This window comes from Acetobacter sp. DsW_059, assembly GCF_002153695.1.
Taxonomy (GTDB): domain Bacteria; phylum Pseudomonadota; class Alphaproteobacteria; order Acetobacterales; family Acetobacteraceae; genus Acetobacter; species Acetobacter thailandicus.
The window spans coordinates 57,672-153,572 of record NZ_JOPI01000016.1; the positions used below are offsets into that span (position 1 = coordinate 57,672).

The following is a 95,901-nucleotide window of genomic DNA, read 5'->3' on the forward strand; positions in this document are numbered from 1 at the left end:
CCTGTTACAGCACAACGAGACAAGTCCAGACCGAAACCAAGCTCTGTCAGCACCACAAGCTCCCAGCGCACATAATGCGCCAGAGCTGTTTGCTCAGCCTGCACAGGGTCACTTCCCAAAGCCGTCAGTATTTCAAGAGTTTTAATGAAAAGCAGCGAAGACGGTTCATATTCCGGCAAGGCGGTGTCAAGAATAGCACATACTGCCTGCATAACCGATAAAGCCAGTGGCTGCTCAAGCAGACGAAAGGCGCAGCTATAAAGGAGCTCACCCGACACGCGGGGCATAGAAGCCGGACCAGAAACCTGAAAGCGGGCTTTAATAATTGTACCAGGCTGCCACACAGCCCGACCAGCACGCGAGCGTGCCCCAAACACCATGCCATGAACCAGACCGTGCTCTTCGGTCATCACATGAACACGCGCTCCCGCCTCCCCCACAGGGGTAACAGAAAGCACAAGGGCGGGAATCTCCTCCTCTCCGAAGGAAATCCCGCCCCTGTTCGTCATCTCAGCAATAGCTCAGACGCCAGATACTTTTGCAACTTCAGCCGCAAAATCATCTTCTTCTTTGTCAATGCCTTCACCGAGGTGGAAGCGATCGAAACCAGCAAGTTTAACACCGGCTTTTTCGACAACGGCCTTAACGCGGCTTTCACCGTCATGCACCCATACCTGCTCAAGAAGAACAACTTCTTCATAGAACTTACGGATACGACCTTCGATCATTTTCTCAATAATCGCTTCAGGCTTACCTGAATCTCTGGCCTGCTCAACCAGAACAGCGCGCTCACGCTCAACTTCTTCAGGGTTCAGGCTTGAAACATCAAGAGAAGATGGACGGGTTGCAGCAACGTGCATACCAATCTGACGACCCAGCTGCAGCACAGCTTCATCAGCAGATGGTGCTTCGAGAGCAGCCAGAACACCAATTTTACCAAGGCCAGGGCGCAGCGCACCATGAACATAAGTAGCAACAACGCCTGAAGGCACAGTGAAAACACGTGCACGACGCAGAGACATGTTCTCGCCGATGGTAGCGATCAGATGTGTCAGTTCGTCAGCAACTGTGCGCCCGGTGTCGAGAACAGCAGCCTTAATCGCTTCAAGGTCTTCACCAACTTTAAGCGCAACTTTAGCTACGCTTTCAACAAAGTTCTGGAAAGCTTCGTTACGGGCTACGAAATCGGTTTCAGCATTCACTTCAACCATAGCGGCTTTTTTGTCTTCTGACGCAACGCCAACCAGACCTTCAGCAGCTGTACGGCCAGATTTTTTAGCAGCAGCAGCAAGACCCTTGGTGCGCAGCCAGTCGATTGCGGCTTCAACTTCACCGTTTGATTCGTTGAGGGCTTTTTTGCAGTCCATCATGCCTGCGCCAGTTTTTTCGCGCAGTTCTTTGACCAGTGCAGCGGTAATAGCCGCCATATCAGAATCTCCTTAAAAACCGGCAACGCGCCCTGCATGGGGCGCGTACCGCATCATCTGCCTGCAGGTACAGGCACACATTCACCCTGAGGCAGGCGAGGCAAAATGCCCCGCGCTGCGCTCTATCAGGCTTCAGCTGGCGGCTGGAGTTGCTTCAGCAACCAGAGCAGCTTCAACTGGCAGTTCTTCAGCAGCACCGAGGTCCTGACCAGAAGCACCCAGCTCTGCAGAAATACCATCGAGAACAGCAGAAGAAACCAGGTCGCAATACAGAGAAATTGCGCGAATGGCGTCATCGTTACCCGGAACAGGGAACGTAACACCTTTCGGGTCAGAGTTACTGTCGAGAACAGCAACAACCGGGATACCCAGTTTGTTTGCTTCTTCAACAGCCAGCTTCTCTTTGTTGGTGTCGATGATGAACAGGATGTCAGGCAGACCGCCCATTTCCTTAATACCGCCCAGTGAACGCTCGAGCTTGTCACGATCGCGGGTCAGCTCAAGAATTTCTTTTTTGGTCAGACCAGCTGTGCCGGTTTCGAGCATTTCCTCGATCTGACGCAGGCGCTTAATAGAACCTGTGATGGTCTTCCAGTTGGTGAGCATACCGCCGAGCCAGCGGTGGTTCACATAATACTGACCGCAACGTTTTGCTGCTTCAGCAACAGGCTGAGCTGCTGCACGCTTGGTGCCAACGAAAAGAACGCGGCCACCGCCAGCAACTGTGTTACGAACAGCCTGGAGTGCACGGTCAAGCAGACCAACAGTCTGCTGCAGGTCGATGATGTGAACCTGGTTACGTACCCCAAACAGGTACGGCGCCATACGTGGGTTCCAGCGACGTGTGTGGTGACCGAAGTGAACGCCAGCTTCAAGGAGCTGACGGAGTGTGAAATCAGGCATCGCCATGGGGCGTCAATCCTACCATTCTGGTTAATCCTCCGCGAAGCTTGCCCCGCCATTCTGGCAGGACACCAGAGGTGCAAGGCCTCGCGTGTGTCGTCCTGGCACCGGCCAGGCTGTGCCGATATGACAAGATTCTGGCGGTCATGCAAGGTAAAAAGCCAGAGTCTCAGCCTTTTTGTACAGGTTTAGCCATCTTATTAGGCACACCACACCGGGCAAGCAGACCACGCAGCGCCTTAACTGTGGGGAAAACTTCAATGTTGCGGTCCCCCCCCAGCTCACGCCAGGCTTTCTGCTCAAGCTCTACAATTTCACGGTCTTCTTCGAAAATACGGTGCGTGAAAAGCCCCAGAACGGGCCAGGCCAGATCAAGCAAAAACCCCCATTTCGGTTTTTTTACTGACAACAAACCAAAAGCCTGCGTGCCCTGCTGGTCAGCACCCAGCGGCACATAACAGGCCCACAGATCCATAATCAGATCACCATCTTTATCGTGGATCTGAAGTGTCTGATACGGATAGGTTGTACGTATCGACACAACCTCCTCAACAGGCTGCTCGCGCCCCTGAAGATCTTTATGGCGGCCAAAAATCAACGCCTCAGCCAGTGGCTGCTCACCACCTTTCCGGGCAAAACTGTACCGGGCCTCCTGAAAGTTCTCCCCTTTATCCTGCCCGAGAAAACGCGCTGTAATAGAGCCCATCTGCCGCCGGTGCAAAAACTGATGATTCATATCCATCAGATTTTCATGCATAAAGGTATAATGACATTTCAGGCGCGGGCTGAACTGGCGGGTTTTATAATCAGGATTACCCACCTGTGCCACGCCAGGCAGCGGCACACTGTCTGCCAGTGCAGGGTCACCCGGGAAAATGAAAATCAGGCCACCTTTTTCACGGCAGGGGAAAGAGCGAACCGGTCGTCCAACGCCTTCACGGTTAAGATAAGGCACCGTTACGCACTGACCGTCACTATCAAATGACCAGCCATGATAGCAGCATTTGATACAGTTTTTTTCGACAACACCTTTGCTCAGGGGCACCTGTCGATGAGCACAACGATCTTCCAGTGCATAAACCGGCCCGCTTTCAGGGCGGATAAGCGCAACAGGATAACCAGCATATCGTGCAGCAAATGCCTTGCCACGTCTGACCTTGTGCGACCAGGCTACAGGGTACCAGAAGTCAGGGTCACAATCGATCTGGCGCAGATCGTATTCTGGTTTTCTGTCCTGATCGTCTTTCTGGCTTTTCGAAGCTTCCATCAACATGGCCCACGAATCCTTTCACATAACGGGGAGCAGGCTACACCCGCTATACAGCCTGATACAAATTTTCCGGCAGGCTGAAATGCATAAAAATTACCGAAAAAACAGGACAAATTTTGTCATGTTATTAACGATAGTTCCTTACATACTCTATAAAATCCGTTTCTGTCCTGCCTGAGAGGCATACCATCCAGGCTTGTCACACAACGCAGGCTCAGCGCGTTGACCAGATAAACAGCATCAGCCTGGATCAGATCCTCTCTCGTCAGAACGACATCATCCAGTAAACCCTTCTGACGCAGCACAGCACAGGCCACCCCTGGCAAAGCGCCTTCTTTCTGTGATGGTGTCAGAAACCGCCCGGCTTTTTGTACCAGCACAGAGCTGACTGTTGTTTCAGCAACACGGCCTTTTGTGTTCAAAATCAGGGCATCCCCCGCCCGGGCCTTTATCGCCTCCTGCCGTGCCAGAATGGAAGGCAGGTAATTCAGTGTCTTAAACTGACACAACACGGAAAGTTCATCCTGGCGTACCAGCTGGCTGGTTATCAGTGTCACATCAGCAGGAACAGAAGCGCCCTCTGAGGCGGTCATAAAGACTGTCGGCTGTGACTGTGCAGGCGGCGCAATCCCCCTTGGGCCGGCACCTCGTGTAACCGTCAGACGCGCTGACCCCTGCTCAATATTCAGCGCTCCAAGTAATGATGCCGCTGCCTGTTCAACGACATCCTGCTCTGGCACTGGCAGAGCAAGCACCGTACTGCCTGCCTGAAGGCGCGCCATGTGCAGCCCGATATGTAAGAGTTTCCCCTTATCTACCCTGAATGTTTCAAAAAGTCCGTCACCGAGGGTCAGACCACGGTCTGCCACTGATACATAAGCCTTATCAGCCGGGCACAAAGCGCCATTCAGCCAGACAACACCCTTCACGGTTCAGCCCCAAACAACGCGAGTAACGGCCTGAGCTTAAGGCGCATTTCTTCATATTCCGTCTCAGGGTCAGACAAAATGGTAATACCACCACCGGCTGAAACATGCAGGCGGTTACGGTGCCTGACCAGAGTGCGGATAATAACAGAACTATCAAGACGACCATCTACCCCGATCTGCAAAACAGCGCCGCAATAAGCACCTCGTGCACCGGCTTCAATCTCATCAATAATCTGCATAGCCCGATGTTTAGGTGCACCGGTAACCGAACCAGGCGGTAATGTTGCCTGCAACAGATCAAACACATCCTGATCAGGGTTAAGCTGAGCCCGCACTTCAGAAACCAGGTGATGCACATGCTCAAACCGCTCTACCTGCATCAGATCCGGCACATGCACACTTCCTGTCTGTGCAACACGCCCGATATCATTGCGCATCAGGTCAACGATCATCAGGTTTTCAGCACGTTCTTTTTCATTTTCTGAAAGAGCGTTAGCCAGCGCGATATCCTGCTGAGCATCCCGCCCGCGCGGTGCTGTCCCTTTAATCGGGCGGGTACTGACCTCACCCTGCGTGCTAACCTGCAAAAAACGCTCAGGCGATGTTGAATGCAGCGCATAATTGTGGCCACACCGTAAATAAGCACCAAAAGGCGCCGGGGCCTGACGGCGCAGGGCGCTGTATAAAGCGACATCAGAAAAATTTTCAGGCAAAGAGGCACTATAACGCCCGGTTACATTAACCTGAAAAATATCACCCGCGGCAATATAGTTACGCGCCTGCATGACAGCCATACAATAGCCACTGCGCGGCCTGTCTGCTTCAAAAGCAAGACGAGGCAGAGCCGGCACAACAGGCACCTCTGAAGAAAGCTCTGCCCAGGCCGTATGAAAACGTGCCTGAAGGCCAGCCTGCTGCCAGCCTGACATATCATCGCGACAAAACCCGGCAACATAAGCGCGCTTTTCCTGCCGATCCCAGAGAACTGCGTGATTATAAAGCGCAAAAGCCGCCTGTGGTTCAGCATCATCAATATGACGTGTCGCTATTTTTTCCTGCTGCATGCCACAGCCATACCCGGCAAAACCTATAAAGCCACCGTAAAATGGCAGATTTAAAGGCTTTTTACACCCCTTTGCCAGTACAGGCATAAAGTGACGCAGGCGTTTAAATACACTGGCAGAACCAGCTTCATCGCCAGCAGGAACGATAAAAGCATGTTCGGGATCAATGCATAAAATCTGCCAGCGGCTGCGCTCTCCCTCCGGGCCGCCACTATCAAGGAAAGCACACCAGGGCCTCTCCCCCCAGGCAGCGAAAACAGCTTCCGGGTCTTTCCATGGCAGAAGCTGCGCCCATAACTGCACCATGCTGAGCCTTAAACCTGCTCAACACGGGAAATACCCGTGAATGTTTTAAGGCGCTGACTAAGCTGAGGCGTTACCCTGTAAAGCCCTTTAAGGCGAAGCTCCACATCACGTTCACCACTGACATCAGGCAACAACACAACACGCCCCATGCCGCCACGCTGCTGCTCAAGCGTCTCACGCAACTGAGGCAAGGCCTCCTCCCCACCAACCCAGACACGCAAAATGCTTTTACTCTGTGCTGCTGCATCCTCCAGCTCCGTCACATCGCTGGCCGTAATACGCATCGCTTCACCATCGAGTTTTAATTCAGCTTTGACCATAACGGCTGCCCCGGTGACCAGTTTTTCACGCACACGCCCCAGCACTTCAGAAAACAGAGTGACCTCACAGCTGCCACCGGCATCTGACAACCGCACCCAGGCCATTTTATTACCTGTGCGGGTCGGGCGTTCTTTTTTATCAACGACACAGCCGGCAATGCTGACGCGGGTCACGCCCGCCTCTGCCGCAGCCTGCAACGCTGAGGACTTAGTCACCCCCATGCGCCGCAGCACGGGACCATAGGCATCAAGCGGATGAGCCGTCATGTGAAAACCGATAGCATCAGCCTCCATCGTCAGCCGTTCAAACTCAGGCCAGTCAGGCCCCTCAGCCAGCCGTAACGGTTCAACATGGCCTGTACCACCAAACAGGCCAATCTGCCCTGATGCGGCCTCCTGCGCCTGGCTTTGCGCCCGCCTGAGCAAGGTATCTGCCGAACGACACACACGGGCACGGTTTTGATCCAGGCATTCAAAAGCTCCCGCCTTTGCCAGGTTTTCAACCTGCATGCGGTTAATATGCTTAGGATCAACCCGTGTTGTAAAATCAGCCAGGTCCTTAAATGGTTTATCTCCGCGCGAAGCTGTCAGAGCCTCCATCGCACCGGCACCAACACGCTTCACTGCAGCCAGTGCGTAACGAATGGCGTGTGTGCCATCAGGCAGCGTCTCAACACAAAAATCAGCTTCTGACTTATTAATATCAGGTGGCAGAACCTTAATACCCATACGCTCCGCTTCCTGGCGCAGAGTGGCAAGTTTTTCTGTGCGCTCACGCGCAAGCGACATACAGCCGGCAAGAAAGGCAACCGGATGGTTCGCCTTCATCCAGGCGGTCTGATACGACACAAGAGCATATGCGGCAGCATGCGATTTGTTAAAGCCGTAGTCAGCAAATTTTGCCATGAGGTCAAACACCTCGATAGCTTTGTCATGGTCAATACCGCGTGCTGTAGCTCCTTCTGTAAAAATTTCACGCTGCTTATCCATTTCAGCACGAATTTTTTTACCCATGGCACGCCGCAGCAAATCCGCACCACCCAGACTATAACCAGCCATTTTCTGGGCAATCTGCATCACCTGTTCCTGATAGACCATAATGCCATAGGTCTCTTCAAGAATCTCACGAATCTCCTCGTGTGGTGGCTCCCAGGCCTCACCATGCTTACGCCGGCAGTAATCAGGAATATTTGCCATCGGACCAGGACGGTAAAGCGCCACGGCTGCAATCAGATCTTCAAGGCGGGTCGGACGCATCTGACGCAAAACGTCGCGCATACCTGCACCTTCAAACTGAAACACCCCGGCGGTATCACCCCGGCTGAGCATCTCGTACGTAATCGGGTCATCGAGCGGAATAAGGCCCAGATCAACCTCAACACCCATTTTATTGAGAAAGTTGATACCGCGCTGCAAAATGGTAAGCGTCGTCAGACCAAGAAAGTCAAACTTCACCAGGCCAGCCTGCTCAACAAACTTCATATTAAACTGGGTAACCAGCATATCGCTTTTCGGGTCGCGATAGAGCGGAACCAGCTCAACCAGTGGGCGGTCGCCAATCACGACACCGGCAGCATGTGTACTGGCATGACGATAAAGCCCTTCGAGCTGCTGCGCTATTTCAAGCAGCCGGCGCAGTGCTTCATCCTCATCGCGCATTTCCTGCAGTTTGGGCTCACCCTCAACAGCCTGCTTCAGCGTGACCGGCTGAGCGGGATTATTAGGAATAAGCTCAGCTACACGATTGACCATGCCATAAGGCAAACCAAGCACACGCCCGACATCGCGCACTGCTGCACGGGCCTGCAACTTACCAAAGGTAATAATCTGCGCCACGCGGTCAGCACCATATTCGCGCCGCACATAAGCAATAACCTCGTCACGCCGGTCCTGACAGAAATCAATATCAAAGTCAGGCATAGACACACGTTCGGGGTTAAGAAACCGCTCGAACAGAAGGTTAAACGGAATGGGGTCAATATCTGTAATCGTCAGTGCCCAGGCGGCCAGAGACCCTGCACCAGAACCTCGCCCCGGCCCGACCGGGATGTTATGCGCCTTTCCCCACTGGATGAAGTCAGCCACGATCATAAAATAACCGGGGAACCCCATTTTTGAGATCACATCAAGCTCAAACGCCAGACGGTTTTTATATATCTCACGCGTGGCGTCATCAGGCTTAAGCTTAATAAAACGCTCCTCCAGCCCTTCCCAGGCCATGGCACGCAGCGTTTCATCCTCCGTTGATCCCTCCCTCACCTTGGGGCACACTGGCAAAAGAGGTTTACAGGTCTCAACCTTAATCGCGCAGCGACGGGCAATCTCGAGTGTATTGTCACAGGCATCAGGCAGGTCAGCAAATAAAGCGCGCATCACCTCAGGTGGTTTAAACCAGTGCTCAGGTGTAACACGCCAGCGGTCACGCTCTGCCATTGTACGCCCCTGAGCAATACAGATCAGGGCATCATGGGCCTCATACATATCGCGACGGGCAAAAAAACACTCATTCGTTGCCACCAGTGGCAGGCCAAAACTGTCAGCCAGAGCCAGAACCCCCGGTTCAACGGCTTTTTCGACCGGCAGATTATGTCTGTGCAGCTCAACAATCAGCCGGTCGTCAAATGTCTCGTGCAGCTGTGCAAGCCAGCGTTCCGCTTCATCCTTCTGCCCCTCAGCCAGCATCTGAAACAATGGCCCGCGCGTCCCCCCGGTCAGCAAAATAAGACCCTCGGAATGCTCACAGAGTGTCTGCATCTGCACAACCGGAGCGGCGGGGTCAGACTCCTGAAACCCGAGAGAGGAAAGAATACGCAGGTTAGACAAGCCTGCCGGATTTTGTGCCAGCAGCACAACCGGCTCGAGCGGAGCCCCCGGCTTAGGATTACGTGCCGGCAGATTGATCTGACACCCTGTAATGGGCTGCACCCCGGCCTTGCTGGCATATTGCGAGAACTCAAGCGAACCAAACAGGTTGCCCGAGTCTGTCATGCCCACGGCTGGCATCTGCATCTCCTGCGCCAGGCTGACAAGCTCAGGAACACGAATAGCGCCCTGGCTCAGAGAATAAGCAGAATGTACACGGAGATGGATAAAATCAGCATAGGACATGCCTGTTTCTATCATAAAAAACAGCTCTCTCACCACGGACAAAATGCAGTATGATGAAAGCATCTTCACATCTGTACGGAGATAACTCTTTTCCCTGACAATTCAGCTTTGTAAAAGAATGGTTATGACAGACACAGCACCACCGCTCCGCCGGGGATGGACCACCGGAAGCTGCGCTACAGCCGCAACCCGGGCCGCCTGGATGCTGCTGCTGGGCTATGATCCGCCAGCGACTGTGCCGATCACCTTACCCAACGGGTCATCGTGTGTTTTTTCCATCTGCCGTTATGGCACAGACAACGGAAACCCTTATGCTGAGGTGATAAAAGATGCAGGAGATGACCCTGATATTACCCACGGAGCCTGTATTCGCGCCACAGTCCGCCACCTGCCACAGGGCAGTGGCGTCGTTTTTCGTGCAGGCTCCGGCGTTGGCACCATAACGCGACCGGGTCTGCCGCTCCCCCCGGGTGAAGCCGCCATTAACCCCGTGCCCCGCGCTATGATGTGCAGGACACTGAGTGAAGTTAACGGCTCTCTGCCCGATGCAGAAATCATCATTTCAGTACAGGACGGTGTACGCCTGGCACAACGCACTCTGAACGGGCGCCTTGGTATTGTCGGTGGTCTTTCTATTCTGGGCACAACAGGCATTGTCGTCCCCTTTTCATGTTCTGCGTGGATTCACAGCATCCAGCGCGGCATTGATGTTGCCAGAGCAGAAGGCCTGCACCACCTGGCCGGCGCCACCGGCAATGTTTCCGAAAACACTGTACAAAAACTCTATAACCTGCCTGAGACCGCTCTGATCGAAATGGGCGATTTTGCCGGAGGGATGCTCAAATATCTGCGCCAGCACCCTGTGCCACGCCTGACCATTGCCGGAGGCATTGCAAAAATGACCAAGCTGGGCCAGGGGCGGCTAGACCTGCATTCAAAACGCGGCCAGGCTGACATGCGTGCTCTGGCAGAACTCGCTGCCACAGGAGGTGCCTCTCCCCCCCTCATCAGCGCCATTGCGGCCAGCCCGACGGTAGCCGAGGCATTTTTACTGACACAGGAGGAAAACATTCCTCTTGGAACCCTGATCGCACAAACTGCGCTCAAAACCGTGCAGCAGGCACTGGCACCAGCCAGTATCAAAGCTGATGTTGTTGTCTGCAACCGTGCCGGCCAGTGCGTAGGCCGCACGGAAGAACACTGACGACCTCAGCTTCTGAAACGACGACGGTAATCAGGGTCGTATAACGCACTCTCTCGGAACTCTTTATGCCCCAGAGCAGGCCCGACCAGCACAAGGGCCGTACGCTCAACAGGTGACTGCTCAAACACATTTTGTATGGTACCCAGCGTACCACGCAGCACAACCTCATCAGGCCATGTGGCACGGGCAACAATCGCTACAGGGCAGTCAGCACCATAAAAGGGTGTCAGTTCCTCAACAATTTTATCAAGCACATGAATTGCCAGGTGAACTGCCAGAGTTGCTCCTGTTGCCGCAAAAGCCGCCAGCTTTTCTTTCTCAGGCATTGCTGAGGCTCGGCCTGTCATACGGGTAAGTACCAGGCTTTGCGCAACACCGGGTACAGTCAGCTCCTGCCCCAGAAGAGAAGCGGCTGCGGCAAAAGCAGGTACACCCGGTACCATACGCCAGGGAATATTCAGCCGGTCAAGACGGCGGGTCTGCTCAGCAACCGCACTATATATCGACAAATCCCCCGAATGCAGGCGAGCCACATCTTCACCCGCCTCATGCGCTTTCACATATTCCGCCTCAATCTGATCAAGCGTCAGAGGAGCTGTATCAATAAGACGCGCACCCGGCGGACAAAATTTAAGCATATCAGGTGGCACAACTGAACCTGCATAAAGACACACCGGACATGAAGCCAGAATATCGCGCCCCCGCACAGTCAGCAGATCAGCAGCCCCCGGGCCTGCCCCTATAAAATGAACGGTCACGCTTTCTTTCCTCCTGCCAGGGCACAGACAATGCCCCCGTGTTTCTGCCCGGGACCATATAGCTGAGCCTCTGCTCCGGCTGCAACCAGGGCACACCCCTCAGCAACCGACGCAAAGCCGGTGAGACGGCGCGCTACACCAGAATATGTCAGGCACAAAGGCTGTATATCAGCAAGCTCTGCATCATTAACCCAGCACAAAGGCACATCCAGTCTGGCGGCTACATCGCCGGCCAGCTGCCGGCTGGTTTTAAAGGCAGGCACAGCCAGACAGGTAAGGTTTACCACGCCATAATGACACATCATCTTCTGCACAATATGAACTGCCTGTTCGGCTGTGGCATGGCTGTTCCAGCCCAGACCCGCTATAGTGCGGTAAAATCTCACTCCACCGGCTTCCAGGCTACCCACTGCGTAACCGTCATAGCCGGTTTAAAGCCATGCAATGAGCCAACAGCAGTCAGACGTGCAGCACTCAGGCGGCTCACCTCACCACCCCATTTCTGCCAGGCCTCTAACACCCGTATTTCTGTTTCTGCAACAACAGCATTAACAACAATACGTCCACCAGGTTTCAGTCTGCTCCACGCTATCTCAAGCATATCGGGGGCAGTTGCCCCGCCGCCAATAAAAATGGCAGATGGCTGAGGTAAATTATATAAAGCCTCAGGGGCTTCACCCTGCACAATATGCAGATCAGGCACACCTAACATCTGAGCATTGCGGGCAATACGCGCTGCGCGTTCAGGCACACGCTCAACCGCAACAGCCCGACAGGTCGGGTCAGTCAGCATCCATTCAATACTCACAGACCCACACCCGCCACCGATATCCCACAACAGCTCTCCGGCTCTTGGTGCCAGAGAGGATAATGTCACTGCACGCACCTCACGTTTTGTAAGCTGGCCATCATGCTCAAAGCAGGAATCAGGCAAACCTGCCGCCCGCGAGAGAGCAGACTGTGTTGTGCTTTGTGGTATCTCAAGAGCGACCATACAGAGCCTGTTAACAGGCTCTGTAATCCCCTCATACGCAAGGCAGGAAGCACGCTTCTCCTGCTGCCCCCCGAGCGCTTCGAGAATATGACACTGAACCTGGCCAAAACCCAGCTCGGTCAGCCAGGAGAGTAAGAGCCCCGGAGTTGTCTCATCAGCACATAACACCAGAAGGCGCGCTCCAGGCTGCAAAAAAGGCCGCAGCACCTCCATCGGGCGCCCGCAGACAGACAGAACCTGACAACCCTGACGCGCCCAGCCCAGCCGGGCACAGGCCAGTGAAACAGATGACGGAGCAGGCAGGCAGACCATATCCTCAGAACTCAGGTGAGCCGCCAGCGTAACCCCTACCCCGTAAAAAAACGGATCACCTGAGGCCAGAACCAGTGTCGGGTGCCCCCTGCGCGCCAGAACCTGTTCGATGCCCGTTGAAAAAGGCTGCCCCCACGAATGGGCCTCACCCTTTATGAGCGAGCGACATAAGGTGAGATGCCGCTCTCCTCCAATAATCCACGGTGCAGTTTCAATAAGCGCGCGTGCTGTGGCAGAAAGGCCTTCTGCCCCTTCTTCCCCCACGCCTATGACCGTCAGCCAGGGCATATTTCTGCTGGGTACGATCATGCCTTATGCCCTCTCCGAATCCTGGTGCTATAACGTGTCACACTGATATAACCTACCGTATGACGCAAAATAGCGTGTTGTAGCAAAGACTTCTGATCATGCCTCTTCTGCACTCACCGCCTGTACCTGTTCTGATTCTCGGGGGCACAACCGAAGCCAGCACCCTGTGTACTCTTCTGGAATACCAGAATAACTTTGCACCAACACTCTCTCTTGCTGGTGTGACGCGCAACCCACATCTGCCAGCCCTGTCAGTGCGCACCGGTGGCTTTGGCGGGGTTGATGGACTTTGCGACTGGCTGCGCCACAATAAAATTCAGGCTGTTGTGAATGCAGTACACCCTTTTGCAGCTGTCATGAGCCAGCATGTCAGCATAGCATGTGAGAGGCTCTCACTCCCCCTGCTGCGTCTCAAACGCCCGGGCTGGAAAGCTACACCAGCAGACACCTGGCACCACGCACCGGACCTGAATAAGGCAGCCATGGTTCTGGCAGCGATCACCCAGCCTTTACAGATTTTTTTAACCACCGGCCGCAAAGAAACCACGCCTTTTAAAAATGCACCACAGCACCATTATATTCTGCGCTCAATCGAAGCACCCCTGCCGGCTGACCTGCCACCCTACACAACACTCATCACTGCCCGCGGCCCTTTTGACCTGGCTGGCGAATATGACATGCTTCGCCGGCACCGGATTAACTGGCTTGTCACAAAAAATTCAGGTGGAAAAGCAACATTTGCAAAAATAGAAGCCGCAAGGCAGCTGAATATTCCGGTCTTAATAATCGATCGGCCAGCGCAGCCAGCCGGCCCCTGCGTACATACAGCGCAGGAGGCTCTCAGCTGGTTACAAAACTACTCCGCCACAACACTGCGCAATGTATAAAACCAGGGCTGATGACCAGAAGGCCGCTCAATCAACCGGCTGGCTGCACACCCGATCAGCACCAGAGTGCTCATATCCGCCAGGTCGGCATCAGCCTCTTCAATACTGGTTATTCTGACGGCTTCATCGGGACGACCAATAGCGCGGGCAAACGCAACAGGCGTATGAAGCGGCACAAACTGCCGCAGATGAAGCAAGGCCTCACCAAGCTGCCAGGGGCGTGCCTGCGAGCGCGGATTATAAAGGGCGATAACAAACCCGGCCTCTGCCGCCAGCTGCAACCGCCGCAGAACAACTGGCCAGGGCTTGAGGTTATCTGAAAGAGACATCACACAAAAATCGCCTCCCAGTGGCGCACCAAGTGCCGCCGCAGCCGCCAGAACCGCACTGACCCCGGGGATGACTTCAATATCAAGCGTCCGCCATGTGTCAGGCCCAAGCTGTACCTGCTCAAAAACGGCACTGGCCATGGCAAATACCCCGGCGTCACCACCTGACACAACGCCGACATGCCGGCCAGCTGAAGCCATTTCAAGAGCGTGACGTGCGCGTTCAGCCTCAACACGGTTATCAGAACTATGACGAATGACATGATGCGGCGCTTCAACCCGCTGCACATAAGGGCCATACCCCACAAGGTCGGTCACCTGTTCGAGCACCTGTGTTGCCTGGGGAGTACGCTGCAAAATATTACCAGGCCCGAGGCCGATAATGCTGATACGCCCGCTCATCTGATACCCTTTCGTCCCGGAACCAGCACCAGCGAGAAATATGGTGCGGTCTCTCCACACTCCTCAAACGGGCAGGAAAAACTATCCGGCTGCGTGCCACGCTCCACATAGCGCGCATCTGACATACGGCCTGACTGTACAAGGGCATTGCGCACTTTGCTCATGTTACGGCCTATTTTCATAATAACTGCCGCATCAGCCTGTTGCAGCCAGCGGGTCAGATCTGCCTCAGGCAATGTCGCAGGAATAACACACAGAACATCATCACCGTGCGTCATGGGCAGCTGAACCTGTGACCAGCAGCCATTCATAGCGGCAATGCCAGGCACAACCGAGGTTGCAAACTGCTCTTTCAGCCGGTCAAACAGATACATGGCTGAACCATAAAGAAAAGGCTCGCCCTCACACAGCACGACGACATCCTGCCCCTGTGTAAGCATATCTGCCAGCTGCTGCGCACTGCGGTCATAAAACGCCTGGATACCACGCTGATAATCCGGGTCTTCCACTGCGATTTCTGTCGTGAACGGATACACCAGGCGCAGCTCATGCGTCCCTTCAGTAATGTATGTCTCTGCAATAGTGCGGGCGTGCCCTTTACGCCCCTCACGGCAAAAATAAGCTACCACCGAAGCACCCTCGATCAGGCGGGCAGCTCTTACCGTAAGCAGATCAGGGCTGCCCGGACCAACCCCTACAACATGCAGTGTGCCTGTAGCCATTATTCAGTCTCGCTGGCCAGAGCATTGACCGCAGCTGCAGCCATTGCACTGCCACCAAGACGACCATGCACAATAAGCCAGGGAACATCTGTACGCTGAGACAAAGCTTCTTTCGATTCAGCCGCACCGACAAAACCAACCGGCAAACCAATAACAGCCGCAGGCTTTGGTGCACCGGCATCAAGCAGTTCGAGCAGATAAAACAACGCGGTGGGCGCGTTGCCGATTGCCACGACTGCGCCTTTCAGCCTCTCACCCCAGAAGTCAAGCGCTGCGGCGGAACGTGTGTTACCAATCAGCTTTGCACGCTCAGGCGTACGTTCATCACGCAACGTACAAACGACCGGATTAGAAGCAGGCAGACGGGCACGGGTAACACCATGTGCTACCATTTCTGAGTCACACAAAACCGGACATCCACCCTTCAGTGCCTGACGTGCAGAAGACGTGAAATCAGCTGACATGCTGACATGCTGAGCCAGTTCAACCATGCCGCAGGCGTGAATCATACGCACCACAATATTAGCATCAGTAACAGGAAAGGCACTCAGATCTGCCTCATCACGGATCATAGAAAAAGACCGCTGATAAATGGCCGCGCCATCATGGATATAGTCATAACCAGCCATAATGGCCCTCACTCCTTCGTTTAACCGCCGCCTTCACCCATATCTGAGCGCACAAAAGCACACACGGCTTCAAAATCTGTCACCCTGCACACAGGGGCATCACCTGCCCTACTATTTCTGGCAAGATGATACTCACCAGCAGTAGCCACAACTGTGACATCTGCCGGAGCAGGATGAGCACACCCCTTACGACACCCTGAGACATGAAGTGAAGCACCTGACGGCAAAAAAGCTGACAGAGCCAGGGCCTGTGCCGGTATATCGTGGGCAGCCTGTGCACATCCCTTCGCACCAGAACAGGCATAAACGCGCAGCCTGGCCTCATCATGCTCTGTCAGAAGTCCTGTGATCTGAGGCATCGCATTTTGCCCTGCCAGGATCAGACTATGCCACGGCGTCAGTCTGATATATCCATCACCCTGACTGGCAACGGCGGCACAATCACGTAAAATTTCAGGCGTCAGAGAGCCAAGTGCCACACCCAGACCATACACACCCGGCACCAGAGAACCAGTCAGCAACGGATTTTTCTGCGGCGGGATTATTACGCGCTCATACGGCTGGTTACACGCTTCAAATAAAAGACAGCCTGTTTCAGGCTGGCGAAGCGGGCGTGTTTTATCGGCCTGCTCAACAAAGCGCCTGGCCAGATCAAGAGCAAGCGAGACAACACCTGAAGCATCAAGAGCCTCGCTGCGAGCAACACCACAGGCGACCTGCCACAAAGTGTCGGAACCAGCCACAGCCTGCAAAGATATATCGCCCTTTAAGGCACCAGCCGGGCATAAACCACCACCATCAACCACGAAGCCAAATTTATCCGGCAAAGCAGACAAATTCTCTGAGCTCATAAGCTGTTCTGACAAATTATAAGCGACAGAAAGCGTTTGTACAGCGCAGTCTTTATCCAGCCCGGCCAGAGGCGAAACCTGTAATGCCCTGCGTTTTTCCGCACCCGGATCAGGCAGACCAAGACCCGCCTCAACCATACGCCGGGGAAAAAGAAGCGCCTGCTCGTAAGTAAACCCTCTGAGCTGCAGGCTGCCACGATTTGTAAGCGTGATAACACCATTGCCATGACGCTCTGCTTCATCAGCCAGAAGGAGTGCCTGTTGCGCACTGACCCGGCCAAAAAGCGGACGCACCCGCACCAGCCAGCCATCAGCCGCCTGCATGGGCATATGCAGACCTGGACACCACCCTTTAACGACCGGCTGCACGACAGAAAATGTCATAATATGTGTTGTCCCGCCCCCAGGCTTTTATGCTCTGTGTGACAGTGTTAAGCAGGCCTGTTTCAGTGTGTCAAAAACTATCAGTGAAAATATTAATATCACGAAAAAACAGAAAAATTATCGGGTAAAAGGATATATACTGACCTGACAATGAGCAGCAGCGGCTTAACCTGTTATACCGACTGTACTATTTACGCCGGCTCTACATTTTTCTCCTGCTCGTAACTCACTTCTTTTTCTGGTCACACACGAACACCCACCTGCAGACCGAATGTTCGTATAATGTGAAACCTGTCCAATTTCTCTTCAGCTATTCTTAAACTTCTTTTTTCGAAAAGAGACCTGCATAGATATCAGCTTCTCTATCCCTGATGTGCTGCGGCACATCTCACCATTCTTAACTTCCGTGACAATTTCTCCGCTTGAAAACTGTGCTGCATAAACGCAATCCAGCTCCAGACTTTCCGGCCCGGCTATCTCTATAGCAAAACCGACAAGCGGCATCCCTTCCCCTCTGGTGCCACAATATACGCCATTCGCTACCCAGTCGCTGGTGCGGCCATTCAACAACACAGCTTTATACCTGATCCGTAAATTTTCAGGATTTATATGCAGCTCAAACCCCTCAATTCTGAAACGGGCAGTATTTTCAAAGTAACCCACCACCACAGGAATGCCTTCCGGGAAAGAGGCAACAGAACTCTGTGTATGAAAATCACCAATATTAGAAATATGAGCTGACAGCCTTACAGGCAGAGCAACTTCTTTCTCATGGCGAGGCATAAGGCATTTGCGCCCAAAAAAGTTTTTAGTTGCTATACGTGAATCTGTACTGGTGCCGTTATCAAAACGTTCCTCCAGCTCTGGTGCCTGTCCATTATAAATAAAGTGATTGAGCGTATCATGCCGCTCCTTACAATATTTTTCAAATGCAGCAAAACATGAAAAAGTAGATTTACATGTCCCCACAAAAAAAGGCGCTTTCAAAGAAAGAGAAAAATCAATTAGTGATAAGGTAAGGGTATCATATTCTCTTATATTAATAAAATCAGACTTCCAGTATAAATAAATATTGAAATCTTTTTTTGCTATAATTCTTATTTCTTCTTTTGAGTATGGCATATTATCCTCATCACACAGAATTAATGCTGATGATAATAAATATCCAAATTTATTTTTGGCTTTCGCCAGAATAGCTGATGGCGCCAGTAAATTATCTTCATACTTAACAGGGCTTAAAACACTATGGCTGTAATCTTCCCAGTCTTTCTCAACACGCATTTGTATAACATGTTTGATATCACGATCCTGAAAAATACCATCACCAATGATCGTAGCAATTTCTTCTATAGTGTCATTCAGAATAAAAGCCCTGGTGAGCTGGCACGTCAGCCCATAAAGCGCCATATCACCAAGAATTTTAGTTTCTCCAAACCGCTCTGCACCTTCCCAGAAGCAGGCTGAGGAATCAACTTCCTGATAATCATCATCCGGCCCGTATTTAACAGGAATGGAAAAGGCGTTAAGAACATAACAAATATAACGAACATCAAATACTGACGCAAAATCAACCCGTGGCCGGGGTTCTCTGCTCTGCGGATCAAACATAACCAGAGGAGGAAGCTTTATACCCTTCTTCTCTCTCAGCGCTTTATGAGCCAGGCCAATAAGCGCCAGTTTCTGGTTAGTTATACCGGCAGCTACACCATTATAACTTATATATTCCATACCCATCTCATCATCTATCTTGAAAAAACTGTATATTTTTTTAACAGACTGGCAATATTCATATAATTATACCACCCTTAAAATCATATCACCCTCTGGTCAGGCAGCAGACAGCACATAAATGGGGTTAAAAAACAAACCCATTTAAACCGATTGCCAGACCACAGAAGCCAATGCTCCCTACATGGTCCATGGCTGAACGACAGAGAGAAAGCTGATGGTCTTTTTTATTTCAACATCCCGGCTTTCAAAGCACGATTACGCTCTGCACGCTCCTTCATGGCCATACGCTCGTAGCGAATACGCTGACGAAACCAGTTGAGCATGCCTGAAAAAGTAATGACGGCAATACCAACAAAGGTCCAGACATCCAGCGCATCATGAAAAACGATATAGCTTAGCGCAATGGCCCAGACCATCTGGCTATATTGCGGCAAAGCAACACGGTTAGCCGGAGCACGGGCTGTCGCCAGCATAAGCAGCAGCTGCCCTAATGCAGCCAGAAAACCATAACCAAACAAATATACCCAGGCAGTAATATGCGGCGGCCAGGCTGCATTAGCGGCCATCAGAATACCATTACCGATAAGCGGCCCCGCCAGACTTGAGCCAAACAGAGACAAACGCACACTTTCTTTATCAGCCACACGATAGGCTATAACACTACCTGCGCATGATATAGCTGAGAGCAAAGCGCATAAATGCCCTATATTCAGGGCACGCACACCAGGGCGCAGCACTATCAGCACACCGACAAACCCGAGCACAACCGCAATCCACGCCCATATCGTCACTTTCTCTTTCAGCAACACAACTGAAAGAATAGTAACAAATAACGGCATCAGAAACATAAGAGAAAAAGCCTCAGGCATAGGCAGCAGCATAAAAGCCTTTACACTGGCTGCTGTCGCCACAAAAACGCACACAGCACGCAAAACCCACATAGCCTTATTTTGCGGCCGCACAACATCGAGATACGACTCATGTGGTTTGCGTATAAATGGCAGAATAAGCAGCCCGAACACACCACCTGAGAAAGCAACCTCAAACGGGTTCATATGTCCCGCCAGCATTTTAGAGAACGCGTCACTGATCGAGAATGACGCGTACGCCCCAAAAGCAAGCGCCATGCCAGAGAAAAGAGTTTTTGTGTTCATAAGATGAGGTGCCATATCCTGAAGGCAAAAAAAACCGCGACGCTTTGTCATCAAAACAGCGTCACGGCCTGCATATGCTCCCGATATAGCGTTAACAGCGAAAACACCACATTATTTTTCTTCAGAGCAGAAGTGCTTTATAAGTATAGTATCTTTTATTACACAACCAGGATCTGACATGCAGATTATTACAGACCGGCAGGAACTGGCCCGCCTGGTCACTCAATGGCACAGACAAGGCGAAACCATAGGTGTCGTGCCAACAATGGGATCTCTTCATAACGGGCACCTGGCACTTGTGCGTGCCCTGGACGGTAAAGTCACCCGCCGCATTGTCACGATTTATGTTAACCCCATTCAGTTTAATAACGCAGATGATTTTCGCCTCTACCCACGCAGCCCTGAGGCCGATGCAGACCTCCTCAGGCAGACCGGTATCGTCGACGTGCTGTACACGCCCGACAGCCAGGACATGTACCCCGAACATTTTTCAACGCAGGTAACCGTCAGCGGCGCAGATACTATTCTCTGCGGTGCAGACCGCCCCGGGCATTTTAATGGTGTAACCACCATTGTCACCAAACTACTGATGCAGACAGGCGCTGATGTGGCTGTATTTGGTGAAAAAGACTTCCAGCAGCTCAGCATTATCCGCCGCATGACTGAAGATCTGAACTTCCCTGTTTCTGTGCTCTCTGTACCGGTTGTGCGCGAAGCTGATCAGCTTGCTCTCTCTTCACGCAACCGTCGCCTGACAGCTCAGCAGCGCCGGCAGGCTGCGCAACTCCCCTCTCTTCTGCTCGCATGCATTGCCAGCATGAAACATAATCAGACAGAAAAAGACGCACTTGTCACCTGCCGCACCAAACTTACCCAGGCAGGATTTACTGTGCATTATCTCGAACTGCGCTCAGGCGAGACACTGAAGATCACAGCAGCGGCAGACCCTTCTGCCCGCCTCTTTGTTGCCGCAAGCCTGGGGGATATTCGTCTTATTGATAATATGCCTCTAAGCTGAGGCTTTCTTTTCTGACACACAGGAGCCTGTCATGAGCGATATTACGCGCCTTGAACCCGAAGAACGCCTTTGTGGCGCAGTTATCTATAATGGTCTGATTCACCTGGCTGGTCAGGTCGCTGATGATCCGTCACTTGATGTAAAAGGACAGATGGCTGACATTCTGCGCCAGGTTGATTCTCTGCTCAGCAAGGCTGGCACTGACAAAAGCCGTCTTCTCTCCGTTCAGATTTTTCTGACTGATATCAACGATATTACAGAAATGAACAAAGCATGGGACGCCTGGTTAGACCAGGATAATAAACCAGCCCGTGCAACAGTTGAAGCAAAACTGGCTAACCCGGCATGGAAAGTCGAACTGACCGGCATTGCGGCCCTGCGCTGATACTACCCCGGGGCTGCTGATAACGCAGCTCCACCAGATTCTGCCCGGCACACGCGTATATAGTCAGAAGACGCAACGATTAGCACCCTTGAGAAACAATATTTATATTTTTATGAAAAGGCTGGCTCCCGAAGTAGGACTCGAACCTACGACCCAGCGATTAACAGTCGCTTGCTCTACCAACTGAGCTATTCGGGATCAGCGAGGCATCGTATAACCGCATTTGGCGGGGCTCGTAAACCCCCTTATGTGATTTTTTTTATTTTTTTTATCGCAACTGTTTCTGCCGTGACAGTACAGATCTCTCCGCGTTAGAAAGATCAGGAACATGAGCATGTCAGGCCCCCCTCCCGGCACTTTCCCGCGCCGCACGTTTCTGCTCTGTGGATTAGCCGGAGCGGCAGCCGCAGGCAGTGCTGAGCTGTACCATCTGCACAGGCATCATCACCCCCGCCGCAGAGCTGATGGCCTTTACCACCAGATACGCCTGGCATGGCCTGACGCAGATAACAGCCCGGTTCTGAATGTTGCTGCGCAGAAAAATTTTCTTACGCACTACAATCTCGATCTCCTGCCCTTTAACAACCCTCCTGAAGACGGGGATGAGGCTATAACAGCCCTGACAAAAGGAGAGGCCTCTTTTGCGGTTGCACCCGCCACTACATGGTTAACACATCTCAATCAGGGACTGGCCGCCAGCCTTATTCTGGGGGTACAGCCAGGAACATTTCGCCTGCTCGTGCGGCGCGCGACAGGCATTCAGAGACTTAACCTGCTCCTGAACCGTACTGTTCTGGTTGGCGAGCACAACAATGCAGGAAAATTGTTTTTCGCCACCATGATGCGCCGCAAGGGCATGAACTCTATGGAAAAAATAAACTGGAAAATCGTACCTGATGCCACACTGACAGCGCCGGATACGCTCGCTGAAGCGGACGCGGTAGTGACGGATGACCCGCAAGGGTGGCAGCTGCTCAGCACGCAGCCAGGCGTATTTTCTGAACTGGCAGGCAGTACAACGGGCGCTTATTCAGAGCGTACAAACCTGGTACTTGGTATCAGCCATACTGCCCCTGACACCGAAGCAGATGCAGCAACAGCACTCACTCTGGCCCTGAAAGATGCTGCAAAATGGTCCCGCACTCATTTGCAGGAAACCGCTACTCTTATGGCCCAGACATCTGACGGATTAAACGCACAGACCATATTCCGGATGCTCCAGAAAGAACCGGTCATACAGGCGATTACAGGGCAGAAACTACGTGAGCAGGTTGCTCAGTATTGTGATGAGCTGCAACTGCTTGGCCTGCTCCCTCAGACAGCTGACTCGTCAGCTCTGGCTCATCGTTTCACCCATAACCCGTTACGCAATTAAGCAGGGTGTTCTTCCGGCCGCAGATATAAAAAACTGACTGAAAACCGTTTTTTAAAATAGAAAAACTATTTCTTCAGTCAGCATTTTTTTGATTATAAATCTGTCGTAAACGAAAATTTAAAGGTGCGTGGTTCCCCCTGCATCAAATATCCTCCGAGAGAAGACGCCCAGTAACGATTATTGGCAATATTATCGACGCTAAAACGCAGTGTCATTGGCTTATGCTTCACAGCAAAAGTGTAACGCATAGCGATATCAAAACGGGTCCATACAGGCAAGTGCATGGTATTACCTGCGTTAACCCACTGCTTGCCCGTATTAACAACACGACCAACCACTGTGCCTCCCTGCAAAAAAGGCAGGTCATATTCAAGGTTAGCATTCAGCGTGTAGTTCGGCACACCAATAGCTGTTTTCCCTTTATTATCGCCCTTAACAATATGGGCATCGATAAGGGTCGCCCCTCCGTTAAAGCGCAGCCCCTTTATAATAGTGCCATTAACATTCAGCTCCGCACCGCGGTTACGCTGCATTCCATTCGCTGTAAAACGATAATAATCGCTCTGAGCTGTCGCGGCCAGATAAGCCTGCGGCTGCGATATCTGAAAAAACGCGAGTGTCGTTGTGAAGCGGCCGGTGTCATATTTTGCACCCACTTCATACTGAACACTTTTATAAGGCGGGAATACCTCTCCGAGGTTAACAATATTCGTACCCGCAGCCACCGGCCCCTGAGACAACCCCTCGATACGGTTAAAATAAACAGATGTACGGCGCGTGGGATGAAAAACCAGGCCGACAACCGGTGTAAAATCACCCTCATTATAATGATCGGTGCGGGCACGGGTGTTATAATCAAAAGCGTTGATGAGCATACTCTGGTAACGAAAGCCTGCAGTCAACGCGATACGGTCATGCCAGAAGGTCACCGTATCAGAGAAGAACAGACTATAAAGGCGCGTTGTGTTTTTTGTTTTAGGGTTATGAATATTACCACCAACATAAGAGTTGTTTAATGGAGCAGAGTATTGAGGATGGTATAAATTATTTGCGGCCGGCGTTAACGACATAGCATAGGCTGTAGCTGTATCCTCCCACAATCCGTTACCACCCGCATTAATTTCATGCTTAAAAAACCCAGTATTGAAATGGGCTCTGAGGCCTGCACGGGTACTTTCATTGGTCTGTACATAAGGCACATACATACTGCCATTAGTACCATCACCTGTGCTGACATTTTTAACAGTCAGGTTAGAATATAGCCCCTTTTCGTTCGCCCCCATACCGCCAAAAGCACCATAAAGTGTAATATGCTTTGTCAGGTCATGCTCAGCATTCAGCATCCCGAAAATATAACTCAGATCATTATAGGCCCAGTGCTGACCATAGTTTTTTGAAGCTGACGGTACACGTGGCACACGCGTAACATCACTTCCCAGAAACACAGCTGACCGCCCGCCATTCACGCCCTGATTCTGGTAATTCATATCCACTGAAATGCGGGTATTGTCGTTATGCCAGTCAAAATCGGCTCCCACCACAACACTGTGACGGCGCTCGTTCTGAATAGCATCCTCTCCGTCACGACCGGCGACATTCAGTCTGAACCCATAATTTTTATTATCACCAAAGCGTCGGCCAACATCGATGCTTCCTTCTCCCATCGCGCTGCTGGTATAGCCGCCTGTGACGCGCGTAACGGGTGTTTTTTCAGCATGTTTAAACATCAGATTAATGTTGCCGCCAACCGCCGAACCACTCGGGGCTGCACCATTAAGAAACGCGCTGGCACCATTAAGAATCTGCACCTGATCATATAGCTCAGGAGAGACAAGCTGACGCGGGGTAATGCCATAAAGCCCGTTAATAGCAATATCATCACTATTCAGTACAAAACCCCGGATCACAAACATCTCAGAAAAATTGCCATAGCCCATAGTCGTACGCACAGAGGGGTCATTTTGCAAAACCTGCCCCAGTGTCTGCGACTGCTGGTTTGCAATCAGGCTGGAAGAGTAACTGCGGATATTAAACGGCACATCAAGCCCACGTTTTGTGCCAAGTGCGCCAAGCTGCCCACCGCTGCCCACTTCCATACGGTTACGACGACTGGCCGTAACAACCAGCTGTTCATCCTCTCTCGCCTCAATTGCTTTTTCGTTCGCATCACTCTCCCTGGTTTTGACTATATTTTTTTTATGATCGGATGCTGTCTCTGCTGCCTGAGCCGAAAAAACACCGCCACTCATAAAACCTGTCATGAGAAGACACGTAAAAATTCGGGAAGCTGACCGCTGACGAGGTAACATGAGTAATCACACATTCTGAGAGGGGTTCAATTGAGCGGCCTTATATACGCAAATGAGAAACATTCTCAATGAATATTTCAAACAGCTCTGCTATAAGGCGGATGTCTAAACCTGAAGAAGCGCGAATCTCTTGCCGGCACTTTCCTCTTCTCCCGCTCAGCACACCCCCCTCACGCAGAACGCACATAAGCTGCGCAAACCGGCAGTGCGACTAATGCCATGGCACCGCGTGCTATGGCTGCTTTGCGCCGGCTGCCTCGCCTGGAGTGCTGCCCTCTCATGGGCAGACCTGCTCACAGCAGCCAGCCGCCTTAACCCTGCCCAGGGCGCTATGGCCATAACTGCATTTGCGACAGCCTTCATCCCTGCACTTATTGTCATTGGTTATGGTGCGCGCATGCATAAATGGGGTTTGTGGTTTCTGGTCCTTTTAAGTATCAGTGGCATCGTAATAAAAAACCTGGCGCTGTAATGACTAAGCCCGGAATACGTGAGACTTTTCGCCTGCATATGGGCTGGCTGCACAGCTGGGTGGGTTTTATCGCCGGGCTGGTACTGGCCTGCATTTTCCTCACCGGCACCCTGACTGTTTTTGATCAGGAAATAACGCAATGGATGCAGCCCGAGGTTCCGCTCAGTCCATCACACCACATCACGCCTGAAGCATTACAAACAGCGGCTGATGCAGTTTTGCATAATCAAAAACAGGGACGCGCCGTTTTTATTAACCTGCCTTCAGCCCGTGACCCGGTGCTCAGAGTGCTGCACTATAACGGCACTGCTTTCACCGGCCCTGCTTATGACCCTGCAACGGGGCTCCTTCTTAAAGGACGCGACACCGAAGGCGGTCAGTTCTTTTATAATTTTCATTATACACTTCACAGCGGTCGGATTGTGGGGGGTATTCTGACCGGCCTGGCCGGACTGTTTCTGCTCGTTGCACTGCTCTCAGGCCTTATCATACATCTGCGGTCCATATGGCCCGACATGGTCCTGTTTCGTCCCTTTGGCCCCAGACCCCGTGCCTGGCTTGACGCGCATCTGCTAACAGGCGTTCTGTTTCTGCCTTTTCTGCTGGTCATAACCTACACCGGCACAATTATTCAGCCTTACAGCCTGTTTGCACAAAAGCCACGCCCTGCGGCAGCCACACCTGCCAGACATATCGAAACAACTACTCTTCCGCCCCTTTTCCCGCTGATTGAAGAGACAAAAAAACGCCTGAATACACAGGAATGTGGATTTATCCTCTTCACGCCAGAAGACATACGCATTTCACGCAGTGATTATTCCAGTCTTTTTCTCACGCGCGATCAGGCCATTTTTGACCGTAATGACGGGCATTTTTTACGCATCATTACACATGACAGCACAGCCGACAGGCCTTTTCAGCTCGCACGCGGCCTGCACCATGCACGTTTTTCAACCTCTGTTTTGTCCTGGCTTTATTTTCTTTCAGGCCTGAGCTGCACCATCCTCATTATCAGTGGCCTGGTGCTCTTTCTGATCAAACGCCGCCGTATATCCGGTCACATGACTGTTTATAAACTGGCGGAAGGGTTTTGCATTCTGACAGTCGTGGGTCTTCCCATCAGTGCGCTGGCATTTCTATGGGCAAACAGACTGATACCAGTTTCTTTTCCAGGGCGGGCCGAAGCTGAAGTCAGCGTATTCTTCGCCACATGGACACTCTCAGCCACGCAGGCAATTTGCTTTTCGCTCGCCAGACGCCCTTTTACCGCATGGACGATGCAGCTGATAACTCTGGCAGCACTGAGCGTAGGCCTGCCCATAGCTGATGCACTCATGGTGCCTCACCCCACTCCGCGCAACGTAGCCTTGTCATGCACTGTTGATATATGGTGCCTTATAACAGCCACTGCCGCAGCTGTTGCTGCCATGCGCCTGATAAAAAAAACGTCATGATCTTTATATTTATTTTTCTGCTGTGGTTTACAGGCTTTCTGGCACACGAAATCGTGCAGCCGCGTACACGCAAACTGATAGCACTCTCACCCTTACCCATCACCACACTGCGTTATGTACGATTTTTACTGCCAGGCGCAGCGCTGCTCCTCAGCCTGCACACGGACTGGCAAACCGGCGTGATGATCTGGCTGGGGCTTGGCGCCTGTGCCGGCATTGTCTGCGCTCTCTCACTGGCCTTATGGCGACAAAATGCAGCTCAGCCTGACAGACCGGCACCTTCAGAAGCAAAATAACGATTAACTGCCTGGCACATTACACCAGCGACCATAGCCCTGTGACCCGCCTGACGCAGGGCTGCTTCATCCAGACGATTCGACATAAACCCCATTTCAACCAGAACAGACGGAATTTGTGCTGACTTAAGAACGGCAAATGCAGCATGACGCTGAGGATGCGGCAAAAGATTAATACGATTTTTAAAAGATGACACAACAGCACCGGCCATAGAGGCTGATCCCTTACGCGCCTCTTCCGTCACCAGGCTGGCCAGAATCTGCTGAACCTCGGGTGTGGCGCCACGTACAAGCGGCCCGCCATAACGATCAGCGCTGTTCTCTGTCCGGGCCAGTGCCGCCGTCTGCGAATCAGAAGCGCCATGCGAATGTGTATAAACACTGGCACCACGCACTGATTTATTCAGCAGCGCGTCAGCATGCATAGAAATAAACAGGGAAGCTCCGTGCTGATGCGCCATTTCCACACGACCATCAAGCGGAATAAAATGATCACTCGTGCGCGTCATCGCCACACGATAACGCCCCGTTGCAATGAGCTGACGGTGGAGTTCTGTCGCAGCTGCTTCAGCCACATGCTTTTCATAGGTACCTGAAAAACCAATCGCCCCGGGGTCCTTACCGCCATGGCCCGGATCAAGCATCACAAGAGGTAAGGCAGGACGTGCCCTCCCTGTGATGGCAGGAGCATGAAGCGTTGAATGACCTGACGAAGTAACCCTGTGAGTGCCTGAGGCAAAAGCCGTAGCAGGCACGATACTGCCCAGTAAAGAAGCACCACCCGTAACAGTCAGCAATTTTCTGCGCGCCAGTTCGAACATGATCTTTCTTTCAGGTCATATTATGGCCAGTCTACGCGGCCTGTTTCTTATCCTGCCTGCACTAACCTCGTGATGTACCACGATTCTGGCCAGTCTGCTCATGAAAAAACATTTCGTAACAGTATACAACCCGTAATCACAGCATGCCCGCAAAATGTCAGCCGCGTCATGCTGTAAAAAAGTAGCCGGCCTGAATGACTTGCGCATTCTTCTGCTTTGCGTCATGGTTGATAATAGCGGCATATAAAAGCAATAACAGGCTTTTGTGTGCCCTGTTACTGTTTTCTGGATGCTGAACTGAATGCGGCAGATAGCGTGCGTTATTTAAGGTCATTCCGCACCACCATCGCAGACATGAAAGCAGGACTATTAAGTGATTGAAGGATTTATGAGTGTAGCCCAGGCCCGGAACGTCAGATACGTGATCAGATCACAGGCAGAGCTCTGCCTGTGCCAGCACGACGTTCTCCAGGCTACATGTTCCGATTTTTTTCTGTCGAGTGATTATTCATGCCTGCCGGAAGCGCCCCTGTCGCAGATCCGTTCGTCACGACGGACAGATCTGACAGGCTGGCCCCCGCAGCATCGGAGTTTTGTTTTTGATGTCCAAGCGTATGCTAATCGATGCAACACATGCGGAAGAAACGCGTGTTGCGGTAATGGGTGGAAACCGGCTTGAAGATTATGATGTTGAAATAGCTGCAAAAAAACAGCTTAAAGGGAACATCTACCTGGCGCGCGTTGTGCGTGTTGAGCCAAGCCTTCAGGCCGCCTTTGTAGATTATGGTGGCAACCGCCACGGTTTTCTTGCTTTCAGCGAAATTCATCCCGACTACTACCAGATTCCTGTTGCAGACCGCGAACAGCTGCTGGCCCTTCAGGCTGAAGAAGAGGCCCTCCTTGAGGCGGCCGAACGCGAAGAAAGCGAAGAGCCACCTGAAGCACGATCTGAAACAGACGACGATACTGCTGCATCTGTAACCGAAGACGATTCGCCTGCTTTTGAAGGGGGGGATGAAGTCCCTGAAGCACGTACACGTTCACGCAATGATGCGCCTGATTATGTTGGCGGCGAAACAGACACCGGCGACGAAGCCCTGATACAAAAGCGTATTGCCAGATTTCTGCGCAATTACCGCATTCAGGAAGTGATCCATCGTCGCCAGGTTATTCTGGTGCAGGTTGTCAAAGAAGAGCGTGGCAATAAAGGCGCTGCGCTGACGACCTATATTTCTCTGGCTGGTCGCTATTGTGTGCTGATGCCCAACGCACTGCGTGGGGGTGGTGTATCACGCAAAATCACCTCAGTGCCCGATCGCCGCCGCCTGCGCGACATTATTTCTGACCTTGAGCTGCCACGCGGCATGGCCATGATTGTCCGCACAGCCGGTGCCCAGCGCCCTGGCCCCGAAATTACGCGTGACTGCGAGTATCTGCTGCACCTGTGGGACGACATTCGTGACCACACATTGCAGTCTCTGGCACCTACGCTGATTTATGAAGAAGCAAGCCTCGTCAAGCGCGCTATCCGCGATGGCTATACGCGTGAAATCAGTGAAATTCTGGTTGATGGTGAAGCCGGCTGGAAAGCTGCCCGTGACTTTATGCGCCTGCTTATGCCGCAGCATGCCGACAAAATAAGGCTGTGGAACCGCAATAACCAGTCACTTTTCACGCATTACCATGTCGAAGGTCATCTCGACGCTATTTTCTCCCCGACTGTGTCGCTGCGTTCTGGCGGTTACCTGGTCATCAACCAGACAGAAGCTCTGGTTGCTATCGATATTAACTCAGGTAAAGCCACAAACCAGAGAAATATCGAAGAAACAGCTTTCCGCACTAACCAGGAAGCTGCAGACGAAATTGCCCGTCAGCTCCGCCTGCGTGACCTTGCCGGCCTGATTGTCATTGATTTTATTGACATGGAATCCCGACGCCACAACGTCATGATCGAACGCCGCATGAAAGATGCGCTGCGTAATGACCGGGCTCGTATTCAGATGGGTAACATCTCCCATTTTGGCCTGATGGAACTTTCACGGCAAAGACTGCGCCCCTCTGTCGCAGAGGCGGTGTTTGCACCCTGCCCGCACTGCCATGGCACTGGCATGATACGCAGCATTGAAAGCTCTGCGCTGCACGTACTTCGTGCCATTGAAGAAGAAGTCAATCGTCGCAGGGCCTCTGCACTGACTGTATATGTTGACGGCAATATCGCTCTCTACATCCTCAACAATAAACGCTCATGGGTTGCAGAAACAGAGAAACGTCACGGCGTCAGAATTCTCTTTGCGGCTGACAATACACTGCCTGCCCCTGAAATTCGTATCGAACGCCAGCAGGCCAGCGGCAGAGAAGAGCGCTTCTCTTCACCTGTTACTACCCCGGCTGATGCGCCTCTGGCCGCTGAAACTGCACCAGCAGCACAGATCGTTGCGACCGAAACACCGGCTGAAACCAGCGAGCAGAATATCTCTGCAACGGCCCCGGCTGCAGGCGAAGAAGAACCCCGCCGCCGCCGCCGCCGCCGCCGCCGCGGGGGTAACCGCGAGGACCGTGCGCAGCAGCATAATGACCAGAACCAGTCTGACGCGCCTCAGCCTGTACAGTCAGAATCCTCTGACACGCCGGAACCGTCTGATGAACAGCCGGATGTTGCACAGACCGAACACGCTCTGATGCCAGGCAGACGTCGTACACGTCATTCACGCGTGCGCCGTCCGGAACAGCAGCAGGCCAAACAGTCTGAGCAAAACGATAACAAAGCAGTCAGACATGTGCCGATCTGGAGAGGGCCAACACCCGCTAATCCGTTCGGTGATGAAGTGGAGATGTTTGATCTGACTGATGAAGATCCGACCGAGGAAACTTCAGACTATCCGGAGCCTGTTATCAGAGCTGTTGCAACTGCAACTGTCAGCAAAGACAACATAACGTCACCGGAGTCTGCTGAAAAAGAAACCGGGGATCAGCCACAGAAAAGCCGCAACTCAAGGCGCAGACGCTCTGGCCGCGCCAAACAGACTGAAGCTGAAGCGACAGAGACAGGTGAAGTGGTCACACAGGATGATTCTGCCGCACCGGCACAGGCTGATGAACCAGCAGTCGCGACTGAAGACAAACCTAAGACACGCCGCAAACCAGCCCGCAAAAAGGAGCCGGAAGTCGTAGCTGAAGACAGTGGTGAGGCCGTGCAGGAGAAAAAACCTGCCCGACGCAGACGCACTTCGAAAAAAGCTGAAGCTGCTGAAAGCGAAAGCTCCGCACCAGAGAAGGCCGGCACAGACAACGATGCTGACCCTTCAGTGGTGCAGCCTGTTGTGATCAGTGACGAGGCCCCCAAAGGTCGTCCCCGCACCGGATGGTGGCGTCGCTAACATTTAAAACAATCGTGAGCAGAGAGGAGGCCCGGCCTCCTCTCTCTCAATCTTTGCCGCATCAGCCTCCTGTGCTAGGAACATTCGTGTTCTCTGTTTTGTCCCGACCGGAAGTTTCATGACCGCGCCTCAGCCTGCCACGAAAGACCACCAGCCTCTTATTCTGGCTCTGCCAAAGGGGCGTATTCTCAAGGCTGTTACGCCACTCCTCGAACAGGCTGGCCTGACCCCCTCTGACGACTGCCTGGGCGACAGCAGCCGCAAACTACGCTTTCCGACAAGCAATCCGAATATTGATGTTGTGCGTGTCAGGTCATTTGACGTAGCAACCTTTGTCGCCACAGGCGGTGCACATATTGGTATTTGTGGCGCCGATGTGCTGATGGAATTTGACTACCCCGCCATTTATGCCCCCCTTGATCTGGGCATTGGTAAATGTCGTATTTCAGTCGCACAGCCTGAAAACCTGCCCCACAGTGCTGATGAATGGTCACAATGGTCTGAAGTGCGGGCAGCTACAAAATATCCTGCTATTACACGCCGTTATTTTGCTGCACGTGGCATTAACGCCAATATTGTGCACCTGCATGGCGCGATGGAACTGGCCCCTATGCTGGGCCTGTCCCGCCTGATTGTTGACCTGGTTGATACCGGCTCAACTCTGCGTGCTAATGGCCTGCGTGAAGTCGAGACGATTGCCAGTGTTACCAGCCGTGTCATCGTAAACCGCACAGCTCTTAAAACCCGTCCTGAAGAAATTACAGCTATTCTCGATACATTCCGCGCAGCCTGTAAAACTTCCCTTCCACTTGCCACAGTCTAAAAGGTGCATGCACTGTCATGAAACGGCTCGATATTCGTGATTCAGGCTTTGAGGCCGGCTTCTCTTCTCTCCTTGCCTCACGCGAAGAACAAAGCGACAAGGTTAACGAACCCGTTGCTGCCATTCTCGCACAGGTACGCAGAGAAGGAGACACCGCGCTTTGCGCTCTGACCGAAAAATTCGATCGCCTGCCACTCACACCTGATAAGCTGGCTTTCACAGCAGACGAAATTGAGCAGGCATGCGCTGAAGTCAGCCCCGAACTGCTTGAGGCCCTCGACCTGGCAGCCACCCGTATTGAATCATTTCATAAAACTCAGCTCCCTAAAGATACCCGCTATACTGATGACGCAGGTATGACACTGGGCATGCGCTGGATTCCCCTTGATGCAGCCGGCCTGTATGTACCTGGCGGCAAGGCGGCCTACCCCTCATCAGTATTAATGAACGCCATCCCGGCACGGGTTGCGGGTGTACAACGCCTGGCAATGTGTGTGCCAACACCTGACGGTATAATTAACCCACTGGTTCTTGCCGCCGCACGACGCGCCGGCGTAACCGAAATTTACCGTGTGGGCGGAGCACAGGCAGTCGGAGCCATGGCATATGGCACACAGACAATCAGCCCGGTAGACCGCATTGTTGGTCCGGGCAACGCCTATGTGGCTGAAGCTAAACGTCAGGTGTTCGGGCATGTCGGCATTGATAGCATTGCCGGACCTTCTGACGTGGTGGTTATCGCCGACTCGAACACTGACCCGCGTCTGATTGCACTTGATCTGCTTGCACAGGCCGAACATGACGAAGAAGCTCAGGCGACTCTGATTACACCTGAAGCCTCTTTTGCTGACACTGTGACAGCCGCTGTTGAGGCCGAACTCAAAGTACTGACCCGCTCAGCTATTGCCCGCACCAGCTGGGAGCGTAACGGCGCGGTTCTTGTTGTACGCAACTTTGACGAAGCCATAGAACTGGCCAACCGCCTGGCCCCTGAACATCTTGAACTGATGGTCGATGACCCTGAGCCTCTGCTGGCTCGTGTACGCCACGCAGGCGCGGTTTTCCTTGGTCGTTACTGCCCTGAAGCTGTTGGAGATTATGTCGGCGGCCCCAACCATGTGCTGCCCACATCACGCACGGCACGCTTTGCCTCAGGCCTCTCTGTTTTCGACTTTATGAAACGCACAACTTTCCTGGCAGGCGGGCCTGAAGCCCTGAAACGCATCGGCCCTGCCGGGGTCGCTCTGGCCACCGCTGAAGGGCTTGAAGCACACGCTCTGAGCATCTCTGCCCGGCTTGATGCACTAACGAAAAATACACCTAACGCTTGACCGCAGGCTGGCACTCACCCATACCTGCACAACACAACCTTGATGAGACCCTAAAATGAACGAAGGATGCCATGTCTAAAGAGGACATGATTGAATTTAGCGGCACAGTCACCGAACTCCTGCCCAACGCAATGTTTCGTGTCAAACTTGACAACGAACACATGATTCTGGCCCACACCAGCGGCAAAATGCGCAAAAACCGCATTCGTGTTCTGGCTGGTGACAGGGTCAATGTTGAAATGACCCCCTATGACCTGAGTAAAGGTCGTATTACCTTCCGCTTCAAGTAAGCATCATGACAATGCCTGGGGCACCCGGCAGCGACAATGCAACACGCCCGGCTTTTGTCCTGGCATCAGCATCACCCCGCAGGCTGGACCTTCTGGCTCAGCTCGGGCTGGTGCCTGACCGTGTTTTGCCTGCCAGTATTGACGAAACACCCAGGCGTGATGAGCCGCCACGTCAGTATGTAAAGCGTATGGCTGATGAAAAAGCCCGGCGTGTGGCTGAGCAGCTCTCTGACCCGGCTTTAATTCTCGGGGCGGATACTGTTGTCACGCTCGGGCGGCGCATTTTGCCCAAAGCGGAAGACAGAGCTACAGCACGTCAGTGCCTGAGCATGCTCTCTGGTCGTCGTCATACTGTTATGACCGCAATCAGGCTTATGCCCTCTGCTGCCTGGCCTGAGGGACGCACCTGTGAGCGGGTAACAGAAACCGTTGTTACGTTCTCGCGCCTTTCTGATTATCAGATTGACGCATTACTTGATGCCGGCGACTGGGAGGGCAAAGCTGGTGGCTATGCTCTGCAGGGGCATGCCGCAGGCTTTATACGCTTTATCTCAGGCAGTGCTTCAGCCGTTATTGGCCTGCCACTGTTCGAGACAGCACAGCTGCTGCGTGGACAACCTGGCAACTGGCTGCCGTGACACAGCAACTTTACCTGGCTTACACGCCCGGAGAACTGCGTCTTGCTGTCGTTCAGGACGATGAACTCCTGGACTATACTCTCTGGCGACCTGATTTTCCCGACGGTGTGGGGGACCTGTATCACGGACGTATAGCGACACTTGTACCTGCTATGGGCGGTGCATTTGTCAATATCGGCCTGGGCGGGCAGCAGGGCTTTTTGTCTCTCTCTGGCAACCAGGCGCAGCTTACCGAAGGGCATAACCTGATTGTGCAGGTCACGCGCGCGGCCCTTGGCGGTAAAGGCCTGCGCCTGCGCCTGCCACAAGGCACACAGCCCGACCTGCCAGCCTCATCACAGCCAGGCCTTATAAGCCGCGGGCCAACCCCGCTTGAACGACTGGCTCAGCTCTGGCCACAGGCTGAGTTATGTGCTGACAGCCCTGAGGCCGCAGCGCTTATCCCACCAGCTTTACGTGACAGACGGCGCAGATTATTTCAGCCTGTACCAGCCAGCATCAATCAGGCATGTGATGCGCTGGCAGACACAATCGTCACACTCCCCGGCAGGATGAGTGCAAGCATTACTCCCACACCGGCACTTATCGCAATTGATATGGATGCCCCTCCCTCTGCCTCAGGGCAGACCAAGCAAACAGCTCAGTTTGCTGCTAACCGTGATGCCCTGCCTGCCTTACTGCACCAGATCAGGCTACGAAACCTTTCCGGGGCTATTCTCATTGACCCGGCAGGTCTCGCTGTCAAAAAACGTCAGGCTTTGCTTGAACCTGTCAGAGCCATGCTTAAAGCTGACCCGCTACAGCCACGCTGTCTGGATATTACAGCGCTGGGGCTGATTGAAATTGTACGGGCCCGCATACATCCCTCATTACCTGAACTACTTACCTCCCCTCAGGGGCGTGCTCTGGCAGCGCTGAGAGCTATGTGCAGCGAAGATGCAGCCCAGGCGACTCAGCTACGTGGCAGCCTGCGGCTGATTGCTATTCTTGAAACGATACCGCAGACTGTGGCTGACTGTGCCCGCCTGCGGGGTAAACCATTTATATTAAAATCTGATCCCTCTTTGCCCGACTTAAGCTGGAGAACAGACACAAATGACTAAAACTGCTACCTGCCCCATCTGCAAAGCACCAGCAAACCATGAAACACGGCCTTTTTGTTCACGCCGCTGCGCTGACATTGACCTGGGCCGCTGGTTTAATGGCACGTACAGTATTCCTGTCCCGGCCGAACCTTCAGAAAAAAACAAAGAAAATTAACAGAAAGCGCATTTAGTCTCTTGATCATCTGAGCGGGGTGAGATAAACCCCTCTCACGCTGTAAGGCTTACAGTGCCCAAGTAGCTCAGTTGGTAGAGCAAGCGACTGAAAATCGCTGTGTCGGTGGTTCGATTCCGCCCTTGGGCACCACTTTTTAAAGTGGTTTTAAGCCCTCTCTCCAATAAAATCTTTAGTCTTTCAAACCCATCCATTTCGGGTGTTTGCGTTCAATCCATTCGAGAATAACGCCGCTTGCCCGCCTTAAAAGGGGGGCATCATCTGAGAGCAGCAATAAGCCAAGGGGCAGCATCCATATGCCCAGCACAGGCAAAAACCACAAAAACCCACCAAGAATAAATAAAACACCAGCTGGAATACGGGTCCACTTTGCTTCAGGGCGGCGCAGGCGCGCTACATAATTCTGTATTTTTACAGGCAAACGCGCCAGAAGAAGCTGAAGACGCCGTTCGCGTTCATCTTCCTGGCCGGGAGATATAGTGCTCTGTGACATAACAGTGCTCCTCCTTGCTTACTTACGGGTGTTTTTTTATTCTGGCATATATTGATACTGCCAGCATTATACTATTGTGTATCTGACTTATCCTTCCGGACAGTCATCTCTTTTGCTTGACGCCCCCTGCCTTCTGTCATACGGGCGGAAACTTCCATACTGAGAAAACGCACAGGAAGACGACATTGCATATTCTGAGGCCATCAGGCGCCCGCCCTGGCTTTTACAGCGCGCTCACTTTATGCCTTTTCATGGCATTTGCAGCCCGCCTGCTGGTCGCCATTGTGTGGCCGCAGCCCTGGCGACCAGATGAAATTTTTCAGTATATGGAACCGGCACATAAACTGGCATTTGGAACCGGCATAACCACCTGGGAGTGGCATGCCGGTATTCGCTCATGGCTGGTACCTGGTATTATCGCTCAGCTTATGAAAATCGGTGCAGCCTGTGGCATCACACAGCAACTACTGTTTATCAGAGTCTGCACCGCTTTCTTTTCTTTGCCGGTTGTTATTGCTTTTTTCTGGTACGGCTGGCGCAATGGCGGCAGCGCAATGGCGTGGACACTCGGAGTCTCTGCTGCGTTCTGGCCTGACATTCTCAGCGGTGGCATTCGCACACTGGGGGAGTTTCTGGCTGGGAATGTTTTATGTGTGGGCGTTATCTGCCTTGTTGCATACCGTCAGGAAAGCACGACAAGAACCTGCTTTTTTCTGGCCGCTGTTTCAGGCTTTTGTTTAAGTCTGGCCGCTGCCATCAGGTTTCAGATAGCCCCTGCCTCCGCCCTGGCGTTCCTCTTCCTGCTTCAAAAAGGCAAAATAAAACCATTTTTCATCGGCTGCCTCGCTGCTTTAATACCTGTTACTGCGCTTGGCCTGACAGATTATCTGACGCTGGAGCAGGCTTTTCAGTCTGTTTTCAGAAACTATCACTATAATCAGACACTAGGCGTTGCGAACAGCTTTGGCAAAAAATGGCCTGGCTATTATGTGCAAAAATATGCCCTGCTGTGGGGCGCTTTATTTCCTGCTCTGATTTTCTTTTGCATTAAAAGTGGCAAAGAGAGAAGAATACCCCTGCTGGTTGCTATTTTTATTGTTTTTTATCATTCTCTTATCCCACACAAAGAAGTCAGCTTTGTTTACTCTGCTGTCCCACTTCTTGTCTTTTGTGCAGCCTGCGGATGCTATACGCATATTATCGCCAGGCTCAGTCCTGCAGCCATGCCTGTTGCAGGGCTGAGCCTCTTACTGCTCTTTGCTTTTTACAGCAGCTACACCCCTTATCTCTCACGCGGCAATTATGGCATCAGCTTTGAATTACAGGCGACACACCGGCATGATATTTGTGGCATCGGACTGCTGACAGACCCTCAGGCTGACACCTATCGGGAAATAGGTGCCGGGTATTCAGGGCTGACAAAACATATCCCTCTCTACCTGCTGACCTCACCTGAGGAAGTAAAAACAACACAGCAGCATTATAACTACCTTATTACCAGCACGTATGGAGAGAGTGGTTCTCCGGGAGCAGACTGGCAGCAGATAAAATGTAAAGAGGATTCTGTTTGCCTCTACCACCGCCCTTCAGGCTGTGACGGCGCCCCCGATTTTGAGCAGTTCTCACAAAAGCTGCATACTCTCAGTAAATAGCCGCTTACAGGCTGCTTACATAAGGATAACGGCTCTGCGTTCTGGACATCCGGCACAAGGCCGCATATCCCACTGATGTGCCCCTGCTTCTGGCACATCAGTTTCTGACAGCTCTTCACCTGGTTGCCGCATCATGACTCAGACCTCCACACCTCATCTTGTCCTTGTTGATGGCAGCGGTTTTATCTTCCGCGCGTTTCATGCCCTGCCACCAATGACCAGCCCGGCAGGTGTGCCGGTTAATGCTGTTTATGGCTTTACCAACATGCTCTCGCGCCTGCTGCGTGAACATGCAGGCAGCCACCTGGCTGTTATTTTTGATGCGGGCAGACACACCTTCCGTTCAGAAATATATCCGGCCTACAAAGCTCACCGCCCTGAAGCCCCCGAAGAGCTGCGCCCGCAATTTGCCCTGGTACGTGATGCAACCCGGGCATTCAATGTGCCGGGCATCGAATTACCAGGCTGGGAAGCCGATGACCTGATTGCCTCCTACACCCGAGCCGTTCAGGCCATTGGCGGCACCTGCACTATTGTCTCATCCGACAAAGACCTGATGCAGCTTATTGGCAATGGCGTCAGCATGGTTGACCCCATGAAGCAACAGCCCATTGGTCTTGCCGAGGTTGAAAAAAAATTCGGCGTCACCCCGGATAAAGTGATTGATGTGCAGGCATTAATGGGTGACTCAAGCGATAACGTACCGGGAGTGCCAGGCATTGGCCCTAAAACGGCTTCTGCCCTGATTAATGAATTCGGCACACTCGAAGCTGTGCTCAGTGCTGCACCGGAGATGAAAAAATCCAAAAAGCGCGAAATGCTGATCGAGCATGCAGAGGCAGCCCGCATCTCACGCCGCCTGGTTGAACTGGCCTGTGACGTTCCCCTGCCTGTCGCTATTGACGAACTGACCGTAAAAGAACCTGAAAAAGAAACTCTGGCTGCCTGGCTTGAAAACATGGGCTTTCGCTCACTCATCAGCCGTATGGGTATGGCCACCTATGCCGGCACAGAAGCACACAGAGCAGCCCGCGCCACAGCTGAAGCATCAGTCAACCCGACAGAAGCTCAGGCCGACACCGGCATTTCTGAAACAATTACCGCCCCCCCTTACAGCGGTTATGAGACCGTACGAACAGCTGAAGCGCTTGAACGCTGGGTTGCCGCCGCGCGGGAGGCCGGCCTGTGCGCCGTTGACACAGAAACAGACGGCCTTGACCCGCTGAGTGCCGGTATAGTTGGCATCTCGCTGGCGACGGCACCTGGCAAAGCCTGTTACGTGCCACTGCGCCACCAGGGCACCCTGGAAGAGCCTGCAGGCGAGCAGCTCAGCCCGGATGATGCCATTACTCTGCTACGCCCGCTGATGGCCGACGCAAGCGTGCTGAAAATTTTTCAGAACGCCAAATTTGACCTGCTGGTCTTTGACCGTGCAGGCCTTGATTTTACAGACATCAGCCCGACTGATGACACGATGCTGCTCTCTTACGTGCAGTCCGCCGGCCTGCATGGGCAGGGAATGGATGAGCTGTCTGCCCTGCATCTGGGGCACAAGCCCATCAGCTATACAGACGTTACCGGCACAGGCCGCAATAAAATTCCTTTTGCTCAGGTGGCCGTCAGTAAAGCGACTGACTACGCGGCAGAGGATGCCGATGTCACACTTCGCCTGTGGTATGCGTTGCACCCTTCCATGCGTGCAAACCAGTGTCTTGCCCTGTATGAACAGATTGAACGACCACTCTCGCCCGTCCTGGCAGAGATGGAAAAAACCGGCATTGCCATTGATCGTGCAGCACTGAGCCGTTTGTCAGAAGATTTTGCAACCCGTATGGCAGTAATGGAGACAGATATTCACACGGAAGCAGGGCGTGAATTTAATGTCGCCTCACCACGTCAGCTGGGTGAAATTCTGTTTGACGAGATGGGCCTTAAAGGCGGTAAACGTGGCAAAGCCGGAGCATGGGGCACTGACTCCTCCGTATTACAGGATCTGGTCGATCAGGGACATGCCCTGCCAGAGAAAGTACTGGCATGGCGCCAGCTGGCGAAACTAAAAAGTACCTATACCGATGCACTATTGCGTCAGGCTACCACAGACGACAGAGTGCACACCTCGTTTCAGATGGCAATTACCACCACAGGCCGCCTTTCTTCCAACGAGCCTAACCTGCAGAATATTCCCGTCCGCACAGAAGAAGGTACACGCATCCGGCAGGCCTTCATTGCACCCAGAGGCAAAAAACTGATCTCAGCTGACTATTCGCAGATCGAGCTGCGCCTGCTGGCTGATGCCGCTGACATTCCTGCACTGCGGGAGGCCTTTACACAGGGACAGGATATTCACACCCGTACAGCCTCTGAGGTCTTTGGCATTCCGGCTGAAGAGATTGACTCCCTCACCCGGCGCAAAGCCAAAGCTATTAATTTCGGCATTATCTACGGCATTTCTGCTTTTGGTCTGTCAAAGCAGCTTGGCATCTCACCAGGTGAGGCCCGCACCTATATCGAGGCCTATTTTACACGCTATCCCGGTATCAGAGATTATATGGAGCGTATGCGCGAACAGGCCCGTGAACTGGGCTATGTACTGACCTCATTTGGCAGACGCTGCTACGTACCAGGAATTCACGATAAAAATGCAGCCCGCAGACAATATGCCGAACGTCAGGCCATTAACGCCCCGCTTCAGGGGGGGGCCGCTGACATTATCAAACGTGCCATGGTCCGCCTGCCCCGTGCCATAGCAGATGCAGGTTTGTCTGCACGCATGCTCCTTCAGGTGCATGATGAGCTTTTATTCGAAACCAGTGAGGATGAGGCACCGCGTGTTGCTGCCCTGGTGCGCGATATTATGGAAAACGCAGCACAGCTCTCTGTGCCGCTGGTTGTCGAAACAGGTATCGGAAATAACTGGGCAGAGGCACACTAACCCATGACCCCTAAAGATAAACGTGTACTCACCGTCACCCTTACTGTCCTGCTCGCGGCTGGCATTGCCACAGGGGCAGGTACTTTTCTTGCCATGCAGCATGGCGTCAAACTCAACAATTATGGCAATGAGGTGGGCGGCTCTTTTCGCCTGATGGACGCCTCAACCGGCTCAATGACTGACCTGATGTTTCGTGGTCGCTGGATGGTCGTGCTTTTTGGCGCAACTCACTGCACACAGGACGCCTGCGAGACCGCCCTGCGCAACATGTCAGAGGCCCTGAACAAGGTTGACCCTTACCGGCGCAATGCCTCGATTATTTTTGTCAGCCTCGACCCGCAGCGCGACAATGCCCCACGCCTGCATCAGTATACTGATGATATGGGCACACGTGTTGTAGCGGGCACAGCTTCACCTGAAGCTCTGGCTGAGCTTGCCCGCGAATATCATGCTCCTGTCGAAAAAGTATCAGACCCCGAATGGGGCTACACCATGAAGATGTCCCCCTCCTTCGTCGTCATGGACCCGGATGCCCACTATAAAGGCAGCATTGACGCCACGCTGGATGCCGGGGCAATGCAGGCACGTCTCGAACAAATTATGCATCCGGACGTAAAACAGTAAGCCTTTCGGCTTACTGCTCCAGCGTTTTTAAAATCAGTGCCGGCGTAAGAATCTGAGGCAGTGTCACCTCAGGCCCATGCGCCGGGCTGTATACATAAAGTGGCACACCATCACGCCCGTGCGCGCTCAGAAACGCACTGATCGCCGGATTATGGTTAGTCCAGTCACCGCGCAGTACTGTCACACCATATTTTGCAAAAGCCGCTCTGGTTGCCGGAATATCAAGCGCTATGCGCTCATTCACCAGACAGGTAATGCACCAGGCTGCTGACATATCAACAAACACTGGCTTACCCTGAGCTTTAAGTTCGTCAAAACGGGCCTGAGTAAAGGCTTCAACACCCTCTGGCAGGCCGGATGCACGGGCCTGCGATACATTGCCATTGCTCTGGGCCAGTATGGGCAAAAGGCTGAGTGCCCCGACAAACACCACTATCGCCAGGCCATACACGCCATAAAGCCCGTGTGTCATACCACGCTGTATAAAACGTACCTGGGCAACGCCATACAACCATGCTGAAAATGCCAGCATCACCAGCCCGCTCGCCAGCATGAGCACACTCTGCGCCCCGCCCTGTAGCGTAGCCACCCAGACCAGCCAGACGCAGGTTGCCAGAAGAGGAAAAGCCAGGAACTGACGCAGATACTGCATCCACGGCCCTGGTTTTGGCATTTTCGAGGCGAGACCAGGTACCAGGACAAGCAGCAGATATGGAGCTGCCAGCCCAAGCCCCATAGCCGCAAACACACTCAGCCCCGCCAGAGGCGGACCAGAAAGCGCACCGGCTATAGCCACGCCCATAAATGGTGCGGTGCAGGGAGATGCCACCACCGTTGCCAGAACGCCGGTCAGTACATCATGCATATAACCATGTTTGTGTGCGTTTAGACCGCTCCCTGCTGAAACCGGCATAAACTCAAAGACACCAAGCAGATTAAGAGACATAACAAACAAAAGCCATGTCATAGCCGTGACAAACACCGTTGACTGGAACTGAAAGCCCCAGCCAGCGGCACTCCCGGCTACACGCAGGCTCATAATCAGCCCGCCCAGTGCCAGGAAGCTTACCATCACACCAGCGGCATAACAGGCTGCGCTGCCAATTTGTGCATGACGCTGACCATGCCCCATTTTTGCAACTGACAGGGCCTTCATCGCGAGCACAGGAAAAACACAGGGCATAAGGTTAAGAATCAACCCACCCAGCAGCGCAAAAGCGATTTCCTTCAGCAGGCCAGTATGCGCTGCTACTGCAGAGGGCGTGACTGCAGGGGCCTCACTTACCGTTATTGCCTGTGTCAGGGCACGCTGCGCACCATCAGCATCTTTAAGAACAAGCACGCCAGATAATGAACGATGCCCCTTAAACTCTGGCAGCAGCGTGAGCTGAAGAAGCACATCTCCATTTTCAACTCTCAGTTTCTGCTCAGCAGGCTGGTTAATAAGGCCAGGCTGATCAGGCATGAACCAGGCCTCTTTCACCGATCTTTCTGAAAACTGACCACCACTGATTTTGAGCAATCCCTGCGGGGTCATTGTCGCAGTAAACGGTGATGGAACAGGGGTATTTTGTGCAGCGGCTTCAAACAAAGGTGCCTGCGCTGAAGGTGCGGGGGTACCAACCGGCAGCGTAAGTGTAAAATCTCCGCTTTCGGGCACACACAGACTGGCACAGACCAGCCAGTCCGCATGGGCCTTTACCTCGACCCGGTTCTGAACTGCGTCTCCTTTACGGAGAGTCAGCGATAAAGGCAGCACAACATCGCCGGTATAAGCATACGACATCAGGGAGGAATCGGGAATACGCAGGGGCACAGGCCAGATAATAGTACTGGTCTTACCCTGCAACGCTCCCTGAGCTGTAACCTCTGTCGTAACGGCCTCACCGGCATCACCGGGGTTAAGCCAGTATGTATGCCAGCCCGGGCTGAGCTGCAGGCGTAGTGCAACATGCAGGGGGCTCTGCTCGTCTGCTGCATCTGACGCGGTAATGAGCGTTGCAACCGTGTGGTCTGTCTGCACTGTGTTGCTCTGAGCCGCCAGGGCCACATGTACTGGCACCATCATCGTCAGACACAAAACAAAAAAAACAGACGTCACACGTGATAACACTCTGATCTTTTCTGAAAGAAAGGATAAAGCACTCATGAATTCTTTGCGGTTATGACAATTCATGTCCAAATACTTTCAGGTCTGTTCTCTCGTCATAAAGCTTTTCAGCATAGAAAAACTCTTCTTCTGAAAGCTTATTTTTGAAAAAAATCGTTGCAAACTATCTATGCGTTAATGAGAGGTCAACATTACACACTGAAAAATCAGACATTTTGCGGAAAAATATCCTTTTCCTTCGTTTATTACTTTCTTTTCGTTTTAAAAACGGAAATTATAATCCAGGCCCCCTCTTTTAACAGCCAGACCGGAGTATGACATCAGGTGCTGAGATGCCTTACTTTTGCCGCTCGCATGAATTTCCTGCGTGCATCCACTCTCGCTGTTATCGCACAGACACTGTCAGTCAGCGTGGTTATTCTGTCTCCTGCCGTTGCTATGGCACAAAACGACTCACAAACACCTCCCCTGCCACATTCAGGGGGCACACTGCGTATGGTGGCCCAGAGTTCAGGCGGCACGCTCGACCCTCAGATCTCCTATATGGCACTGACGCGGCAATTCGAAACCCCTGTTTATGATACACTCCTTGCCTACCCAAAATTTGCGGGTGCACAGGCAGTGCCCGTAATCGCCAGCCTGGCGGAAAACGTACCACAACCTGAAGATGGCGGGCTGACATATCGTATTACCCTGCGCAAAGGTATCCGGTTTTCTAACGGGCATGAACTGAATACTGAAGATGTTGCAGCGTCTTTCCGCCGTATTTTTAAAGCCGGCAGTCCGACAGCTGGTCCGTATTACAGCCACCTTAAGGGGGCAAAAGAATGCCTTGCTGACCCCGCGCACTGCACGCTGAAAGAAGGGATAACAACAGACCCCGCCAGCCGCACAGTAACCTTCCACCTCGACACACCTGACCCGGAATTCCTCCCCAGACTGGCCTGGTCGCATTCGGCCATTCTGCCCGCTGATACACCAGCCTCTGACACAGGTAACACTGCCCCTCCGGGTACAGGGCCGTATCGTATCACAGGGTATGACCCAACACGTTTTCTGCGCATGGAGCGCAACCCCTATTTTCATGAGTGGGCGCATGATGCCCAGCCAGCCGGCTATCCTGATATTATTGAAGCCACATTTGGTCTTGACCAGGAGTCAGAGCTAACGGCTGTCGAAAATGGTCAGTTTGACTGGATGTATGAGAGCATTCCCCTTGACCGGCTGGGTGAGGCAGGTGACCACTTTGCAGGCCAGGTGCAAATATATAGCCAGCTTCTTTATTATTATGCTGCTCTTAACACCACACTACCGCCCTTTGACAACCTGAAAGCCAGACAGGCGCTCAATTATGCCGTGAACCGCCACGCCATGGTTATTTATCACGGTGGCCCTGCTGTCGCTACGCCAATATGCCAGCTCATCCCCTCCGGAGCACCCGGCTTTGACTCGTCATGTGCCTACACAAAGGGGGCTTCACCAGAGCACCCGGCGGCAGAATGGAAGGCACCCGACCTGGAAAAAGCACGTCAGCTTGTGAGGGAAAGCGGTACAGCCGGGCAAAAAATCACAATCGTCGCACCACTTGACGGGCGCTACGGCGCTATGGCGACAGAGCTGCGTAATACACTGGCTCAACTGGGATATGACGCTTCAGTACGCAGCATGACCCAGGCCGTACAGTTTTCCTATATTCAGAATAGTGACAACCGTGTGCAGGTTGCCCTGACAGGCTGGCAGGCTGACTACCCCTCTGCCTCGTCCTTTTTGCAAACTTTATATTCGTGCGCCACCATTCACCCCCATTCAGACAACTCCCTCAATGTCTCAGCTTATTGCAACCCGGACATTGATGCGCTCATGGATCAGTCTGCCATGCTGGCACTGAAAGACTATGACGCGAGCAATGCCTCATGGGCCAGGGCTGACCGTGCTCTGATGGCGCAGGCTCCCTCCGTACCACTGGTACAGATCAGACGCGTAACCCTGCTGGCAAAACGCGTTCATAATGCCATTGCCACCCTTAATGATGACCTTCTGCTCTCTCAGCTTCAGATCAAATGACCACTGACCTTCACACTCCTGCTTCTCCGGCTCCCTCTGTCAGCCTGTGGCGACAGGCCGCCCGCACCCTTCTGGCTGATAAAGGCAGCATGACAGCCCTTGCTGTTTTGTGCATCATGGTGCTCGCCTGCCTTCTGGCACCACTTTATGCGCACTATGTAGCTCATACTGACGCCTTTGCCTCAAACGTTGCGGGCAGTATTGTCCTTAACGGGCATGAGGTGGATATCATGCAACCTAATGATAACCCGCTCCATCTGGGGCTCAGCCCTATTGGGCCAACAGGTCACACAGCTTATCTGCTGGGGGCGGACAGCCAGGGCCGCGATATTGCTGCACGCCTGCTGTATGGTGGCAGAAACTCCCTGATGATTTCGGCCTGTGCCGCTGTTCTGTGTCTGTTTTTGTCCACCCTCGTGGGTGTCACAGCCGGCTATTTTGGCGGTATCACTGACAGTATTTTGTCACGACTGATGGATATTATGTGGGCTGTACCGGTTTATCTGTTTGCTATTTCCCTCTCCATCATCACGGTCAGGCACGGGCTGCAAATTGGCCCTTTTACGATTGAAGCTGATAACCTGCTTATTCCCATCATCATTATTGCACTGGTTTATGTCCCTTATGCTGCACGTCCTGTACGCGGACGGGTTATGGTGCTGCGACAGGCTGAGTTTGTCACAGCAGCACGCTGCCTTGGTGTGCCTCAGTGGCGTGTGCTCCTGTTTGATATTCTGCCCAATGTGCTGATCACTCTGGTTGTGCTTGGCCCGCTCCTCATGGCGCTGTCTTTACTGGCTGAGAGCGCCCTCTCCTTCCTGTCACTTGGTGTACAGGCTCCCGCTGCCTCATGGGGAACCATGATTCAGGATGGGGAAGGACTGATTTACTCCCGCCCTGTCGTTGCCATTGCTCCGGGCCTTGCGATTGTTTTTGTTGTTCTTGCCCTCAACATTCTGGGTGATGGCCTGCGAGACGCCCTGGACATTCGCAACGCCACGCGCCGTTCGCGCTGAAGGAGGAAAACTCTATGCTCTCAGCTTTTCTCCGCAGGGTCGGGCAGACGCTTATCGTCCTGTTTGGTATTTCCGTTCTGGTATTTCTGGTCTTTTTTGCAACGCCCGGAGCTGACCCGACGGCACGCATTGCAGGACGCAATGCCTCCCCCCAGACGATGGAAAAAGTACGACATGAATACGGCTTTGATCGCCCTCTGCCGTTTCAGTACGCCACCATGATGAAAAAACTCTTCATCACCCGGGATCTGACCTCTTATGCTAATCGTGGTGAACAGGTTGTACCTGAAATTATTCAGGCAGCCCCTGTTACCCTCTCCCTGGTCTGTGGCAGTGCTGTCATCTGGCTTATCGTCTCAGTGGCAATGGGCACACTGGCCGCAGCCATGAAAGGAAGCTGGGTTGACCGCACTCTGATAATGCTCGGCCTTGTCGGTATTTCTATGCCTGTTTTCTGGCTGGGCCAGGTTGCCAACCTGATTTCACTCAGCCGCTATCATGACACATGGCTGTTCTCATGGGTGCCCGGACCAGGTTATGTGCCGCTGACGCAAAACCCCCTGGCATGGTTTAAAGCTCTGGTTATTCCCTGGTGTGTGCTGGCCGTTATGTTTATTGGCATTTACAGCCGTATATTACGGGCTGACCTTGTCGCTCTGGCACAGGAAGATTTTATGCGCACAGCACGCGCCAAAGGTCTTTCGCCAGCCCGCATCCTGATTTTTCATGGTCTGCGCACCTCAGCCATTACTTACGTATCGCTCTTTGGTCTTGATTTTGCACAGCTGCTGGGTGGTGGTGCCTTGCTGACAGAAGTCGTGTTTGGTCTGCCTGGTGTGGGCCGCCTGACATATCAGGCTCTGACGAACCTCGACCTGCCCCTCATTATGGCAACGGTGATGTATTCAGCCACCTTTGTCGTTCTTGCCAATGCTGTTGTCGATATTCTTTATATTCTCCTTGACCCCAGGGTGCGTGATGGCCGTTAATTTTTCCCCCTCCACATCTCAGCCCCTGCTGGAAGTTAAAGACCTGTGTGTCAGCATTCCCTCACACGGGCGCTCTGTAGCCCTCATTGAGCATATTTCCTTCACGCTCAGAGAACGCGAAATTCTCGGCCTGGTTGGCGAATCAGGCTCTGGCAAATCCATTACAGCTACCGCCATTATGGGACTACTTGATACGCCAGGACTGAAAATTACTGGCTCTGTACGCTTTAGGGGGCAGGAACTGGTTGGCCTCTCAGCCAGGAAAATGCGCGCCATTCGCGGGCGTGACATTGCCATGATTTTTCAGGACCCAATGACTGCCTTCACCCCTGTTTATACTGTGGGCTGGCAAATTGATGAGCAGATTATGGCGCATGAGCGCCTCTCTCGCAAACAGGCCCGCGAACGCACCGTGCAACTCCTCGCCGAAATGGGCGTGCCTGACCCGACACGCACAGCAAACCGTTACCCCCATCAGTTATCCGGTGGGCTGCGCCAGCGGGCTGTGATTGCCATGGCCTTATCGTGTAACCCCACACTCCTGATTGCTGACGAACCAACAACAGCTCTTGATGTCACAGTACAGGCGCAGATACTCGAACTCATCAGCACATTACGTGACACACACGGGTCATCTGTTCTGCTCATTACGCATGACATGGGCGTCGTGGCAGAAACATGTGATTCCGTTATGGTACTCTATTCCGGACGCATCGCCGAGACAGGGCTGGCCGAAGCACTTTTTGCTCACCCCAGGCACCCTTATACAACAGCTCTGCTTAACTCCATTCCTCCTTTTTATGGTGAACGCCCCCACAGACTACCCGCTATTGCAGGCACACCCCCCGCCCCGCACGAGCGACCCGCAGGCTGTGCCTTCTCACCACGCTGCCACGATGCACAGACAATCTGCTCGACTATTCCACCTCTCTCCCCTGCAGGAAATGGTCAGCAGGCTGCATGCTTTTTCTCCACTTCAGGCCAGCAGGAACACTAGAAATGTCGATACCTGCACCAGACACAACCAAAACCCTTCTTGAAGTGCGCCACCTGCACAAGACATATCAGCTGCCAGGCAGAAAAACGCTGAAAGCCGTTGATGATATCTCCTTCTCGGTCAGGCAGGGCGAAGTGCTTGGGCTGGTTGGCGAGTCAGGATGCGGCAAATCAACCCTTGGCCGCTGCCTGCTGCGCCTGCTGCCTGCATCATCTGGCAGTATTTTATTTGATGGACAGGACATCACCCGGCTTTCAGAAAGAAAATTACGCCCTCTGCGTCAGAGACTTCAGATGGTTTTTCAGGATTCATCAGCCTCCCTGAATCCACGCCGCCGTATTGGCGACCTGCTGGCTGAACCGCTGCGTGTGCATGCTGACCCGATAAACGGCAAACGCACGGCAGATATGATAACTGCCCGCCTCACAGAATTACTTGATCTTGTCGGGCTACCCCGCTCTGCACTTGAGCGCTACCCTCACGAATTTTCGGGCGGACAAAAGCAGCGTATTAACATTGCCCGCGCCCTTACTCTTTCACCGCAGTTAATTGTTGCTGATGAACCTGTCTCAGCCCTTGATGTCTCAGTTCAGGCTCAGATTATTAACCTTTTCGCAGACCTGCAGGACCAGCTCGGCCTGACATATGTTTTTATTTCTCACGATCTCTCGGTCGTCAGACAAATATCAACGCGTGTTGCCGTGATGTATCTCGGCTCGATTGTGGAAATAGGTGAAACAGACACCGTTCTTCACACGCCGGCTCACCCTTACACCAGCATGCTGACACAGGCGATCCCTCACCCCACAAAAGGAAAAACAGGGCTACCTGCCATTACAGGGGATATTCCAAGCCCGGTTTCACGCCCTTCAGGCTGCCATTTTCACCCTCGCTGCCCTTATGCACAGGCCATCTGCCGCGAAAAAGCACCTGCTTTAGAAAACGTAAAACCCTCCCATATGGTGTCGTGTCACTTTCCTCTGGTTGCATTACAAAAAATTTATGTATAAAAGTTAATTTTAATAAATACATAATTTTGGCCGCTCACCATGAAATTTGCAGATATCATTTTAATTCATATAAAATTTTTTCTTTCCCTGATCGTATTCGGATTACTTTTTATAATCATGGATGCCGGATCATTTTTGATTAATTTATTTTTGCCTGACACGCCATTCCGGCGCTGTCTGGGGCGTAAATGGCTGGCCATTATGTCAGGCGCAGGTGTTCGCTACCTCATTAAATCAAAGCTCTTTACATGCGATTTCGATGAAATAGAAAAAATTAAAAAAGAAAAAGACCTGATTATTATTTCCAACCATCCCTCCCGCATGGATGGTATGATTCTGGCCTCCTTACTACCCAATGCCATCGCAGTGACAAAAAGCTCTATATGGAAACGCTACGCCATGGGCATGACACTGCGCACGGCAGGCTACCTTGAAATTAAACCGTTAAATAAACTTTTCCCTGAAATTCAACGCTCATTCGACGAAAGCGCGCAACTTTTACTATTCCCGGAAGGAACGCGCTCTAAACCTGGTGAAAAAACAGGTACATTTCAGGGGGGCTTTGCCATCATAGCGCAGCGCACCGGCAAACCTGTTCAACCGGTTATTATTGAATCTGCCTCTCCATACCTCTCACAAGGCTGGCCGTTCTATAAGCTTCCACCAGTACCTATGGTATTTAAAGCACGGCTTGGCCCACGGCTTGAAGCTCCTGAACGGGGACCTGGCAACGTAACCAGCCTGGTAAGAACTGCTGAGAAAATTTTCACTTCATAAAAATAAAGCCAGGGACTGACATTTGTGCACCTGGCTTTGTTTTATTAAAATATTGAAGTCATAACCCCAAAAATCAGGGGAGATATTTCTCCACAGACCATGGCTGTGGAGAAATAATCAGCTCAGACCAGTTTCAGGCCTGCTGCTTCTGCATGTAAATGACTTTCAAAAATATGATGAATGTGATTTGTCACTTTCTCTGACAAATCACTATCACTTACTTTTTTCAAAATATTATTATCAAGAGTCAGCAGAATATTAAGCGGCTCTATACTTACAGAATCATTGATAACATTAAGTAAGCAAACGCGGTAATTACCACTGAAGTGCTGAGATAAACCTGTTTTAAAAGATATCTCTACAGAAAATCCTGCGCAGAGCGGTGAGTCTGAAAACAGTCCGCCTACATCACTTCTGGGGCTACGCTCCGTTCCAACAAAGAACATGCTTTCACTGTCTTCCGAAATGCAGGCCAGAAAAATCTGACCAGCAGCACGGGTATTATGCTGGAACGCCCATCCCTTCAGAATGAAATTATTTTTTGTAATTTCAGGAGCCGGACTACCGATAAGAGACGTGCATTCATCAATATAGTACTCGATGCCATTTGCACGAGTAATTTCAAGAGGACGCCTGTGATTCAGGTGCTTGAGCTTGATGCCTCTCAGCAGACTATCCTGATGAGAAATACGCTGGAAGTCAGCAATGACACGTTCAACAGATGATGGGCTCTGGATGATACGGTTAATTTTTGCACCTTCAACTTCAATCTGGAAAGCTGTCAGAGCAAAGCTGCCGCGGCCATTAATTACGTTCACCAGACCAATACGGAACGTACCTTCACACCACTTTCCACGCAGAGCCACCTGACCTGCAAAACCTGAACGACGAGGAGCATCAGGATAAATTGTCAGTACGTCAGGGCGTGACTCTCTGACACAGGGAATGAAAATAACAGGCTGATCTTCGCTGCCGATAAGAACAGTATACAGTGTACCGGTCGTCGTAACACGCGGGACCATATGCCAGCCACGAATATGAAATTCATAAGCCTTATCAAAGTCAGAAAGTTCACTCTCAGCAAAAACATGATGGCAGATATCATCAATATAATATTCTGCATCCTGAATAGCGAACCAGTCGGTTACAACTTCAGGCAACTCTACACTCAGATCACGCATTGTTGGCGGATCAAAGATATGACGAGGCGGAGCCTGCTTACGCCAGATCTCATGAGGCAGTAAATGAACCTGCCCTGCATCAATCTGCATTTCAGAGAAGCCAAGACGCTGAACCGGAGCAACATCCTGATAAATTTTATAAAGCTCACGACCATATTTTTCTGCATCAGGCCACAGCGCAGGCGTAATATTGCTCATAATCTTCTGGCGAAGTGTCTCAGATGCACGCAGAAGCTCAAGGCGGGCCAGAACAACGGAAGGACTATTAACAGGCACTTTAAAACCGTTTACGCCATTTTCAACACGATCATGAAGCGCACCGATATCGGTCACGATAGGGATAAGGCCATTCTGCCATGCTTCTGACAGCGAAATGCAGTAAGTCTCAGGCCATATACTCAGGTTAAGCGCAACATCCGCCACTTTCAGGGCATCTGTGCTACCCATCGAATACTGGCCGTGCACTGTAACATTCGGCGCCATCATACTATTCAGAACCTGCTGATATTCAGGATGAACAGCACCAAAAATATGAAAATGGAAATGATCCGGGTGAGCCAGTGCGATCAGATTAAGGATCGTATCGGCGCCTTTTGTGCGTAAAAAATTACCAACAATAGCGACACCCAGTTTACCATTCACAAGAGGGGCATAACTCTTGCGCGTTACAGGCAGTGTGCTCTGTGGTGAAGGGATACCCAGAATAGCGCATTTTTTTTCTTTAACAATCGGGTAAACTTCACTGACCAGATTGTAAGAATGCTCGGTTCCGAACAGCAGCAAATCAACAGAATGCAGCATAGTCGCGACAAAGGCACGTCGGGTCTGCTCGCCGCCATACTCAATATTCGACGAATTTTTAAGAATATTATCGTAAGCAACAACCGATTTTGTAAGCTCTTCATCATAAATGAAGCTCTGGTCGAGTAAATTATAACGCGACGAAATCAGCCAGAAATCATGAGCAGAGAAAACAACGCCGGCACCACAGGCTTTTGCAATAATGGGCAGCGACAGAGCATGGTGACCAAGATGCTGAAAATGCACAACGTCAAAATTATAATGACTGATAACATTAGAAAAAGCTGCTTCCTCAGGAGCATCGCACATGGCGTCTGTCCAGCCGACCTCAGGCACATCAAAGCGCTCAACCTCTTCACCACTGGACGTCAGAAGGCGACAGCATCCGTCACGTCTGAGCCAGTAATAAAAATCAACCTCACGCCCAAGCAAAGTACACAATGTTTCCTGGTATACTTCCACACCGCCCCAGGCTGCCTCATATTTGGTCGAATGAGTACACATCAGCACACGAAGAGGACGCACTTTCTTCGCTTCAATAACAGCAGCTGCCGGACGCTTATATAAATTAGCGCCGGTTACATCCATAATTTTATTGATACGGTTTTCATAAAGATGCTTTTCCATAACAGATTTTTTAGCAGCCTGAGCCGCTCTGTTACGTAACGTGCTGTTATTAAGAAAACCATCAATCGCCGCAATGACACCACCAGTATGACGCGCCAGGGCAATACCTTTAACGTCGTCAAAATATTTACTATCCATTGCTTCAGGCGCTTCAATAACCTGAGCGGTACCAGCTAAAGCAAGTTCATAAAATCTTGGCCCGGGAGCTGTCGCCTGGCTGGTGTCACCATGACTGGCATAATCACGGAACATAGTCAGAGTCACAGCACTGACATTGGCAAAATCGACAAAAGCCTCGTGACTGACAGAACGCTGAATAGCGAGCTCTGCAAGGTCGGATGACAAAGGTGGCAGGTACTCATTGCCTGGACAAATCAGCTTCAGGCGTGCATCAGGGAACGCTGCGATAATATGACGCAGAGTTTTAACGCGGTTTGGCCACATCGTCCCCGCAAAGAAAATATCATACTCAAGCTCATCAGCTTTTTTAATCTTACGATCATGCAGCGAGCGTGAAGCAGCCAGCGGTAAATAATGCCCTTTATTCCCGTAAGCCTCAGCACAGGACGGATCATTTGTGAAAATATAATCAAACAAACCCGCATTGGCGACATTGAAGTCCTTCATAAAAGGATCTTCAAACGTCCACAAAATCATAGTCTTAAAGGCAGGCCGAACACGTTGCAAAAGGGCCATATTGATACGCTGCCCGTCAATACAGAGCAGTGTATCATGCTCACCTGCCGCAGCCAGTGCGCCGAGGTTATGATTATCGGCAACCACGACGTGCTCTTTACCCAGCAGCTCGACTGCTGCCCGCTGCACAGCAAGGGTCAGATAAGCATTCGGATTGTTTGTATAGTTCGTATTATAAATAACGGCCATCTGTCCCTCTTGACCCCTGCTCACGCTTTTTTACTGTCACTCACCGCGCTACGATCATTGCCGGTTACTTCACAGTAAAAAAAACATATTTACACACCATGATGTCTTACAAACGTAGTCACATCATTATTATTTTCTCAATAGCGTTAATATAGGCCTGCGGCTGATTTTCCCGGGCGATACGCTCAAGCGCATTATGCTGTATTTCTCCCCACAGATCTGACGTTGTATAAAGCTTTACAATAGCCTCTGCAAACGAAGACGCATTCATATGATCACAGGCCAGCATATCAGTGCCATCCTGCCAGCCAACCTGCTCACGCAAAATATCTGACGCAACAATTGGCAGGCCATGAGCTGCTGCCTCATGAATTTTATAGGGTATACCACCTGCAAAACGTGTTGGTGCAACAAAAACACGATGTGCATTATAAACTGGTGCGAGTGCATCAACCCGACCAAGCACCCTTACGCGCGGATGGGGTAATAACGCAGCAAGATCAATATCTGCGCCACAAAAACCACAAACATCAAATGTCACATCATCAGGCAACCTGCCATCAAGCAAAGGCAGAACCTGCGTTACAAACCAGATAAGCGAATCTAAATTCGGAGAATCTTTGTCGTGTACAGCACCTACAAACAAAAGATTCTTCCGCGCATCATAGCCAGGAGCAGAACGATCAGGAGACTGCAGATGCCCCAGAACGGTGACATCCTGCATCCCCAGCCTGCGCAGGGTCGCCGCATCGCGTTCATTCACCGCAACAAACTTCTGCGCAACACCTGCAGAACGAAACTCCTGCCTCAGCATTTCATCCAGACTATGCTGTGCCTGCTCACCACGCAGAGCCGCCTTTTGCTGCTCACGCCCCGCGGCGACAGCTTCTGTGTCGAGAATAACCTTACAGCCCGGCATAACACCGGCAACATCAGCCAGAACCGGTGCAACACGCTCCGCATTATGAGTACGCGCAACCCATATGGCATCATAATAACCAGGACGACTTTTCAGAAAATCTGTAAGATCATCTATCCCTTTATTCCACATAATTTCTGCACGATCTGGGAACCCGGAATAGACATCATCTCCCTCACCGGTATTTCTAAATACCGGATACACAGTAACATGACATCCCAGACAATTCGTTAATACCGTAATAATGTCATTTGAACGGGTAAAACCCGAACCCAGATGCCGGAAAGGCAAATAATCTTCAACAAACAACACACGCTTAAGCGAAGGATATGCTGAGCGCGCATAAAGAAGCTGCCCGTCATGCCGCGGCAGACGCTGCTCTATATAATCGCTGTTTTTTTCGATAAAACGCTGCTGATTAATGAGCATGAGCTGGTTGCTGCCACTGGACCCCGACGTACCATACTCATAATGTATAACGGTAACGCCCGGGTCATATACGACATCAAAACCCATTTTATTAATACGAACACACAGATCGGTATCTTCAAAATAAGCCGGGGCATAATCAGCATCAAACCCACCCAGCTCTTTAAGAATATTCGTACGTACAAGCAGGAAAGCGCCTGAGCAAAAATCAACAGAACGAACATAATTCGCCTCAGGAACATCAGGCAGCTGATCGCGAAGATAACCCGATGCCGCACCTCTTTGCCAGATGATACACCCGGCCTCCTGTAACAGACCGTTCGTGCGAATGATCTTTGCACCAACCGCACCAGCCTCAGGCTCTTTTACAAATCGGGCCAGCGCTGTTTCCAGCGCTAGAGGCATCAGCTCCAGATCATTATTGAGGTATAGCACATAGTCTGCTTTAACCTTATCCAGCGCTGCGTTACAGCCTGCCAGAAAACCAACATTGCCTACAGTTCTGATAATATCCAGCCCATTTACATAGCGCTCGATATGCTTGACCTCATCAGAGGAGCCAGAATCAACCAGGATAACCTGAATGCGCCCATCATAATTATCACGTAGTGACGCAAGCGTTGTCATAGTCATGGCAAAATTATTATAAGCCACGATAATAACGCTGACCTCAGGATTTTCACACGAAAAATCAATTTTTGAGCGCAAAAGTAACGGAAGCCGCAGGCGGCTCATACGCTGGTACACGTCTTTAGAAATACTCTCTATTTCTTCTTCAGTGTAACCTGACTGATCAATAATGCCATTGTTCATCACATAATAAACAAAAAAACTAGACTTTGCATATTTAGCGACTTCAGTCTTAACTTTGGTATTTTCTGCATAAACCCGCAACGACAGCTCAGGCTCAGGCTGGCGCAGTTCATATTGCCCATATTTGGCAAAATGCTCGTAGCCGTTCCTGAAACCGCCATTTTGCACTGCACCGGCAATATCAACGTAGCAGCTCAGATAAAAATCTTCAGAAAAATACTGATTGGGATTATATTTCAAAGGGGTATCATTAGTAAGATAATGATGCAGAGGTCCCTGCCATAACACCCCGTCTTCGCAGACATCCGGATATGTTTTTACATACCAGTCCGGGTCAAAATACCAGGACATACGCTTCTGATACACGGCCGGCTCAGGCACAGACCGCAAAAGCGCAATATATGGCCCCTCTTCAATATCAATTTTAAAATCAGGATTTTCTGAAATAAACAATGACGGATCAAAAAACACAGAGGGAGAATTAAGCTGACGGCTCCCCTGATTTAAATAATGATCATAGCCATTACGAATATTATTCTCTCTTAATGTTTCGGGCGAAACATCGAGGTAGAGACGACGATAATACTCTTCATCAAACAACCAGTGCGGGCTGTGTGAAAGATTTCCCACCCGGACATAATGATCAAAACCTGAATGATACTCACCTGAAGCAACCAGCTCACGCACATCAGAATAACGTAGCAGATACCAGGATTCATCAAAAAATGGATTGGGAGAGTGCTTCAGGTCTCTCCCTTTTGTTTTATAAAACTCTTCGATCTCGCCATCCTGAGATAACTCGAAAAAAGACAATACCGAGTGGTACTGTTTCTTATACCACTCACCATCAAAAGCGGCCCAGTCTATTTTACGCTTTAGCTTTAATAATGACATTTCAAAATCCGAACTTTATAACCCGACACATCGAAAATACTACAAAAAAGCAACCAGTTACAAACGACAAAAGATATGACGGATTTTAAGTTACGAACCCTCTGACCGCCTTCATCAGAGCACTATCAGCTTCAGATCCTCAAGAATTTTCACAACCTCACGAATACGATTACCATAAGTATGCTGCTCCAGGGTTCTCTTCTGCGCCAGTTTTGTCGCCTGCAAGCGTTTTTCCGGTGCGGCAAGATACTCACTGATCAGACGATCAAAATCCCGCTTATTCGAGAAGGACGGAATTTCACTGGCCGGGTAATACCGGCGAAGCTCATATGTATCTTCATGAAAAATCTGAAACGCACCAGCTGCGGCTGCCTCAAACGTACGGGGCCCCGGCGTTGAGGGAGAAATCATGAAGCGTTTATTTTCAAAGTGCAGCGAACGCCCAAGATTAAGCACTATCCGCGAATGCTGATAAAGCTCAACCAGCTGTTTTTTATCAATACGATCATCAGAGAAGCCAATACCGAACTCATTCCAGCCTGGTCCGATGATACGAATATTCAGACGACGCAGAGACGGGAGAAGATTACGGACAATATCTTTACGGCTGGTAAAAGCGACACCACAAAAAAGAACATCAATGTGACGCTGCTCTTCACTTACGACTGGTGCATAATGCAGCTTGCGGCTCGCGGCGAGCGGCAGATGAAAAACCCGGTCACGCTGATAAAAATTATGCCCCCAGCGGTCACAGGAGAAAATAACGTCAAAATCGTCAGCTACGCGATAATTAGCGTCCTGCTCGTAGGGATCTTCTGTCGCCCAGAAAACAGTCGTCGCACCAATTTTTTTGGCCTCACGACATACTTCACCAAAATAAGTACTCTCAGGCAGATATGATCCAATAGCAAAAACAATCGTAGGCTTAAGAAATGCGATAGACTCAGCTGCACCACTAATATGAACAGCCGTCACATTTTCTTCACCAAAACACTCAACCCATCCGTCCATAATAGACTCACGAATTTGAGCATTTGCCTGAGACTCATACCGTCCGCCACTACACACCAGAACGCGCTGATTGTTCCATACCTGCGCTACAGTTGCGTTTTCCTCTTGAGAAGCTGCCATAAAAGTATCCGTGCGTTAAAACCGTCCAGCCAGATTAATCTAACCGCCAACAATATGACAGGCACAGTCGCATGTCATATACAGGCTGTAAAGGACTTCTTCCCTTAGAAAAACAGCAAACAACGCAGCGAAGAAAAAATTAAAAATAAATTTTACTAAATAATTATAAAAACTTTAAATTTTTATATAAATCCAAAAACTGGCCTGTTAAAAAACCGACCAGCTCACCGTGCAGTTTCAATCAGCCAATAGTTCAGATTTACTCTTTTTTGCCAGCCCGCCCCCTGACGCTACACTCCATATAAAATATGCAACCGCAGTCAGTACCGGACCAATAAACAACCCTTTAATACCCCAGGTTTCAAGCCCTCCCAGAATACCCATCAGCACCCATACAAATGGCAGACGCACAGAGCCCCCTATCAGGACAGGCCGGACAAAATGATCCCCCATAAAAAGAATAAAAGAACCATACACAGCAACACAAATTGCCGAAATCATGCTCCCCTTTACAGCAATCAGCAGACAGCACACCAGCAGAGCAACTGACCCGACAATAGGTATCATTGAAGCCAGAGCGGTAAAAACTCCAAGCAGTACCGGCTGAGGTGCTCCCGCAACAAAATATGCGACACTTATAAGTGCCCCTTCGCCAAGACCAACAAGCACAAGACCTGCCATAGTACCGCGCACAGCGCTGACAATATAATAACAGACCATTCTGGCACGCACACCAAAAAGCCGCACGCCAAGCCGCTCACACCGCACAGCGACTTCATCGCCTGAACGAAGAAAGAAAAACTGAATAAGCAGGGCAAAACCCATGATAACGAGTATACTAACGAAACTATGCCCAAGTGACGCGGCTGGTTTCATCAGCTGATCGAATTTCAGGTGACCAAAAAGGTTACGCAGCTCTTCAGGTGATGCAAGATTTTGCTGCCACCACCCATGAGCAGCAGCAGCCCCCCAGGGCAAACGCTCCACCCAGACAGGCTCCGGCAATCCGTTCTGGATAATATCTTTAACCCAGGCAATACCCTTACCCGCCTCGTCTGTTAAAACGGAGACAAGCAGAATCATGGGCACGACAAAAATAAGCACGACACCAACAACACATGCAGCAGCCACGGCTGAACGACCATGGGAGGATGGCCACCGGCGCATAAGCCGCGATGCAACCGGCCAGCAAATGATGGCCAGTATCCCGCCCCACAGTAATGACAGGCAAAAACGCCCAAACGTGTAAAGGGTCAGCGCCGCAACAATAAAAGCCAGTACCCCCTGCATACGCAGATGAAAGCCTTTGACCTCATAGTTATGCCGCGAGGGAATATCACGGATTTTCACCTTACCCTCTTCACGCCCCTCATCAGCTTCGTCATTTTTAAAAAGTAATAATAAAAAATCAGTCATCGCCGTTTTTATTTTTTTAAAAGACAAAAATATCTCCTGTTTAATGAGCTTAATTTTGAAAAAATATTAAAAATTTTATTATTATTAACACGTCTATTTCTCATCATACATATTTTTCTACATTATAAACCTGCCTCGCAATAAGAACCTCATCTCACTGAAATTCATCAGAAAAAATTTTATTGCGAATAATTCTCATTCGTGTATAAAAAAATAAGTTTCTTCAGGAATCGGAACGATCACAATGATCATCTGCTCTTGCAACTCTCTTACGCACAAAGATGTCGAGCATGCTGTTGAATATGGTGCGACACATCCGCGCGATATCTATGCTGCCAGAGGCTGCAAAGCCAAATGCGGCAACTGCGTGCCTGGTGTCGTATGTATGCTGCGTGAGGCTCTTGTAAAAAAAAGCCAGACACCAGCATTGTTTTCGCATCTGAGCAACTGTGCTGAAACACCGGCAACAGCACTTACGGCCTGATACTTTCCTCTCAGCACTGTAATTCGGTTATTTGCCGGATTCATTACTTTCTGGCAAAGTCGTGTCATGACAAATATTACTGTTTTTGGGGCCGGTGCGTGGGGATGCGCTCTTGCTCTGCATATTCATAAAACCGGCGCAAATGTAAGATTATGGGCACGCAACCCGTCTGCCCGCCTGCCTTCGGGAGCCATGCCGCGACTACGTGACCACCCCTTGCCAGCAGACATCACAGTCTCTGACACATTCCCTGTCACAACCGACCTGAGCGTTGTTGTTATCCCCGTTCAGCACCTTGCATCTGTTTTGCCACTTCTGCCTCAGGCACCTGTCCTGCTATGCTGCAAAGGCATTGAGCAAACCACTCTGGACTTTCCACTTGAAATTCTGGCGCGGGTCAGACCAGACCTGAAAGGTGCCTTTCTTTCAGGGCCAAACTTTGCTCATGAAATTGCCGCAGGCCTGCCCGCCGCAGCTGTTATTGCTGCTACTCAGCATGAAACAGCACAACATATTGCCGAACTGATTTCATCACCCTTGTTTCGGCTATACACCAGCACTGACTGCACAGGGGTACAACTGGGCGGAGCAGCTAAAAACGTAATTGCTATTGCAGCAGGTGCCACCATGGGAGCTGGCCTGGGGGAAAATGCCCGGGCAGCTCTGATTACCAGGGGGCTCGCCGAAACCGGACGCCTGGCGACAGCACTTGGTGGACAGCCGGCCACCTTATCAGGTCTGGCTGGTATCGGAGACCTGCTCCTCACCTGCACAAGTCCGGCCTCACGAAATTACCGGATGGGTCTGGCTCTTGGACAGGGAAGCAAGAAAGAGGAAGCTCTTACCACACTTCCTGGCGTTGCCGAGGGTGTGACTACAGCCAGCGCTCTTCTCAGCATTGCCCGACGCCATAATGTGCATGTGCCCATTACTGAAACTATTGCGAGCTTCCTTTCCGGCAGCCTTACACTGGCGCAGGCACAGGATAAATTACTCAGCCGCCCACCCGGCTTTGAGTAAGATTTTTAATAACAATTTTATGTTTTTTTAAATAAAATAGAAAATACCTCTTTATTTTAAGTCCTGTTATTCACACATTATTATATGCGTCACGAATGATTTTCAGTGCATCAACATAGTACAGTAAGGATCAGGATTCATGACTAAAGCATCTTCAGAAGCTAAATCAGCTCACGTTAAAGAGTATCTTGGCACCCCGACAGATCTGCCAGCTAAGGCTGTTAAAGAAGTTGGTATCGGCCTGGGAGACCTGCTGGCTGACACATTTGCACTTTATATTAAGACGAAAAATTTTCACTGGCACATGAGTGGCCGTCAGTTTCGTGACTACCACCTCCTGCTCGATGAACAGAGCGACCAGATATTCGCAATGACGGATCCTCTGGCTGAACGCGCCCGCAAAATCGGAGAAACAACTCTGCACTCAATCGGCGAGATCAGCCGCCGTACAAAAATTGCAGATAATGATGCCCTCTACGTTACGCCTGAGGATATGCTGGCTGAGCTGCGCGAAGACAATCTTGCACTCACCACACATATGAGAAAAGTGCATGCACTGTGTGATGAAGCCGGCGATATTGCATCAGCCAGCCTGCTTGAAAACTGGATTGATGAGACAGAACGCCGCACGTGGTTTCTTTTTGAGGCAACCCGTCCTGCATTCGGAAAAAATAGCTGATACTTAATCAGCACATTACCTCACTGATAGCGGCCAGTTAATTTCTGGCTGCTATCAGCGTATTATGGCCCGATATTCCTCTTATAACAAAAAACTCAGGCCTTAATTAAGCTTCCTGTCATCAGGACGTCCTTCAACCCTGAGGCCATGATGGATTTGCAGGCCGCGTACCAGCTTCTCCGAATCATTCGGCGTTAAAACCAGCCCGACAGGCCCGTAAGCAGGGTGCTGAAATGCAAGGACTGATCCACCGGTTACTACTTCCGGCTGCAGTGCCCAGCGTGTTCTCGAAACAGCAGAAAAACGTGCCCCTTCAATGGGTGGTACGGCTTTATCCTTCAGCATCGTTTCACGTACGCGGCCAAGCACCTGAAGCAATGATGTTACCTGTTCAGCAGACAGCGCAACTTTAACTGCCTCAGCAGACTCATCATCAGAGGAGAGAGTCATCACCACGGATTCAAGATCATCCGCCAACGTCAGATCTACTTTTGACACCATAGCTTTTCTCCGCATAAAAAACATTCATACCAGAGCATGAATACCTGCAACAGTTTCCCTTACCTGATGCATTTATCTCACATATATAAGGCGGCTCAACAGAAGCCTCCACCCCAGACCCACCATTCAGGCCGATTTCGGGAAAGCGAATAAGCAGCCTGCCGGGCGGTTGCGTCATCTGGGAAAATAGCAAAGCATGTTGCCCCGGACCCGCTCATACGCACCAGTAAATTGTCCGGGATATCAGCCAGCACATTAAGGACATCTCTGACAGGCGGGCAAACAAGGCATGCTGCGTCCTGCAGGCTGTTACTCTGAAGCGACAAAAAACCAGCCAGAGACTGCGCATCAGGCCAGGCATCAGGCAGATCTGCCCGGGGCACAAAACGACCATCGCGACGGCGGAAGATCTCAGGGGTTGAAACCGCGACACCACAATTGACCAGTAATATACCACAGGAAGGAGGCAGGGCGGGTGCCTCAGAGAGTTTCTCACCGATGCCTTCCATGCGGGCGGCCCGACTATCAAGACACACCGGAACATCTGCCCCGAGTTTTTCAGCCATCAGTGACAATGCCTCACTATCAGGCTCAACCTGCCAGGCACGACTGAGCAGACGAAGTGCTGCAGCTGCATCTGCTGACCCCCCACCGATACCAGAGGCAACCGGCAGCTCTTTTCGCAGCACAAGCCGTCCCCCAGGCACTTTGGCAGCTCCACCTGCAGCAGCCTGCACCATAGCTGCAGCTTTCATCACAAGATTATTCTGTCCGGCAGCATCCTGTCCCAGCGGGGCGCCAAATCGTCCGGTCAGTTCCAGGCGCAGTTCTTCATCGCCAGGTTCATAAAGCAGTTCATCGCAGGCTTCTGCAAAAACAGCCAGGCTATCAAGCAGGTGGTAGCCATCTGCTCTTTTACCCGTCACATGCAGATACAGGTTAATTTTTGCACGAGCAGACTCTGAAAAAATCTGCGAAGAAACATTTTCTGTTTTTTCAGACATTCTAACTTATATTTCTCTTTTATTTTCCTGCAGGCAACCCTGATAGCGACACAGAAGCCTGTTTATCAGGCAGATTGCCAGCCCGGGCAAGAGCACCTCTGATCAGCTTTTCATCCCGCGGCTCAGGCTTCAGTTCAAGAGCAAGATTCCAGTGATCAACAGCCTCTCTGTGACGTCCCATACGCCAGTAAACCTCACCCAGATGATAATTCACCTCCGGGTCTTCAGGTGTCTGCGCGACAGCCCTCTCCAGTAATTGTGTACCTTCCTTCAGGTTCCCACGCTCAACCATAACCCAGCCGAGACTATCACGAATAGCCGCATCATCCGGGTCAAGTTCAACAGCTTTTCGCAGCAGGCGCTCAGCCTCAGCAAGGTCTTCATGCTGTTCGGTCATAGAGTAACCAAGAAAATTAAGCAGCAAAGGATTATCAGGCTGCAAGGCCAATGCTTCTTTCAGATCGGCTTTAGCCTTTGGCCAGTTCCCAAGCTCATAAGACGTAACTGCCCGCAGAAATAATAACGACCAGTATTCCTTCTTCACCCCGCGTAGCGGTGCTCCTGCCCTGGATAAATTAACCGCCTTATCATAAGCAGCAAATGCACCCTGCCAGTTTTTACGGGAAGCTTCCGTGTTCCCCAGCTCACTTACAGGCAGCACCAGCTCAGGGTTATCTTTAACCAGCGCAAGCAACTTATCTCTGGCTTCATCAAGATGATCTGATTCATTATCAATAAGAGCCAGTTTAAACGCCGCAACGGGCATCAGCGGGCTCCCTGATGGCATGCGCAAGAGCGTAGCACGGGCAGCCTGTGGATGCCCCTCATCCTGCTGCACTTCCGCCATCATCAGCAGGGCCTCAGACATATGCGGGTCAAGTTCAAGTGCAAAACTGAGCATGAGCCGCGTCGCCTCATTTAAACGAAAACGGGCCTGTCTGGCGGCCTGTGGGCTCATAGCCTCCTGCTCAGCATTACGCAGCTGCTGCTGAAAAAGAAACGCTGTCAGCACATAAGCCCGGGCAAGCCCCTGCAATGACGTATCAACCGGAAACTTACTGACTTCAGCCTGAAACTGCTTTCCTGCCAGAGCGAGAACCGGATCAGCATCAATCATATGACGCAAAAGCTCTCGTGCTTTATCACGCTGACCATTCTGCCAGCACCAGGCAGCATAGGAGCGGGCAAGCAAAAGATCCTCACCCGGCATTGCATGCTGCGCCTGAGCAAATAGACGGCCAGCTTCAGCACTGTCACCCGATAGCTGAGCAATTAATGCCGCATGCAACGTGTAGAAAGGAGAAAGCACGCTCCCCTGTATACGGGATAATGCATCAAGGGCAGCATGCGTTTTATGCTCGGCCTGATCACACCAGGCCAGCAGCAGAGGCAGAACCAGATGAGCCATCGGGTCCTGACTGCCCTGCTGATAATAACGGGCAGCAGCCTGCCAGTCTCCCTTAAGAGCAGCGTGATTACCGAGAACAAAGGAGGAAAGAATTTCCTTCCCCGCAAACTGCTCTTCTCTGCGGGCCAGCTCAACAGCTTCAGGACTACCTGCCAGGACACTCAGAACAAAAGCCTGGGTAGCCATGTCACGGTTAGCCGGGTCAGCCTGTGAGGCCGCACGCAGTGCACGGGCAGCTTCAGAATCATCCCCGCGACTCCTTGCGGCAATTCCGGCCAGAAAAGCGCCCGAATCGACCTTCTGGTTTGCGGCAGTTATTTTTTTACCCTGTGTCTGTGCCAGTTCTGGCACTGATGCTGCACGCGCAAACGGATCTGCAGCTACATTAACAGAAAAAAACAGCACAAAAGCTGTAGGCAAATAGCGACAAAGTACCATAATAACCCAGGTCTCAGGAGCAACAGAAAGGGAAAAACTAATATGAACCCCTCCTGCCTTTCTACTCCGCCTGAAGCTAATAGCCAAACTCTCTTCTTTTCAGGTAATGGTGATATGACACATTCTCCCCTTTCTCTTCTTCGTCTTTACGAAGAATGGGGAGTCGATACCGCGATAGGTGACAGTGCAACTGATCAGAGAGAGAGCACTTTCACACCGGTTCCTGTCACCCTGCGCCATACAGATACAGCTACCGCAGCACCACAAACGAGACAGCAGGCCGCTGCAACGCCGCCAGCAGCACAAAGAGCCCGGAATCCGGTTGCTCAGCACGCTTCTATGCCAGGCGAAAGCGTTGAAGCCGCGAGGAAGGTCGCCAGACAGGCAACCTCCGTTGCGGAGCTGAAAACTGTTATGGAGCAGTTTCATGGCTTCTCGCTCTATAAAACAGCGATTCACACCTTATTTGCGCAAGGCCCGCGTCACGCTCCGCTTATGATTATCGGTGATGCTCCTGATGCTGATGAAGACCGTAGTGGCAATGTCTTCTCAGGCTTATGTGGCTCTTTGCTTGATCAGATGCTTAACGCGGCAGGAATCGACAAAAAAACCCTCCTCCTTGCAACTGCTCTGCCATGGAGACCACCAGGCGGACGCCCTCCCTCAGAGATCGAGATTCAGACCTGCCGCCCCTTCCTCGAACAGACCATCAGGCTCTTTGCGCCTCAGAGGCTGTTGTTATGCGGCAGTATGCCCTCCCGGGTGCTGACAGGGTCAGCTAAGCTCCCTGCTGCACACACATGGCACGACCTCACCCTTGAAGAGTACCCTGAGCCACTCCCCATGATGAGCATACGCCACCCCCTTCAGCTTCGCGCCAGCGCGGCTGCACGCAAGGACATATGGGCAACTCTGCTTCTTGTTGCACAAACGCTACAGCAAAAAAACTAAAAACACCGGGAAATTCATGTCATACAACACGCATTCATTACTATTTATTTAATATAAAAATTTCATTTTTTCATACAGTTAAAAAGAAAATTATAGTCATTTTATAAAATTAGCGAAGCGTGTAACACACCCTGTTTATAACTCAGCGAAGGCACTTCCCGGCACTGCAAGGTTGCTTTTTCACGCAGAAACCCCTAGATCCCGCCAGCCATGCGAGCGATAGGACAAATCTCTAATCATATCGCAGCGACAGCCATTCTGGCTGGAGCAGCTTTATGGGCAGGGGCCAGCGTTACAACAACGAAGGCTCATGCCGCACCGCCTGAACCAGGACAGGACGCGCACAGCAATGAGCTGGCGATGGTCATGCCCAGGCAGGCTTTCAATGGTAGCGATGATCTCCCGCTTCCTAAACCTCTTTCCTCTGAAGCAAGCCTTCAGATCCGCTCTATTTTTCGCCTGCAGCGACAGGGCGCCTTTAGCGAGGCAATCAGCAGCAGCACACATCTGACAGATACCCTCCTTCTGGCAGACATTGAGGCGGACCGTTACCTTAACCCGGCTTACCACCCCAGCGTGGCAGAGCTTCGACTCTGGCTAAAACAATACAGCACACACGCTGATGCCTCAGCGATATGGGACAGGCTGGCTGCCATTACGCAGCAAAAAAGCCCTGCCCCGCTTCCCCCGTCAGGGAAAGTTCTGAGCTATGCCGGTATTCCGGCCAGTCATGTCGCTTATGATTTTACACGCAACCATCTGCTTGACCGTACACTGCGCGAACGAGCCGGATGGGGCATCAAAGGGGTACGCAGCGCGCTCAGGCTGATTGAAAAAACCCCGGGTATGACCCCCGCCTATGCCGCACAGCTCAAAGCTGAAGCCGCACAGGCAATGCTGGCAATGGGTAATACCGACGTCGCGCTCGAAATAGCACGCTCAGGGTTTGAGCAGACACACAATAAAAATGCCCTGGCTGGCTTTATTGCAGGCCTCGCTTTGTGGAAAAAAGACCTGCACGCTCAGGCCGTGCCTTTTTTCACCAAAGCGACATATGCAGAAAACGCAACACCAGCCATGCGTGCAGCCTGTGCTTTCTGGGCCTCACGGGCCTATAAAAAGCTGGGACAAACCCATAAATACCATTTGTGGCTTCAGCATGCAGAAGGCTTCACCGACACCTTCTATGGCCTGCTGGCGTCACAGCAGCTCCATGCCTCAGGTGGCGGGCATGACAAAAGTTATGTACATAAAGCCGGGCTTACACGCGCACTTAAAGATTCTGCTCCTTCCACACCGGTGCTGACAGAGATTGACCTTGAAGCCGTTGGCGGGACTGAAATAGGTCGTCGCGTTTTTGCACTTCTGCAAACGGGAGAGCAGGAAAGAGCTGAGCGGACAATTCGTCGGGCATGGGCTGATTTTCGTGACGTTACCCTGGCCCGCTCTTTTCAGCTTGTGGCCGAAGCCGCCGGTCTGCACAATCTGGCAACCGAAATGGCCGAAGCTATCAATAACCGGGAAGCGCATACACAGCGAAACGACAATACGCCTCTGCCTGTGCTGAAACCCAGAAATGGTTTCACCATGGACCCTGCACTGGTTTATGCGCTGACACGACTTGAATCAAACTTCGACGCCAAAGCTGTCTCAGGCTCAGGGGCGCACGGGCTTATGCAGATTATGCCTTTAACTGCCGATTTTATCATAAGCCCTTCACCAGCGAATATCACCCACCGGTTTGAGCAGGCCGTCGACACCCTGCATGACCCAAGCCTGAACCTTGAAATCGGACAGCGGTATGTGCATTACCTGGCTGACCTGACCCAGCATACCACTCAGCAGCCAGGTCTGCAGGGGGGCGATATGATCCGCCTTCTGGCCAGCTACAATACCGGCCCGGCAGCACTGGCAAAATGGGAAAGAGACAGTGCCGTCAGCTCTGAAGATCCCTTCTTATATATGGAGCTGCTGCCCAACGCTGAAACGCGGGAATATGTGCACAGGGCGTTATCTTATTTATGGATTTATGCCAGCAAAATGAACCTGCCAAAACCATCGTTACAGGCTCTGGCACACAATCAATGGCCCGACTTCGCTGAAGAAACAGCTCTGGCAAACAGAAAAATCACACTACACTAGAGCGTTCCTGTGCTGGCGCAGACCTCGCGCCAGCACTGTCAGATCAGTTTTCTGCCAGGCTCTGACGGCTGACTCTGACCCGGGCCACGCGGCGTCCCTCCATCTCAAGCACCTCAAATAACCAGCCCGAATAAATAACCTTATCGCCAGCAGCGGGCACACGACGCAGCAACGCCAGAAGAATACCACCCAGGGTATGATAACTGCCCTCATCAGGCAGATGGCGGAGGCCAAGACGATCTTTCACCTCATCTGCTGACTCTGTGCCGTCAAGCATCAGAACAGCATTCTGGCTGTCTGCCTGAGGATTATGCACAGCAGGCTGTGTCTCGTGGTTTTTCTCACCTACAATCGCATCAAACAGGTCAGAGGCTGTTACCACCCCTTCAAACGAACCATACTCGTCAAAAACGAAAGCTATACCCAGTGGGATGGCGCGCATGCGCTCAAGCATATCGAAAGCTGATATACTGTCAGGCACAACAACCATTGGCCGCAACCCGGCCTCAATCGACACCGGCATGCCGTCAAGTGTGCGGTCCAGCATATCTTTAGCCAGCACAACCCCCACGGGGTTATCAACCCCGCCCTCACATACAACAATACGGGCATAAGTTGTCTGACGCAGGACTTTAATAAGCGCATCACGCCCGGAATGACGGTCAATCCAGTACAGCTCGTTACGCGGCGTCATAATCGCTCTGACTGGCCGGTCGGCAAGTCTGAGCAGACGCTCAATCATCGTCCGTTCCTGATGTTCAAGAACTCCCGTCCGGGCTCCTTCTGCAATATAGGCTTTAAGCTCCTCCTCAGTCATAGTCTGAGTAACAGCATCTCCGGCGCCCATCATTTTGAGTACCAGGTTTGAAGACTGACGCAGAACCGCAACAACCGGCCGCGTCATATTAGCCAGAAGCTCAAGAGGAAAAGCCAGGCGGGCCGCCATCACCTCAGGCTCACGCAGAGCCAGCTGCTTAGGCACCAGCTCACCCAGCACCAGCATCAGACAGGTGATAATCATCACCACGAGCACCATTGACAGCTGAGCCGCAATGGGACGGAGAACCGTCACCTGCTGCAACATCGGCGTAAGATATGCCTCGATACGCACACCACCAAAAGTACCTTCGAGAATAGAGACCAGCGTCATACCGATCTGCACAGTAGGAAGGAAAATCTGAGGATTTTCTGCCAGCTTCATAGCCCGCGCAGCACCACGCACACCGCGTTCACGCAATATGGCAAGCCTGGGCATTCTGACTGAAATAAGAGCCAGCTCACCCATAGCAAAGACTGCATTAAGAAAAACGAGAAGGAAGATAATAAGGACAGAAACCGTCATTGGAGAAAATCACCACCACAGGCAGAAAATAACATTTATAAAAACACAATAGTCAGAGACGCGTGCATAGCTGCATATCAGGGCAGCCTGCTTAGTTTAAAAAATAAACACCACATAAGCTGTAAAAAAAAGGACAGCCCATACTCTGAGCTGTCCTTTCTTCAGGCGTAGTTACTCAGGCAACACTCAGTCAGCCCCGGCAACCTCTGCCTCCAGTGGCATTGCTGCATCTTCAGCCTTTTTACGCACAACCTTCACACGTGGTGCGCGGGCAGGCTTGCGGGCCTCAATTTCAGCCATCTGCTCTTCAACCTGTTCAGAGTAGTTGTACTGAGCCGGGCGCTGGTTCGCCAGGGAGATCTCCGGCACCATTGGCTTTTCAGTCTCAGGCCCGAACAAAGCTACTTTGGCAATATGCCACGGACGCTGAACAGCATCGATCACAGCTGTTGATTCGTAACCTGAGTGCACCATGCAATCTGCGCATTTCTCATAGTTACCTGTGCCATAATCATCCCAGTTGGTATCTTCAACCAGCTCACGGAACGATTTTGCATAACCTTCACCCAGCAGGTAGCACGGACGCTGCCAGCCAAAGACATTACGCAGCGGCTTACCCCATGGCGTGCAGTGATACTGCTCGTTGCCAGCCAGGAAGTTCAGGAAGAGTGGTGACTGTGTGAAACGCCACTTTTTCTTCTTTCCAAGACGGAAAACGTCACGGAACAGCTGCTTGGTTTTCTGACGGTTAAGGAAGTGCTCCTGATCAGGTGCGCGTTCATACGCATAGCCCGGAGCAGTCATAATACCGTCCACACCCATCGCCATCACTTCATCAAAAAATGCGGCAAGACGCTCAGGTACGACACCATCGAACACAGTACAGTTAATAGAGACGCGGAACCCGCGCGCTTTCGCCTTCTTAATTGCTGCGACTGCACGTTCGTACACACCATCCTGGCAGACAGATGCGTCATGCATTGTCTTATCACCATCAAGATGCACGTCCCATGAGAAGAAAGGTGATGGTTCATACTCATCCATCTTCTTCTCAAGCAATAACGCATTTGTGCACAGATAAACGTATTTTTTACGCGCAATCAGGCCACGGATAATCTCGGGCATTTCTTTGTGCAGTAATGGCTCGCCACCTGCCACGGCAATAACCGGGGCACCAGCCTCGGCATCTGCATCAAGACATTCCTGAACGGTCATACGCTGGTTAAGGATAGCCGCCGGGTAATCTATTTTACCACATCCCGCACACGCCAGATTACAGCGAAAAAGCGGCTCCAGCATCAGCACCAGCGGATAGCGCTTGCGCTTTTTGAGATGCTGCGTGACAACATACTTCCCGACCCTGACGGCCTGCATTATCGGTACGGCCATAAACCCCCGCTCCGGCGTTTTTTTTACGCCTGCAATCATGAAACTGGATGAGACTGCCAGTCATTCCAGAAAAAAAAGAATGAAACTAACCTGACACCTGGTTTCTGTGCCCTGTAGCAAGTTTGTCAGATTTATTACAGGAATCCACACAACGAAACCATAATTGCCCAGCCTATAAGATATCCGCTCTCAAGAGTCTAAAGCTTTTTCCAAAAAAGTGACAAATAAGCAACAGACGTCAATAAGTTTGTAACATACCCTTGCCTTAATCACAGAAACATTAAAACCAGAGCCTGCAAACCATGATACCCCAGGTGCGCTGATACTGCACTAAAAGTGAAAAAACACTCAATAAGAATGGGAAACATCACATGACCTCGCCGTTTCAGGAAAAAAACTCAAACTCCACCACTGTGCCTACGCACGGCCGTTTTCCTGTTCTGGACCGCGTGACATACCCGCAGGATCTGCGTAATTTTTCGGTTGACCAGTTAAGCCAGCTTGCTGATGAACTGCGTGCTGAAACGATTGATGCGGTCTCCTCCACCGGGGGGCATCTTGGTGCCTCTCTTGGTGTTGTTGAGCTCACCGTTGCCCTGCACGCTGTGTTTGATACGCCTGAGAGCAAGGTCATCTGGGATGTGGGCCACCAGGCCTACCCCCATAAAATTCTGACCGGCCGGCGCGAGCGCATCCGCACCCTGCGTCAGCCTGGCGGGCTTTCAGGCTTTACCAAACGTTCAGAGAGCGAATACGACCCCTTTGGTGCGGCTCACTCCTCCACATCCATTTCTGCGGGTCTGGGCATGGCTGTGGCCCACCATCTGCGCGCTGAGGAAGACCCCTCCTACAAAGAGCGCAATGTCATTGCCGTGATCGGTGATGGTTCGATTTCAGCCGGCATGGCCTACGAAGCCATGAACAACGCAGCTGAAGCCGGTCCTGGTGCTGAACGCCTGATTGTTGTGCTCAACGACAACGAAATGTCGATCGCACCGCCTGTCGGCGCGATGTCAGGCTATCTGTCACGCCTTATCTCATCCCGTAAATTTATTGGCCTGCGTGAGCTGGCTGGTAAATTTGTTAAAAAACTGCCGGCCTCTGTTGAGCGCACAGCCCGTAAAGCTGATGAATATGCCCGCGGGATGATCACCGGCGGCACATGGTTTGAAGAGCTGGGCTTTTACTATATTGGTCCGGTTGACGGGCACGATCTGCCACAGCTGGTCACCATTCTGCGCAACCTGCGTGATGCCGGCAACGGCCCGATCCTGTTGCATGTCATCACCGAAAAAGGCCACGGCTACACCCCGGCTGAAAAAGCCGGTGATAAATATCACGCTGTTGCACGCTTTAATGTCGTAACCGGCGAGCAGTCCAAAGGCCCTTCAGGCCCGCCAAGCTACACCTCAGTTTTTTCACGTGAGCTGGTACGCCAGGCCGCCACTGACAAAAATATTGTCGCCATTACCGCCGCCATGCCCTCAGGCACTGGCCTTGATGCTTTTGCCAGAGCCTACCCGGAGCGGTTTTTTGATGTCGGCATTGCCGAGCAGCATGCCGTCACCTTTGCCGCCGGCCTTGCGACCGAAGGGCTGCGTCCGTTCTGCGCTATTTACTCCAGCTTCCTGCAGCGCGCCTATGACCAGGTGATGCACGATGTTGTGCTGCAAAACCTGCCTGTGCGCTTTGCCATTGACCGTGCCGGGCTGGTTGGTGCCGATGGTGCCACGCATGCCGGCTCTTTCGATATTGCATATCTGGGCTGCCTGCCCGGCATGACGATCATGGCACCTTCAGACGAAGTCGAGCTGCTGCATATGACAGCAACGGCCACAGCGTTTGATGAAGGCCCGATTGCCCTGCGCTACCCGCGTGGTGGCGGGCTTGGCCTTGAACTGCCGGCAGCCGGACAGGTGCTCGAAATTGGCAAAGGCCGGATTATTCGTGAAATGGGCAGTCAGAGCGGCCCTGAGAAAGGTGGCATCGCCATCCTCTCCCTCGGCCCGCGCCTGGCCGAAGCGCTTAAAGCAGCAGATATCCTCGCTGCCCATGGTCTGGCCCCTACCGTTGCTGATGCGCGCTTTGCCAAACCGTTTGACACCGGCCTTGTTGAAAATCTGGCGCGCAACCACGCTGTGCTGATTACGCTTGAGGAAGGTTCAGAGGGTGGCTTTGGGTCTCTCGTCATGCATCACCTGGCCAGAACCGGGCTGCTGGACACTGTGCGCTTCCGTCCCATGACCTTGCCTGATATCTTTATCGACCATAATACTCAGGCGGCACAGTATGAGCAGGCTGGCCTTACCGCTCCATACATCGTAAATACTGCTCTCAGCGCACTTGGAATTGAGGGAGCCTCCTCAGTAAACATGTCAAATTATTCGACAGGAACCAAACCATGAGCTTAAAACGCATTGCCTTCCGCGCAGGTCTTCTGCTTGGCCTTGGCGTAGCCTTTGCTCCCGTTGCCGGATCAGGTCTCCTTTTCCCAGCAGCTCAGGCACAGACAGCCGCCAACTCTGCTGTCATCACCCCTGTTCAGACACTCTATGCAGCACTTGAACAAATACAAACCTCACATGCAGGCTTCAGCGACCGGGCAGCTATCGTTGGCGCCGCTGTCGATAAAAGCTTTGACCTGAGTGCTGTACTTAAAGCCTCTGTCGGACTGCGATACGATTCTCTGACACCTGAAGACAAAGCAAAACTTCTCGCAGCATTTCGTGACTTCACCGTTGCCCGTTATGTCTCCAGCTTTACACCAGGTGCAGGAGCACGCTTCACAATCAAGCCAGAACCTGAAAACTCTCCTGTTGCCGGCGATAAAATCGTAAACACATTTATCGGCTCGCAGGATAGCATGCCGGGTACACCGCTGAGCTACATTATGCATCATGAAGATAATGGCTGGCGCATTACTGACGTTCTGCTGAGTGAATCACGTATTAGCCAGGCTGCTGCCCAGCGTTCTGATTTCCGCTCGACTTTAACGTCAGGTGGGGTTGCTGGTTTAATAAAAGTGCTTGAAAATAAAGTTAAAAGCTTCTCTGAAGCTAAATAAATCAGGATAAGCCGATCGTGAAACTAAACGCACTGACAACAAGCATGCTCTGCCACAGAGGAATGATTGCTGGCTGATGTTTCGCATTTCTTCTGTTCTGGCTCTCTCAAGTTCTGTTCTGGCCGCAGCCGGATGTGCGCAATCTGTGGCCGGCGCCCTGCTCTTCAGACGTTTCCGCAAAAGAGAGCGCTCCCCCTCAGCGGGGGAGCAGCCGCTGCCACCGGTTACTATTCTCAAACCTCTGTGCGGAACAGAACCTCTGCTCGAAGAAGCCATAGAAAGCTTCTGCCAGCAGGACTATCCACGCTTTCAGATACTGTTTGGCGTGCAGGATAAAGCAGACCCGGCAATTGCTCTGGTGGAACGCCTGAAAAAGCGCTACCCCCACCTTGATATGCAGGTCATATGTCACCCCGGCATTTACGGGCTGAACCGCAAAATCAGTAACCTGATGAATGTGCTGCCATATGCAGAATATGAGACACTGATCATTTCTGATTCTGACATTCATGTGCGACCGGATTACCTGCGCCACATTGTCAGAGCTCTTAACAAAGCCGGAACAGGCCTTGTCACAACCCTGTACGCCGGTCGCCCGGCACAGAACTCTTTTGTTCAGCGTATGGCTGCCAGTCAGATCAACCACAATTTTCTGCCTGGTGTTATTCTGTCCCGCCATCTGGGGCGTCAGGACTGTCTGGGTGCCACAATGGCACTGACGCGTTCAGTTCTGGAGTCTGTCGGAGGCCTTCAGGCCTTATTACCTCATGTCGCCGATGACGGCGTTCTGGGGCAGCTGGTCAGGCAAAAGGGACATGATATTACTATTGCTGACTGCCTGACCTGGACAACTGTAGCTGAGCAGTCAGCCCCTGAACTCATAGCGCACGAACTGCGATGGGGTCGTACTGTGCGCTCTCTGGCACCTGCAGGCTATGCAGCATCTTCAATTCAGCTGTCACTTTTCTGGGCGTTACTGACAGTTCTTCTCAAACCCACCTCACGCAAGGCGTGGATTTTCTTTTTCTCATGCTGGGGTATTCGTGCCATAACAGCACGCAGTATCAATCAGATTACAGGTGAAAAAGCATGGTGGCCTTTGCTGTTTCTTCCTCTGCGTGACCTGCTCTCTGCCGGTATTATGGCAGGAAGTGTTCATGGCACACAGGTTGACTGGCGCGGCCAAACAATGCATGTAACCCCACACTCTGCTCGTAAATCTTCAAATCGTCACATCTCCCCGGAAACAAAGGACAACGTCCCTTCCGATGATCTGACCTCCACCCCATCAGGCCGTGCCCTCTCAACCTTGTCAGGATCAAACTTCCCATGATGAGAACTCTCTTCCTTCAGCCTCCGACTTTCGATGGTTTCGATGGTGGTGCAGGCTCCCGCTATCAGGCAAAACGGGAAATCAAATCATTCTGGTACCCGACATGGCTGGCACAGCCTGCCGCCATGGTTGAAGGCAGCCGCCTGATTGATGCACCTCCGGCTGGCATTGGCATGGAGCCTATCCTTGAAGATGTGAAAAACCGCGACCTGGTCATTCTGCACACATCAACTCCTTCTTTCGCGAAGGATGTTGAAGTCGCTCAGATGCTCAAGGACGTAAACCCCAACCTTAAAATTGGTATGGTTGGTGCTAAAGTTGCTGTGCAGCCTGATGAAAGCCTGCTCAAAGGTGCACCGATTGACTTCGTTGCCCGCAATGAGTTCGACTACACCATCAAAGAAATTGCTGAAGGCCGTGATTTCAAAGATGTTGATGGCATCACATGGCGTAATAAAGACGGTGTAATTGTTACGAACCGCGACCGCGCCATGATTGAAGACATGGACAGCCTGCCTTTCGTAACCGAAGTCTATAAGCGTGACCTGCGGATTGAAGATTACTTCATCGGTTACCTGATGCACCCTTATATTTCTATCTATACGGGACGTGGCTGTAAGTCTCGATGCACCTTCTGCCTGTGGCCACAGACTGTGGGCGGACATCGCTACCGCACACGCAGCCCACAGCACGTTGCTGCTGAAATTCGCCTGGCCCGCCAGTATTTCCCACAGGTCAAAGAATTCTTCTTTGACGACGATACGTTCACCGATGATCTGCCACGCGCAGAAGCCATTGCCCGCGAACTGGGAAAAATGGGCATCACATGGTCATGTAATGCAAAAGCAAACGTGCCTCGCGAAACACTGAAAGTACTGCGCGATAACGGCCTGCGCCTGCTTCTGGTAGGTTATGAGAGCGGCAACCAGCAGATTCTGCATAACATCAAAAAAGGTATGCGCGTCGAGGTTGCCCGCGAATTTACGAAAAACTGCCACGAACTTGGCATTAAAATTCATGGCACGTTCATCCTCGGTCTCCCCGGAGAAACCAAAGAGACCATTCAGGAAACCATCAACTTTGCTAAAGAGATCAATCCGCACACACTGCAGGTTTCTCTGGCTGCGCCTTATCCTGGCACCGCCCTGCACAAGCAGGCATCAGAAAACGGCTGGCTTGATGAAAGCAATGCTGACCTGATTGACGAGAACGGCGTGCAGATGGCGCCATTGCATTACCCGCACCTGTCACACACTGAAATTTTCAACAGCGTTGAAGAATTCTATAAAAAATTCTATTTCCGCGCTCCGAAAATTGCCTCCATTGTTGGTGAAATGGTACGCTCCCCGCAGATGATGAAGCGCCGCCTGCGCGAAGGTGTGGAGTTCTTCCACTTCCTTAAAGATCGTCAGGCAAGCTGATTTTTCCTGATGTAATAATGGCCGGCGCACCCCCACGGGTGCACCGGCCTTATTTTTATCAACTCTTTTCTGCACGACCAGAATATCTCTGACATCTGCCTCTTTCGATATGACAGGAGACCTCTCCATGAAGCGTGCCATTATCTCCTCTGACGATTTTGGTCTGTCTGTCGAAGTCAATGAAGCCATCGAGATTGCTTATCGTGAAGGCGTTCTTTCAACTGCCAGCCTGATGGTTGCCGGCCCGGCTGCCGCCGATGCTATCGAGCGTGCCAAACGCCTGCCCGGCCTGCATGTCGGGCTGCACCTGGTGGTAATTGAGGGCGCTTCGGTTCTTCCACACACCAGCCTGCCGCTGATCACTCAGCCTGACGGCTGGTTTTCCTCTTCACAACTGGGTCTCGGGGTAGACTATTTTTTTCGTCCACAAGGGCGCAAACAGCTGCACAAAGAAATTACTGCGCAGTTTGAAGCCTTCCGTAAAACAGGGCTGACACTCGACCACGCCAATGCCCATAAACATATGCACCTGCACCCTACTGTAGCGCGTATGATGATTGATATTGGCAAAAACTACGGTCTGAGAGCCATTCGTACCCCCCTTGAACCACCAGCCCCTCTGGCAGCTTCAGAAAAAATCTCTGACAGCTTTGGCGATGCCGTGCTCAGGCAGTGGACACGCCTGCTCCGCCATCAGATCCGTTCGGCCGGTATGGTCACCAACGACTGGTGTTTTGGTCTGGCGTGGAGCGGTCACATGACGGCACAAAGAGTCTCCGCCCTGGCAACACACTTACCTGATGGCGTCTCGGAAATTTATTTCCATCCGGCGACGCATAAAAATACGCTGATACAAAAACTCATGCCAGCTTATGAGCACGAAGCTGAATTTGAAGCTCTCTGTGCCTCTTCTTTCAAAGACAGCCTGCGCACCAGCCACGTCACACCCTGCACCTGGCAGGATATCTGACGTAAAAGACGCTTACCGCTAGGCATATCTGCCAGGCTCTGCTACTCACCGCAGTGAATGTTTTACCTTATCAGACCTCGGACTCTATGACCGATTCGTCCTTACCCCCTTCTGCCGGCACCAACGTTTCTGCAAAAACTCTTGCAGCAAAAGCTGCACGTGCTGAAAAAGAGGCTGCTGCCCTGCGTGCGAACCTTCGACGTCGCAAACAACAGGCACGCACCCGGCAGGAAGAACAAAATAACCAGATACAATCTGCACTACCGGAGAAGAACTGACATGCCCGTGCTACCCGATACATGGATACGTCAGATGGCCCAGGACCACGGTATGATTGAGCCATTTGTCGAATCTCAGAAGCGCGATGGCGTCATTTCCTATGGCCTGTCCTCTTACGGCTATGATGCGCGTATTGCTGATGAGTTCCGCATTTTTACTGACGTCAACAACGCCATTGTTGACCCCAAGGATTTTTCACCTGACAGCTTTGTTTCACGCAAGGCAGACCAGTGCATCATCCCGCCAAACAGCTTCGTTTTGGCACATACCATTGAATATTTTCGTATTCCCCGCGATGTGCTGGTCGTCTGCCTTGGCAAATCAACTTATGCACGCTGCGGTATTATTGTGAATGTCACCCCTCTGGAACCAGAGTGGGAAGGTCAGGTCACGATCGAAATCAGCAATACAACCCCTCTGCCGGCACGTATCTACGCCAATGAAGGTATTTGCCAGTTTCTCTTCTTTAAAGGTGAGACACCCTGTGAAACCAGCTACGCTGACCGCACAGGCAAATATATGAAACAATCTGGTGTCACCACCCCGCGTATGTGAGTAAAACCGATGGACAGATTTATCATCCGGGGCGGCAGGCCTCTCCACGGCGACATCACAATTGGCGGGGCAAAAAATGCTGCGCTGAAGCTACTGGTGGCCGGGCTGTTAACATCAGAACGTCTGATACTCAGCAACGTCCCTCGCATTGATGATATCGCAACAATGCGCGACCTGCTGACACAGCATGGCATGACAGTTGAAGCCGTCAATGGTGATGACAGCACTCTGTGCATCAGTGGCACAATCACCAATACTGAAGCCCCGTATGACATCGTCTCTAAAATGCGGGCTTCTATTCTGGTTCTCGGCCCGCTGCTGGCACGCTGTGGTAAAGCGCGGGTTTCTCTGCCCGGCGGCTGTGCCATCGGTACCCGCCCGGTAGATATGCACCTCAGAGGGCTTGAGGCTCTCGGCGCAGAAATTACTCTTGAGAATGGCTATATTAACGCCAGCGCTCCCAATGGTCTGACAGGAGACCGTATCGCTTTGCCATTTGCCTCTGTCGGGGCCACAGAAAACCTGATGATGGCAGCTACCCTGGCAAAGGGACGCACCGAAATTCTTAATGCCGCACGCGAGCCTGAAATGGCTGACCTTGCGGCTTGCCTGAATGCCATGGGAGCACAGATTACCGGCGCAGGCACCGGCCACATTATTATTGACGGCGTTGAAGCTCTGCATGGTGCTGAACACCACATTATGGCTGACCGTATTGAATGCGGTACTTATGCCTGTGCTGCAGCCATTACAGGCGGCGACCTGCGGCTGATTGGCGGACAGGCCGAGCACCTGGGTGCAGTTATCCGCACCCTTGAAGAAGCCGGCGTAGAAGTCAGTGAAGAGGACAATGCTCTGCGGGTGCGTCGTACAGGCCCGCTTCGTGGCGTCGATATTATGACCGAGCCATACCCCGGTTTCCCCACCGATATGCAGGCCCAGTTTATGACACTGCTTTCTGTGGCTGAGGGTGCTTCTATGCTCACAGAAACGATTTTTGAAAATCGCTTTATGCATGTGCCTGAACTGGTGCGCATGGGTGCTCGCATCAATGTTCATGGTTCGTCAGCCATTATTCGTGGTGTAAAACTTCTCTCCGGGGCTCCGGTTATGGCAACAGATCTGCGGGCTTCTTTCTCGCTGATTCTTGCTGGTCTTGCCGCTCAGGGGGAAACAACTCTGAGCCGTGTGTACCATCTCGACCGGGGCTATGAGGCCGTTGAGCGTAAACTGGCAGCCTGTGGTGCTCAGATCGAACGCATAAGAGAATAGGTGTTTCTCGGCCTGACACAGCACGTCTTTACTGTGTCAGGCATATGACCTCCTGGCGACTACTCACATCTCTCAGGCCCCATAGAGACGGATGCATATTTTCTTCAAAACAGTCCTGTGTTGTTCCTGTTTACTTCTCAATGGCTGCCTGGGTCTGGGGGCCTACAGACTCGATAAAGACCAGAACAGCTACTCCCGGGCTCTGACTGAATCAAACAAACGCCAGACACTGCTCAATGTTGTCAGCCTGCGCTATGCTGACACTCCTGGTTTTCTTGACACAACACAGCTTATTTCCGGCTATCAGCTCCAGCGCTCTGCGTCGCTCAATGCCAACACAGACGTCGTGCCGTTTCGTCCCGGCGGTGCTCTGTCTGTACAGGTGCAGGAAAGCCCGACTTTTACCTTCCAGCCCGTCACGGGTGATGCCTACGCACAAAGCTTTCTGCGCCCGTTACCGCCCGCCAGCCTGTTACCGCTCGCTATGGGAGGGCTGCCCATTGATGTGCTGTTTCGACTATCCGTACAATCAGTCAATATGATCAGTAACGCCGGTGCAATTGGCGGTGACGTCGGCCGTGGTTCACCAGAGTTTTTCGAGCTTATTCATGACCTTCGCCTGCTTCAGGTCGCAGGACTTTTAGGTATTCAGCTTGAACAAACTCTTGATGCGAGCGGCAAGCCATCAGCCGCGAACCATGTCTTTCTGAGCATTTCCTCAACAAAAGACCCAATTCTCTCAGAAGTTGTTTTTGAAACCCGCCGTTTTTTCAGCATGCCGCAGAATGATGAACGTGTTGAAGTCGTTTATGGTGCAGGCAGCCCGCGCAAAGGACAAATCAGACTACTGACACGCACCATGCTGAGTGTGCTGGGTCAGATTGCCTATCAGATTGAAGTGCCACCTGAAGACGTTACCTCAGGCAAAACGCTGGCACGGGTCAGGCTGGTCGGACGTGAAACCAAGCCTATTGTCAATGTGAATGTCAGCCGTGAACCACCCGCCACGTCATTCGCCACCGTTGATTATAAAAATCGTTATTACTGGATTTCTGATAATGATTTTGACAGCAAGCTGGCTTTTACCATGCTGCAAATTTTGCTTGAGCTTTCAAAAACCACGAAAAACCCCGGGGCAATCGTGACAATTCCGATTAATAACTAACGCTCAGGCAAAATCTGCAACGCAGATCATTAAAAAATTATTCCCACCAGACAGACAGGCTGCGTACCCCCTGGGCACCGCGAATAAGCACGCCCTGAATATCAGCCGTTGCTGACGGGCCACTCATCAGCACACCATAATGCGCGGTATGAAACTCCTGCCGCTCGGTATAAGCTGTGTGCATATTCGCTGTGATGTTCTTCTCTGAAAGAATGACAACAAGATGCTGAGCCAGATGTGCCGCAGAGTTCAGATGATTAAGCTGTGCCTCACTGAGAAAAACTGATCCCGTCTCTGCAATACCAAAAGGGGCACGCACAACCATCACGTCCGTCTCAGCGGCCTGCTGAGGTGAGGTCACATCTTCAATACGCAGCGTACCTTCATAATCAGGCACGGCTGAGCAAATGATTTTTGCATCAGGAAAACGACGTGCCACAGCTGCCGCCAGGGTTTCCTCTCCCTGCCGTTCAAGCACTGCTCCACCCATACCTGCAAGAGAAGTTTCAAAGCGCGCGCGGCTGCGATCCTGGTCACCAAGAATGGCAATGTCCGGTAAAAGATACACATCAGGATCAGGACGATTGCTGCGCAGCCTGGCCAGGATCATCTCGCGAGAGCTCATTATGCTTTCTCCTTCTTCAGGCGATTTTCTTTATACCAGCTGTGAAAACTCTGTTTTGCAGCAGGAGGTAACTCCCTGTTCTTACCCCAGGGGTTCATCCAGTTATACAAAGCAACACGTGGCAGATTACCCAGCGCTGCATTAGTGCTGTTAATGGCCGCACGATACAGCACAGGCTTGCCCATGATCCTGCCGGCCATGCGCATCAGCTCACGTTTCACAAACGGAATTTCATGGTGCTCTGCCAGCACTCTGCGCCATTTATAAAGCTGCTCATGAATATTAATTTTGACAGGGCAGACGTTGGTGCAGCTGCCGTTCATCGTCGAGGCAAATGGCAGCGTGCTGTATTTACGCTCGTTAAATGTCGGGTCGAGAATAGAACCAATAGGCCCGGAGTAAACAGCACCGTATGACAGCCCGCCTGAACGACGATAGACCGGACAGGTATTCATACAGGCACCACAGCGAATACATTTCAGAGATGTCCAGAAATCATCCATACCCAGACGCTGCGAACGCCCGTTATCAACAAGTATCACATGCATTTCGCCCCCCTTCTGCGGGCCACGAAAATGCGTTGTGTACTGAGTAATAGGCGAACCAAGTGCACTGCGTGATAACAGGCGCACAAAAACACCTAAGTCGGCCATACGCGGTATAATCCGCTCAATCCCGAGGGTTGCAATATGCAGGCCGGTAACAGTTGAACTCAGGTCCGCATTACCCTCGTTGGTACAGACAACAAAAGTACCTGTCTCTGCGACAAGAAAATTGCCACCCGTCATCCCCGCATCAGCTGAGAGAATAACCGGCCGGGCGGCCTCACGCTGGGCCTCTGCCAGAGCATGCGGATCGCGCTCGTTCGGGTCAGTCTGATAATTTTCCGCAAAAACCTTTGCAACATCGGGAATCAGCTTATGCACAGCCGGCACAACAACATGGCTTGGCATCTGATTATCAAGCTGCTGAATACGTTCGCCAAGGTCTGTCTCGGTCACGGTGATGCCCCGTGGCTCAAGATAACCGCGCATATCGCATTCTTCCGTCACCATGGACTTACTCTTGATCAGAGATTTCGCTCTGTGTTTTTCAAGAATTTCGCCGGCAATACGGTTATGCTCTCCGGCATCTGCGGCCCAGTGTACATGAATACCGTTTTTTTTCGCATTCGCCTCAAACTGCTCAAGATATTCAGGCAAATGTGCCAGAGTATGCTCTTTGATCTCTGACGCGCGGGCACGCAGCTCCTGCCATTCAGGCAGAATATGCATCTGCTGATCGCGCTTCTGGCGCATATCCCACAATCTTTCATCATGGAACTTCAGATGCGGCTCATCCTGCAAAAAAACTTCAGCGGCTTTTGCGTGATTAACTGGCTTAACCTTCATGAACGTGCTCCGTTCAGAATCTCAGCAATATGAATAAAACGAACAGGCACACCCGCACGTTTTGCACATCCTTCCTGATGCATCATGCACGAGGTATCAGCCGATACGATATACTCTGCCCCGGCGTTATAATGGTCTGTTACCTTATCAAGGCCCATACGCGCTGATACGGCTTCTTCCGTCACGGAGAAGGTACCACCGAAACCACAGCATTCATCAGGCCTTGAAGGCTTAGCAAACGAAATACCCTTAACTTTCTGAAGCAGATCCATCGGCTTTGAAAAGAAAGGTTCACCCAGTTCTGACATACTCGCTGTGCGCAGAGACCGCAGCGTGCCACAACTGTTATGCAACCCGACCCTGTGCGGAAATTCAGCCCATGGAAATGCATCGACCTTCAGCACATCATGCAAAAATTCAACAAGTTCATAGGTGTTCTGACGCACATGCGTTACGGCTTCACTTTGCGGGATCGCATCAAAATTATCACGTACATGATGCGCACAGCTGCCCGACGGCATAACGATAGCATCATATTGTGCAAAGTTCTTTACAAACAGGTCTTCAGCCCCGGCAGCATCAGAATTGCACCCTGAGTTCGCCATAGGCTGACCGCAGCAGGTCTGATTTAACGGGTAGTCAACGTCCTGTCCGAGTTTTTCAAGCAGCTCAAGCGTCGCAATACCCGCGCCTGGGTAAAACGCATCGATATAACACGGAATGAACAAACCAATTTTCATCAAAACCTCTCCGTTACGCAAACAGAACACGCAAAAGCATGGTGTAAATCTGCCTCACGTGACATATACTACACCCTATAGATAAAACAAAATACATACATAAAAAATATATCAAAGCCAGAATATAAGGCTGCAAATACCTGATACCATATCCTGCATCCGCTTTTTAAAAATGCCCTCAGCACATTTTTATGATAGGGAGAACCCCGGCAGATACCAGCATGACCAGTAACAGGATAAACTGTTAATAATTATGGATATAAGGCAATTACGATATTTCACAGCCGTTGCAAAACAGGGCAGCATTACACGGGCAGCAAAGCAGCTTGGCATTGAACAGCCGCCATTAAGTCAGCAAATTCGTCAGCTTGAAAATGAACTCGACGTTCAGCTTTTTGAGCGACAGACACGAGGTGTTGCTCTAACCCCCACCGGCAAAGCCCTCCTGCCCCGCGCTCAGGCCATCCTCGAATTACAACAGCAATTTCTGATTACTGCCAGAGGTATGGCACGGGGTGAAGCCGGGCACATCCGGCTTGGACTGGCAGGAGCTGTACCTCTTCTCCCCATTATCCCCTCTGCCATCCGGGCATTTCGCGATGCCGCTCCTGATGTCACCTTATCAATGGAAGAAAGTAACACACCGGCTTTGTGTGCAGCCCTCCATGCCTCGGCCATTGACGTTGCCATCATTCGTCCGTCAGCGCCTGATCTGTCACGCCTTACCGTTTCGCATCTGCTTGATGAACCAACCGTCATTGCCCTGCCACATGGACACCCACTTTCGCACCACACAACACTCAGCCTGGATATGCTGGCGCACGACCCGCTCATCCTCTTTCCGCGCGAGCTTGGTCCTGGATTTCACGATGCCATTCTCTCAGCTTATCAGCGGGCGGGGGTTACGCCTAAGCTGGGGCAGCAGGCTCCGCAGATTGCTGGTATCGTGCCACTGGTCGCTGCAGGATTTGGTGTGTCAGTTGTACCGGACTCCCTCAGGCAAATTCACGCAGGGGGCGTAACGTTTCACACGATAAGTGAACCAGCCCCGTATGCGACCCTTGCGATTGCAGTAAGAGAGGGTGAAAATATACCGGTCATTACCAGCTTTACTGACACCCTGCGCGAACACTTTAAAAAGTGGGAAAACCCGGCTGTTCAGCAATAAACCTCTGTCAGGGGCGCCCGGAACGATGGTACGGGTGCCCTGAGGCAATCATCTGTGCACGATAAATCTGTTCGACCAGCATAATCCGCACCAGCATATGCGGCCAGGTAAGCGTTCCAAAAGACAACGCGGCATCAGCTCTTGCCATAACTGAAGCATCAAGCCCCTCGGCTCCGCCAATTACAAAACAAAGCGGGCGACCCAGAGCTGACCAGTCTGCCATGGCTTCTGATAAAGCAGGACTACTAAAATTTCGACCAGATTCATCCAGCACAATAACAAACGCCTGAGGCGGACAGGCCGACAAAATTGCCTGCGCCTCCCGCCGCTTTATTTCATCAGCGCTGCCGCGACCATCTGCGAGTTCAGCGATATCAAGCCCCGGACGAAGCCGCTTCAGATACCGCTCAACAAGGGCCCGCTCGTTTTTGTCTTTCATACGACCAACAGCAACGAGCTTCATAACGACAGCATGACCTCCTGAAACGTCAGATGATCAGAGCAGGTTTCAGGCACCTGCGACAGGCTGCGCGGCTTCATCGTCAAACTCTGCGCCCCACATCTTCTCAAGACCATACAGCTCACGCGATTCAGGCTTAAACAGATGAACGATAATATCACCTGTATCAAGCAGAACCCAGTCAGAGCCGTTAGCTCCTTCAACGATCATACGTTTCAGGCCAATTTCTTTGAGTTTACGCTCAATATGCTGTGCCATAGCCGCAATCTGACGGTCAGCCAGACCGGTTGCAACAACCATTTTATCAGCAAATGACGCACGACCTGTCAGGTCAATCGTCACAATATTCTCAGCCTTGTCATCATCAAGACTGGCCAGAATAACAGCAAGAGACTGCTCAAGCAGACCTGAGCTGACACGCTGGCTTTTTACTTTACCTGCCGGGCCGGCTGCTGCCGCTTTTTTTCTGCCTGTGCCCGCAGCCGCTCTGGTGCTGGTTTTTTTTGCAGGTGTAACAGGGGGATGCTCGCCCTTTGGCGCATCAGAGGGTGGCTGAGTGGTTATGACCGTTCTCCTGAAAATAACTTACCGAGAGGCTGTGGTGTGGCCTGCGCCACCCTGAAATGCCCTCTCTGTCGAATAGATGTTGACGATATCTCATCCTGCGGGCCTGACATAAACACCCATACAGGGGGTTTTTGCTCAGGCAGCAAAGAAGCACATCGTGAAGGTATACGCCACCGGGCCATATAACGGCCAGCAGCACTGTGTAAAGCCGCATAATTGTGCCCGGGCCTTGGCATAACTGCCACAGGTATGGCCTTAACCAGCTGATGCCACCCTTTCCAGCGTGACAGGGTAACAAGGCCATCGGCCCCGGTCAGCCATACAAAATGCGCTAAAGGAAAGCGCCTGTGCAGCTTACGCACTGTATCAACCGTATAGCGGGTGCCCAGACGAGGCTCGATATCTGTCACAACCAGACGGGGATCGTCAACCAGATGACGAACCGACTCCATACGCTGCTCAAATGCAGCCATATCGCGCCCGGCTTTAAGCGGGTTACCTGGTGAGACCATCAGCCACACCTGATCAAGAGCCAGACTGCGCAAAGCGATATGTGCAAGGGCCAGGTGCCCTCTGTGCGCCGGATTAAAGGACCCACCAAGAAGACCAATCCGCATACGGCGTTTATCGCCGTATGTCGGTATAGCCTGACCAGAGCACACAGCTGTCAGGACCTGACCTGCCCCGTACCGATGACTTCATAGCGAAAGGTTGTCAGCTGCTCGACACCAACAGGCCCACGCGCATGAAAACGCCCGGTTGCAATGCCAATTTCTGCGCCAAAACCAAACTCGCCGCCGTCACAGAACTGGGTTGAGGCATTCCACATCACAACAGCACTGTCTGTGCCGTTCATAAAGCGCGTTGCTGCCACTTCATCTGCTGTAATGATCGCCTCAGTATGCGAGGAACTATGCTGCCTGATGTGCTCCAGTGCTTCATCAACACCGTCAACAACAGCAATATTCAGAATTGCATCAAGCCATTCTGTATCAAAATCCTGCTCTGTCGCAGCAGGCAGAGAAGGTACAATCCTTCTCGCAGCATTATCGGCTTTAAACGTACAGCCCAGCTCCTGAAGGTCTGAAACGATCAGAGGGAGAATGGCCGGAGCAATAGCAGCATCAACCAGCAGTGTCTCTGTCGCACCGCAGATACCAACACGACGCATTTTGGCATTCGCAACAATACGACGTGCCATATTATGATCTGCTGCGGCATGGATATAAGTGTGACACAGCCCCTCAGCGTGTGCGAGCACAGGCACCCGTGCCTCACGCTGAACACGCTCAACCAGAGAGCGGCCACCACGCGGAATAAGCAGGTCAATCAGACCGGCGGCACTCAGCATTTCAGCCACATGCTTACGGTCAGCATCAGGTGCAATCAAAACAGCATCTTCAGGCAGCCCGGCAGCCCGCAGCCCGGCCTGCATCGCTTTATGAATAGCCCGTGCGGTATGGATACTTTCTGAGCCACCGCGCAGAAGCACAGCATTACCCGATTTAATACAGAGACCCGCAGCATCAGCCCCCACATTAGGGCGGCTTTCATAAATCACACCAATGACACCAACCGGAGTCGCAACACGGCGAATACGCAGACCGTTTGGGCGGGTCCATTCCTCAAGTACACGCCCGACCGGATCCTGAAGGTCGGCCATATCCTCAAGGCCGCGCGCCATAGCCTCAACACGTTCAGGTGTCAGCCTCAGGCGATCAAGAAACGCCTCACTCGTGGCGGAGGAGAGTGAAAGATCCTGAGTATTTGCCTCAAGAATAGCCTGCGAAGACTCGCGCAGGGCTGCAGCCGCGGCCCACAGCGCCTTATCACGCGTCGAAGCCGGGCAGACTGCCAGCTCCACCGTAGCCCGACGGGCCCGACGCGCAAGGCCAGTCATCCCTTCGGTTTCAGTCAGCTGCCCGGTCTCAGCTCGTTCTTCACCCGCCGTCATAATGGCGCTTTCCATCTCCATCTTTCACTCGGTTGCAGTCAGTCGGATAGTATAAAAGTCTGACTATACGTTAAAGCGGAACAGCAGAACATCTCCATCCTGCACAACATAGTCCCGCCCTTCAATACGCAGACGCCCAGCTTCTTTTGCCCCAGCCTCTCCGTTGCACTGCACATAATCATTATACGAGATTGTTTCGCAGGCAATAAAGCCGCGTTCAAAATCATTGTGAATAACTGCAGCAGCCTGTGGTGCTTTAGTTCCGGCAGTAATAGTCCAGGCACGCGCTTCTTTAGGACCGACTGTAAAGTATGTACGCAGCCCCAGCAAAGCGTAACCCGCTGCAATAACACGGTCGAGGCCGCTATCCTTCAGACCAAGACCATCGAGAAATTCACGACGCTCATCATCTGCCAGCTGGCTCACTTCAGCCTCAATTGCAGCAGAAACGATCACCGCTGCCGCACCTTCAGAGGCAGCCTTTGCCAGCACTTTTTCAGAAAACTCATTGCCGGTTGAAGCGGAATCTTCCTCAACATTACAAACATACAAAACCGGCTTGCTGGTCATCAGATTAAGGCGTTTTACAGCCTCTTCCTGCCCTTCCGGAATAGCCGTTCTGGCTGGTCGTCCCTCTTTCAGGGCTTCAATCAGAGGTTCAGCCAGGGCGATCTGTGCCAGTGCTTCCGCATCACGATTTTTTGCGCGTTTCTGCAAACCTGGCAGGCGTTTTTCAAGCGACTCCAGGTCAGCGAGCATCAGCTCTGTTTCAATAATTTCAGCATCACGCAGAGGGTCTACACTGCCCTCAACATGCGTAATATCTTCATCCTCGAAGCAACGCAGAACGTGAATAATTGCGTCAACCTCACGAATATTAGCGAGGAACTGATTCCCCAGGCCTTCTCCCCGTGACGCACCACGTACCAGCCCGGCAATATCAACAAACTCAAGGCTTGTCGGAACAGTCTTTTGCGATTTACCAATTTTGACCAGAGCATCAAGGCGTGGGTCAGGCACAGCCACACGGCCCGTATTAGGCTCAATGGTACAGAAAGGATAATTAGCAGCCTGTGCGGCAGCTGTCGCGGTCAGGGCATTAAAAAGAGTAGATTTTCCAACATTTGGCAAACCCACAATACCACAGTTAAATCCCATCAGCCCCGGTTCCCTTCTGGCAATGCAATCTCAGTTGTAAACTTATCCAGCTTTCCGTCAGCCAGAAGCGGTGCCGCATCGGCAACTCTCTCCAGAAGCGAGTCGAGCCATTCCTGACGCTCAGCCTCTGAAAAATTTCCTAAAACCCACGAATTCACCCGCTCTCTCGCACCAGGGTGACCTATGCCCAGCCTGACACGCCAGTAGTCGGGGGTACCAATCATTTTATCAATCGAGCGCAGTCCATTATGACCGGCAGCACCACCACCGCGCTTTACCCTTACCTTACCTGGCACCAGGTCAAGCTCATCATGAAACGCTGTAAGATTCTCAGGAGAAATCTTATAGAAAGCCATTGCTTCCTGAACACTTTCGCCTGAAAGGTTCATATAGGTCATAGGGCGGAGAAGCATAACCTTATGCGCACCTATGCGGCCTTCGGCTGTTTCCCCTTTAAAGCGGCTGCGCCACGGTGCAAAACCATAACGGCGGGCAATTGCCCCGACAGCCATAAAACCAATATTATGCCGTTGCCGGCACATCGACGGCTCAGGATTACCAAGCCCGGCCCAGAGCAACATAACTGGTCCTGTATTCTCGTGATAAAACGGAAAGAGGTGCACCAGAAAAGGTGCACCCCCAAAACGCGCTCAGATCAGGCTTCGCCTGCTTCAGCAGCACCTTCACCTTCTTCGCCTGCAGATTCAACTGTCGGAGCAGCGATCGTTGCAATAACGAAGTTAGGGATCTGAAGAACAGGTGTAACGTGCTGTGTGCCTTCGAGGTCTTCCCAGCGAACGTTATCGTTGATGTCGAGTTTTGACAGATCAACAGTAAAGAACTCAGGAATGTGCTCTGCGTCAGCTTCAACTTCAACCGTGTGACGCACAAGGTTCAGAACACCACCGCGCTTAATGCCAGGAGCATCGTCTTCGCCGGTCACGTGAACAGAAACTTCAACTGTAACGCGCTGACCAGCTGACAGACGCAGGAAGTCAACATGCTCAGGAGTATCTTTAACCGGATGGAACTGAATGTCACGAATCAGCGCGCGCTCAGAACCACCATCTGCAATTTTAATCTGGTATACGCGTGAACGCCAGCCAGAGGTCTGAATGCCTTTGATGATAATGCGCGGGTCAAGAGCGATCAGAGCCGGCTCTTTTTTTCCACCATAGATAACTGCGGGTACCAGACCAGCACGCCTCGTTGCACGCGCTGCCCCCTTACCAGCCTTCGCACGCTTCGAAGCTTCAATCGATACAAATTTAGACACGATAAACTCTCCTAAAAAAACAATAACGCGGCAGACCTCCAGGGGTGTCTGCACAGCGTGTGCGGCTCTACCATAAAAAAACACTCAGAAGCAATGCCGGAGAACGACTCTGCTTAGCAGGCTGACAGCACACATAAAAACCGGCTATACGGCTGAACACAAAGATTCACGCCCCGGCATAATAAAGAAAGCCGGGCCAGAAACGCAGGACGAGAGAATGCACCCTTACCGTACCCATAGCTGCTCAGCACTTCGTGCGGGCGATGCCGGCTCCACAGTTCGCCTGTCTGGCTGGGTCCATAGCAAACGGGACCACGGCGGACTGTTGTTTATCGACCTGCGCGATGAAACAGGCATTACTCAGATTGTTATTCCTGCAGGATCACCCGTCCTCGAACAGGCTGAGAGCATTCGCGCTGAAAGCGTTGTGACTGTTACTGGTGAAGTTGTTGAACGCGAAGCCGGCACACGCAATGCTGAACTGGCGACAGGTGATATTGAACTGCGCGCCCGCGAATTTACTGTGCAGTCAGCCGCAGCTGTATTGCCTTTTCAGGTTGCCGGCCACGAAAACTACCCTGAAGACCTGCGCCTGCGCTACCGCTACATCGACCTGCGCAGAGACAGTGTGCACCGTAACATGCTGCTGCGTGCCCGTGTTATTCAGAGCATGCGCAAACGTATGACAGGCCTTGGGTTTGTTGAGCTGCAAACGCCCATCCTCACCGCCTCCTCACCTGAAGGCGCACGTGACTTTCTGGTGCCAGCCCGTATGCACCCTGGCAAGTTCTACGCACTGCCTCAGGCCCCTCAGCAGTTTAAGCAGCTCGCTATGGTAGCAGGCTTTGACCGCTATTTTCAGATCGCACCCTGTTTCCGCGATGAAGCCTCACGCGCAGACCGCTCACCGGGTGAGTTCTACCAGCTTGACTTTGAAATGGCCTTTGCCACGCAGGATGAAATTTTTGCTGTGGTTGAAGATGTTATGTCTGGTCTTTTTTCAGAGTTCAGCAATGGCCGCACCGTCAGTCAGGCACCATTTGAACGTATTCCATACGCCCGTGCCATGAAAGTTTATGGCTCTGACAAACCTGACCTGCGCAACCCGCTGCTGATCTCAGATGTAACGGAATCCTTTGCTGAATCAGGCTTTGGTCTGTTTGCCCGAATCGCTGCGGATAAAGGCGAAATTCGTGCCATTCCGGCACCAGGTGCGGGCGATAAACCCCGTGGCTTCTTTGATAAACTCAATAACTGGGCCCGCGAAAACGGTGCTGGTGGCCTGGGCTACATCACCTTTACTGAAGAGGGCGGCAAAGGCCCGATTGCGAAAAACCTTGAAGCTGACCGTGTTGAAGCGATCCGCACACAGCTGGGGCTGAAAAGTGGTGATGCTGTTTTCTTTGCTGCAGGTAAAGGAGACGATGTTGCGAAATTCTCTGGCCTGGTGCGCACCCGCATTGCTGAAGAACTCGACCTGATTGAGAAAAATGCCTTCCGCTTCTGCTGGATCACCGACTTCCCGATGTATGAACTCAACGAAGAGACCGGGCGTATCGACTTCTCACACAACCCGTTCTCTATGCCACAAGGCGGCCTTGAGGCCCTGAACACACAGGACCCGCTGACCATCAACGCCTACCAGTATGACATTGTGTGTAACGGTATTGAACTCTCTTCAGGTGCGGTGCGTAACCATCTGCCGGAAGTGATGATCCGCGCTTTTGAAATCGCCGGTTATCCTGAAAGCGAAGTTGAAGCCCGCTTTGGCGGTATGCTCAATGCGTTCCGTTATGGTGCACCACCACATGGTGGCTCAGCCCCTGGTGTAGACCGTATTGTCATGATGCTGGCAGATGAGCCTAACATTCGTGAGGTCATCCTCTTCCCGCTCAACCAGCAGGGCGAAGACCTGATGATGAATGCCCCGGCCCCGACAACGCCTGAACGCCTGAAAGAACTGTCACTGACAATTAACCCGCCTAAACCCAAAGTTAAAACAGACAGCGACAAGGCCTGAACACTCTGAACATTATGATGCGGGGTGGTTGCATGATGACCCCGCATCGTTTTTTATAACGTATGTTTTTTTCCGTCCGGTGCCTTACCCGCACACTTCTCGTTTCTCTGATTTTTTCTCCTGCTACACTGGCTGATACACCGGCACAGAATACTATGTCGTGGCTCTCCGGCCAGGATGCCCACTATAAGCTGACTCTCGTGACATCAACCGGGCACAGCACACGCTCTGCCAGTGGCACGATGTACTACGAGCTTAAAGAAACACCCGCGAGCTGGCTAACCCACCAGCACATTGATGTTGAACGTACCTCGGCAACGGGAAAAACCGAACATCTTGTCTCGGATTACACCGCGACAGAAAGTAAAGATGGCCACAGCTTTATTTTTCAGACACGCCAGCAGGCAGACAATATTATTATTCGTACGATCTCAGGCAAGGCAACACGCACCGGCACAGACGGACATATCGAATATGCTCAGCCTCTGAAAAAAACTCTTCCCTTATCAGCAGATGTGCTGTTCCCGGTTCATCATACAGCAGCCATCCTGTCAGCTGCCTCAGATGGGAAAAACAGTCTTGCACTCAGGCTTTTTGACGGAACAGATGAGGACGGTTCGCTCTATACTTTTGCAACTCTCACTGGCTGGCAAAAACCTGCTGCCGCACCAGCTTTCCCTGCACTGACAAACCTGCCTGAAACGAGGGTGACACTTGCTTATTTCGCTCATGACACCACAGAAATGATGCCAGACTACACGCTTGAGCAAAGTTATTTTAAAAATGGTGTATCTGACACGATAACGCTCGATTTTGGCGATTTCAGCATGACAGGGACATTACAGTCCCTGTCTCTGCCAGTCATAAAAGACCAGAAATTATAAGCCGGTTATTGCCCGCTTTCAGAACGCAGCACAGCAATAAGAGCCTGCAACTGATCCGGGTGTGCTTTTAGCAAGGCAACATTCTGCGCATCAGGCTGCGGGATACCACTATGCCCCTGCACATTCATCAGGCTGCCAGTTAGGCCCACACAGGTCAGGCTCATAACAAAGTCACGCGCTGTAAAACCATTCGCCTTAAGAATAGGCTCAAGCTTATCTGTTTTCGAGACCATATCAATCTGCTGTGCAAGAGACATGCCTGCACGCCCGGGTGGCTGAATACCAGCGGCATGAATGGCCTGAAGCGTGCTTGTCAGCCGCGGCAGAACATCAGGTGACAGCTTATAATTCAGCGCTGAAGTCATTTCCTGGCGCATAGCGAGAACCTGCTGCGCTGACAAAGCGGGCGCTGCACCATTTCCTCCTGCGGCTGTTGTCTGGGCAAAAGCTGATAAACCTGAGCAGGACACAGCCAGAGCAGCAACGGCCAGCATCTTCACCGGATGAAAGAGAGTTTTTTTCTGGTTAAACATTGCGCTACCTTTCCGCTATTAAGAAATAACCCATTCGCCCTTGCGCATTAGCTTTACGCGCTGCCCGTCAGACGTCAGGCCATCAACATCAGTTTCGCCGGAGCCGATCATCCAGTCGATATGAAGGATGCTGTTATTGGCTCCACGCGCCGCAAGAGCTGTATCATCAAGCCCTTCAGCATCACGCATACATTTAGAATACGCCTGCCCAAGGGCAATGTGACTGGCTGCATTTTCGTCAAACAATGTATTCTTAAATAAGACACCGCTTTGAGAAATAGGGGAGGAATGAGGAACCAGAGCGACCTCCCCCAGCCTGCGGGCACCTTCATCTGTATCGAGAATACGGGCCAGCACATCCTGCCCTTTAACAGCATGCATTTCAGTAATTTTGCCGCCTTCAAAGCGAACAGAAATGCCATCAATCAGCGAACCCTGATGAAAAAGCGGTTTACTGCTGACAACGTGCCCTTCAACTTTAAGACGGTGAGGCGTTGTAAACACCTCCTCTGTCGGAAGGTTGGGATTGCAGATCACACCATTACCGGCTTTTTCTGCTCCACCAGCCCAGTGGTGTCCATCTGCCAGCCCAACGGTCAGGTCAGTACCTGGCCCGGTAAAATGCAAAGCCTCATAACGCGCATCGTTCAGGAAAGCTGCCCGTTTATGCAACTGTGTATTATGAGCCGCCCACTCTGCTACCGGATCCCCTCCTGTAATACGCGAGGCCTTAAAAATAGCCTGCCATAACTCACTGACAGCCTCATCATCCTGCAGAAACGGAAAGACCTGACGTGCCCAGGCGACTGTAGAGGCGGCAACAATTGTCCAGTTCACATCAAAACTGGTGATAATTTTCATTGCAGGCCGGTTCACCACAGAAGCCGCACGGGCTGCACGGGAAATACGGGAAGGGTCCTGGTCAGCGAGCAAAACGGGATCAGAGCCTGTGATAGCCAGACGGGCCGCACCTTCACGAAAGCCCTCTGTCATACCATGCGCCAGCCAGCCCGCAGCTGTATCGAACGTCTCGTCATGCCCATAGCGATAGCGCGCCAGGGTTGCTTCATCATCTGAATAAAATGTGGTGACCAGAGATGAACCTGCTTTGTAAGCATGCTCGGTAATGCGACGCACCAGAGGAGCACTCTCAAGCGGCGCGGTGATGATCAGCTGCTGCCCTGGTTTAATATTTAGCCCGGTACGAACGGCAACCTCGCCAAGCCGATCGAGCATGGCAGCAAACCTGTTATCCCCGGCACGGCCATCCTGAAGAAAATTTTTCTTATCTGATATGCTGGTCATCCGGTTCCCCTCATATGGAAGAGATACTCTCTCTTGTTTTTGCGACATCTTCATGGCACCAAAATTAACGAAAAAAATCTTTATTATAAAAGATTAACATAACGCAACCTGTGACCCGGCTACAGCTGGTCAGACAACTGAAACGGCAACAGATCACCGGATAAATATAAAGGGTGGCAGGGTCGCCCGTTTTGACCAACCTTCAGTGCATAAACCGGTATATTATGAGACTGGAAAAGACGCACGACATCAGGTCCGCGCGCCAGTAACGCCTTAATTCTGGGAGAGCCATAAGCCGCTATCACTTTATCTGCCTCAGACGCCATGCTGAGCAATTCAGTATCATTCCGGGGGCCTACAGGGTCTGACACTTCAGCCAGACGCATCTGATCTGTACAGCGGTAAGCAAAACTATTCCCGATAAGGACGGAACCGTACCCCCATGCCCGGGCATAACGCTGGCATTTTGCAACAGTTCTGTCATCGCCATATTCAGTCGCAACAGACGGGTTCATCATAAGCCACATAACCGACGGCAAAGTTTCATCCCATACACGCCGGAGTGTATAACGATAACAGTTATCCGCGCCTCCATACGTAGCAGTGCTAACACAATCACCCGGCAGACCAAGAGGTCGGGAAGCCCCGACATAATGCCCGTCAAAAAGATCTGTCATTATATCCCTTACATGCCACACAAACCTATAAATACTTTATAAAATATAATTTTTTATTTTATTTCAATATGTTATTTTTAAAATTATATATAATATTAATTATTTA

The 95,901-nt window shown here is 51.8% G+C and carries 83 protein-coding genes and 2 tRNA genes (1 of these 85 cut by a window edge); 42 read left to right on the top strand and 43 right to left on the bottom strand.

What is annotated here, in order from left to right; all coding sequences use genetic code 11:
- The 7 genes from recO to dnaE all read right to left on the bottom strand — a co-directional run.
- Window positions 1-458, bottom strand: the 5' portion of a protein-coding gene (recO, locus tag HK25_RS04615) for a DNA repair protein RecO (RefSeq protein WP_233127695.1). The gene continues 289 nt to the left of window position 1, outside the view; the window shows 458 of its 747 coding nt (coding positions 1-458); the start codon lies at window positions 456-458; its stop codon lies off the left edge, out of view.
- 63 nt (window positions 459-521) lie between these two features.
- Window positions 522-1,427, bottom strand: coding sequence for a translation elongation factor Ts (gene tsf, locus HK25_RS04620; RefSeq protein WP_086553663.1), 906 nt, complete (start codon window positions 1,425-1,427; stop codon window positions 522-524).
- A 132-nt stretch (window positions 1,428-1,559) separates the two neighbouring features.
- A complete protein-coding gene (rpsB, locus tag HK25_RS04625) occupies window positions 1,560-2,336 on the bottom strand; it encodes a 30S ribosomal protein S2 (protein WP_086553662.1) in 777 nt (258 codons plus the stop codon).
- Window positions 2,337-2,499: 163 nt separating this feature from the next.
- Complete coding sequence (locus tag HK25_RS04630) at window positions 2,500-3,603, bottom strand: aromatic ring-hydroxylating dioxygenase subunit alpha (protein ID WP_086553661.1); 1,104 nt, start codon at window positions 3,601-3,603, stop codon at window positions 2,500-2,502.
- A gap of 116 nt (window positions 3,604-3,719) precedes the next feature.
- On the bottom strand, window positions 3,720-4,529 hold the full coding sequence (locus tag HK25_RS04635) for an aminotransferase class IV (protein ID WP_086635467.1): 810 nt from the start codon (window positions 4,527-4,529) through the stop codon (window positions 3,720-3,722).
- Window positions 4,526-5,899, bottom strand: a complete 1,374-nt coding sequence (pabB, locus tag HK25_RS04640; protein ID WP_086635468.1) for an aminodeoxychorismate synthase component I — start codon at window positions 5,897-5,899, stop codon at window positions 4,526-4,528. Before pabB ends, HK25_RS04635 begins: the two co-directional genes overlap by 4 nt.
- Before the next feature lie 8 nt (window positions 5,900-5,907).
- Entirely contained in the window at window positions 5,908-9,327 is a 3,420-nt protein-coding gene (gene dnaE / locus HK25_RS04645) for a DNA polymerase III subunit alpha (RefSeq protein WP_086553713.1), read from the bottom strand.
- Window positions 9,328-9,451: 124 nt separating this feature from the next.
- Here dnaE and HK25_RS04650 point away from each other — a divergent pair, with 124 nt between their 5' ends.
- Window positions 9,452-10,531, top strand: a complete 1,080-nt coding sequence (locus HK25_RS04650) for a cobalt-precorrin-5B (C(1))-methyltransferase (protein ID WP_086635516.1) — start codon at window positions 9,452-9,454, stop codon at window positions 10,529-10,531.
- Window positions 10,532-10,536: 5 nt separating this feature from the next.
- Here HK25_RS04650 and cobM read toward each other — a convergent pair whose 3' ends face one another.
- The 3 genes from cobM to cbiE are packed head-to-tail and all read right to left on the bottom strand — an operon-like array spanning window position 10,537 to window position 12,904.
- Window positions 10,537-11,289 (bottom strand): precorrin-4 C(11)-methyltransferase, encoded by a 753-nt coding sequence (cobM, locus tag HK25_RS04655; protein ID WP_086553658.1) that lies wholly within the window; start codon window positions 11,287-11,289, stop codon window positions 10,537-10,539.
- Window positions 11,286-11,675, bottom strand: coding sequence for a cobalamin biosynthesis protein (locus HK25_RS04660; protein ID WP_158092917.1), 390 nt, complete (start codon window positions 11,673-11,675; stop codon window positions 11,286-11,288). The genes cobM and HK25_RS04660 overlap by 4 nt, the downstream gene beginning before the upstream one ends.
- The gene (gene cbiE / locus HK25_RS04665) at window positions 11,672-12,904 is read right to left on the bottom strand and encodes a precorrin-6y C5,15-methyltransferase (decarboxylating) subunit CbiE (RefSeq protein WP_086635469.1); all 1,233 of its coding nucleotides are present in this window, start codon (window positions 12,902-12,904) and stop codon (window positions 11,672-11,674) included. The genes HK25_RS04660 and cbiE overlap by 4 nt, the downstream gene beginning before the upstream one ends.
- Before the next feature lie 98 nt (window positions 12,905-13,002).
- Between cbiE and HK25_RS04670 the strand changes: the two genes are divergently transcribed.
- On the top strand, window positions 13,003-13,791 hold the full coding sequence (locus HK25_RS04670; protein WP_086635470.1) for a cobalt-precorrin-6A reductase: 789 nt from the start codon (window positions 13,003-13,005) through the stop codon (window positions 13,789-13,791).
- Here HK25_RS04670 and cobJ read toward each other — a convergent pair.
- The 6 genes from cobJ to HK25_RS04700 form a co-directional block, all read right to left on the bottom strand.
- On the bottom strand, window positions 13,761-14,522 hold the full coding sequence (gene cobJ / locus HK25_RS04675) for a precorrin-3B C(17)-methyltransferase (RefSeq protein WP_086635471.1): 762 nt from the start codon (window positions 14,520-14,522) through the stop codon (window positions 13,761-13,763). The genes HK25_RS04670 and cobJ overlap by 31 nt on opposite strands.
- On the bottom strand, window positions 14,519-15,244 hold the full coding sequence (locus tag HK25_RS04680; RefSeq protein WP_086635472.1) for a precorrin-2 C(20)-methyltransferase: 726 nt from the start codon (window positions 15,242-15,244) through the stop codon (window positions 14,519-14,521). The genes cobJ and HK25_RS04680 overlap by 4 nt, the downstream gene beginning before the upstream one ends.
- Entirely contained in the window at window positions 15,244-15,873 is a 630-nt protein-coding gene (locus HK25_RS04685; protein ID WP_086553653.1) for a precorrin-8X methylmutase, read from the bottom strand. Before HK25_RS04685 ends, HK25_RS04680 begins: the two co-directional genes overlap by 1 nt.
- Window positions 15,874-15,893: 20 nt before the next feature.
- Window positions 15,894-17,108 carry a precorrin-3B synthase gene (gene cobG, locus HK25_RS04690; RefSeq protein ID WP_086635473.1) on the bottom strand — a complete coding sequence of 405 codons (1,215 nt, stop codon included), beginning with the start codon at window positions 17,106-17,108 and terminating at the stop codon, window positions 15,894-15,896.
- A 306-nt stretch (window positions 17,109-17,414) separates the two neighbouring features.
- Window positions 17,415-18,515 (bottom strand): hypothetical protein, encoded by a 1,101-nt coding sequence (locus HK25_RS04695; protein ID WP_143295962.1) that lies wholly within the window; start codon window positions 18,513-18,515, stop codon window positions 17,415-17,417.
- 548 nt (window positions 18,516-19,063) lie between these two features.
- Window positions 19,064-19,993 (bottom strand): DMT family transporter, encoded by a 930-nt coding sequence (locus tag HK25_RS04700; RefSeq protein ID WP_369822905.1) that lies wholly within the window; start codon window positions 19,991-19,993, stop codon window positions 19,064-19,066.
- Between the two features lie 178 nt (window positions 19,994-20,171).
- Between HK25_RS04700 and panC the strand changes: the two genes are divergently transcribed.
- The gene (gene panC, locus HK25_RS04705; RefSeq protein WP_086635475.1) at window positions 20,172-21,011 is read left to right on the top strand and encodes a pantoate--beta-alanine ligase; all 840 of its coding nucleotides are present in this window, start codon (window positions 20,172-20,174) and stop codon (window positions 21,009-21,011) included.
- A 31-nt stretch (window positions 21,012-21,042) separates the two neighbouring features.
- Entirely contained in the window at window positions 21,043-21,396 is a 354-nt protein-coding gene (locus HK25_RS04710; protein WP_086553649.1) for a RidA family protein, read from the top strand.
- A gap of 122 nt (window positions 21,397-21,518) precedes the next feature.
- Here the strand turns inward: HK25_RS04710 and HK25_RS04715 are convergent.
- Window positions 21,519-21,594, bottom strand: a tRNA-Asn gene (locus tag HK25_RS04715).
- Between the two features lie 136 nt (window positions 21,595-21,730).
- Here HK25_RS04715 and HK25_RS04720 point away from each other — a divergent pair.
- Window positions 21,731-22,771: an ABC transporter substrate-binding protein gene (locus HK25_RS04720; RefSeq protein WP_233127697.1), complete on the top strand. Its 1,041-nt coding sequence runs from the start codon at window positions 21,731-21,733 to the stop codon at window positions 22,769-22,771.
- Between the two features lie 92 nt (window positions 22,772-22,863).
- On the opposite strand, the gene HK25_RS04725 is transcribed toward HK25_RS04720, so the two are convergent.
- Window positions 22,864-25,020 (bottom strand): TonB-dependent siderophore receptor, encoded by a 2,157-nt coding sequence (locus tag HK25_RS04725; protein WP_233127699.1) that lies wholly within the window; start codon window positions 25,018-25,020, stop codon window positions 22,864-22,866.
- A gap of 190 nt (window positions 25,021-25,210) precedes the next feature.
- Between HK25_RS04725 and HK25_RS12780 the strand changes: the two genes are divergently transcribed.
- The 3 genes from HK25_RS12780 to HK25_RS04735 are packed head-to-tail and all read left to right on the top strand — an operon-like array spanning window position 25,211 to window position 27,302.
- Complete coding sequence (locus HK25_RS12780) at window positions 25,211-25,552, top strand: hypothetical protein (RefSeq protein ID WP_143295963.1); 342 nt, start codon at window positions 25,211-25,213, stop codon at window positions 25,550-25,552.
- Window positions 25,552-27,006, top strand: coding sequence for a PepSY domain-containing protein (locus HK25_RS04730; RefSeq protein WP_158092918.1), 1,455 nt, complete (start codon window positions 25,552-25,554; stop codon window positions 27,004-27,006). Before HK25_RS12780 ends, HK25_RS04730 begins: the two co-directional genes overlap by 1 nt.
- The gene (locus tag HK25_RS04735; protein WP_086635479.1) at window positions 27,003-27,302 is read left to right on the top strand and encodes a hypothetical protein; all 300 of its coding nucleotides are present in this window, start codon (window positions 27,003-27,005) and stop codon (window positions 27,300-27,302) included. The genes HK25_RS04730 and HK25_RS04735 overlap by 4 nt, the downstream gene beginning before the upstream one ends.
- Here HK25_RS04735 and HK25_RS04740 read toward each other — a convergent pair.
- A complete protein-coding gene (locus HK25_RS04740; RefSeq protein WP_086635480.1) occupies window positions 27,266-28,123 on the bottom strand; it encodes an N-acetylmuramoyl-L-alanine amidase in 858 nt (285 codons plus the stop codon). The genes HK25_RS04735 and HK25_RS04740 overlap by 37 nt on opposite strands.
- 602 nt (window positions 28,124-28,725) lie before the next feature.
- Here HK25_RS04740 and HK25_RS04745 point away from each other — a divergent pair.
- The 8 genes from HK25_RS04745 to HK25_RS04780 all read left to right on the top strand — a co-directional run bounded on the left by HK25_RS04745 (window position 28,726) and on the right by HK25_RS04780 (window position 35,992).
- The gene (locus tag HK25_RS04745) at window positions 28,726-31,500 is read left to right on the top strand and encodes a ribonuclease E/G (protein ID WP_086635481.1); all 2,775 of its coding nucleotides are present in this window, start codon (window positions 28,726-28,728) and stop codon (window positions 31,498-31,500) included.
- Between the two features lie 118 nt (window positions 31,501-31,618).
- A complete protein-coding gene (gene hisG / locus HK25_RS04750; protein ID WP_086553641.1) occupies window positions 31,619-32,323 on the top strand; it encodes an ATP phosphoribosyltransferase in 705 nt (234 codons plus the stop codon).
- 17 nt (window positions 32,324-32,340) lie between these two features.
- Entirely contained in the window at window positions 32,341-33,654 is a 1,314-nt protein-coding gene (gene hisD / locus HK25_RS04755) for a histidinol dehydrogenase (RefSeq protein WP_086635482.1), read from the top strand.
- A gap of 71 nt (window positions 33,655-33,725) precedes the next feature.
- A complete protein-coding gene (gene infA / locus HK25_RS04760) occupies window positions 33,726-33,944 on the top strand; it encodes a translation initiation factor IF-1 (RefSeq protein WP_003622234.1) in 219 nt (72 codons plus the stop codon).
- A gap of 5 nt (window positions 33,945-33,949) precedes the next feature.
- A complete protein-coding gene (locus HK25_RS04765; RefSeq protein ID WP_086553639.1) occupies window positions 33,950-34,582 on the top strand; it encodes a nucleoside triphosphate pyrophosphatase in 633 nt (210 codons plus the stop codon).
- Window positions 34,579-35,685 (top strand): ribonuclease E/G, encoded by a 1,107-nt coding sequence (locus HK25_RS04770; protein ID WP_086635483.1) that lies wholly within the window; start codon window positions 34,579-34,581, stop codon window positions 35,683-35,685. Before HK25_RS04765 ends, HK25_RS04770 begins: the two co-directional genes overlap by 4 nt.
- Window positions 35,678-35,842 (top strand): DNA gyrase inhibitor YacG, encoded by a 165-nt coding sequence (locus tag HK25_RS04775; RefSeq protein WP_086635484.1) that lies wholly within the window; start codon window positions 35,678-35,680, stop codon window positions 35,840-35,842. Before HK25_RS04770 ends, HK25_RS04775 begins: the two co-directional genes overlap by 8 nt.
- A gap of 74 nt (window positions 35,843-35,916) precedes the next feature.
- Window positions 35,917-35,992 (top strand) — tRNA-Phe (locus HK25_RS04780).
- A 40-nt stretch (window positions 35,993-36,032) separates the two neighbouring features.
- Here HK25_RS04780 and HK25_RS04785 read toward each other — a convergent pair.
- Window positions 36,033-36,353 (bottom strand): hypothetical protein, encoded by a 321-nt coding sequence (locus HK25_RS04785; RefSeq protein ID WP_086635485.1) that lies wholly within the window; start codon window positions 36,351-36,353, stop codon window positions 36,033-36,035.
- 185 nt (window positions 36,354-36,538) lie between these two features.
- Between HK25_RS04785 and HK25_RS04790 the strand changes: the two genes are divergently transcribed.
- From HK25_RS04790 to HK25_RS04800, 3 genes are all read left to right on the top strand, one after another.
- Complete coding sequence (locus HK25_RS04790; RefSeq protein WP_086635486.1) at window positions 36,539-38,005, top strand: hypothetical protein; 1,467 nt, start codon at window positions 36,539-36,541, stop codon at window positions 38,003-38,005.
- A 133-nt stretch (window positions 38,006-38,138) separates the two neighbouring features.
- The gene (gene polA, locus HK25_RS04795; RefSeq protein ID WP_086635487.1) at window positions 38,139-40,937 is read left to right on the top strand and encodes a DNA polymerase I; all 2,799 of its coding nucleotides are present in this window, start codon (window positions 38,139-38,141) and stop codon (window positions 40,935-40,937) included.
- 3 nt (window positions 40,938-40,940) lie between these two features.
- Entirely contained in the window at window positions 40,941-41,561 is a 621-nt protein-coding gene (locus HK25_RS04800) for an SCO family protein (protein ID WP_086553633.1), read from the top strand.
- Between the two features lie 10 nt (window positions 41,562-41,571).
- Here HK25_RS04800 and HK25_RS04805 read toward each other — a convergent pair whose 3' ends face one another.
- Window positions 41,572-43,710: a protein-disulfide reductase DsbD gene (locus tag HK25_RS04805; RefSeq protein ID WP_233127700.1), complete on the bottom strand. Its 2,139-nt coding sequence runs from the start codon at window positions 43,708-43,710 to the stop codon at window positions 41,572-41,574.
- Window positions 43,711-44,109: 399 nt separating this feature from the next.
- Here HK25_RS04805 and HK25_RS04810 point away from each other — a divergent pair, with 399 nt between their 5' ends.
- The 6 genes from HK25_RS04810 to HK25_RS04835 are packed head-to-tail and all read left to right on the top strand — an operon-like array spanning window position 44,110 to window position 50,524.
- Window positions 44,110-45,735, top strand: coding sequence for an ABC transporter substrate-binding protein (locus HK25_RS04810; RefSeq protein WP_086635519.1), 1,626 nt, complete (start codon window positions 44,110-44,112; stop codon window positions 45,733-45,735).
- Window positions 45,732-46,751: an ABC transporter permease gene (locus HK25_RS04815; RefSeq protein ID WP_086553632.1), complete on the top strand. Its 1,020-nt coding sequence runs from the start codon at window positions 45,732-45,734 to the stop codon at window positions 46,749-46,751. The genes HK25_RS04810 and HK25_RS04815 overlap by 4 nt, the downstream gene beginning before the upstream one ends.
- 14 nt (window positions 46,752-46,765) lie before the next feature.
- Complete coding sequence (locus HK25_RS04820) at window positions 46,766-47,740, top strand: ABC transporter permease (RefSeq protein ID WP_086635488.1); 975 nt, start codon at window positions 46,766-46,768, stop codon at window positions 47,738-47,740.
- Window positions 47,730-48,737: an ABC transporter ATP-binding protein gene (locus HK25_RS04825; protein ID WP_086635489.1), complete on the top strand. Its 1,008-nt coding sequence runs from the start codon at window positions 47,730-47,732 to the stop codon at window positions 48,735-48,737. Before HK25_RS04820 ends, HK25_RS04825 begins: the two co-directional genes overlap by 11 nt.
- 8 nt (window positions 48,738-48,745) lie before the next feature.
- Window positions 48,746-49,747 carry an ABC transporter ATP-binding protein gene (locus tag HK25_RS04830; protein WP_369824730.1) on the top strand — a complete coding sequence of 334 codons (1,002 nt, stop codon included), beginning with the start codon at window positions 48,746-48,748 and terminating at the stop codon, window positions 49,745-49,747.
- A 39-nt stretch (window positions 49,748-49,786) separates the two neighbouring features.
- On the top strand, window positions 49,787-50,524 hold the full coding sequence (locus tag HK25_RS04835) for a 1-acyl-sn-glycerol-3-phosphate acyltransferase (protein WP_086635491.1): 738 nt from the start codon (window positions 49,787-49,789) through the stop codon (window positions 50,522-50,524).
- A 122-nt stretch (window positions 50,525-50,646) separates the two neighbouring features.
- Here HK25_RS04835 and HK25_RS04840 read toward each other — a convergent pair whose 3' ends face one another.
- From HK25_RS04840 to HK25_RS04855, 4 genes are all read right to left on the bottom strand, one after another.
- On the bottom strand, window positions 50,647-54,018 hold the full coding sequence (locus HK25_RS04840) for a glycosyltransferase (protein ID WP_086635492.1): 3,372 nt from the start codon (window positions 54,016-54,018) through the stop codon (window positions 50,647-50,649).
- A 118-nt stretch (window positions 54,019-54,136) separates the two neighbouring features.
- Window positions 54,137-57,073 carry a glycosyltransferase gene (locus HK25_RS04845; protein WP_086635493.1) on the bottom strand — a complete coding sequence of 979 codons (2,937 nt, stop codon included), beginning with the start codon at window positions 57,071-57,073 and terminating at the stop codon, window positions 54,137-54,139.
- A 114-nt stretch (window positions 57,074-57,187) separates the two neighbouring features.
- Complete coding sequence (locus tag HK25_RS04850) at window positions 57,188-58,204, bottom strand: glycosyltransferase (protein ID WP_086553625.1); 1,017 nt, start codon at window positions 58,202-58,204, stop codon at window positions 57,188-57,190.
- Between the two features lie 237 nt (window positions 58,205-58,441).
- Window positions 58,442-59,647, bottom strand: a complete 1,206-nt coding sequence (locus HK25_RS04855) for an AI-2E family transporter (RefSeq protein ID WP_233127702.1) — start codon at window positions 59,645-59,647, stop codon at window positions 58,442-58,444.
- Window positions 59,648-59,864: 217 nt separating this feature from the next.
- Here HK25_RS04855 and HK25_RS04860 point away from each other — a divergent pair, with 217 nt between their 5' ends.
- The 3 genes from HK25_RS04860 (at window position 59,865) to HK25_RS04870 (ending at window position 61,803) form a co-directional block, all read left to right on the top strand.
- Window positions 59,865-60,104 carry a bacterioferritin-associated ferredoxin gene (locus tag HK25_RS04860; protein ID WP_086635494.1) on the top strand — a complete coding sequence of 80 codons (240 nt, stop codon included), beginning with the start codon at window positions 59,865-59,867 and terminating at the stop codon, window positions 60,102-60,104.
- A 66-nt stretch (window positions 60,105-60,170) separates the two neighbouring features.
- Window positions 60,171-61,124 carry an NAD(P)H-dependent glycerol-3-phosphate dehydrogenase gene (locus tag HK25_RS04865; protein WP_086635495.1) on the top strand — a complete coding sequence of 318 codons (954 nt, stop codon included), beginning with the start codon at window positions 60,171-60,173 and terminating at the stop codon, window positions 61,122-61,124.
- A gap of 139 nt (window positions 61,125-61,263) precedes the next feature.
- Complete coding sequence (locus HK25_RS04870; protein WP_086553622.1) at window positions 61,264-61,803, top strand: Dps family protein; 540 nt, start codon at window positions 61,264-61,266, stop codon at window positions 61,801-61,803.
- A 102-nt stretch (window positions 61,804-61,905) separates the two neighbouring features.
- Here HK25_RS04870 and HK25_RS04875 read toward each other — a convergent pair whose 3' ends face one another.
- The 3 genes from HK25_RS04875 to HK25_RS04885 form a co-directional block, all read right to left on the bottom strand.
- The gene (locus HK25_RS04875; RefSeq protein ID WP_173559731.1) at window positions 61,906-62,304 is read right to left on the bottom strand and encodes a hypothetical protein; all 399 of its coding nucleotides are present in this window, start codon (window positions 62,302-62,304) and stop codon (window positions 61,906-61,908) included.
- 95 nt (window positions 62,305-62,399) lie between these two features.
- Window positions 62,400-63,308, bottom strand: a complete 909-nt coding sequence (locus HK25_RS04880; protein ID WP_086635497.1) for a 4-(cytidine 5'-diphospho)-2-C-methyl-D-erythritol kinase — start codon at window positions 63,306-63,308, stop codon at window positions 62,400-62,402.
- A 19-nt stretch (window positions 63,309-63,327) separates the two neighbouring features.
- The gene (locus HK25_RS04885) at window positions 63,328-65,154 is read right to left on the bottom strand and encodes a tetratricopeptide repeat protein (RefSeq protein ID WP_086635498.1); all 1,827 of its coding nucleotides are present in this window, start codon (window positions 65,152-65,154) and stop codon (window positions 63,328-63,330) included.
- A 114-nt stretch (window positions 65,155-65,268) separates the two neighbouring features.
- On the opposite strand from HK25_RS04885, the gene HK25_RS04890 reads away from it, so the two are divergent.
- The gene (locus HK25_RS04890) at window positions 65,269-66,105 is read left to right on the top strand and encodes a uracil-DNA glycosylase family protein (protein ID WP_086635520.1); all 837 of its coding nucleotides are present in this window, start codon (window positions 65,269-65,271) and stop codon (window positions 66,103-66,105) included.
- 210 nt (window positions 66,106-66,315) lie between these two features.
- Window positions 66,316-68,247 (top strand): transglycosylase SLT domain-containing protein, encoded by a 1,932-nt coding sequence (locus tag HK25_RS04895; RefSeq protein WP_086635499.1) that lies wholly within the window; start codon window positions 66,316-66,318, stop codon window positions 68,245-68,247.
- 43 nt (window positions 68,248-68,290) lie between these two features.
- Here the strand turns inward: HK25_RS04895 and HK25_RS04900 are convergent, their stop codons facing one another.
- Together HK25_RS04900 and hpnH are read right to left on the bottom strand one after the other, a co-directional pair.
- The gene (locus tag HK25_RS04900) at window positions 68,291-69,589 is read right to left on the bottom strand and encodes a hemolysin family protein (protein WP_086553617.1); all 1,299 of its coding nucleotides are present in this window, start codon (window positions 69,587-69,589) and stop codon (window positions 68,291-68,293) included.
- Between the two features lie 186 nt (window positions 69,590-69,775).
- Entirely contained in the window at window positions 69,776-70,978 is a 1,203-nt protein-coding gene (gene hpnH / locus HK25_RS04905) for an adenosyl-hopene transferase HpnH (protein ID WP_086553705.1), read from the bottom strand.
- A gap of 371 nt (window positions 70,979-71,349) precedes the next feature.
- Here hpnH and dxs point away from each other — a divergent pair, with 371 nt between their 5' ends.
- From dxs to HK25_RS04950, 9 genes are all read left to right on the top strand, one after another.
- A complete protein-coding gene (dxs, locus tag HK25_RS04910) occupies window positions 71,350-73,383 on the top strand; it encodes a 1-deoxy-D-xylulose-5-phosphate synthase (protein WP_086635500.1) in 2,034 nt (677 codons plus the stop codon).
- On the top strand, window positions 73,380-74,042 hold the full coding sequence (locus HK25_RS04915) for an ABC transporter substrate-binding protein (protein WP_086555233.1): 663 nt from the start codon (window positions 73,380-73,382) through the stop codon (window positions 74,040-74,042). The genes dxs and HK25_RS04915 overlap by 4 nt, the downstream gene beginning before the upstream one ends.
- 76 nt (window positions 74,043-74,118) lie before the next feature.
- A complete protein-coding gene (hpnI, locus tag HK25_RS04920) occupies window positions 74,119-75,375 on the top strand; it encodes a bacteriohopanetetrol glucosamine biosynthesis glycosyltransferase HpnI (protein ID WP_086635501.1) in 1,257 nt (418 codons plus the stop codon).
- Window positions 75,372-76,796 (top strand): hopanoid biosynthesis associated radical SAM protein HpnJ, encoded by a 1,425-nt coding sequence (gene hpnJ / locus HK25_RS04925; protein ID WP_086555235.1) that lies wholly within the window; start codon window positions 75,372-75,374, stop codon window positions 76,794-76,796. Before hpnI ends, hpnJ begins: the two co-directional genes overlap by 4 nt.
- Before the next feature lie 127 nt (window positions 76,797-76,923).
- Complete coding sequence (hpnK, locus tag HK25_RS04930; protein WP_086635502.1) at window positions 76,924-77,766, top strand: hopanoid biosynthesis-associated protein HpnK; 843 nt, start codon at window positions 76,924-76,926, stop codon at window positions 77,764-77,766.
- 86 nt (window positions 77,767-77,852) lie between these two features.
- Window positions 77,853-78,044: a hypothetical protein gene (locus HK25_RS04935; protein ID WP_086555237.1), complete on the top strand. Its 192-nt coding sequence runs from the start codon at window positions 77,853-77,855 to the stop codon at window positions 78,042-78,044.
- A gap of 1 nt (window position 78,045) precedes the next feature.
- Window positions 78,046-78,600, top strand: coding sequence for a dCTP deaminase (dcd, locus tag HK25_RS04940; RefSeq protein ID WP_086555238.1), 555 nt, complete (start codon window positions 78,046-78,048; stop codon window positions 78,598-78,600).
- A gap of 9 nt (window positions 78,601-78,609) precedes the next feature.
- Window positions 78,610-79,872, top strand: coding sequence for a UDP-N-acetylglucosamine 1-carboxyvinyltransferase (gene murA / locus HK25_RS04945; protein WP_086635503.1), 1,263 nt, complete (start codon window positions 78,610-78,612; stop codon window positions 79,870-79,872).
- A 91-nt stretch (window positions 79,873-79,963) separates the two neighbouring features.
- Window positions 79,964-81,037: a hypothetical protein gene (locus HK25_RS04950; RefSeq protein WP_086555240.1), complete on the top strand. Its 1,074-nt coding sequence runs from the start codon at window positions 79,964-79,966 to the stop codon at window positions 81,035-81,037.
- A gap of 37 nt (window positions 81,038-81,074) precedes the next feature.
- Here HK25_RS04950 and HK25_RS04955 read toward each other — a convergent pair whose 3' ends face one another.
- The 3 genes from HK25_RS04955 to HK25_RS04965 are packed head-to-tail and all read right to left on the bottom strand — an operon-like array spanning window position 81,075 to window position 83,793.
- Window positions 81,075-81,662, bottom strand: a complete 588-nt coding sequence (locus HK25_RS04955) for an LUD domain-containing protein (protein ID WP_086635504.1) — start codon at window positions 81,660-81,662, stop codon at window positions 81,075-81,077.
- Entirely contained in the window at window positions 81,662-83,053 is a 1,392-nt protein-coding gene (locus HK25_RS04960; RefSeq protein WP_086635505.1) for a lactate utilization protein B, read from the bottom strand. The genes HK25_RS04955 and HK25_RS04960 overlap by 1 nt, the downstream gene beginning before the upstream one ends.
- A complete protein-coding gene (locus HK25_RS04965; RefSeq protein ID WP_086555243.1) occupies window positions 83,050-83,793 on the bottom strand; it encodes a (Fe-S)-binding protein in 744 nt (247 codons plus the stop codon). The genes HK25_RS04960 and HK25_RS04965 overlap by 4 nt, the downstream gene beginning before the upstream one ends.
- Before the next feature lie 253 nt (window positions 83,794-84,046).
- On the opposite strand from HK25_RS04965, the gene HK25_RS04970 reads away from it, so the two are divergent.
- A complete protein-coding gene (locus HK25_RS04970; RefSeq protein WP_086635506.1) occupies window positions 84,047-84,961 on the top strand; it encodes a LysR family transcriptional regulator in 915 nt (304 codons plus the stop codon).
- A 7-nt stretch (window positions 84,962-84,968) separates the two neighbouring features.
- Here HK25_RS04970 and HK25_RS04975 read toward each other — a convergent pair whose 3' ends face one another.
- The 7 genes from HK25_RS04975 to HK25_RS05005 form a co-directional block, all read right to left on the bottom strand.
- Window positions 84,969-85,424 carry a 23S rRNA (pseudouridine(1915)-N(3))-methyltransferase RlmH gene (locus HK25_RS04975; protein WP_086555245.1) on the bottom strand — a complete coding sequence of 152 codons (456 nt, stop codon included), beginning with the start codon at window positions 85,422-85,424 and terminating at the stop codon, window positions 84,969-84,971.
- 45 nt (window positions 85,425-85,469) lie between these two features.
- Window positions 85,470-85,985, bottom strand: coding sequence for a ribosome silencing factor (gene rsfS / locus HK25_RS04980; protein WP_086555246.1), 516 nt, complete (start codon window positions 85,983-85,985; stop codon window positions 85,470-85,472).
- Window positions 85,982-86,659, bottom strand: a complete 678-nt coding sequence (locus HK25_RS04985; RefSeq protein WP_369824731.1) for a nicotinate-nucleotide adenylyltransferase — start codon at window positions 86,657-86,659, stop codon at window positions 85,982-85,984. The genes rsfS and HK25_RS04985 overlap by 4 nt, the downstream gene beginning before the upstream one ends.
- Window positions 86,656-87,942: a glutamate-5-semialdehyde dehydrogenase gene (locus HK25_RS04990; RefSeq protein WP_086635522.1), complete on the bottom strand. Its 1,287-nt coding sequence runs from the start codon at window positions 87,940-87,942 to the stop codon at window positions 86,656-86,658. The genes HK25_RS04985 and HK25_RS04990 overlap by 4 nt, the downstream gene beginning before the upstream one ends.
- A 63-nt stretch (window positions 87,943-88,005) precedes the next feature.
- Entirely contained in the window at window positions 88,006-89,100 is a 1,095-nt protein-coding gene (gene ychF / locus HK25_RS04995) for a redox-regulated ATPase YchF (protein ID WP_086555247.1), read from the bottom strand.
- Window positions 89,100-89,681 carry an aminoacyl-tRNA hydrolase gene (pth, locus tag HK25_RS05000; RefSeq protein WP_086555248.1) on the bottom strand — a complete coding sequence of 194 codons (582 nt, stop codon included), beginning with the start codon at window positions 89,679-89,681 and terminating at the stop codon, window positions 89,100-89,102. Before pth ends, ychF begins: the two co-directional genes overlap by 1 nt.
- Window positions 89,682-89,755: 74 nt before the next feature.
- Complete coding sequence (locus HK25_RS05005) at window positions 89,756-90,376, bottom strand: 50S ribosomal protein L25/general stress protein Ctc (RefSeq protein WP_086555249.1); 621 nt, start codon at window positions 90,374-90,376, stop codon at window positions 89,756-89,758.
- 217 nt (window positions 90,377-90,593) lie between these two features.
- Here HK25_RS05005 and aspS point away from each other — a divergent pair, with 217 nt between their 5' ends.
- Entirely contained in the window at window positions 90,594-92,396 is a 1,803-nt protein-coding gene (gene aspS, locus HK25_RS05010) for an aspartate--tRNA ligase (RefSeq protein ID WP_086635507.1), read from the top strand.
- Between the two features lie 155 nt (window positions 92,397-92,551).
- Entirely contained in the window at window positions 92,552-93,280 is a 729-nt protein-coding gene (locus HK25_RS05015) for an EipB family protein (protein ID WP_158092919.1), read from the top strand.
- Between the two features lie 5 nt (window positions 93,281-93,285).
- Here the strand turns inward: HK25_RS05015 and HK25_RS05020 are convergent, their stop codons facing one another.
- The 3 genes from HK25_RS05020 to HK25_RS05030 form a co-directional block, all read right to left on the bottom strand.
- Window positions 93,286-93,813 carry a hypothetical protein gene (locus HK25_RS05020; protein WP_086555252.1) on the bottom strand — a complete coding sequence of 176 codons (528 nt, stop codon included), beginning with the start codon at window positions 93,811-93,813 and terminating at the stop codon, window positions 93,286-93,288.
- Between the two features lie 18 nt (window positions 93,814-93,831).
- Window positions 93,832-95,049 carry an aminopeptidase gene (locus tag HK25_RS05025; RefSeq protein WP_233127705.1) on the bottom strand — a complete coding sequence of 406 codons (1,218 nt, stop codon included), beginning with the start codon at window positions 95,047-95,049 and terminating at the stop codon, window positions 93,832-93,834.
- Between the two features lie 188 nt (window positions 95,050-95,237).
- Window positions 95,238-95,795: a DUF1643 domain-containing protein gene (locus HK25_RS05030; protein WP_086635510.1), complete on the bottom strand. Its 558-nt coding sequence runs from the start codon at window positions 95,793-95,795 to the stop codon at window positions 95,238-95,240.
- Between the last annotated feature and the right edge of the window lie 106 nt (window positions 95,796-95,901).

Bases quoted from the DNA above. Each gene is read 5' to 3' on its own strand.
- HK25_RS04850 (WP_086553625.1), bottom strand. From the start codon at position 58,204: ATGGCAGCTTCTCAAGAGGAAAACGCAACTGTAGCGCAGGTATGGAAC.
- HK25_RS04840 (WP_086635492.1), bottom strand. From the start codon at position 54,018: ATGGCCGTTATTTATAATACGAACTATACAAACAATCCGAATGCTTAT.
- HK25_RS04965 (WP_086555243.1), bottom strand. From the start codon at position 83,793: ATGAAAATTGGTTTGTTCATTCCGTGTTATATCGATGCGTTTTACCCA.
- HK25_RS04820 (WP_086635488.1), top strand. From the start codon at position 46,766: ATGCTCTCAGCTTTTCTCCGCAGGGTCGGGCAGACGCTTATCGTCCTG.
- HK25_RS04740 (WP_086635480.1), bottom strand. From the start codon at position 28,123: ATGTTCGAACTGGCGCGCAGAAAATTGCTGACTGTTACGGGTGGTGCT.
- HK25_RS04730 (WP_158092918.1), top strand. From the start codon at position 25,552: ATGACTAAGCCCGGAATACGTGAGACTTTTCGCCTGCATATGGGCTGG.
- HK25_RS04810 (WP_086635519.1), top strand. From the start codon at position 44,110: ATGGCACAAAACGACTCACAAACACCTCCCCTGCCACATTCAGGGGGC.
- tsf (WP_086553663.1), bottom strand. From the start codon at position 1,427: ATGGCGGCTATTACCGCTGCACTGGTCAAAGAACTGCGCGAAAAAACT.
- HK25_RS04700 (WP_369822905.1), bottom strand. From the start codon at position 19,993: ATGAACACAAAAACTCTTTTCTCTGGCATGGCGCTTGCTTTTGGGGCG.
- HK25_RS04710 (WP_086553649.1), top strand. From the start codon at position 21,043: ATGAGCGATATTACGCGCCTTGAACCCGAAGAACGCCTTTGTGGCGCA.
- HK25_RS04745 (WP_086635481.1), top strand. From the start codon at position 28,726: ATGTCCAAGCGTATGCTAATCGATGCAACACATGCGGAAGAAACGCGT.
- pth (WP_086555248.1), bottom strand. From the start codon at position 89,681: ATGTTGCTCTGGGCCGGGCTTGGTAATCCTGAGCCGTCGATGTGCCGG.
- cobG (WP_086635473.1), bottom strand. From the start codon at position 17,108: ATGACATTTTCTGTCGTGCAGCCGGTCGTTAAAGGGTGGTGTCCAGGT.
- HK25_RS04890 (WP_086635520.1), top strand. From the start codon at position 65,269: ATGACACATTCTCCCCTTTCTCTTCTTCGTCTTTACGAAGAATGGGGA.
- HK25_RS04815 (WP_086553632.1), top strand. From the start codon at position 45,732: ATGACCACTGACCTTCACACTCCTGCTTCTCCGGCTCCCTCTGTCAGC.
- HK25_RS04915 (WP_086555233.1), top strand. From the start codon at position 73,380: ATGAGCTTAAAACGCATTGCCTTCCGCGCAGGTCTTCTGCTTGGCCTT.
- HK25_RS04630 (WP_086553661.1), bottom strand. From the start codon at position 3,603: ATGTTGATGGAAGCTTCGAAAAGCCAGAAAGACGATCAGGACAGAAAA.
- murA (WP_086635503.1), top strand. From the start codon at position 78,610: ATGGACAGATTTATCATCCGGGGCGGCAGGCCTCTCCACGGCGACATC.
- ychF (WP_086555247.1), bottom strand. From the start codon at position 89,100: ATGGGATTTAACTGTGGTATTGTGGGTTTGCCAAATGTTGGAAAATCT.
- HK25_RS04950 (WP_086555240.1), top strand. From the start codon at position 79,964: ATGCATATTTTCTTCAAAACAGTCCTGTGTTGTTCCTGTTTACTTCTC.
- HK25_RS04935 (WP_086555237.1), top strand. From the start codon at position 77,853: ATGACCGATTCGTCCTTACCCCCTTCTGCCGGCACCAACGTTTCTGCA.
- HK25_RS04720 (WP_233127697.1), top strand. From the start codon at position 21,731: ATGTCAGGCCCCCCTCCCGGCACTTTCCCGCGCCGCACGTTTCTGCTC.
- hisG (WP_086553641.1), top strand. From the start codon at position 31,619: ATGACCGCGCCTCAGCCTGCCACGAAAGACCACCAGCCTCTTATTCTG.
- rpsB (WP_086553662.1), bottom strand. From the start codon at position 2,336: ATGGCGATGCCTGATTTCACACTCCGTCAGCTCCTTGAAGCTGGCGTT.
- hisD (WP_086635482.1), top strand. From the start codon at position 32,341: ATGAAACGGCTCGATATTCGTGATTCAGGCTTTGAGGCCGGCTTCTCT.
- HK25_RS04875 (WP_173559731.1), bottom strand. From the start codon at position 62,304: ATGGTGTCAAAAGTAGATCTGACGTTGGCGGATGATCTTGAATCCGTG.
- hpnH (WP_086553705.1), bottom strand. From the start codon at position 70,978: ATGGCCGTACCGATAATGCAGGCCGTCAGGGTCGGGAAGTATGTTGTC.
- hpnJ (WP_086555235.1), top strand. From the start codon at position 75,372: ATGATGAGAACTCTCTTCCTTCAGCCTCCGACTTTCGATGGTTTCGAT.
- cobJ (WP_086635471.1), bottom strand. From the start codon at position 14,522: ATGAGCGGGCGTATCAGCATTATCGGCCTCGGGCCTGGTAATATTTTG.
- HK25_RS04765 (WP_086553639.1), top strand. From the start codon at position 33,950: ATGACAATGCCTGGGGCACCCGGCAGCGACAATGCAACACGCCCGGCT.
- HK25_RS04885 (WP_086635498.1), bottom strand. From the start codon at position 65,154: ATGGTACTTTGTCGCTATTTGCCTACAGCTTTTGTGCTGTTTTTTTCT.
- HK25_RS04800 (WP_086553633.1), top strand. From the start codon at position 40,941: ATGACCCCTAAAGATAAACGTGTACTCACCGTCACCCTTACTGTCCTG.
- HK25_RS04970 (WP_086635506.1), top strand. From the start codon at position 84,047: ATGGATATAAGGCAATTACGATATTTCACAGCCGTTGCAAAACAGGGC.
- HK25_RS05015 (WP_158092919.1), top strand. From the start codon at position 92,552: ATGTCGTGGCTCTCCGGCCAGGATGCCCACTATAAGCTGACTCTCGTG.
- polA (WP_086635487.1), top strand. From the start codon at position 38,139: ATGACTCAGACCTCCACACCTCATCTTGTCCTTGTTGATGGCAGCGGT.
- HK25_RS05030 (WP_086635510.1), bottom strand. From the start codon at position 95,795: ATGACAGATCTTTTTGACGGGCATTATGTCGGGGCTTCCCGACCTCTT.
- HK25_RS04880 (WP_086635497.1), bottom strand. From the start codon at position 63,308: ATGTCTGAAAAAACAGAAAATGTTTCTTCGCAGATTTTTTCAGAGTCT.
- cbiE (WP_086635469.1), bottom strand. From the start codon at position 12,904: ATGATCGTACCCAGCAGAAATATGCCCTGGCTGACGGTCATAGGCGTG.
- HK25_RS04805 (WP_233127700.1), bottom strand. From the start codon at position 43,710: ATGAGTGCTTTATCCTTTCTTTCAGAAAAGATCAGAGTGTTATCACGT.
- dnaE (WP_086553713.1), bottom strand. From the start codon at position 9,327: ATGTCCTATGCTGATTTTATCCATCTCCGTGTACATTCTGCTTATTCT.
- HK25_RS04990 (WP_086635522.1), bottom strand. From the start codon at position 87,942: ATGACGGCGGGTGAAGAACGAGCTGAGACCGGGCAGCTGACTGAAACC.
- hpnK (WP_086635502.1), top strand. From the start codon at position 76,924: ATGAAGCGTGCCATTATCTCCTCTGACGATTTTGGTCTGTCTGTCGAA.
- HK25_RS04895 (WP_086635499.1), top strand. From the start codon at position 66,316: ATGCGAGCGATAGGACAAATCTCTAATCATATCGCAGCGACAGCCATT.
- HK25_RS04670 (WP_086635470.1), top strand. From the start codon at position 13,003: ATGCCTCTTCTGCACTCACCGCCTGTACCTGTTCTGATTCTCGGGGGC.
- HK25_RS04975 (WP_086555245.1), bottom strand. From the start codon at position 85,424: ATGAAGCTCGTTGCTGTTGGTCGTATGAAAGACAAAAACGAGCGGGCC.
- infA (WP_003622234.1), top strand. From the start codon at position 33,726: ATGTCTAAAGAGGACATGATTGAATTTAGCGGCACAGTCACCGAACTC.
- HK25_RS04860 (WP_086635494.1), top strand. From the start codon at position 59,865: ATGATCATCTGCTCTTGCAACTCTCTTACGCACAAAGATGTCGAGCAT.
- dxs (WP_086635500.1), top strand. From the start codon at position 71,350: ATGACCTCGCCGTTTCAGGAAAAAAACTCAAACTCCACCACTGTGCCT.
- HK25_RS04725 (WP_233127699.1), bottom strand. From the start codon at position 25,020: ATGAGTGGCGGTGTTTTTTCGGCTCAGGCAGCAGAGACAGCATCCGAT.
- aspS (WP_086635507.1), top strand. From the start codon at position 90,594: ATGCACCCTTACCGTACCCATAGCTGCTCAGCACTTCGTGCGGGCGAT.
- HK25_RS05025 (WP_233127705.1), bottom strand. From the start codon at position 95,049: ATGCTCGATCGGCTTGGCGAGGTTGCCGTTCGTACCGGGCTAAATATT.
- HK25_RS04900 (WP_086553617.1), bottom strand. From the start codon at position 69,589: ATGACGGTTTCTGTCCTTATTATCTTCCTTCTCGTTTTTCTTAATGCA.
- pabB (WP_086635468.1), bottom strand. From the start codon at position 5,899: ATGGTGCAGTTATGGGCGCAGCTTCTGCCATGGAAAGACCCGGAAGCT.
- HK25_RS04870 (WP_086553622.1), top strand. From the start codon at position 61,264: ATGACTAAAGCATCTTCAGAAGCTAAATCAGCTCACGTTAAAGAGTAT.
- HK25_RS04695 (WP_143295962.1), bottom strand. From the start codon at position 18,515: ATGGCGCTTTATGGGCTGACGTGCCAGCTCACCAGGGCTTTTATTCTG.
- HK25_RS04865 (WP_086635495.1), top strand. From the start codon at position 60,171: ATGACAAATATTACTGTTTTTGGGGCCGGTGCGTGGGGATGCGCTCTT.
- HK25_RS04960 (WP_086635505.1), bottom strand. From the start codon at position 83,053: ATGAAGGTTAAGCCAGTTAATCACGCAAAAGCCGCTGAAGTTTTTTTG.
- hpnI (WP_086635501.1), top strand. From the start codon at position 74,119: ATGTTTCGCATTTCTTCTGTTCTGGCTCTCTCAAGTTCTGTTCTGGCC.
- HK25_RS04845 (WP_086635493.1), bottom strand. From the start codon at position 57,073: ATGTCATTATTAAAGCTAAAGCGTAAAATAGACTGGGCCGCTTTTGAT.
- dcd (WP_086555238.1), top strand. From the start codon at position 78,046: ATGCCCGTGCTACCCGATACATGGATACGTCAGATGGCCCAGGACCAC.
- HK25_RS04685 (WP_086553653.1), bottom strand. From the start codon at position 15,873: ATGGCTGGTTATGACTATATCCATGATGGCGCGGCCATTTATCAGCGG.
- HK25_RS04775 (WP_086635484.1), top strand. From the start codon at position 35,678: ATGACTAAAACTGCTACCTGCCCCATCTGCAAAGCACCAGCAAACCAT.
- HK25_RS04955 (WP_086635504.1), bottom strand. From the start codon at position 81,662: ATGAGCTCTCGCGAGATGATCCTGGCCAGGCTGCGCAGCAATCGTCCT.
- HK25_RS05020 (WP_086555252.1), bottom strand. From the start codon at position 93,813: ATGTTTAACCAGAAAAAAACTCTCTTTCATCCGGTGAAGATGCTGGCC.
- HK25_RS04825 (WP_086635489.1), top strand. From the start codon at position 47,730: ATGGCCGTTAATTTTTCCCCCTCCACATCTCAGCCCCTGCTGGAAGTT.
- HK25_RS04680 (WP_086635472.1), bottom strand. From the start codon at position 15,244: ATGGCTACAGGCACACTGCATGTTGTAGGGGTTGGTCCGGGCAGCCCT.
- HK25_RS04785 (WP_086635485.1), bottom strand. From the start codon at position 36,353: ATGTCACAGAGCACTATATCTCCCGGCCAGGAAGATGAACGCGAACGG.
- HK25_RS04835 (WP_086635491.1), top strand. From the start codon at position 49,787: ATGAAATTTGCAGATATCATTTTAATTCATATAAAATTTTTTCTTTCC.
- HK25_RS04650 (WP_086635516.1), top strand. From the start codon at position 9,452: ATGACAGACACAGCACCACCGCTCCGCCGGGGATGGACCACCGGAAGC.
- panC (WP_086635475.1), top strand. From the start codon at position 20,172: ATGCAGATTATTACAGACCGGCAGGAACTGGCCCGCCTGGTCACTCAA.
- HK25_RS04735 (WP_086635479.1), top strand. From the start codon at position 27,003: ATGATCTTTATATTTATTTTTCTGCTGTGGTTTACAGGCTTTCTGGCA.